This is a genomic window from Streptomyces sp. enrichment culture (genome assembly GCF_964272855.1).
Lineage (GTDB): Bacteria > Actinomycetota > Actinomycetes > Streptomycetales > Streptomycetaceae > Streptomyces.
Genome location: NZ_OZ186847.1, coordinates 5390993 through 5504370, shown reverse-complemented (window position 1 = coordinate 5504370; position 113378 = coordinate 5390993). Strand labels below are relative to the sequence as shown.

Sequence of the window (113378 nt, the reverse complement as noted above, 5' to 3'; positions counted from 1 at the left end):
CACCACCGCCAGCCTCGGCACGGAGACCTTCAAGGCCCCCGGGGGCGGCTACAAGTTCAGCTACTTCTCCGAGTCCGCCACCACCGGCGGCGACATGGCCGGAGACCTGAACCGGGACGGCGACAAGACGGACGTCTGGGGCGTGCTGTACGACGCCGCCGCCGGGACCGTCCGCGTCGACCTGAACGACAACCTCGACTTCACCGACGACGAGGCGATGAAGCCGTACAAGGACGGCTTCCAGGTCGGCTACTTCGGCACCGACGACCCGGCCACCGAGATCGCCGAGCGCATCCCGTTCGTCGTCGAGGTCCGCAAGGACGTCGTCTACAACGCCTCCGGCGCCAAGGCCGACTACGTCAGCATCGGCGTCATCGAGGGCTCGCACGGCACCCACGTGGCCGGCATCACCGCCGCCAACGGCCTGTTCGGCGGCGAGATGAACGGCGCGGCGCCCGGCGCCAAGCTGGTCTCCTCGCGGGCCTGCACCTGGTCCGGCGGCTGCACCAACGTCGCGCTCACCGAGGGCATGATCGACCTCGTCGTCAACCGCGGCGTCGACATCGTCAACATGTCGATCGGCGGCCTGCCCGCGCTGAACGACGGCAACAACGCGCGCTCGGAGCTGTACACCCGGCTCATCGACACCTACGGCGTCCAGCTGGTGATCTCCGCGGGCAACTCCGGCCCCGGCGCCAACACCATCGGCGACCCCGCCCTCTCCGACAAGGTGATCTCGGTCGGCGCGACCATCTCCAAGGAGACCTGGGCCGCCAACTACGGCTCCAAGGTGGAGAAGCGGTACGCCATGATGCCGTTCTCCTCGCGCGGTCCGCGTGAGGACGGCGGCTTCACGCCGACGCTGTCCGCGCCCGGCGCCGCCATCAACACCACCCAGACCTGGTCGCCCGGCGGCCCGGTCGCCGAGGCCGGCTACAGCCTGCCGCCCGGCTACTCCATGCTCCAGGGCACCTCGATGGCCTCCCCGCAGGCGACCGGCGCGTCCGCGCTGCTGCTGTCCGCGGCCAAGCAGAAGGGCATCGAGCTGAAGCCGGCGACGCTGCGCACGGCTCTCACCTCGACCGCCGACCACATCGCGGGCGTGCAGGCCTACGAGGAGGGCGCGGGCCTGATCAACATCGAGGACGCCTGGGACTCGATCCGCGACGGTGCCGCCGCCCACGACTACACCGTCAAGGCGCCGGTCGACACCGCGATCGACCAGTTCCTGAAGACGCCGGGCTTCGGCACCGGCCTCTACGACCGTGAGGGCGGCCTGAAGGCGGGTCAGAAGAAGACGTACGAGATCACGCTCACCCGTACGTCCGGCGCCGACCGCGCGATCCGGCACGAGCTGCACCTGGAGAACAACGCGGGCGGCACCTTCCGCATCGTCGGCTCCGACGAGGTGCGTCTGCCGCTGAACCAGCCGGTCACCGTCAAGGTGCAGGCCGCGCCGAAGTCCGCCGGGCTGAAGAGCGCGATCCTCGAGGTCGACGATCCGCGCACCGAGGGCATCGACAAGCAGGTCCTGAACACGGTCGTGGTCTCCGCGCCGCTGGAGTACACCTACTCGGCGTCCGGTTCCGTGCAGCGCAACAGCCACAAGTCGTACTTCGTGACCGTGCCCGAGGGCGCCAAGTCGCTGGAGGTGGCGATCGGCGGCCTGCAGGGCAAGAGCCAGACCCGGTTCATCGCGATCCACCCGTACGGTGTCCCGGCCGACCCGACGTCGACGATCAACTGCTACCCGAACTACGCCAACCCGGCCAACACCTGCCGTCCGGACGTGCGTTCCTACGCCGACCCGCAGCCGGGTGTCTGGGAGATCGAGGTCGAGTCGCGCCGTACGTCGCCGCTGCTGGACAACCCGTACAAGCTGGACGTCACGGTCCTCGGCGCCGGCTTCGACCCGGAGACGGTGACCGTGCCCGAGGCCAAGGTCGGCACCCCGGCCGTCGCCTCCTGGAAGGTGACCAACAACTACGCCGCGCTCGACGGCAAGCTGGTCGGCGGCCCGCTGGGCTCCTCCAAGACGGCCCGCCCGACCATCGAGGAGGGCGTCACCCAGACCACCACGGTCCAGGTGCCCGCGGGCGCGAAGTCGCTGGACGTCACCATCGGCAACGTCTCCGACGCGGCCGCGGACCTCGACCTGGTCGTGAAGAACGCGGCCGGCGACGAGGTCGGCAGCTCCGCCGACGGTGACTCCGAGGAGTCGGTGTCCGTGCCCGCGCCGGCCGCCGGCACCTACACCATCGAGGTCGTCGGCTACGCGGTGCCCGCCGGTTCCACCGCGTACGACTACCTGGACGTGTTCTTCTCCGAGGCGCTCGGCTCCGTCACGGTCGACGGGTCCGCTCCGGTGAAGCTCGGCACGGGTGCCTCGGCGACGGTCACCGGCAGCGTCACCGCCGCCGCTGCCGCGCCCGAGGGACGCGAGTTCTTCGGCCAGGTGCAGCTGGTCAACGCGCGCGGCACGGTCGCGGGCGTGGGCAGCGTGAGGATCGACAAGGTCACGCCGTAACGCGGATCGTGACTCGAGGGCGGGCGTCCGTTGCGGGCGCCCGCCCTTTCCCGTCTCCGGATCCTCACTCGCAGGACATGCTCCGCGCCTCCGGCAGCGCGTCGACGATCACCGTCCGCTGCGGGGCGATGTCGTCCTCGCCGACGAACCAGAAGTCGGCGGCGGTGCCGTGGCGCGGGACGGCGACCAGAACCTCGTCGCCCACGCGCAGATGACGGGGCGCGCCGAAGACGGCGTCGTCGCCCTTGACGAACGTGGTCTCGTCCCCGCCGTCCTTCCCCGCCGGGATGTAGGAGCGGGTGACGTCGAGGGTGACGCGTTCCCGGTCCGTTCCGGGGACCGGGACGACGTCCGTCACCTCCCCCTCGACGAGCAGCCGGGTGCAGGCAAGATAGCCGGGCGAGCCGAGCGGGCCCACCGACTTGGCGCTGTCGGCGGCGCTCTCGGCGTTCGCCCCGCCCGCCGAGTCGTCGGCGCCCGCCCCGGCCTGGACGACCAGCCAGCCCATGCCGGCGAAGACGGTCGCGGCAGCGGCGGCGGCGAGGCCGGTCAGGGCCAGGCGCAGCGGGCGGCGGCGCGCCGGCCGCCGCAGCGGCACGGGCTCCGGTGCCGGACGGGCGGCTGGCTCGCTGCCCAGCGCGTGCCCGATGATCCCCAGCTGTTCGCGCAGCAGGGCCACATCGGCCTCGGCGGACCGGTACTCGGCCAGCAGGGCGGCGTCGGCGCGGGCCTCCTCGGACAGCGGCTCCCCGGTGACGACGGCCATCAACGGGTCGTCACGGCCGGCCCGGCCGGAGCCGTCATGCCCGTCGTGTTCGACGGTCACGTCACACCACCTCGTCCTCGTGCAGCCGGGCGCGCAGGGCCCGTACCGCCGTGTGCAGCCTGCTCTTGACCGTGCCCTCCGGGATGCCCAGCTCCTCGGCTATGGAGCGCACCGGCAGGTCGGCGTAGAAGCGCAGCACGACGACCTGCCGCTGGGCGTCGGGCAGTTCGTCCAGCCCCTGGGCTACGGCGACGGAGAGCACGCTGGTGTCCTCACCGGAGGGGTGCTCCAGCTGCCGCAGCGAGGCGAGCCGTTCCCCGATCCGCTCCTGCCGGCGTTTGGCGCGGTGCCAGTCCACGGCGAGGTTGGAGGCGACGACCGCCGCCCACGCGGAGACGTCCCGCGGCGCCTCGCGTCCGCTCGCGGCGCGTTCCAGCAACCGCAGGCGGACCTGCTGTACCCCGTCCAGCAGGTCCGCCTGCGGCACCCCGCCGAGAGCGAGCACCGCCCGCACCCGTCGTTCCTGGGCCGCGTCCAGGGGATCGTCGGAACCGTGGTCCGCCCGGTCCGCCCCCTGAACGCGGCGGGCCATTCTGCGCAGCACAGCCACCCCTCTCCTCGCCGCGTTTCCCCTATGACGCCGGCGGGGGCGGAAACGTTCGGCCCGACTTCCGGAATGTTTTCTTCACATGATCGGCGCTGTCAGCATGTGCCTCATGACGCACATCGCCAAAGGTGCCAACACCCCTGTCCCGGCCGGTCTGCTGCGGGTCGCCGTCTGCCGCCACAAGGTGGCGGGCACGCCCGCCGTGGACGTCTCGGCACTGCTGCTGGACGCGGCGGGCAAGGTGCGCGGCGACGCAGACCTCGTCTTCCGCGGCCGGCCCGCGCACCCCTCGGGGGCGGTACGGCACGTGGGCACCGGTGACAGCGAGAAGCAGCTCGCCGAGTGGCTGGAGCTGGACCTGCCCCGGGTGGAGCCCGCGGTCCAGCGCGTGCTGATCGCCGCGTCGTGCGCCGGCGGCGCCTTCGGGGCGGTGCCCGGACTGGCGGCGCAGACCGTCGCGCCGGACGGCACGATCCTCGTGCACTACGAGGTGACGGACGCCTCCACCGAGACGGCCTTCGTGCTCGGCGAGTTCTACCGGCGGGACGGGCAATGGAAGTTCCGCGCGGTCGGGCAGGGCTACGACTCGGGGCTCGCGGGGCTGGCGACGGACTTCGGGATCGCGGCGGAGCGGCCGGCCGCGCCCAGGGGGCCGGTGCCGAACACCGGGGTGTCGAAGGTGGCGGGTCCGCCGCCCGGGGCGACGCCGGAGCCCGGGGCGGCGCCGGAGCCCGGGGCGGCGCCGGAGCCCGCCGGGGCGGCGCCGGAGCCCGCCGGGGCGGCGCCGGAGCCCGCCAGGGCGGCGGTGGAACCCGCCAGGGCGGCGGTGGAGCCCGCCAGGGCGGCGGTGGAGCCCGCCGGTCAGGCGCCAGCGGCGAAGGCCGCCACCGCCTCGTCCGCCTCCACCGTAGCCTCAACCGCCTCGACCGCGTCGCCTGCGCGGAAGTCCTCCCCCACCCGCCTCGGCGAGGATTTCCGCCCCTGGACCCGCAGCGGGCGCGGCGAGCGCGTGGTGTCCGTGAAGCTGCCCGCGGGACCGGTGATCGTGGAAGGGCGCCACGACGGCGAGGGCCTGTTCTGCGTCGACACCCTCGACGACGACAAGAAGCCCGACCGCCTCGTCCTCAACAGCGCTCTGCCCCGCTTCCGGGGCCGCGGTCTGGCCACGGTGCCGGCCGACCGCCGGCTGCGGCTGCGGGTGCAGTTCCACGGCGACTGGGAGATCGCCGTACGGCCCCTGTCGGCGGCGCGCACCCTCGGGACCGGCGAGGAGGCGACGGGCTCCGGCCCCGACGTACTTCGGTACGACGGTCCCGCGGCCGATCTCCGGGCGCGGTTCGACGGCGGGCGGAACTCCGAGCTGTTCTGTGTGCACAGCCACGAGCCGGACCGGCTGAACGACCTCTACGACTACAAGCTCCTCGTCAACGAGATCGGCCGGGTCGACAAGACCGCACCGCTCCCCCGCGGTCCGCTGCTCGTCACCGTGGCCAACGGCGAGGGCGACTGGCGGCTCCAGGCGACCCCGATCCCGGTCCGCGACGGCTCGGCCGCCCCCGCCGACGGTGTCTACGAGGGGCGCGGGGACACGACCGTAACCCTGGTCAACCCCCGGCCCGGCCATCCGGCCCTGCTGGAGTACAAGATCGGCAACGCCGACGACCGGGGCCACGAGGTGATCCTGCTCGACGAGTACGGTGACTCGGACGGCGAGTGGATGAACGGCAGCCGGCACGGCGAGCGCGGCAGTCACGTGCTGTTCACCGCGGGCCAGTCGCAGCGCACCCTCCAGATCCGCCGGGTGGGCAAGTGGCGCCTGCGGGTGCTGCCCATCGAGGAGGCGCCCCTGCTGAAGGGCCCGGTGGAGGGCACCGGCAGCACGCTGCTGCGCTATCAGGGCCCGCCCACGCTGCTCAGGCTGTGCCGGACGTCCAGGAAGGCCGGGTATCTGGCGGCTCGCGCGCTGAACCATCCGCGCGGTCAGCACACGCTCATAGCGGACACCGACACCCGCCGCCGCCCCGTCGTCGGCCCCGTGTGGGTCGCCCCGGAGGGCTCCTGCTTCGTGCGCGTCCAGGCGGGCGACGGGGTCGGCTGGCGCGTCGAGCCGGTGCCCCTCGACGAGGCCCCCGTGATCGGCGGAGGGACCGAACGGGTCACGGGACGCGGATTCGGAGTCGTACGTCACACCGGACCGGAAACCGAGATGTTGCTCACGCACGACTACGACATGCTGTCCGACCTGATCCACCTCTTCGAACTGGACGAAAACCTGTTCCCTGTGCGTCATATCGGAAGATCCCGCGGTCGGCACCGGCTCCCGAACGGATTCCTCCAGATCAGGGGCTTCGGCGAGTGGGGGCTGGAGCAGCGGCGCTGACCAGGCCTGATCGTCCATCCCTCGGGCAAAAGATTGGACACACCCGCCGGGGTCCCCCGCATGATGGAAGGGACCCGTCCACAGGTCGGGTGTACGCACGCCACGCAAAGGAGTCGCCGTGAGGGTCGGAATCGTCGGAGCCACCGGACAGGTCGGCACGGTCATGCGCAGGATCCTGGCCGAGCGGGACTTCCCGGTCGACGAGCTGCGCCTGTTCGCCTCGGCCCGCTCCGCGGGGACGGTCCTCGACGGCGTGACGGTGGAGGACGCGTCCACGGCCGACTACACCGGCCTGGACATCGTGCTGTTCTCGGCGGGCGGCGCCACCTCCAAGGCGCTGGCCGAGAAGGTCGCCTCCCAGGGCGCCGTGGTGATCGACAACTCGTCCGCGTGGCGTCGTGACCCCGAGGTGCCGCTGGTGGTGTCCGAGGTGAACCCGCACGCGGTCGCCAACCGCCCCAAGGGCATCATCGCCAACCCGAACTGCACGACCATGGCCGCCATGCCGGTCCTGAAGCCGCTGCACGAGGAGGCGGGCCTGGAAGCCCTGGTCGTCGCCACCTACCAGGCCGTGTCCGGCTCCGGCCTCGCCGGTGTCGACGAGCTGTTCGAGCAGGTCAAGAAGGTCGGCGAGGACGCGCCGAAGCTGGCCCACGACGGTTCGGCGGCCGAGTACCCGGCGCCGAACAAGTACGTCGCCCCGATCGCGTACAACGTGCTGCCGCTGGCCGGCTCCATCGTCGACGACGGCCTGCACGAGACCGACGAGGAGCAGAAGCTCCGCAACGAGTCCCGCAAGATCCTGGAGATCCCGGAGCTGAAGGTCTCCGGCACCTGCGTCCGGGTCCCGGTCTTCACCGGTCACTCCCTCCAGGTCAACGCCCGCTTCGCCCGCCCGATCAGCGTCGAGCGCGCCAAGGAGCTGCTGGCCGGCGCCCCCGGCGTCGCCCTCACCGAGGTGCCGACCCCGCTGGAGGCGGCCGGTCAGGACCCGTCGTACGTCGGCCGCATCCGCGGTGACGAGACGGTCGACAACGGCCTCGCCTTCTTCGTCTCCAACGACAACCTCCGCAAGGGCGCGGCCCTGAACGCGGTGCAGATCGCGGAGCTGGTGGCGGCCGAGCTGACCACCAAGAAGCAGCAGTAACGCCATGTGAAGGGGCGGTCACCGGGAGCGGGTCGCGGTGACCGCCCCTTTCGCGCGCCCGACGGCGGGCACCGCGAGCAGCGCCACTCCCGCCCCCAGCAGCAGTACGGCGGTCGGCCCGGGCCCGTCCGCCACCCGGCCGCCGAGGAACGCGCCGAGCCCGATCGCCGCGTTGAACACCCCGGCGAACAGCGCGGAGGCCGCCTCACGGGAGCGCGGCGCGGCGGCCGACAGCCAGGTCTGGGCCGACACCGAGACACCGCCGTAGACCAGTCCCCAGAGCAGCAGCAGCGCGGCCGTGGCGGGCAGGGAGCCGCCCGCGAGGGCCAGCAGCGCGACGACCGTGCCGAGCCCGACGGCGATCGCCGTCAGTGCCCGGCGCGGGTGGCGGGCCGCGAGCGTGCCGCCCGCGAAGGTGCCGGCGACACCGGCGAGGCCGTAGCCGAGCAGGAGGGCGCTGACCAGGGCCGGGCCGGTGTCCGGGACGCGCTCCAGCACCGGGCGGACATAGGTGTAGGCGGCGAAGTGCCCGGTGACCAGCAGCGCGACCGCGATCAGCCCGCGCGCCACCGGCGAGGTGCGCAGCAGCGCCGGGAAGGTGCCCAGCCGCACCGGCCGCTCGGCGGGCAGCGGGGGCAGCGCCAGCGCGAGCACCCCGGCGACGGCCAGGGCGAGCCCGGTCAGCGCGGCGAACGCCCAGCGCCAGCCCGCCAGCGCGCCGAGGAACGTGCCGGCAGGGACGCCGAGCACCGAGGCGACCGCGATGCCGCTGAACACCAGCGAGGTGGCCCGCGCGGCCGCCCCGGGCACCAGCCGGGGGCCCAGCCCGGCGGCCACCGCCCACACCCCGCCGATGCACACCCCGACCAGGGCGCGGGCGAGCAGCAGCACCGCGAAGTGCGGGGCGAGCGCGGAGAGCAGGTCGGCCGCCGCGAGCAGGAGCAGCAGCCCGCACAGCACGGTACGGCGGTCGGCGCGGGCCAGGGCGACCGGCAGCAGCGGCGCGGCGACCGCGGCGACGAGTCCGGGCAGGGTGAGGGCGAGGCCCGCGACGCCGGCCGAGACGTCCAGTTCGGCCCCGAGGGGCGGGAGCAGGCCGACCGGCAGCATCTCGGTGGTGACGACGGAGAAGGTGGCGGCGGCGAGCGCGAGGACGGCGGCCCAGGGGTGCCGGGGACCGGACGTAGCAGCGGGCGGACCGCCCACGGCGGTGGGGGGAAGGGAAGTGGAGGAGGACATGTCTCCACCCTTTTGCCGGGCCGCCCGGGGAACAACGGCGAAGTTCTCAGCCTTCCATGAGCGGGACTCATGGATCGAGGTGGGGAGGCCCGAGTGCCGTCGTCCGGGTGGGAGCTGCGCGAGCTGGAGTGCTTCCTCGTCCTCGCCGAGGAACTGCACTTCGGGCGGACCGGGGAGCGGCTGTACGTCTCGCAGAGCCGGGTCAGCCAGTTGCTGCGCTCCCTGGAGCAGCGGATCGGCGCCCGCCTGGTGCACCGCACCAGCCGCCGGGTGTCCCTGACCCCGCTCGGTGAACGCCTCCTGGCGGACCTCCGGCCGGCCTACGACGCCCTGAGCGCGGCCGTGGACCACGCCCGCTCGGCTGCCCGGGGCGTCACCGGCACGCTGCGCCTGGGCTTCCAGGGCACGGCGAACGCGCGGCTGGTCGAGGCGGTCGGCGCGTTCGAGGCGGCCCACCCGGGCTGTGCGACGGAGCTCGTGGAGATCCCGTTCGCCGATCCGTTCGGCGCGGTGCGGGACGGCTCGGTGGACGCGGCGGTCGTCCTGCTGCCGATGGAGGAACCGGACCTGGTCGAAGGGCCGGTGTTCTCCCGGCAGCGGCAGACGGTCGCCGTCTCCGTCCGGCATCCCTTCGCCGGCCGCTCCTCGGTGACCGCCGCCGACCTGGCGTCGGTCCCGCTGGTCACGGCCGCGCCCCCGGCGCCCGCCTACTGGCGTGCCGCCCAGGCGCCCGGCCCGACCGCGGGCCCGGCGGTGACGACCCTTCAGGAGGGCCTGACGCACGCCGCCACCGGCCGCGCCGCCCTGCTGCTGTGCCGGCCCACCGCGGCCCACCACCACCGTGAGGACGTCACCTACGTGCCCGTCGCCGGTCTGCCCGACTCGGCGCTGACCCTGACATGGCACCGGGAGCGGGAGACGGAGACGGTACGGGCGTTCGCGCGGGCGGTGGCGGGCCTGTGACGGTTACGCGGTGCGGCGCGGCACCTCGTACAGGAAGCAGCCGTACTCCACCGCCCGCACATGCACCAGCGCGACCTCCGGGTCCGCGAAGGCCTCCGTGAAGGCATCCTCGAAGGACTCCTCGGGCGTCACGCGCCGGCCGCCGAGGATGCGGCCGTCGGCCGAGTAGCGGCGCACCACGCGGTGGGAGTCGGTGAAGGGCAGCTCGTCGCCCTCGGGGCCGGGGCATTCGTCCGCGTGGATGAACACGGGACCCTGTTCGTCGTAGGCCCCCGGGTCGGTGCCCGTGCGTGCCGCGCGGCGGCGCAGCGGGGCATAGGAGACCAGGGCGATCGACTCGCCGGGCACGCTGCGGCGCAGACAGCAGCGCAGCGGCGCGCCGCCCTCCTCGTCGGTCACGGGAACCATCGGGCGTCCCGCGTCGTCAGCAGTGCGCAGCTCCTTCAGGGCCTCGGGCGGGACGGCATGTGCGGTGTACGTCGTCATGCGCCCAGCGTGGCGCGCGTACGCCCCGCTCACCGGCGGGACACGGACATCGCGTTTCGTGCAGGTCCCGTGGAAGGATGGCGCAACCCACACATAACGAGGAGATGACCGCGTGCCTGGCACAAACCTGACTCGCGAAGAGGCGCAGCAGCGGGCGAAGCTGCTCACCGTTGACTCGTACGAGATCGATCTCGACCTCTCCGGCGCGCAGGAGGGCGGTACCTACCGGTCCGCGACCACGGTGCGCTTCGACGTCGCGGAGAGCGGGGCGGAGTCGTTCATCGACCTGGTGGCTCCGACCGTCCACGAGGTGACCCTCAACGGCGACTCCCTCGATCCGGCCGACGTCTTCCAGGGCTCCCGGATCGCCCTGCCCGGCCTGCTGGAGGGCCGCAACATCCTCCGCGTCGTCGCCGACTGCGCGTACACCAACACGGGTGAGGGCCTGCACCGGTTCGTCGACCCGGTCGACGACCAGGCGTACCTGTACACCCAGTTCGAGGTGCCGGACGCCCGCCGCGTCTTCGCCTCGTTCGAGCAGCCGGACCTGAAGGCGACGTTCCAGTTCACCGTGCGCGCGCCGGAGGGCTGGACGGTGATCTCCAACTCGCCGACGCCGGAGCCGAAGGACAACGTCTGGGAGTTCGCGCCGACGCCGCGCATCTCGACGTACATCACCGCGCTCATCGTCGGCCCGTACCACAGCGTCCACAGCGTGTACGAGAAGGACGGCCAGTCCGTCCCGCTCGGCATCTACTGCCGTCCCTCGCTCGCCGAGTTCCTGGACTCGGACGCCATCTTCGAGGTCACCCGGCAGGGCTTCGACTGGTTCCAGGAGAAGTTCGACTACGCGTACCCGTTCGAGAAGTACGACCAGCTGTTCGTGCCGGAGTTCAACGCGGGCGCGATGGAGAACGCGGGCGCGGTGACCATCCGCGACCAGTACGTCTTCCGGTCGAAGGTGACCGACGCGGCGTACGAGCTGCGCGCCGAGACCATCCTGCACGAGCTGGCCCACATGTGGTTCGGCGACCTGGTCACCATGGAGTGGTGGAACGACCTGTGGCTGAACGAGTCGTTCGCCACGTACACGTCGATCGCCTGCCAGGCCTACGCGCCCGACAGCCGCTGGCCGCACGCGTGGACCACCTTCGCCAACTCCATGAAGACGTGGGCGTACCGCCAGGACCAGCTGCCGTCCACGCACCCGATCATGGCGGAGATCCGCGACCTGGACGACGTGCTCGTCAACTTCGACGGCATCACGTACGCCAAGGGCGCCTCCGTCCTCAAGCAGCTCGTCGCGTACGTCGGCATGGACGAGTTCTTCCGCGGCGTGCAGGCGTACTTCAAGCGCCACGCCTACGGCAACACCCGCCTCAGCGACCTGCTGTCCGCCCTGGAGGAGACCTCCGGCCGCGACCTGAAGACCTGGTCGAAGGCGTGGCTGGAGACGGCCGGCATCAACATCCTGCGCCCGGAGATCGAGACAGACGACAAGGACGGGGTCGGTGTCATCACCTCGTTCGGCATCCGCCAGGAGGCCCCGGCGCTCCCGGCGGGCGCCAAGGGCGAGCCGACCCTGCGCCCGCACCGCATCGCGGTCGGCCTGTACGACCTCGACGAGGCGTCCGGCAAGCTGGTGCGCGTCGAGCGGATCGAGCTGGACGTCGACGGCGAGCTGACCGCCGTGCCACAGCTGACCGGCAAGCGCCGTCCGGCCGTGGTGCTGCTCAACGACGACGACCTGTCGTACGCCAAGGTCCGCCTGGACGAGCGGTCGCTGGCCTTCGTCACCGAGCACCTCGGCGACTTCGAGGCCTCCCTGCCGCGGGCCCTGTGCTGGGCGTCGGCGTGGGACATGACCCGGGACGCCGAACTCGCCGCCCGCGACTACCTGTCGCTGGTCCTGTCGGGCATCGGCAAGGAGTCCGACATCGGCGTGGTGCAGTCGCTGCACCGCCAGGTGAAGCTCGCCGTGGACCTGTACGCCGACCCGGCCGCCCGCGAGGCCCTGCTCACCCGCTGGACCGACGCCACGCTGGCGCACCTGCGGGCCGCCGAGGCGGGCGGCGACCACCAGCTGGCGTGGGCGCGCGCGTTCGCCGCGACCGCCCGCACGCCGGAGCAGCTGGACCTGCTGGAGGCGCTGCTCGACGGCTCGCAGACGATCGAGGGCCTGGTCGTGGACACCGAGCTGCGCTGGGCGTTCGTCGAGCGGCTGGCCGCGGTGGGCCGCTTCGACGAGGCGGAGATCGCCGCCGAGTACGAGCGGGACAAGACGGCCGCGGGCGAGCGCCACGCGGCGACCGCCCGCGCGGCCCGGCCGACGCCCGAGGCGAAGGCGGAGGCGTGGGCGTCGGTCGTCGAGTCCGACAAGCTGCCGAACGCCGTCCAGGAGGCGGTCATCGCCGGCTTCGTCCAGACCGACCAGCGTGAGCTGCTGGCTCCGTACACCGACCGGTTCTTCGAGGCGGTCAAGGGCGTCTGGGAGTCCCGCTCCCACGAGATGGCCCAGCAGATCGCCGTCGGCCTGTACCCGTCGGTCCAGGTCTCCCAGGACACCCTGGACAAGACGGACGCCTGGCTCGCCGCCGCCGAGCCGAACGCGGCCCTGCGCCGCCTGGTCTCGGAGTCCCGCGCGGGCGTGGAGCGCGCCCTGCGGGCCCAGACGGCGGACGCGGCGGCAGCCGAGTAGGCGCCCGCGGGTCCTGTTGCGCCGATGGGGGCGCCCGGTGCAGCACCGGGCGCCCCTTCCGCTACTCACCTGTCCGAACAAACACCCGCCACGTCAGCCGAGGGCGGGGTAGTCGGTGTAGCCGCGGTGGTCACCGCCGAAGGACGTGGCGCGGTCGGGCGTGTTGAAGGGGCCGCCGACGGCGAGCCGGGCCCGCGGCGCCTGGCACCGCTCCCTGATCCGGCCTGATCGACGAGACACCCCCTAGGGCGTGTCCGCAAAGTAGCGCCGTCTGCCCGGAGGGCAGGGCTCGCGGCGTCTGGTGCGTGCGATCGCAAGGCGGAGGGCCGCCCGCGTACTGGGCGTACGCGGGCGGCCCGGCAACGCGGCTGGGGTCCCCCCTGCTCGAAGAGCTTGGGGGAGTGCGTGCCAGACGCCGCGAGCCAGGCGGGACTTTGCGGACACGACCTAGGACTCACGGGGTACGGCGAACCCCTCCATGGAGGGACGCGGGCCTACAGCCCGCCGCCGTACCGTCGGGGCATGAAGATCGCCATTCTCGGAACGGGCGTCGTGGGCCGTGCACTTGCCCAGGGCTGGCTGCGGGCCGGTCATGAAGTCGTCATCGGTTCTCGGCAGCCGGAGAAGGCCCGGCTGCGGGCCGAGCTGAAGGGATTACCGGTTGCCGGCCTCGCCTCGGCCGTCACGGACGCGCCGGTCGTGGTCAACGCGACGCCGGGCACGGCGTCCGTGGAGCTGCTGACCTCCGTGGGCGCGGACGCGCTGGCCGGGAAGGTGCTGCTGGACGTGGCCGTCGGCTTCACCGAGGACGGCTCGCTGTCCCACCTCGGGGAGAGCCTGGGCGAGGAGATCCAGCGGACTTTCCCGCGGACCCGGGTCGTCAAGACGCTCTGCACGATCGACCGGAAGCTGATGATCGCGCCCGACTCGGTCCAGGGCCCCTCCACGCTGTTCCTGTCCGGCGAGGACGCGGAGGCCAAGAGGACGGTCGCCGGACTGCTGGGCGACCTGGGCTGGTCCGAGGACTCGCTGCTCGACCTCGGCGGCATCGCCACGGCCCGCGGCCAGGAGCACTACAGCCTGCTGTTCATCGGGATCGCGGAGGCGCTGGGGTCGTACGGGTTCGGGATACGGGTGGTGGAAGAGGCCGCCTGACCGGGCGCGTCACGACCGACGTCCGCCATCGCTAGCCAGGACACTTCTCCCCGTTGGGGACGGCCTCGAACAGCACGCTGTCCTCGATGGTCTCCCCGGCGGCGGGGGTCGTGGCGCACACCCGCCAGTCGTTCTCGTTGTCCGTGCCGCGGCCCTTGCCGGTGGCGTCGACCGCGGTGACGTCGCCGGTGAGGGCCGCCATCTGGTTGATCGCGTCCATGAGGTTGCGGCCGGCGTATGCGGGCATCTCGTCGCCCGGCATGGCCAGATAGCCCTCGGTGGAGGCGGGACAGGACTCGCCCTCCTTGACCACCAGGAAGACGACGAGGGTGTCGGGTTCCGCCTCGCCGGGCTCCGGATCCTGCGAGCAGACGCGCCAGTTGCGGTCCCAGACCTGGGCGCGGCCCTGACCGGTGGCGTCCTCGGAGGTGAGGTTGGTGAACCCGGCGCTCTGCGCCCGGTCCTGCGCCCTCTGGAGCTGCGAGCCGGTCATGTCGGGCAGCTCCTCCTTCGAGGAACATCCGGCGACCGCCGCCGTGAGCAGCAGCGCACTCATGACACCGGCAGTTCTGCGCACAATCCGACGCGGCATCGCGGCCCCCGTGATCTTCGTCCCGTCCCCTGAGGGAAGTGATCCTAACTCCAGGTTCGAACAGGTGACCGCGGCGAAGTGTGCGCCACCTCCCGCAGCACCTCCAGCACCCTCCCCACCGCCGGTGCCTCCTCCGCGCCCTTGCGTACGGCCGCCACCACATGCCGGTGCGGGCGGTCCTCGGCGAGTTCGCGCATCACCACCCCGGCGCGCCGCGCCCCCACCATCCGCGGCACCAGGGCGACACCCATCCCCGCCTCCACCATCGCCAGGATCGCCGTCCAGCCGGCCGCGGAGTGCCCCTGGACGGGGCTGAACCCGGCCGCCTCGCAGGCGCCGCGGGTGATGTCCGACCAGGGGCCGCTGCCGCCGAAGATCCACGGTTCGGCGGCGAGGTCGGCGAGGCGCAGGCGCGGTGCGGCGGCCAGCGGGTGGCCGTCCGGCAGGGCGAGGTCCAGGGGGTCGGCGAGCAAGGGCAGCACGGTGAAGCGGGGGTCCGCCGCCGTGGGGGCCTGGGCGGCGAGGGAGAGGGCGAGGTCGACGTCTCCGGCGGCGAGGAGGTCGTACGCCTCCCCCGCCTCGGCCTCCCGGACGCGTACGGTCACGCCCGGGTGCGTCCCCCGCAGGGCCCGTACGGCCGGTACGACCAGTGCGGGCACCGCCGTGGAGAAGGCGCCGACGCGGACCTCGCCGACCTCACCCTGCGCGTAGGCGGCCAACTCGGCGTCCGCGCGCTCCAGTTGTTCGAAGACCGCTTCCGCGTGCCGGAGCACGAGCCGGGCGGCGTCGGTGAGCCGTACCCGCCGCCCCTGTGCCTGGAGCAGGGGTACGCCGAGCTGGCGGGAGAGGTTCGTCAGCTGCTGGGAGACGGCTGACGGGGTCATCCGCAACGCCTCGGCCGTCGCGGTGACGGTCTCGCGTTCGCGCAGGGTGCGCAGGATCCGGAGCTTGCGGATGTCCCACTCGGCGGCCATGGCGGCCAACCTACGTGAGCGGCCCCGCCTCAGCGGCGCGCGCCCAGGACGACCCCGCCGAGGATCAGGCCCATGCACAGGAACTGCGGCCAGCCGGTCGCCTCCCCCAGCAGCGCCCAGGACAGGAGGGCCACGCAGACCGGCTGGAGGTAGTAGACGACCCCGGCGCGGCTCGGGCCGACGAGGGCGATCGCCCGGTTCCAGGCGAAGAACGCGACCGCCGAGGAGGCGATCCCGACGTACAGCAGCGGCAGGACCGTACCGGCGGTCGGCGTGAAGCCGCCCTGCACGGCGAGGCTGACGCCCTGGGCGGGCAGCAGCAGGGCGGCGCCGATGAGGAAGGTGGTGAACAGGAAGGCCGCACCGCCCAGTTCGGCGGGCTTGCTGCGGAGCAGGGCGCTGTACGAGCCGAAGCAGCAGGCGGCGGCGATCATCCACAGGTCGCCGGCGGCGAAGTGGGCGCCGCCCCGGCCGATCAGCAGCAGGACGCCGGCGCAGGCGATGAGCAGCCCGGCGACCCGGCGGCCGCCGAGCCGGACGCCGCCCACCCGCTCGAACACCGCCATCAGCACCGGCGACGCGGCCATGATCATGCCCATGTTGGCGGCGGACGTGGTCAGTGCGGCCTGGTTGACGAGCGTGTTGTAGACGGTGACGCCGAGCAGGGACGCGAGGACGACGAACCCGAGGTGCCGCCTGATGACCGCGCGCTGCCGCCAGGCCTGCCGGGCTCCGAACGGGGCGACCGCGGCGAGGGCCACGAGCCAGCGCCAGAACGCCTGCTGCACGGGCGGGACGCTGTCGTGCAGGGCACGTGAGGTGACGAAGGAGCCGGACCAGACGACCGTGGCGAGGGCGGCGAGGGCGATCCCGAGAACGGGGGCGGCCGTTCCCGGGGTGGTGGTGGAGCGGGTGGTCCTGTGCAGGACGGCGGCCACGGAGGTCCTTTCGCCGGCTGTTCGGTGAGATCGCGGTGGATCTACCGTCGCAGCGCGGGACCTGTCACGTCCATCGAAACTTCCCGATGGTTCTTTTCAGCGGAACTGAACGATGACGCGACGACAGGGGCGGGCTTCGCCGGCGTGCGCGGCGAGAGCTGCCCGGCCACCGTCGCCCCGAACGCCAGCGCCATGCCCGCCAGCTGCACCGGCGTCAGCGCCTGCCCGAGAGCGGCCCAGCCGACGACGGCCGCGGTGAGCGGGGAGAGCGGACCGAGGAAGGTGACCTGGGTGGCGCTGAGCCGTCCGATGCCACGGAACCAGAGCCAGTAGGAGACGGCGGTGTTGGCGAGCGCGAGGTAGAGGTAGCCGCCGGCGGCCGGGCCGTCCAGGGCGGGCGGCGCGCCTTCGACGAGGAAGGCGACGGGGGCGATGATCAGCCCGCCGGCGGTGAGCTGCCAGCCGGTGAGGGCGAGCGGACCGACTCCGTCCGGCCGGCCCCAGCGCTTGGTCAGGACGGTCCCGGCGGACATGGAGGCGGTGGAGCCGAGGGCGGCGAGGACACCGAGCGTGTCCAGGGCGCCGGCCGCCTTCAGCACGACGAGACTGACACCGAACGCCGCCGCGACCCCGGCGAGCACGGACCGCGCGGTGGGCCGCTGCCCCAGCAGCAGAGCGGACAGCCCGACGACGAACAGCGGCCCGACCGAGCCGACGACCGCGGCCATGCCGCCCGGCAGCCGGTACGCCGAGAGGAACAGCAGCGGGAAGAAGGCGCCGATGTTCAGCGCGCCGAGCACCGCCGCCTTCAGCCACCAGATGCCGCGCGGCAGCACCCGGGCGAGGGCGAGCAGCAGCAGACCTGCGGGCAGGGCCCGCATCAGACCGGTGAAGAGGGGGCGGTCCGGCGGCAGGAACTCGGTGGTGACGGCGTAGGTGGTGCCCCAGGAGACGGGGGCGAGGGCGGTGAGCAGAACGGTCGCGGACCGCTTCATGACCGGGTCCCTTCAGCGGAGGGGGGGCTGCGCGGGAGATCAACTCGACGTCAGCTTGATGGCAAGTAGCTTACCGCTAAGCTAGTTTCCGTCAAGCTACTTTCTTGCGACCGAGTGTCCGAGAGCGGATACTCCTCCCATGACGCAGAGCCCCCGGAGCAAGCCGAGCGAGCCCGCCCCCGACGCGGTGGACGCGATCATCGAGCAGTGGGCCGCCGTACGCCCCGACCTCGACACCCGCGCGATGGAGGTCTTCGGCCGCGTCTACCGGCTCTCCCGCGCGATGGCCGACCGCACGGAGAAGGCGTACGCGCGCTTCGGCATCTCCCGGGGCGAGTTCGACGTCCTGGCGACGCTGCGCCGCTCCGGCGAGCCGTACACCCTCTCCCCGCGCGAGCTCTCCGCCACCCTCATGCTCACCACCGGCGGCATGACCGGCCGCCTCGACAAACTCGAACGCGCGGGCCTGCTCCGCCGCTCCCCCGACCCCCACGACCGCCGCGGCCTCCAGGTCACCCTCACCGACGAGGGCCTGTCCGTCATCGAACAGGCGGTCGGCGCGGGCGTCGAAACCCAGACGGAGGCCTTGTCCTCCCTCACCGACGAACAGGCCGACCACCTCGCGGACCTGCTGCGCCGGCTGCTGGCGACGACCGCGTAGCCGCCCGCACCCGCGTAGAGTCGGCTGGTCGGCACCGGGGGGGGATTGATGGCGGCACCAGGCGCGGTACCAGTACCGATCGCCTTCGTCCACGGGACGCGTTTCAGCGCGGGGCAGTGGAGCACGCAGCTCGCCGCGCTCCGGGACGAGTTCCCGGTCGTCGCCGTCGACCTGCCCGGGCACGGGAAGCGCTCGGCCCAGCCCTGGAGCCTGGACAGCGCGACCGAGGTCATCGCGTCCGCGGTGGACTCGCTCGGCCACCGGCCGGCACTGGTCGTCGGGCACTCGCTCGGCGGATACGCCTCGCTGGAGTTCGCGCGGCGGCGTCCGGAGCTCGTGCGCGGGCTGGTCCTCGCGGGAGCCAGCGCCTCCACCCGCGGTCCGTGGGCCGTGCCGTACCGGTGGGCCGCCGGGCTGGTGCCCCGCATACCGGAGCATCGACTGGCCCGGTGGAACGACCGGTTGCTGCGGCGGCTCTACCCGCCGGAGGTGGTCGAGGCGACCATCCGTGCCGGTTACGCCTTCCACACCCTGCCCGCCGCCTGGGGCGAGGTACTGGGACGCTTCGACGCCGACGCGATGCGCTGCCTGAAGGCTCCGGTACTGATCCTGAACGGCGAGAAGGACACCGTCTTCCGAACCGGCGAGGCGGACTTCGCCCGCGCGCATCCCGACGCTCGCGTCGAGCTGATCCCCCGAGCGGGACATCTCTCGAACTTCGACGATCCGGACGCCTTCACCGACGCCGTCCGCCGCTTCGCCCGGCAGCTCGGCTAGGCCCTGCCGCCCACATGTGTGGCCAGGGCGTCCTCCACGTCCACCGGAGTGGCCGACTCCGACACCCAGGCCGCATAGCCGTCGGGGCGGACGAGGAGGGTCGTACGGCGGTCGGTCGCCCAGCGGGCGGTCGTGAGGCGGTCCTCGCGGCCGTCGCCCGCCTCGTGCCCGTCCGGCGCGATCAGGACGAACCGGCCGCCGCGCAGGGCCTCGTAGAGGCGGCCGCCACCGGCGAGGGCGACGTCCGGGACGCGGGTGCCCGTCAGCGGGTGCGTGCCGCGGGGTGCCGGGTAGCGGTAGCCGATGCCGGTGATCTGGCCGACGGCCCTGCGGCGGGCCGGGGCCGCGTGGTCGAGGAAGCTCGTCAGGGCCGCGCGGAGGGCGAGGGTCCAGGGGCGCTTGGCCATGGCGAGGCGGACGATGCCGCCGCTGCTGCGCAGGACCGCCTTGCCGACGGGGTGGCGTTCGGACTGGTAGGTGTCGAGGAGTTCCGGGCCCGCGTGGCCGTGCAGCACCTGGGCCAGCTTCCAGCCGAGGTTGGCCGCGTCCTGCATGCCGGTGTTCATGCCCTGGCCGCCGGCGGGGCTGTGGACGTGCGCGGCGTCCCCGGCGAGGAAGACGCGGCCCATGCGATAGGTGGGCGCCTGGCGTTCGTCGCTGTGGAAGCGGGACATCCAGCGGGCGTCGTGCATGCCGTAGTCGCGGCCCAGCGCGAGGCGGGTGATCTCCTTGATCTCCGCCAGGTCGAGGGGCGTGTCGTCGGGGACGTTCCGGCCGCGGTGCCAGCCGATGACGCGGTGGTAGCCGTCCCCGAAGGGCGCGATGAAGGCGAAGGCGTCACCGACGGCGTTGACGGTGAGCAGGCCTTCCGGCTGCTCGGCGAGCAGGACGTCCGCGAGGACGACCGAGCGGATCACCGAGTGGCCCGGGAAGGGGATCCCGACGGCGGTGCGTACGGCGCTGCGCATGCCGTCGGCGCCGACGGCGTACGCGGCGCGCAGTGACGCGGGCGTGCCGTCCGCCTCGACGACCTCGACCGTGACGCCGTCCGCGTCCTGGCTCAGGCCGGTCACCTCCGTCTCGTACCGGAAGTCCACGCCCGCTTCCACCGCCCGCCGCTTAAGGATCTTCTCCACCTCGTACTGCGGGGTGATGAGGACGTGCCGGAAGCGGGAGGGCAGGGTGCCCAGGTCGATGGTGAGGCTGCCGAAGAGGCCGAGGCGGTCGAGGGGGCGGCCGACGGCCTCCAGTTCGTCGGCGAGGCCGCGGGCGTCGAGCTGTTCGAGGGTGCGGGCGTGCACGGCGAACGCGCGGGAGAGGTTGCTGATCTTCTGGGGGCGCTTTTCGAGGAGGGTGACGGGGACGCCGGCGGTGGCGAGGTCACCGGCGAGGAGCATGCCGGTGGGGCCGGCGCCGACGACGATCACTGTGTCGGGGGTGGTGCCGTCGGTGCCAGTGGTGCCGTTCATGGTGGCCTCCTGGATGTCAACGCCTGTTTGCCAACAGTCGTTGGTCAACACCTGTTGGCAACAACGTAGAGCGGCCCGGCCGTCAAGTCAACACTTGTTGGCCAACACTCGTTGACTTACCCTCGTCCGCATGAGCGACACCGACCCCGACACCCGCAGAGCCCGCCGCTCCGACGCCACCCGCGTCGCCATCCTCGACGCGGCCCGCGAACGCTTCGCCGCCGACGGATACGACCGCGCCACCATCCGGGCCATCGCCAGGGACGCGGGCATCGACCCGTCGATGGTCATGCGCTACTACGGCAACAAGGAGGGACTGTTCGCGGCGGCCGTCGCCGTCGACCTGCAACTGCCCGACCTCTCCGCCCTGCCGCGTCCCACCGTGGGCCGGGCCCTGGTGACGCACTTCCTCGGCGTGTGGGAGGAGAACGAGGTGATGACCGCCCTGCTGCGGGTCGGTGTCACCGGCCAGGCCGGGGCCGAGCGGATGCAGGGCATCCTGCGTGACCAGGTGCTGCCGGTCACCCGCCAGGTCTGCCCGGACCCCGAGCAGGTGCCCGCGCGGGCCGTGCTCGTCGCGTCGCAGCTGCTCGGGCTCGCGCTCACCCGGTACGTGCTGCGCGTCCCGCCGGCCGTGGCGCTGCCCCGCGAGGAGATCGTGGCCTGGCTGGCGCCGACGCTCCAGCGCTACCTCACCGCGCCGAGCCCCTGACACCGGCTAGGACGGGCTTCGGCACCGGAAAAGAACACGCCGAGGGCGCCGGCCTCACCGTCGTACGGCTGACGCGCGTACGTGCGGCGAGGCCGGCGCCCTCGGCGGAACGTGTGGGTGTCGGTCAGGCCTCGGAGGCCGTGGCCTTCGTCTTGATGTTCCTGGTGGTCACCCGGTGCTTCTCCTGGGACTTGTCCAGGACCATCACCAGACCCGCGATGACCGCGAACAGCACGATCGGGGCGATGACGTACAGACCCAGCGTCTCGATGACGCTGAGGCCCGAGCCGGGGTCGTCGCCGTCGTCGCGCTTCAGCGCGCTCGCGGGAGACGACATGAGCAGCATCATCAGCGTCGTACCGGCGGCCAGGGCGCCGGCGCGCAGGGCGTTCTTCTTGTCCACGGTCCCAAAAGTAGCGAACGCCGGTCGGGGCCGCGCGCCCGGGGTGCCGTACGAGGCGCGGCCCCGGTGCGTCATCGCCCCGCCTCGGCCCGCAGCACCTCGACCAGGGCCCGCAGCCGGGCCGAGCCCGTCAGCTCCTCCAGCGGCATCGGCCGGCCCCGCGCGTCCGCGACGGGCAGCCGCCAGTTCGGGTACTGGTCCCAGGTGCCGGGCAGGTTCTGCGGGCGGCGGTCGCCGACGCCGTCGGGAAGCCAGACGCCGACCATGCGGGCCGGGGTGCGCAGCAGGAAACGGTGGACGGCCTGCACCTCGGCCTCCTCCGACGCCCCGTCCGAACCGCCGCCGGTGCCGGGCAGCAGGCCGAGCCGGGACAGGAACGCCAGCCACTCCGCGGTGTCCGCCGCCGCCTCCGCGCGCTCGTCGGCGAGCGGGCGGGCGAGCAGGCCGAGCCGGTCGCGCAGGTCGACGTGTTCGCCGGTGAGCCGGGCCGCGGTGGGCGGCAGGTCGTGAGTGGTGGCGGTGGCGAGGCAGTCGGCGCGCCAGGCCTCGGGGGGCAGGGGGCTGCCGTCGCCGTCCCAGTCACGTTCGAACCAGAGGACGGACGTGCCGAGCACACCGCGCTCGCGCAGCCGTTCGCGGACGCCGGGCTCCACGGTGCCCAGGTCCTCGCCGATCACCACGGCGCCCGCCCGCGAGGCCTCCAGCACCAGGACGGCGAGCATGGCCTCGGCGTCGTAGCGGACGTAGGTGCCCTCGGTGGGCGGCTGCCCCTGGGGCACCCACCACAGGCGGAACAGGCCCATGACGTGGTCGATGCGCAGCGCGCCCGCGTAGCGGAACAGGGCGCGCAGCAGGGAGCGGTAGGGGGCGTAGCCGGTCGCGGCGAGGCGGTCGGGGCGCCAGGGCGGCAGACCCCAGTCCTGGCCGCGGGCGTTGAACGCGTCGGGTGGGGCGCCGACGGACATGCCGGCGGCGAAGTACTCCTGCTGGGCCCAGGCGTCGGCGCCGCCGGGGTGCACACCGACCGCCAGGTCGTGGACGACGCCGACGGGCATGCCCGCCTCGCGCGCGGTGCGCTGGGCGGCGCGCAGCTGGCTGTCGGTGAGCCAGGCGAGGCGGCAGTGAAGGTCCACGCGGTCCATGAGGCCGGCGCGGGCCCGGGCGGTCTCCGGGGAGCGGGGGTCGCGCAGCCCGGCGGGCCACCGGTGCCAGTCGGAGCCGTGGACCTCGGCGAGGGCGTTCCAGGTGGCGTGGTCCTCCAGGGCCTGGCCCTGGGCGGCGAGGAAGTCGTTGTAGGCGGCCTGCCGTCCGGGGCCGAGCGGGACCCGGCACAGCAGTTCCAGCGCCTCCCGCTTGAGCTCCCAGACGGCGTCCCGGTCGATCAGCGCGCCCTTGTCCAGCACCGCGTCCCGCAGCTTGCCGGCCCGCTCCAGCAGCGCCCTCAGCCGCTCGCCGTCCGGGCCGCCGACGGCGTACGCGTACTCGGGGACGTCCTCGATCCGCAGGTGCGCTGGGTCGGGGAAGCGCCGGGAGGAGGGGCGGTACGGGGAGGGGTCGGTGGGGGCGCCGGGCACGGCCGCGTGCAGCGGGTTGACCTGGACGAACCCGGCGCCGAGGGTGCGGCCCGCCCAGCCGGCCAGCTCACCCAGGTCGCCGAGGTCGCCCATGCCCCAGGAGCGCCGGGAGAGCAGCGAGTACAGCTGGACGAGCAGGCCGTAGGCGCGGCCGGGCGGGCTGGGCAGCCGGGCCGGGGCGACCACCAGGTGGGCGTCGGCGGTGCGGCCGTCGGGCGCGGTGGCGGTGAGACGGTGGACGCCGGGCGGCAGCTGGTCGGTGGTGGTGTGGGTCTCGCCCTGCTCGGTCTCGATCCGCAGCCGGGTGCCGGCGGGCAGTGCGGCGACGGCCTCCGGCGGCGCGCCGCCGGCCCAGCGGACCAGTGTGGGCGGCAGCAGCCGCTCGTCCCGTTCCCGCAGGCACGCGGTGAGCGCGGCGCGTACGGCCTCGGGGGTGCCGGCGTCGACGTCGAGCGCGCGCAGGGCGCGGACGACGGCGGCGGCCGAGGCGGTGACCGTGCGGTCGGGGGACGGCCGGTAGGAGGTGGCCACGCCGTGCAGCCCGGCGAGCCGGGTCAGCTCCTCGCCGGGAAGCTCGTCCTCGAGAGGGGGTGCCGGGCGGGGCGCGGTCATCTACGGCCTCATGGAGTCGGCGTCCGGAGTGGCGAGCGGCGGCTCGCTGGTGAGGGGTTCGGCGTCGGGGAGCGGGGGTTCGCTGGTGAGGGGGGCCTGGGCGCAGGCGCCCTCGGCGCTGAAGGAGCACAGGTGGGGCTCGGGGCCCGGTTGTTCCGGCAGGTGGGCGGAGATTTCCGCCGTGGGTTTGGACAGGGCGGTGATGAGAAGGTGTGCCGGTGCGGCCACGGTGGCCTCCTTGTCGGTCGCGGTCCCGCCGCCGAGTACGGCGCCGGGAAGGTCGGGCCCTGCCGGATCACGACGGGGCCTACCGCAGCCCTACCCAGTGAACGCGTCGGCAGACGCCCGAATGACGAACAACGCACTTCTCGCCACATTCCACGCCCACCCGCCCTCTCCAGATTCCGGCAATCCGCGCATTACGGCCACCCCCGTTGACACCCTCACCCCCGGATGGTGGGCTCGGTCACCCGTGACGGAGCCGTGCGAGAACGAGGAGGGGCCCGTGCAGCTGCGGCGTGGAAAGGGCGCGGCCGCGCTCGCGTTCGCCGTCGTCGCCGGAGCCCTGGGCGGCGCCCCGGCCGCCGTGGCGGCCCCGCCCGCGCCCGGCACGGCCGCGCAGACGCCGGAGTCGGCGTCCCCCGAGCTCTCCGTCTGGCCCCGCCCCCAGTCGCTGCGCGCCACCGGCACGCCCGCCACCGTCACCGACGAGGTCGCGCTGGTCACCGACGGCACAGCCGGCCCGTCCGACCTGGAGGAGCTGCGCGCGGTGCTGCGGGCGGCGGGGGCGCGCCGGATCGCGGCGCTCTCGGCGGGCGACCCGCTGCCCCCGGGCGTTTTGGTGGTGCGGGTGGGCACGGAGCGGGCGCGCGCCGGTGACCGGCAGGCGCTGCCCTCCGGCGGCTACCGCCTCTCCGCCGGCCCCTCGGGCGTCACCCTCTCCGGCGCGGGCGAGGACGGCCTGTTCCACGCGGTGCAGACGCTGCGTCAGCTGGTGCGCCCCGACGGCACGATCGCGGGCGCCGACGTCCGCGACTGGCCCGGCACCGCCGTGCGCGGCATCACGGAGGGCTTCTACGGCACCCCGTGGACGCATCAGGAGCGGCTCGCCCAGCTGGACTTCATGGGCCGCACCAAGCAGAACCGTTACCTGTACGCCCCCGGCGACGACCTGTACCGGCAGGCCCGCTGGCAGGAGCCCTACCCGGCCGGGCAGCGCGCCGAGTTCCGGGAGCTGGCGGAGCGGGCGCGCCGCAACCATGTGACGCTCGGCTGGGCGGTGGCGCCGGGCCAGGCGATGTGCTTCGCGTCGGACGCGGACGTGCGGGCGCTGAACCGGAAGCTGGACGCGATGTGGGCGCTGGGGTTCCGGGCGTTCCAGCTCCAGTTCCAGGACGTCAGCTACAGCGAGTGGCACTGCGAGGCGGACGAGGAGCGGTTCGGGTCGGGCCCGGAGGCGGCGGCGCGGGCCCAGGCGCGCGTGACGAACGCCGTGGCCCGGCACCTGGCGGAACGTCACCCCGGCGCGGCCGCACTGACGTTGATGCCGACCGAGTACTACCAGGACGGCACGACCGACTACCGGAAGGCGCTGGCGGGCGCGCTGGACGCGGACGTGACGGTGGCGTGGACCGGCGTCGGGGTGGTGCCCCGGACCATCACCGGGCGGGAACTGGCCACCGCGCGGGAGGTGTTCCGGCATCCGCTGGCCACCATGGACAACTACCCGGTCAACGACTACGCGCCCGGCCGGGTCTTCCTCGGCCCGTACACGGGCCGGGAACCGGCCGTCGCGACCGGCTCGGCGGCGCTGCTCGCCAACGCGATGGAACAGGCCACGGCCTCCCGCATCCCGCTGTTCACGGCCGCCGACTACGCCTGGAACCCGCGCGCCTACCGGCCCCAGGAGTCCTGGCGGGCCGCGATCGACGACCTGGCGGGCGGCGACGACGGCCGGGAGGCGGCGCTGGCGGCGCTCGCCGGGAACGACGCGTCGTCGGTGCTGGGCGGGACGGAGTCGGCGTATCTGCGGCCGCTGATGGCGGAGTTCTGGCGCACGCGCGCGGGCGGCGACGAGGGCGCCGAGCGCCGGCTGCGCGACGCGTTCACGGTGATGCGCGAGACCCCGGACCGGCTCGCGCCGACCGCGCTGGCCGACGAGGTGGCGCCCTGGTCCGAGCAGTTGTCCCGGTACGGCGACGGGGGCGTGCTGGCGCTCGACATGCTGCGCGCCCAGCGCGCGGGCGACCCGGCGGCGGCCTGGACGGCGTACCGCGCCCTCGGCGAGCTGCGGAAGCGGCTCGCGGAGTCCCGGGTGACGGTCGGCGAGGGGGTGCTGGACCCGTTCCTGGCGCGGGCGCAGCGGTCGTACGAGACGTGGGCGGGTCTGGACGGCGAGCCCGACGCGCGGCCCGGCGAGCCCGCCGACGGCCGCACGGTGCGCTTCGCGCGCGCCCGCACGCTGAGCGCGGTGACGGTACTGACCGAGCCGGGGACCGGCGGGACCGTGGAGGCCCGCGTGCCGGGCGAGGGCTGGCGCCCGCTCGGCGGCCTGGACGCGTCCGGCGCGACGGAGCTCCAGGCCCGGCTGCGCGCCGACGCCCTGCGCGTCACCGGCCCCGCGCCGTCGCGCGTACGGCATCTGGTGCCCTGGTACGCCGACTCGCCCGCCGCGTCCCTGGGCGTGGCGCGCGACGAGGTGGACGCGGACATCGGCGGGACACGGCGGATCGAGGTGCGGTTGGCGTCCCTGCGGCCGCAGGAGGTGCGCGGGCGGCTCACCGCCGAGGCGCCGAAGGGCGTCGACGTGCGGGTGCCGGAGGGCGTGCTGGCCCTGCCGCGCGGGACGGCGGTCGAGGTGCCGGTCGAGGTGCGCGTGCCGCGCGGGACGCCCGCCCGGTCGTACGACGTCAGGCTGGCGTTCGGCGGGGTGAGCCGTACGGTCACCGTCCGCGCGGTGCCGCCCACCGGCGGCCCGGATCTGGCGCGTGCCGGCACCGCGCGGTCCTCGGGTGACGAGACGCCCGACTTCCCGGCGGCCGCGGCGAACGACGGCGACCCGGAGACCCGCTGGTCGTCGCCGGTGGCGGACGGCGCCTGGTGGCAGGTGGAGCTGGCCGCCCCGGTCCGGCTGGGCCGGGTGGTGCTGCACTGGCAGGACGCGTATCCGTCGGCGTACCGGATCCAGGTCTCCGCGGACGGCCGCCGCTGGCGCACGGCGGCGACCGTGCGGGACGGCCGCGGGGGCCGCGAGGAGCTGCGCATGGACGAGCGGGACGTGCGGTACGTGCGGGTGCAGGGCGACAAGCGGGCCACGCAGTACGGCTATTCGCTGTGGTCGGTGGAGGCGTACGCGGTCCGGGACTGACCCCCGGGGGCGGCGGCTCGTCGCAAGTCTCTCGTCCGAGGTCCCTCGCCCGAAGTCTGTCGTCCGGAAGTTTTTTCGCGGGCCGCTATTCACTCAGTACATATACTGAGTACATAATGATCGGCATGAGCACCCGCCACATCCTGCTCGGGCTGCTCGCCGCCGGTCCCAGCCATGGCTACGACCTCAAGCGACGGCACGACGAACGCTTCCCGCAGGCCCGTCCGCTGGCCTACGGGCAGGTGTACACGACCCTGCAACGACTGGTCCGCGACGGACTGGCCGAAGTCGACGGCACCGACGCCGACGGCGGCCCCGAGCGCACCCTGTACCGCTCCACCGAGGAGGGCACCGGCGAACTCGCCCGCTGGGCGGGGGAAGTCACCCCGCCCGCGCCGTTCGTCGCCAACGAGATCTTCGCCAAGGTCGTCGTCGCGATCCTCGCCGACGGCGACCCCGAGCGGTATCTGCGCGACCAGCGCGCCGCGCACATGGCGCGGATGCGCGAGCTCACGGCGGTGAAGACCGCCCCGGGCGCCGATCTGTCGACGGTCCTGTCCGCCGACTACGCCCTCACCCACCTCGACGCCGACCTGCGCTGGATGACCACCACCGCGGCCCGGCTGACGACCCTGACCGCGGAGGTAGACCCCACATGACGGCCGACCACAGCACCGCACCGCTGCTCGCGGCCCGCGGCCTGGTCAAGGCGCACGGCAGGACGGAGGCCCTGCGCGGCGCCTCCGTCGAACTGGCGGCCGGCGAGATCCTCGCCGTGACCGGCCCCAGCGGCAGCGGCAAGTCCACCCTGCTGCACTGCATGGCCGGCATCGTCCGGCCCGACGGGGGCGCGGTCGCCTACGGCGGCGAACGCGTCGACCGGCTGCCGGAGGCCCGGCTGAGCGAGCTGCGGCGCACCGAGTTCGGCGTGGTGTTCCAGTTCGGGCAGCTGATACCGGAACTGACCGCGCTGGACAACGTGGCGCTGCCGCTGCTGCTGGCCGGGCAGGGCCGCGGGCAGGCGCACACGGCGGCCGGGGAGTGGCTGGAGCGGTTCGGGGTGCGCGGGCAGGGCGAGCTGCGGCCCGGCGAGCTGAGCGGCGGCCAGGCGCAGCGGGTCGCGCTGGCGCGGGCCCTGGTCACCGGCCCGAAGGTGGTCTTCGCCGACGAGCCGACCGGGGCGCTGGACTCGCTCGCCGGGGAGCAGGTGATGACCGCGCTGGTGCACGCCGCCCGTGAGGCCGGCACCTCCGTCCTGGTGATCACGCACGACGCGCGGGTCGCGGCGTACGCCGACCGCGAGGTGTCCCTGCGCGACGGCACGGTGGTCGCCGAGGGCGCGGACGTGCGGGAGGTGGCCTGGTGAGGACGGATCTGCGACTGGCCCGGCTGCTGGTATCCGGCTCGGACCGGCGCGAGTGGTGGCGGATCACGCTGACCGCGTTCGGCGCGCTGCTCGCGACCGGGATCGCGCTGGTGGCGGTGGTCCTGGGCGCGCTGCGCGGCCACCACCCGATCGGCTTCGCCGGCGGCCTGCCGGCCAACCCCGGGGAGCGCCGGGGCATCGTGATCGCCCTGCTGCTCCTGCTGGTGCCGGTGTTCGGGTTCCTCGGGCAGTGCGCCCGGATCGGCGCGGTGCACCGGGACCGGCGGCTGGCCAATCTGCGGCTCGCGGGCGCCACGCCGCGGCAGGTGCGGCGGATCGCGGCCGCCGAGGCGGGCCTGACGTGCCTGGCGGGCTCGCTGCTCGCCACCGTGTTCTCGGTGCTGGTCCTGCTGACGAACTGGCAGGTGCCGTCCGGCTACGCCTGGGCGGGCATCGCGGCCGTGGCGGCCGGTGTCCCGGTGGTGGGCGCCGCGGTGAGCGTGCTGGCGCTGCGCCGCGTGGTGGCGTCGCCGCTGGGCTGGGTGCGCCGGGTGCGGCCGCAGACCCGGCCGGGGCTGATGTTCCTGGCGGCGGTGGTGCTGTTCACCGGTGCCGCCTGCCTGGCGTACGTCTCGATGTCGGACCACCGCAGCCGCGGTGCCGTCCTGTCCGGGCCGCTGCTGGTGTTCACCCTGCTGCTGGTGACGGGGACGGCGGCGCTGTGGCTGGTCGGCGCGACGGCCCGGCTGACCGGGCGGCTGCTCGCGGCCCGCACCGAGCGTCCGGCGGTGCTGATCGCGGCCGAGCGGCTGCGCGACGACCCGTGGGCGGCGGCCCGTACCCATGCGGCCGTGCTGCTGGTGACCGTCGTGGCCACCGCGTTCGTCGGCATCCGGCGGACCCTGCTGGAGGTCCTGAACTCACAGAAGCACCTCGCTGAGTCGCGGGACTTCTACACCAGCGGCATCGACCTGACCGCCGCCGCCATCGGCGTCGCCCTGCTGATCGTCCTCTCCGGGCTGGCCGTCGGCACCGCCGAGTCGCTCGCCACGCGCCGCCGCGGACTGGCCGCGCAGGCCGCCGCCGGGGTGCCGCGGGCGGTGCTCGGCCGGGCGCTGCTGCTGGAGACCGCGCTGCCGCTGGCGCCCGCGGTGCTGCTCGCCGGCCTCGGCGGGATGGCGATCGGCACCGGGTACGCCGCGCTCACCGACGACGGCGGCAGCCGGTCGGTGCCGTGGGCGGCCCTGCTGGTCCCGGTCGCCGTCTACGCCACCTGCCTGCTGGCCGCGGCGACCTCGCTGCCGCTGCTGCGCCGGTCGGTGCACCCCGGCGAGCTGCGGTACGCGTAACGGTCCTGCCGGGGACCGGGGTGGACGGGGGTCTCCCCGGTCCCCCGCTCAGGACCGCCGCCATGCGAAAGCCCGGGTCGTCAGGCTGAGATGCCGTCGATCCGGGCCAAGGCGTCGTCCGCGCCGTACGGCTGCAGGTACGGCAGCCAGCGCGGGTCCCGGTGGCCGGTCCCGATGATGCGCCAGGCCAGGCCGGTGGGCGGAGCGGGTTTGTGACGCAGCCGCCAGCCGATCTCGCCGAGGTGGCGGTCGGCCTTCACGTGGTTGCAGCGGCGGCAGGACGCCACCACGTTGTCCCAGACGTGTTTGCCCCCGCGGCTGCGCGGGATGACGTGGTCGACGCTGGTTGCGACGCCACCGCAGTACATGCACCGGCCCCCGTCGCGGGCGAACAGCGCCCGGCGGGTCAGAGGAACGGGCCCCCGGTAGGGAACCCGCACGAAACGCTTGAGCCGGACCACGCTGGGTGCGGGGACTGTGACGGTCGCGCTGTGCAGATAGGCGCCGGACTCCTCGAGACATACGGCCTTGTTCTCGAGGACGAGGACGAGCGCGCGGCGGAGCGGTACGACGCCGAGGGGCTCGTACGACGCGTTGAGGACCAGGACATGCGGCACGGATGCCTCCTTGTACGCCGGCGGCGCGTGGCTCGCGCCGGGACGATCTGCAGTCAGTCTCCCCTCATGCCTGGTGAACGCGCCACCATGTCCCGGTAACGGGCTGGGAGTGTTTTCGACCACATCTGATTCATCCCCCAGGTGGGGACCGGTTCAAGCCCTGGTGAGTCCCGTCTCTCCTTCACGAACCGGGCGGGTGCACTCACAATGCCCCGTTAGTGTGGTGGTTCTGCCTGTCCGGTGACCTTTCCGTGACCTGAGCCACCCCGCCCGACGGCAGACCGCTGCACCTGGAGGTTCCCGCCGTGTCCTTGTCCGCCGTCCTACTGGCCGCCGGCTCGTCGCCGTCACCCTCCCCCTCGGAGACGGCCCCGTCGGTGCCGACGCTCCAGGACGCCCAGCAGAGCGCGAGCAACGCCGCCGGCTGGGTCGAGGAGAACTGGTCCACGTGGCTGGCGATCGGCCTGCGCGTGCTGCTGATCGTGGTGATCGCGGCGGTGCTGAGAGTGGCGGTGCGGCGGGCGATCACCAAGCTGATAGACCGGATGAACCGCACCGCGCAGGCGGTGGACGGCACGGCGATCGGCGGCCTGCTGGTGAACGTGGAGCGCCGCAGGCAGCGCTCACAGGCGATCGGCTCGGTGCTGCGCTCGGTGGCGAGCTTCCTGATCCTCGGCACCGGCGCGCTGATGATCCTGGCCATCTTCGAGATCAACCTCGCCCCGCTGCTGGCGTCGGCGGGTGTCGCGGGTGTGGCGATCGGTTTCGGCGCCCGCAACCTGGTCACGGACTTCCTGTCCGGCGTGTTCATGATCCTGGAGGACCAGTACGGCGTCGGCGACCAGATCGACGCGGGCGTCGCGTCCGGCGAGGTCATCGAGGTCGGCCTGCGGGTCACCAAGCTGCGCGGCGACAACGGCGAGATCTGGTACGTCCGCAACGGCGAGGTCAAGCGGGTCGGCAACCTCTCCCAGGGCTGGGCCACCGCCGGGGTGGACGTCACCGTCCGCCCGTCGGAGGACCTGGACCATGTCAAGGCGGTCCTCACCCAGGTCGGCGACACCATGAGCAAGGAAGAGCCCTGGAACGAGATGCTGTGGGGCCCGGTCGAGCTCCTGGGCCTGGACAGCCTCCTGCTGGACTCGATGGTCGTACGCCTCACGGCGAAGACCATGCCGGGCAAGGCCCTCACCATCGAGCGGGAGCTGCGCTGGCGGATCAAGCGCGCCTTCGACGCCGAGGGCATCCGGATCGTCGGCGGCCTGCCGGCCCAGGCGGACGGTGACGCCGACGCGGATCCGACGGCGGGCATGGCGGCGCCGTCGGTGTTCGCCAACTCCACCTCCCCGCAGTCGGCGGCGGCCTCCCCGATCTCTCCGCCGCTGTCGAAGTAGGCCGTTCCGGGGACCTGCCCGAACCCTTTTCCCAGTGCTTGGCGCCCCTGTCGGCGGCGAAGTCGCCGCCACAGGGGCGTCGTCGTGTCTTGACGGCTCGTTCGCGGCGCCACTAACTTCCTCGCACCGACGTACCGACAGGAAACCTTCCTAACAGTTACTGGCAGGTGGCGACTCGGATGGCAGGAACCTCGGACACCCCGGGCACCCCCCGCGTGCTGCGCGCCATGAACGACCGGGCCGCCCTCGACCTCCTCCTGGAGCACGGCACCCTCTCGCGCACCCGGATCGGCAAGCTCACCGGCCTGTCCAAGCCCACCGCCTCCCAGCTCCTCGCCCGCCTGGAAGCCGCCGGACTCGTCCGGGCCACCGGCACCAGCGAGGGCCGCCCCGGTCCCAACGCCCAGCTGTACGCCCTCGACCCGGCCGCCGCCCACGCCGCCGGCCTCGACGTCACCCCCGAGTACGTCCGGGCCGCCGTCGCCGACATCACCGGCCGCACCGTCGGCGTCCACGAGGTGGCCACCCCCGGCCGGCGCCCGGACCGGCCCGTCGTCCAGCAGGTCACCGAGGCCCTGGACGGTGCCGTGAAGGCGGCCGGGCTCACCCGGGACGCCCTCCACCGGCTGGTCGTCGGCACCCCCGGCGCCTTCGACCCCAACACCGGCCGGCTGCGCTACGCCTCGCACCTGCCGGGCTGGCACTCCCCCACCCTGCTCGACGAACTCGCCGCCGCCCTGCCGATGCCGGTCGAGTACGAGAACGACGTCAACCTCGTCGCGGTCGCCGAGCAGCGCCTGGGCGCCGCCCGCGGGCACGACGACTTCGTGCTGCTGTGGAACGAGGGCGGTCTCGGCGCCGCCCTGGTCCTCGGCGGCCGGCTGCACCGCGGCTGGACCGGCGGCGCCGGCGAGGTCGGCTTCCTGCCGGTGCCGGGCACCCCGCTGGTGCGCCAGGTCACCAGGGCGGGCAGCGGCGGCTACCAGGAACTGGCCGGCTCCCAGGCGATCCCGGGCCTGGCCCGCGAGGCCGGTCTCACGGACATCCCGACGGGCCCACACGCCGAGGTCGCCGCCGCCCTGCTGGCCCGCGCCGCGCGGCAGCCGGACGACGAGCGCCACCAGCGGTTCCTGCGCGCGTACGCGACCCGCCTCGCCACCGGTCTCGCCTCCCTCGTCTCCGTCCTGGACCCGGAACTGGTCGTCCTCAGCGGCGCCTCCCTCACCTCCGGCGGGGAGCCGCTGCGCGCCCTGGTCCAGGCCGAGCTGGCGGAGCTGGCCGCGTCCCGGCCCCGGCTGGTCGTCGGCGGCGTCACCGGACACCCCGTACTGCGCGGCGCGCTGGAGAGCGCGCTCGCGAGCACCCGCGACGAGGTCTTCGACACCTCGCGCTGACCCCTCAGTGAAGGGTTGACGACGTATGAAACTCACCGTGGTGGGCGGCGGTTCCACCTACACCCCCGAACTCGTCGACGGCTTCGCCCGGCTCAGGGACACCCTCCCGGTCGACGAACTCTTCCTGGTCGACCCGGCGGCGGACCGGCTGGAGCCGGTGGGCGGTCTGGCCCGCCGGATGTTCGCCCGACTGGGCCACGACGGCCGGATCGTCACCACCGCGGACCTCGACGCGGCGGTCGACGGCGCCGACGCCGTGCTGCTGCAACTGCGCGTCGGCGGCCAGGCGGCCCGCGAGCAGGACGAGACCTGGCCGCTGGAGTGCGGCTGCGTCGGCCAGGAGACGACCGGCGCGGGTGGCCTCGCCAAGGCGCTGCGCACGGTGCCGGTGGTCCTGGACATCGCCGAGCGGGTCCGCCGGACCAACCCCGGCGCGTGGATCATCGACTTCACCAACCCCGTCGGCATCGTCACCCGCGCCCTGCTCCGGGCCGGGCACAAGGCGGTCGGGCTGTGCAACGTGGCGATCGGCCTGCAGCGGAAGTTCGCCGCGCTGCTCGGTGTGGAACCCGCCGCCGTGCACCTCGGGCACGTGGGCCTCAACCACCTCACCTGGGAGACCTCGGTGCGCCTGGGCGGCCCGGACGGCGAGGAGGTGCTGCCGAAGCTGCTCGCGGAGCACGGCGACGCCGTCGCCGCCGACCTGCGGCTGCCCCGCGCCCTCCTGGACCGCCTCGGCGTGGTCCCCTCGTACTACCTGCGCTACTACTACGCCCACGACGAGGTGGTCCGCGAGCTGCGCGCGGGGCCGTCACGGGCGGCGGAAGTCGCCGAGATGGAACGCGAGTTGCTGCGGATGTACGCGGACCCGGCGCTGGACTCCAAGCCGGAGCTGCTCGCCAGGCGGGGCGGTGCCTACTACTCGGAGGCGGCGGTGGACCTGGCGGCGGCCCTGCTCGGCGGCACCGGCAGCGCGTACCAGGTGGTGAACACCTACAACCGGGGCACCCTGCCCTTCCTGCCGGACGACGCGGTGATCGAGGTGCCGGCGGCGGTGAGCCCCGCGGCCGGCCCGGTGCCGCTTCCCGTGCCCGAGGTGCACCCGCTGTACGCGGGTCTGATGGCGAACGTGACGGCGTACGAGGACCTGGCGCTGGAGGCCGCCCTCCACGGGGGCCGCAACCGGGTCTTCCAGGCGCTCCTCGCGCATCCCCTCGTCGGCCAGTACGACCACGCCGACGCCCTCACCGACCGGCTGATCGCACACAACCGGGAGCACCTGGCGTGGGCCTGACCGCGGAAGTCCTCGCCGTCGACGCGGGCAACAGCAAGACCGACGTCGCGGTCGTCGCCGCCGACGGCACCGTCCTGGCCACCGCCCGCGGCGAGGGCTTCCGCCCGCCGGCCGTGGGCGTGGACGCGGCGCTGACCACCCTCGCGCGCACCGTGGCCCGCGCCTTCGACGCGGCGGGCGTCGGCTCCGTCTCCCATGTCTCGGCCTGCCTCGCCAACGCCGACCTGCCCGTCGAGGAGGAGGCCCTGACGGCCGCCCTGGACGCGCGCGGCTGGGGCGCGAGCGTCGAGGTCCGCAACGACACCTTCGCCATCCTGCGGGCCGGGGTCACCGAACCGCGCGGCGTCGCCGTCGTCTGCGGCGCCGGCATCAACTGCGTCGGCATGCGCCCCGACGGCCGCACCGCCCGCTTCCCCGCCCTCGGCAGGATCTCCGGGGACTGGGGCGGCGGCTGGGGCCTGGCCGAGGAGGCACTGTTCCACGCGGCCCGCGCTGAGGACGGCCGGGGCCCGGCGACCCGGCTGGCCACCACCCTGCCCGCGCACTTCGGCCTGACCTCCATGTACGCCCTGATCGAGGCCCTGCACCTGGGCCGCGTCCCCGGGGCCCGGCGGCACGAACTCGCGCCCGTCCTGTTCGGCACCGCCGCGTCCGGCGACCCCGTCGCGCGGTCCCTCGTCGACCGGCTCGCCGACGAGATCGTCACCATGGCCGTGGTCGCCCTCGGCCGGCTCGGCCTGCTGACCGAGGAGACCCCCGTCGTCCTCGGCGGCAGCGTCCTGGCCGCCCGGCACCCGCAACTGGAGGAGGGCGTACGGGAACTGCTGTCCGCCCGCGCCCCGAAGGCGGTCCCGCACGTCGTCACGGCCCGGCCGGTGCTCGGAGCGGCGCTGCTGGGGCTGGACCGGGTGGGGGCGGGCGCGGACGTACGGGCGCGGCTGCGGGGCCACTTCAGCGCCTGACGCTCACCTGACCGTCGAACAGGGAGCCGTGACCGTCGCACAGGGAACCGAATCGTCACAAGCGGCGTATACAGAGCAGGGGAAGAGCCAGGGGAGAGCCAGGGGAGCGTGGGGGAAGAGCAGGGGGCGAGTGGGGGCATCGCCGGGGGCGAGGCTGGGGAAGGACGGGGAGACGGGGAAGGGCGCGGCGCGCACTGCGATCCGATCAAGATCGAGTGAAGGCCGGTGCGGATGTCGTCGCGGGCAGCGATACTTGCGGCGACAGATGGCCATGGGGGAGGTCAAGCGTGACACAGACGCCGAAAAGCACCGCGGCACCGCCGCCGCCCGTCCCGGTGTCGGCACCGGCATCGGCTCCGGCGCCCGCACCGGTGCCCGCGCCGGACGTGGCCGCCCGCCGCACCGCGTTCGCGGAAGGCGTGGACCGGCTGCGCGCCGCCGCCACCACGGAACCCGGCCGGCTGCGCGTCATCGGCGCCGTCCTCGCTTTCCTCGTCGTCGCCTTCGGCGCCGTCACCGCCTGGCAGACCACGGACCGCGCGGCCGCCGCCGACGACGTCCTGACCAACAGCCAGCCCCTGACCTCCGCCGCCGCCGACATCTACCGCTCCCTCGCGGACGCCGACACCGCCGCCTCCAGCGGCTTCCTCGCCGGCGGCCAGGAGACCAAGGCCGGCAGAGACCGCTACGAGAAGGACATCCGCACCGCCGCCACCAAGCTGGTCACCGCGGCGAACAGCTCCGACCCCGGCTCCCCGTCCGCGCGGACCATCGCCGAACTCAACCGGCTGCTCCCGGAGTACAAGGGCCTGATCGAACGCGCCCGCGCCAACAACCGCCAGGGCTACCCCCTCGGCGGCGCCTACCTGCGGTACGCGAACAACAAGATGCAGACGGAGATGCTCCCTGCCGCCGAGGAGCTGTACACCTCCGAGAACCGCCGCCTGCGCGGCGACTACGACGACGCCACCCCCTACCCGTGGGCGGCGATCGCGCTCGGCGTCATCGCGCTCGCCGCACTCGCCTGGGCCCAGCGCCGCAACTACCACCGTACGAACCGGGTGCTGAACCACGGCCTGGTCGCCGCCACGGCGGCCACCACCGCCGTGCTGCTCTGGCTGGTCGTCGGCCACAGCGTCGCCCGCGCCGGACTGAACGACTCCTACGACCACGGCGTGCGCTCCCTCAACGTCCTACACGACGCTCGCATCGCCTCCCTCAAGGCCCGCGGCAACGAGAACCTGACCCTGGTCAACCGGGGCGCGGAGACGGTCGAGGTGGAGCCCGGGAAGTTCGAGGACAAGTTCGACGTGGCGTACGAGGCGTCGATGAAGGACCTCGCCGAGGGGCTGGCCCGGGCCGCCGACCTCGCCGACGACACGGCGGGCGAGCAGCCCGTCGAGGCCGCCACCGGCAACATGGACGTCTGGCAGGACCGCCACCGGCAGGCCCGCGACGCCGACGACGCGGGCGACTACCAGGCGGCCCTCGACAAGGTCATCGGCACCGAGAGCGACGAGCCGACCGGCGAGTGCTTCGACAACGTCGACAGCAACCTCCAGACCGCGATCGCACACGAGGAACGGGAGTTCGAGCAGGCGGCCGGTGACGGCCGGGACGCGATGACCGGCCTGGCCGCCGGCGCCGCCGTCTTCGCCGTGCTGGGCGCGGCCGGCGCGGTGCTCGGCATCGGCCGCAGGCTGTCGGAGTACCGGTGAGAGGGGGCGTGACGATGTACGCACGACGTGTGCGGGCCGGGCTGAGGGGCTGGGGCGGCGTCGGCGTGATGGCGCTCGTCTGCGCTCTCGCCGTGGCGTTCGCCCTGCTGCTGCCGCACACCCAGTCGCACCGTGACGGCGGCACCGGCCAGGGCGGCCAGGGCGTGGCCGAGGGCACGCCCGCGAAGGCCGACGCGTGCGAGGACCCCCAGGACCGGAGCCTGCCCCCGTCGAACGCGGAGGGCTCGGCGATCGCCGCCATCAAGCGGCGCGGCTACGTCTCGGTCGGCGTCGACCAGAACAGCTACCGCTGGGGCTACCGGGACCCCAACAGCTCGGCGAAGACGGTCGAGCTGGAGGGCTTCGACATCGACCTCGCCCGCCGGATCGCCGAGGAACTGCTCGGCTCCCCCGACAAGATCCGCTTCAAGGCCATCCCCACCAACCAGCGCGTCCCGGCGATCCAGAGCGGCCAGGTCGACATGGTGGTCCGCACGATGACCATCACCTGTCAGCGCCTGAAGGACGTCGCGTTCTCCGCGCCGTACTTCCTCACCGGCCAGCAGGTCCTCGCGCCCGACTCCTCGGCCGTCAAGGGCTACGACGACACCCTCGCCGGCAAGCGCGTCTGCTCCGCCGAGGGTTCGACGGCGTACGAGAAGCTCGCCGCGGACCGCGAGTCGGGGAACCTGCCCGCCTCCACCGACATCTCCACCACTGTCCCCAACCAGCTCGACTGCCTGGTCCGGCTCCAACTCGGCCAGGTGGACGCGGTGGTGACGGACAGCGCGCTCGCCGCCAGCCAGGCCGCGCAGGACCCGACGGTGGAGCTGAAGGGCGACCGCTTCACCACCGAGTACTACGGCGTGGCGATGAAGAAGGGCGCGGACGATCTGGTACGCCGGGTCAACCGGATACTCGAGGACTACCGCGAGGACGGCGGTTGGAAGGAGTCGTACGACGACTGGCTGTCGGCGACGCTGGGCGAGGACTCCGAGTCGGCGACTCCGCCGACGCCGCGTTACAAGTAACCGCAACCACCACACGAGAGGTGATCGATGGGCGTCACGGGAACCTCCGGTCCGGTCATGGACAGGGACGAGGTGGACCGTGCGCTGGCGCGGCTCGGTGCGGAGCACGAGGCGATAGAGACCTCCCTGCTCGCCCTCCAGGACCACGCGGGCCGCCGGCTCCTGGAAGGCGCCGAACTCACCGGCGTCACCCGGGAACGCTGGGCCGCCACCGAGGCGGCGATCACCCTGCTGTGGACGTACTTCGACGCCTACACGGCCGCCCTGCGCAGCGCCCGGGAGATCCGCTCCCGCCGTCGCTGGTCCAGCCGCGACGACCTGGTGGAGCTGACCGAGCTGCTGCGCGGCGAGTCGGTCACCGTCGCCGGCGGCACGGGCCGGCTCAGCGACCACTTCTCGCTGGCCACGCTCGTCGACCGGATGAACGAGCTGTACGCGACCTCGCTGGACATGGTGGTCGCCGCCGACGCGGTGTGGTCCGCGCTGCCCGCACGGATCGATTTACTCGCCGCCGAACTCCAGCGCACCCGCACGCTCGCCCACTCGGTCGGCGTCCGCCCCGGCGAACACCCCTCCGGCGACGACCTGGAACGCATCACGCGCACGCTGAGGAAGCTGCGCGAGCAGGTGGTGTCCGACCCGCTGGCCTACTGGAAGCCCGCCGAGGGCAGCTCCGCGCCGGGCGGCGGCAAGCCCGACACGACGGTGTACGACCGGGAGGCGCGCGCCCTGGAGGAGGTGCGCCGGGAGATCGACGCGGTGCTCACGGTCCGCCAGGACGCCGAGCAGCGCCTGATCAGGCTGCGGGACCTGCTGTCCCGCGCGGACCGCACCCTCGCCGAGGCGCGCACCGCGCGCGGCGAGGTCCTCGCGAAGATCGCGGCGACGGAGGTGCCCGTGGTCAGCGGCCCGCCGACCGTGCTGCAGGAGCAGCTGGCGACCGCCGCCGAGTACCGCAGACAGGCGCAGTGGCACCGCCTCTCCCCGCTCCTGGAGTCCCTGGAGCAGAAGGCGGAGGACGAACTGCTGCGCGCCCGCGAGTCGTTGACCGCGGTCACCGCGCCGCTGGCGGTCCGCGCCGAACTGCGCGGCCGGCTCGACGCGTACAAGGCGAAGGTGGCCCGGCACGGCCTGGCGGAGGACCCGCTGCTGGTGGAGCGGTACGACGCCGCGCGCCGCATGCTGTGGAGCGCGCCCTGCGACCTGCGCGTCGCCGAACAGGCGGTGCTGCGCTACCAGCAGGCGGCGGCCGAACTGCTCGGCGCCCCGCGCGTACCGGGGCAGGGCGGGCCCGTGGACCAGAGGGGGGATGCGTCATGACCGAGGCGTCGCACGCCTGCCAGCGCCCCGACTGCTCGGGGACGTACGAGGACGTCGGCGGCGGCGAACTGTACTGCGACACCTGCGGCCTGGCGCCGGTCGTGTCGGCGACCGGCATGGTCGGCTCGCCGCCGACGGGCGTGACGGGCGGCGGCGGCCGGGGCTCCGCGGGCAGCGGCAGCTCCCGCTCCGGCAGCCGGGGCAGCTCGCGTACGTCGTCGCAGTCGTCGAAGTCCCGGCGCTCGGTGTCGGGGCGGCTCTCACGCTCCGTGTCGGGCCGGTCCACCAGCCGCTCGGTGTCGGTGCGCAGCTCCGGCTCCGCCTCCGCGTCCAGCGGGCGCGGGCGGCTCGGCGCGGGCCTGGTCCAGGTGCCGGACGTGCCGCGCCCCGACCCGCGGGCGATGGTCCTGGAGAACCCGGAGGTGCCGGAGCGCAAGCGGTTCTGCTCCCGCTCGGACTGCGGGGCGCCGGTGGGCCGCTCGCGGGGCGACCGGCCCGGCCGTACGGAGGGCTTCTGCACCAAGTGCGGACACCCGTACTCCTTCGTCCCGAAGCTGCGGTCCGGCGACATCGTGCACGGCCAGTACGAGGTGGCGGGCTGTCTGGCGCACGGCGGACTCGGCTGGATCTACCTGGCCGTGGACCGCGCGGTCTCCGACCGCTGGGTGGTCCTCAAGGGCCTGCTGGACACCGGCGACCAGGACGCGATGGCGGCGGCGATCTCCGAGCGGCGGTTCCTCGCGGAGATCGAGCACGCGAACATCGTGCGGATCTACAACTTCGTCGAGCACCTGGACCAGCGCACCGGCTCGCTCGACGGGTACATCGTCATGGAGTACGTCGGCGGCAAGTCCCTGAAGGAGATAGCCAACGCCCGCCGCACCCCGGAGGGGCACCGCGACCCGCTGCCGGTGGAGCAGGCCTGCGCGTACGGCATCGAGGCGCTGGAGGCCCTCGGCCATCTGCACAGCCGCAACCTGCTGTACTGCGACTTCAAGGTCGACAACGCCATCCAGACCGAGGACCAGCTCAAGCTGATCGACATGGGCGCGGTGCGCCGCATGGACGACGACGAGTCCGCGATCTACGGCACGGTCGGCTACCAGGCGCCGGAGGTCGCGGAGGTCGGCCCGTCGGTCGCCAGCGACCTGTACACGGTCGGCCGCACCCTCGCCGTGCTGACCTTCGACTTCCAGGGCTACACCAACGTCTACGTCGATTCCCTGCCCGACCCCGACACCATCGACGTCTTCCGGCAGTACGAGTCCTTCTACCGCCTCCTGGTCCGCGCCACCGACCCCGACCCGGCCCGCAGGTTCGCCTCCGCGCAGGAGATGGCGGAGCAGCTGACCGGCGTGCTGCGCGAGGTCGTGTCCCTCCAGACGGGACGCGCGCGGCCCGCGCTGTCGACGCTTTTCGGCCCGGAACTGCGGGTGACCGACAGCGAGTTGTTCCCCGCGCTGGACGGGGAGGTGTCGCGGCTCGGGGCACGGGCTGTGCGGTCGGGGCGGTCGCGGCGCGGGGCGCCCGCGGCGGCGGGCGTGGTGGCGGCTGCGCCCGTGGGGGCGGCGGTGCCCGTGGGGGCGGCGGCGACAAGCCTCGCGCCGGCGTTGGTCAAGCCCGTACAGACCCCCACCTCCGCACTCGCCCTGCCCGTCCCGCACGTCGACCCGGGCGACCCCAACGCCGGTTTCCTGGCCGGGCTGCTGACGTCCGCGACGGCCGAGCTGATCGCCGCCCTCACCGCCGTACCGGCGCAGTCGGCCGAGACCCGGCTCCGGCAGGTCCGCGCGCTTCTGGAGAACGGCGACACGGCGGCCGCGCTGAACGTCCTGGCCGCGCTGGAGGCGGAACGCCCCGACGACTGGCGGGTCGTCTGGTACCGGGGTGTCGCCGCGCTGGTGACCGGCGACCACGAGGGCGCCGCGCTCGCCTTCGACGCGATCTACGACGCGTTCCCCGGCGAGACCGCACCCAAGCTCGCCCTCGGCCTGTGCGCGGAGGTGCTGGGCCAGTTGGACAACGCGGCCGAGTACTACCGGCTTGTGTGGTCGACCGACCCGAGCTGTGTGAGCGCCGCGTTCGGACTGGCCCGCGTGCAGCTCGCCTCCGGTGACCGGCGGGGCGCCGTACGGACGTTGGAGTCGGTGCCGGAGTCGTCCATCCACTACACGGCCGCCCGCGTCGCCGCCGTCCGCGCCCGGCTGCGGCAGCGCACCGCGACCGCCTCCGACGTACCCTTCCTGGACGATCTGACCGCGGCCGCCGGTCAGGTCGAGGCGCTCGACGCGTACGGTCTGGACCCGACGCGGCGCGAGCAGTTGGCCACGGAAGTGCTCGGCTGTGCCCTGGACTGGATACTCTCCGGTGGCCAGGGTTCCGTCCTCCCCGCCGCCGGGGGACGGACACTGCTCGGCAGCGAACTGGACGAACGAGGCCTGCGTTTCGGCCTGGAGCGTTCGTACCGCACGCTGGCCCGGCTGGCGCGAGGCGGCGAGGAGAGGATCGACCTGGTGGAACGTGCCAATCGTTACCGCCCCCGGACGTGGGTGTAGTTGATGTCCCAGATGCCGCCCCGGCAGGCCGCCCTGACGCAGTGCCCGAGCTGCGCCGAACCGCTGGTACCGGGTGACCGTTACTGCGAGGTGTGCGGGTACGACCTGTCGGCCGTACCGCCCCTGCCGCAGCAGAGCCCGCCCGCCGCGACGGCCGTCCCCCGCACGGGCGACGGTTCCGCCCCGGCGTACGGCCCACCGCCCGTCGGGGAGGGCTCGGCATCCGGGTACGGCCCGGCGAACGCCGGGGAGGGCTCGGCACCGGGTTACGGCGTGCCGCAGGCCGGGAACGGCTCGGCACCGGGTTACGGCACGCCACAGACCGGGAACGGCTCGGCACCGGGTTACGGCGTGCCGCAGCCCGGCGGCGGCTCGACGCCCGAGTACGGCGGCCCGGCCTCCGCCGGCTACGGAACACCGCCCGCGCCGGACGGCTCGACGCCCCGGTACGGCACGGTGGCCGCCGGAAGCAGCCCGGCGCCTGCCGGGTACGGCCCACCGCCCCCCGCCGGCGCCCCCACCCCGCCCCCGGTCGGGTCCGCCGACCGGCCCGGTGCCGCGGGTGACGTGCCGAACCCCGGCTCCGGCGAGCCGACCCTGCCCCCGGCCACCCCGCCGACGGCGCCGGCCGACCCGCACAGCACTGCCCCCGCCTCCGGTGTCCGCTTCGACCGGCGTGCCACCGAGCCCGACGAGTACCCGCTCCAGGCCCCGGACCCGCGGGTCTCCGAGGCGGCGCCCGCGCACCCCGTGCCGCCCGCCGAGCCCGCCAAGGTGTGCGTCGCCTGCCGGGCCGGACGCGTCGACGACGACGGCTACTGCGAGAACTGCGGCCACGCCCAGCCCCGCGAACGCGACCACATGGAGCAGGAGTCCGGCCCGGTCGCCGCCGTCAGCGACCGCGGCCTGCGCCACCACCGCAACGAGGACGCGTTCTCCATCGGCACCACCGCGCTCCCGGACGGCTCCCCCGCCACCGTGGCGATCGTCTGCGACGGCGTCTCCTCGGCGACCCGCCCGGACGACGCCTCCCTCGCCGCGTCCCGGGCGGCCGGCGCCGCGCTGCTCGCCGCGCTGCCGCAGGGCACCCACCCGCAGCAGGCCATGCACGAGGCGATCGTCGCCGCCTCCCAGGCGGTCAACTCGCTGGCGGAGGAGCCCGCCACGGCCCGCGAGCACGCCCCGCACCAGAACGCCCCGGCCTGCACGTTCGTCGGCGCGGTCGTCACCGCCGGTCTGCTGGTGGTCGGCTGGGTCGGCGACAGCCGCGCCTACTGGGTGCCGCTGGACCGCGGCGCCCCGGCGGCCCGGCTCACCGAGGACGACTCCTGGGCGGCGCAGATGGTCGCCGCGGGCCTGATGAACGAGGCGGAGGCGTACGCCGACGAGCGCGCCCACGCGATCACCGGCTGGCTCGGCGCGGACGCCTACGAACTGGAGCCGCACACCGCTTCGTTCAAGCCGGACCGGCCCGGCGTGGTCGTGGTGTGCACCGACGGCCTGTGGAACTACGCGGAGGCGGCCGAGGAGATGGCCGACGTCCTCCCCCTCGACGCCGCCGCCCGGCCGCTGCACAGCGCCCGGGTCCTGGTCGGCCACGCCCTGGACGGCGGCGGCCACGACAACGTAACAGTGGCCGTCCTGCCGTTCCCGGCCCCGCCGCAGGGGGCAGGATCCGCCTGAGGCCTTGAGTGAGACGGGGAAGCCTCGACGGACCGGAGGGGACCGGTCCGGCCTTAGTCGTCACCCCGCTCCGGCGGGGTCGCAAGGGGGATTCGAGTACGCATGGCCAATTTGTCGAAGTCGAACGTGCCACAGTTCTCGGTCGACGTGTACCAGAACGAGTACCTCCCGGAGGGCGGCCGGGAGGTCAACGCGATCGTGACGGTGACCGCGACCGGCGGCGGCACCATCGGCAGCGCCGTCACGGCACCGCACCTCTACCCGCCCGGCCACGGCCCGTCCGCGGCCGTGGCGATCATGGTCGACTGCTCGGGCTCGATGGACTATCCGCCGACGAAGATGCGCAACGCGCGGGACGCGACGGCCGCCGCCATCGACACTCTGCGCGACGGAGTGCACTTCGCGGTGATCGGCGGCACCCACGTGGCCAAGGAGGTCTATCCGGGCGGCGGCCGCCTCGCCGTCGCCGATCCCACCACCCGCGAACAGGCCAAGCAGGCCCTGCGCAAACTGAGCGCGGGCGGCGGTACGGCCATCGGCACCTGGCTGCGGCTCGCCGACCGCCTGCTGTCCGCGGCGGACGTGGCCATCCGGCACGGCATCCTGCTCACCGACGGCCGCAATGAACACGAGTCACCTGAGGACCTGAAGGCCGCCCTGGAGTCCTGCGCCGGGCGTTTCACCTGTGACGCCCGCGGTGTGGGCACCGACTGGGAAGTGAAAGAAGTCACAGGCATCGCCTCCGCCCTCCTCGGCAGCGCCGACATCGTCGCCGATCCGGCCGGCCTCGCCGCCGACTTCACCCGGATGATGGAAACCGCGATGGGCAAGGAGGTCGCGGACGTCGCGCTGCGGCTGTGGACGCCGGTCGGCACGACCATCAAGTTCGTCAAGCAAGTCGCGCCGACGGTGGAGGACTTGACCGGCCGGCGCACCGAGGCGGGCCCGCGCGCCGGGGACTACCCCACCGGTTCCTGGGGGGACGAGTCCCGCGACTACCACGTATGCGTCGAGGTCCCGGCCGCGAACATCGGCCAGGAGATGCTGGCGGCGCGGGTCTCGCTGGTGATCCCGCAGTCCTCCGACGGGACGGCGCAGAACCTGGGCGCGCAGGGTCTCGTCCGGGCCGTGTGGACCGACGACATGGCCGCGTCCACGTCGATCAACCCCCAGGTAGCCCACTACACCGGGCAGGCGGAACTCGCCCAGGTCATCCAACAAGGGCTCGATCTGCGCAAATCGGGAGACATCGATGGAGCAACGGCCAAACTGGGCCGCGCGGTTCAGCTCGCCGGCGCCTCCGGAAACGCGGACACTGCGAAACTCCTTGCGAAGGTGGTGGACGTGGTCGACGCCGCGACAGGTACTGTGCGACTGAAGGCGAAGGTCGCGGAGGCCGACGAGATGACTCTCGAAACTCGGTCGACAAAGACTGTTCGTGTAAAGAAGTGACGTAAAGAGCCACGAGCCTGACCCCCTTGGGGTTGGAGAAATCCGGTCGGAACGGCCGGAAAAGGAGAGGGGGAAGCGCCGACATGCCGACCTGCCCGAACGGACACCAGTCGGGTTCCGACGACTGGTGCGAGGTCTGCGGTCACCGCATGGCCGGTGCCGTGCCCCCGCCTCCGCCGCCTCCCGGCGGTGGCGGCTACGGCTTCCCGCCGCCCGCGGGCGGCGGCCCGGCCCCCGCGCCGAACGCGCAGCCGGAGCTGTGCCCGCAGTGCCGTACGCCCCGCGAGGGCGGTGCGCCGTTCTGCGAGGAGTGCCGGTGGAACTTCCTCACCAACACCGCGACCTCGTACACCCCGGCCGCCCCGCGCCCGCCGGGGCCCGGCTCCGGGCCCGGCCCCGACCCGCGCTTCCAGCGGCCGCCCGGCCCGCCGTCGTACGGCGGCACCGACCAGTACGAGTACCAGGGCTCCCGGCCGTCCCAGGTGAACCGGCCCGCCGAGCCGATCCCTCCGGGCCCGCACTTCGCGGGTGAGCCGGGCGGACCGGGCGCGGGTCCGGGGCGTCCGGGTGCTCCCGGTGCTCCGGGTATGCCGCCTGGTGCCGGGGGTCCCAGTGGGCCTGGTGGTCCTGGTGGACCTGGTGGGTTCCCCGGTCCGGCTGGGCCTGGTGGTCCTGCTGGTCCTGGCGGGGCCGGTGGTTTCGGTGCTCCCGGCGGTCCCGGTGGGCCGGGTGGGCCAGGTGTGCCTTCCGGTCCCGGTGGCCCCGGCAACTTCGGCGGTCCGGGCGGCCCCGGCGGCCCTGGTCCCGGCGCTCCTAGCGGCCCCGGCGGCCCTGGTCCCGGCGCTCCTGGCGGCCCCGGCGCCCCCTTCGGTGAGCGTCCCGGCGGTCCCTCCATCCCCGGCCAGGCCGGCCCGCCGCCCGGCTTCGGCGCGGACCCGTCCCGCCCCGTCCCGCCGCCGCCCGGCCCCCCGGGTGGTCCTGGCGGTCCGGGCGGCCCTGGCGTTCCCGGTGGCCCGAGTGCAACGGGCGGCGCCCCGCAGGCGTTCCATCAGCCCGGTCCCGGCGGCCCCGGTGGCCCCTCCGGACCGCCCGCCCCGCCCGCCTTCCCGCAGGAGCCGGGCCGTCCGCAGCCCGGTGGGCCGTCCTTCGGCGGCGGTGGCGACGACTGGGTGATCTCCCCGCCGTCCGGCACCGGTGCGCCGAGCGGCCCCGGCGGTCCGGGTGCTCCCGGTCAGCCCGGCGGCTACGGCTACCCGCACCCCGGTGCGACCCAGGCACCGCCGCCCGGCCCGGCCGCTCCGCAGGGCCCGGTGACCTGGACGGCGACGATCGGCCCGGACCGCGAGTACTTCATGGCGATGATGCAGCGCTCCGGCCCCGAGGCCGCGGGCCTGAACCTGCCCGCGTACTCGCCGGAGCAGCAGCGCACCCTCACCGGCAACCAGGTCACCATCGGCCGCCGCCGCCACTCCACCGGCGACACCCCCGACATCGACCTGTCGGTCCCGCCGGAGGACCCGGGTGTCTCGCACCAGCACGCGGTGCTGGTGCAGCAGCCGGACGGCAGCTGGGCGGTCGTCGACCAGAACTCGACGAACGGCACCACGGTCAACGGCTCCGAGGAGCCGATCCAGCCGTTCGTACCGGTGCCGCTCCAGGACGGTGACCGGGTGCACGTGGGCGCCTGGACGACGATCACCGTCCGGCGCGGCTGACAAGAGCCGAAACGGCGGTTCATACCTGGAGGGGCCAGGCGTACGGCCCCTCCGGGTCGTCCAGCCAGGCCCACTCCCCGGCGCCGGTGACGGTGACGCCGTAGCGCTCACGGCCCGGCCGCCCCTCGCGCTCCCACAGCGCGTACGCCTCCTGCGGATCGAGGCTGCCGCGCGTGAGGGCGTACAGGAACCGGAACAGGTCGTCGTCGCGGCCCCGGCGCGGCACCGCGCCCAGCCCCGCCGGCTCGGCCCCGCCACGGCCGCCGCGCAGCGGCACGAAGAAGGCGGGCGTCTGCAGGAAGGGGCCCTCGGCCTGCCCGGCGTCCCGGACCGTCAGCAGGACCAGCCCGGTGGCGAGCGGGGTCAGGATCAGGCCGCCGGGGCGGCACTGGGCGAGCCAGGTGCGCGGGATCGACGGCAGCGCGCAGGTGGCGATGATCCTGTCGAAGGGCGCCCGCTCCGGCACCCCGCGGGCCCCGTCACCGGTGACGACCACCGGGTGGTGCCCGGCGGCGTCCAGATGCCGTCGGGCGGACTCGCTGATCTCCGGGTCCAGGTCGACGGTGGTGACGAGGTCGTCGTCGCCGAGCCGGTGCGCGAGCAGCGCCGCGTTGTAGCCGCTGCCGGCGCCGATCTCCAGGACCCGGTCGCCGTCCTCGACCCGCAGCGCGGCCAGCATCAGTGCCATGAGGGAGGGCTGGCTGCTGGAGGACAGCAGCTCCCCGTCGCGCAGCCGGATCGCCAGCGGGGTGTCGACGTACGCGCCGCGCAGCCACTGCTCACGCGCCTCCGGATCCGGATGCTCACCCCAGCGCCGCTCGAAGCCGCGCTCGCCGGCGACGTAGTAGTACGGCACGAACAGATGCCGTGGCACCTGAGCGAACGCCTCCCGCCACACCGGGTCCTCGGCCCAGGCACCGCTCGCCTCGATCTCCCGCACCAGCGCGGCCCGCGCGGAGGCGGCGAGTTCGTCCCAGTCCGTGTCCCGAGTGTGCGCACCCATGGGTCCACTGTGCTGCGGATCACAGCGCGAGGCGAGCATCGCAGGTCCGCGAGGCGAGGGGGGTCCTAAGCCTCGAGTCCTCGGTCGTGCGGTCTGAGACCATGGGGGACGTGAATGAGATTCGGCGTGGCACGCTTCAGGAGCAGACCTTCTACGAGCAGGTCGGCGGGGAGGAGACCTTCCGCCGGCTGGTCCACCGTTTCTACGAGGGAGTGGCCGAGGACCCGATCCTGCGGCCGATGTACCCCGAGGAGGACCTGGGCCCCGCGGAGGAGCGTCTGGCGCTCTTCCTGATCCAGTACTGGGGCGGTCCCACGACGTACAGCGAGAACCGCGGCCACCCCCGGCTGCGGATGCGGCACGCCCCCTTCACCGTGGACCGCGCGGCGCACGACGCCTGGCTGAAGCACATGCGGGTCGCCGTGGACGAGCTGGGCCTGTCCGAGGAGCACGAGCACACGCTGTGGAACTACCTGACGTACGCGGCGGCGTCGATGGTGAACACGGCCGGCTGAGCCGATGGGGCGGTGGCCGGGGCGTCCCGGGGCCGCCGCCCTCAGCGCACGCTGACGCCGAGCGTCCCGAGCCCCGCGCGCCGCACGGCGATCGACCCGTACGGCGTCCGCAGCCGCAGCCACGCCCCGGACGAGAGCAGCGCCGGCTCCTCGGCGCCGGGAACCGGCCGCAGGAAGCCCAGCGACTGGGCCGCGTGCACGGCCCGCACCGGCAGCCGGGTCGCGCCGACGGTCCGGGACCAGATCTCCCGGCCGATCCGGTCCAGCTCGGCCCGGGTACGCGCCTCGGGCGCCAGTTCTCCCGTGCGGGACCGGAACTCGCCGACCCCGGCGGCGACCATCGCGCGCAGCGCGTCCGTCGCCGGCAGTCCGGGCTCCGCCTGCCAGCCGCCGCGCGGCGGCAGCACGCCCGCCCACGGCGGCCCGGTCACCGCGCCGGGCACGGCGGCCGTGGCCGCCTTCTCGTCCACGGCCTCCAGGAGCTCACCGGCGGACACGGTGACGTCCAGCGTCACGTCGAGCCCGTTCTCGTACGGCTTGGCGAGCCGCACCGCGCGGATCGCGAGGACCTCGAAGGACGGTGGCCGTCCGAAGACGGCGAGCGCGGTGCCCGCCGCCTGGAGGCGCACCGCGGCTCCACGGTCGTAGTGGAGCAGCCTGGAGAGGAAGGCGGCGAGATCCGCCGCCTCCCCCTCGTCGGCGAGATGGAGCACCGTCATGCGGCGACGGCCTCCTCCTCGTCCTCCAGGTACTCCTCGAGGAACTCCCGCTCCTCCGCGGTGATCCGGCGCGGCCGCTGATGTTCGAAGTCGAACGGCACGATCACCGTCGACGCGCGGACGTAGATCTGGTCGCCGTCCTTCACCTCGTAGGTGAGGGTGAAGGACGCCGCCCTGATCTCGGTGACCCACAGCTCGATGTCCACCGGCTCGTGCCGGTGGACGAGCTGCCGCTTGTAGTCGATCTCATGGCGTGCCACCACGGACCCCTGCTTGAAATCCTTGTCCGGGCGGAACAGGAAGTCGATACGTGCTTCTTCCAGGTAGCGGAGGAACACCACGTTGTTGACGTGGCCGTACGCGTCCATGTCCGCCCAGCGCAGTGGGCAGCGGTAGATGTGCCGCAAGATCAGCCCCGGGTCAGCTTCTTGTAGGTGGCGCGGTGCGGACGCGCGGCGTCCGGACCCAGCCGCTCGATCTTGTTCTTCTCGTAGGACTCGAAGTTGCCCTCGAACCAGAACCACTTGGAGTCACCCTCGTAGGCGAGGATGTGCGTGGCGACGCGGTCGAGGAACCAGCGGTCGTGGGAGACGACGACGGCGCAGCCCGGGAACTCCAGCAGCGCGTTCTCCAGGCTGGACAGCGTCTCGACGTCGAGGTCGTTGGTCGGCTCGTCGAGGAGCAGCAGGTTGCCGCCCTGCTTCAGGGTCAGCGCCAGGTTCAGCCGGTTGCGCTCACCGCCGGAGAGCACACCGGCCGGCTTCTGCTGGTCCGGGCCCTTGAAGCCGAACGCCGAGACGTACGCCCGCGACGGCATCTCGACCTGGCCGACGTTGATGTAGTCCAGCTCGTCGGAGACGACGGCCCACAGCGTCTTCTTCGGGTCGATGTTCTCGCGGCTCTGGTCGACGTACGAGATCTTCACGGTCTCGCCGACCTTGATCGAACCGGAGTCCGGCTCCTCCAGGCCCTGGATCATCTTGAACAGCGTGGTCTTGCCGGCGCCGTTCGGGCCGATGACGCCGACGATGCCGTTGCGCGGCAGCGTGAAGCTGAGGTCGTCGACGAGGACCTTGTCACCGAAGGCCTTGCTGAGGTTGTTGACCTCGACGACCACGTTGCCCAGACGCGGGCCCGGCGGGATCTGGATCTCCTCGAAGTCCAGCTTCCGCATCTTGTCGGCCTCGGCGGCCATCTCCTCGTAGCGGGCCAGACGCGCCTTGGACTTGGCCTGGCGGCCCTTGGCGTTGGAGCGCACCCACTCCAGCTCTTCCTTGAGCCGCTTCTGCCGCTTGGCGTCCTTCTGGCCCTCGACCTTCAGACGGGAAGCCTTGGTCTCCAGGTACTTGGAGTAGTTGCCCTCGTAGCCGTGGAGGCGGCCGCGGTCGATCTCGCAGATCCAACCGGCGACGTTGTCGAGGAAGTACCGGTCGTGGGTGATGGCGACGACGGTGCCGGGGTACTGGGCGAGGTGCTGCTCCAGCCAGTTCACCGACTCGGCGTCGAGGTGGTTGGTGGGCTCGTCGAGCAGCAGCAGGTCGGGCTGCTCCAGGAGCAGCTTGCACAGCGCGACACGGCGGCGCTCACCACCGGAGAGGTTGGTGACGGGCCAGTCGCCGGGCGGGCAGCCCAGGGCGTCCATGGCCTGCTCGAGCTGGGCGTCCAGGTCCCAGGCGTTGGCGTGGTCAAGCTCCTCCTGGAGCTTGCCCATCTCCTCGAGCAGGGCGTCGGAGTAGTCCGTCGCCATCTGCTCGGCGATCTCGTTGAACCGGTCGAGCTTGCCCTTGATCTCGCCGACACCCTCCTGGACGTTCTCCAGGACCGTCTTCTCCTCGTTCAGCGGCGGCTCCTGGAGCAGGATGCCGACGCTGTAACCGGGGGCGAGGAAGGCGTCACCGTTGGAGGGCTGCTCCAGGCCGGCCATGATCTTCAGCACGGTCGACTTACCGGCACCGTTCGGCCCGACGACACCGATCTTCGCTCCCGGAAGGAAGTTCAGGGAGACGTCGTCGAGGATCACCTTGTCGCCGTGCGCCTTACGCGCCTTGCGCATGGTGTAAATGAACTCAGCCAAGAGAAACCGTCCGGCAGCTTGAAGGCAGGGGGGCAGATACACCCCATCTTGCCGCACCGCCACCCCCGGGCGGAAACCCGTCCGAGCGCGGCGTACACCTCATGGCGGCGGGTGAGCGGGGCGTCACTCAGTGTCGAGGAATCCGACGTCCGGGAATCCGGCGCCGACGGAGCCGACGCCGGGGAATCCACTGTCGGATGTCAAGGAGCGAGGCGCGGGACCCCTGATCAGTCCTTGGCCTTCTTCTTGCGCACCAGCAGCAGGGCCGCACCGCCGATCACCACGAGACCGATGGCCACGCCGCCGATCAGGGGGGTGGCACCGGAGCTGCCGGTGGCGGCGAGGTTCACGTCCTCGGTGGGGGCGGGGACCGTGGCGGGGCTCGGCTCGCCGAGGGTCTGCGTGGTGGTGCCGGCCTCGTCGGCCTCACCGGCCTGGGTGCGGCAGTCGAGGACTCCGGTGAAGCGCTCCTGCTGACCGCCGGGCCCGGTGATCGTGAAGTCGTACGCCTGGTCCTCCTGGAGCGGGACCGTCACCGTCCGGGTCTCTCCGGCCGCGATGGTGTGCTCGACGCCCATCAGCTCGAAGGTGAAGGGCGCGTCGCCCGCGTTGGCGGCGGTGATGTCGACGCCGCCCTCGGCGCAGTTCTCCGCCGCGGACAGGGCCGGTATGGCGCCCGTCTCCGCCCAGGTCGCGCTCGCCGTCGCCGAGACGGTGGACTCGCTGGAGCCCGCCAGGATCTGGGTCTGGCTGCGGCTGTCGGAGGCGAAGGCCCGCCCGACCGGCACGGTGGTGGAGGCCTGCACGACCAGCTCGGCCGTACCGTCCGCCGCGTCGTCGGGCACCGCGAAGAACAGCCGGCTGCCGTCCTTCGCGGTGGTGACGTCCTCGCCGTCCGCGCCGACGATCCGCACGCCGGTGGTGGTGGCGTCGGCCGGCGGGGTCACGGTGACGCTGTCCGCGGTGGTGCGCACCGTGACCGGGCCGAGCAGCCCGCCGGGCAGCCCGGAGAGCGCGGGCGGGTCCAGGGTCAGGGACGCCTCGGGCTCGGCGACGTCGCGGGCGTTGTCCTCCAGGTAGTCCGCCAGCTTCTCGGCCTGCGGGTCGACGGCTTCGACGTCCACGCCGTCCGAGTAGCGCCAGATCGCCACCTGGGTGCCGGCCGCCGCGTCCTGTTCCGTGAGGCCGCCCTGGACGCCCGCCTTCCGCGCGAGCGCCGCGAGGTCGTTGACCTGGGGGTAGGAGTTCTGCAGGATCCAGCGGACGCGGCCGGCGTCCTCGTTGGCTCCCAGCGAGGTGCCGCTCCAGGGGGTCTCGTGGTACTTGGCGTCCCGCTGCGTGGGGTTGTGGATGTCGACGCAGTAGGTCTGAAGGGTGCCGCCGCCGTCGACGGACATCTCGAACAGGCCCGCCGACAACTCCTGGTCCCCGGCGTCGGTGTGCACCACGGCGGCGCCGTATGTCTTCAGGCCGCCGATGGTGGCGGTCGCCCCGCCCTGGGCCTGCCCCGCCCCGCCGTCGGCCGCGGCGGCTCCGGCGCCGGCCGTCACGGCGGCCAGGGCGAGCCCGGACACCAGGGTCACGGCGGCGATCCCGGCCGCGCCTCGCCCGCACGCGGACCGTGCGGAGAACGAAGAAAACACAGAATTCCCCTTCGAGCAGGACCCGTTGACGTGGGGGGAGGTCCCGCCAGCAGAGTCGTCAAACCCCTAGAACCATGTCCGGCATCCTAGGGACGCGGGCGCACCGCCTTTCCCGGTGATGCCTTCCGAGGCATGATCCGACTCGGAATCGTTATCGCCGAGGCGGGCTTGAGCAGGGCTTACCGACAAATCCACCGGGTCGTTCGGCACGTATTCCCCGATAAGCCGCACTTCGGTCAGTCAGCCCGGCACACGACCTGACGTCACGTCACAGCCGCTGCCCCCGCGAGTGGTTGCTCGTCCACAGACTCAGTCGGCGTCGAATCGGCTGGGACGGTCTCCCAGTTGGGTTCGGGACGCGGCGCCGGCAGCGGCGTGGCGCCCTCGGCCCGGCCCGACCGCCGGAAGGCCGCGGTGCCCCGCGACAGGTCATGCCCGATCGCCATCGCGTCGATGTCCGCCGAGGTCCGGCTCTGCCCCTCGCGCACATCCGTGCGCACCTTCAGCCGGCCCTGGACGACGACGGGGTCACCGAGGTTCAGCGACGCGCCCGCGTTGACGGCGAGCTGGCGGTTGGCCCACACCGTGAAGAAGTTGGTGTGCCCGTCGGTCCAGGTGTTCTTCTCCCGGTCCAGGTAGCGCGCGGTCACCGCCAGCCGGAACCGCACGGACGGCCCCGTGGGCAGCTCCCGGTAGGCCGGCGGCGTCGCCACGTTGCCGACCGCGCAGATGATCGTCTCGTTCATCGTCAGCCCCTCCCTCGTACGGGCCCTCCCGTACGGCAGCGTCTGGTCCGGCGACCGCGTCCGTCGCGATCGCCGCACCGCCAGACTGCCTCGCTCCCGCGAAGCCCGCCGGGCCCTGTGGACCGCCCCCGACCTGTGGAAAACCCCGCCACCCGAACGGGTGACGGGGTCGTCCCGCCCGCGGCACCGACGGGTGTCGCCGGAAGCGTCATCTCCCCCCGGCGCCCACCCCGACGACCCGCCCGTACTGCTCGCGCACCTCCCGGTACCGCAGCAATTCCGCGGCCACCGGATCCAGTACCCGCGCCCGCCCGCACCCGGCGGCCGCCTCGCGGAGTCTTCGTTCGGCCTCCATGCCGTACCTCCGGGCCGGTCCGCGAGCCGCCATCCGGCAGCTCCACTCCACCACCGGGCCTCCGGCGATCCCGGTCAGCATCAGCAGCACCGGCACCCCCAGATTCGGTGACATGACCCCGATGATCTGCCCCAGCAGCCACAGTCCGCCGAGGACCTGGAGGATCGTCATGGACGCCTGCGCCAGCACGGCCACCGGCCACCAGCCGGGCCGAGGCGGTCGCCCGGGTGGCAGCCCGGCCCGAGCCGCCAGCTGGTCGAGCGCCTCGGGCAGCCCCTGCGCCCCCCGGACCGCCGCCTCCCGCACCGCCTGCGCCCAGGGCGCGGGCAACCCGGCCGCCGCGCGTTCGGCCACCGTGCGCACCGCCTGCTCGACCCGCTGGCGGGCCGTGGCCTCCTCGTCCGCCTGGGCGCGGAGCAGCACCGACCCCGTGTTCGGTTCACCCCGGCCCTGGTACCACCGCCACAGCCGCAGCCAGGGCGTCCCGCACGCCCGGTTGGCGTTGCGCAGCCACGCCCGCTCGGCCGCCTCCCCGGCCGCGGTGGCGCCCACCGCGTCGGCGAGCCGCGCGGAGAACTCGTCCCGCGCCTGCTCGCTGAGCCCACAGCGCTGGCCGTTGGCGTACAAGGGCCGCAGCCGCCCCGCGGCGGCGTCCAGGTCGGCCGAGATCCGGCGGGCCGGCGCACCCCGCTCGGCGACGAACTGGCCGAGCGCCTCGCGCAGTTCCCCGACGCCGTCCCCGGTCAGCGCGGACAGCGCGAGCACGGTCGCGCCGGGCTCCTCGTACTCGCCGAGGGCGACCCCGTCCTCGTCCAGCAGCCGCCGCAGGTCGTCGAGGACCTGCTCGGTCCCCTCGCCGGGCAGCCGGTCGATCTGGTTCAGGACGACGAACATGACCTCGGCGTGCCCGGCCATGGAGCGCAGATAGCGCTCGTGCAGGACGGCGTCGGCGTACTTCTCCGGGTCGACGACCCAGATCACCGCGTCGACCAGCGCCAGTACCCGGTCCGCCTGCTCGCGGTGCTGTACGACCGCCGAGTCCAGGTCCGGCAGGTCCACCAGGACAAGGCCGCGCAGCTGCCCCTCGGCGTCCGCGTGCTGCGCGGGACGCCGCCGCAGCCGGGGCGGGATGCCGAGCCGGTCGATGAGGGTCGCCGCGCCGTCGCTCCAGCTGCACGCGATGGGCGCGGACGTGGTGGGACGGCGTACGCCGGTCTCCGAGATGGTCACTCCGGCGAGCGCGTTGAACAGCTGCGACTTGCCGCTGCCGGTGGCCCCGGCGATGGCGACGACCGTGTGCTGCCCGGAGAGGCGGCGCCGCGCGGCGGCCTCGTCGAGCACCCGGCCCGCCTCGGCGAGCGTCCGGCTGTCCAGCCGGGTCCGCGACAGCCCCACCAGCTCACGCAGCGCGTCCAGCCGCGACCGCAGCGGCCCGTCGTACGCCAGCGGCGTCACACCCTGCGACTTGCCGCTCCGCGTCTCCACGGCGACGGCCTGCTCGACCGGGGCGGCCCCTTCGGTGACCCGCCGCGCGATCAGCCCGTCGTCCCAGGCGGGCTCGGCGTCGGTACGCCGCGCGGAGCCGTCGTCGGCTTGGACGCGCGGGTCGGTGTGACCTCGCGGATCGGCTTGCGCGCGTGGGTCGGTGTGACCTCGCGGATCGGCTTGCGCGCGTGGGTCGGTGTGACCTCGCGGATCGGCTTGCGCGCGTGGGTCGGTGTGACCGCGCGGGCTGGTCTGACGTCGTGGACCGGCTTGCCCGTGCGGGTCGGCCTTCATGGTGTCGGCGATCACGCCTGCGTCTGCCTTCGGGGCACTGGCCGTCGCGCCGGCGTCAGCCTTCGCGGTGTCGGACTTCACACCTGCGTCAGCGGTCGCTTTCGTCTCGCCGTTCACCCTTACATCGGCAATCACCTTGCCTTTCGTACTTGTGTCGGCCTTGGCACGCGCCCTGGCACGCCCCCGTTTCTCACCCCGCACGCGCGCGTGGTCACCGTCTCCCGCCATCGCACGCCGCGCTTCCTCGCCGGTGCCGGTCTCCGAGGCCGGGCCGGGGGCAGCGAAGGCAGCCTCGGAAGGCGCGGAAGACGCGGAAGACTCGGGTTCCTCGGCGGCACCGGCCCCCTCCAAGCTCTCGGCGCTCCCTGCGCTCTCCACGCTCTCCGAGCTCTTCTCCCTCTCCCCCTCCTCACTGCTCTCGCAGTCCGCGGCCTCCCCCCGCTCCCCGGCGGCACCGGATTCCGTCTCCCCAGACGGCTTGTCCGTGCCCTCGGAACCATCCTCGTCACGCAAGTCGTTCTCCACCTGGGGTGTCCCGTCATCCGCCCGCTCGGCGTGATCCGTCTGACGCTCGGAGGCGCCGATACCGATGCGGGCACCGGCAAGAGCCGAGTGACTTACGTGCTCGGCACTGTGAGCACGATCGGCGTGATCCGTGTGGTCCTGGTCAGTGACGGCGGCCACCGGTCACCTCTCCTTCTGCAATACGGACAGCGCGGCGATGAGTGCGGCCTGAGGTTCGGGATGGACGTCTAGGGCGTCGAGCGGGGCGAGGCGGCGCTCGCGTTCGGTTTGGATCACGCGATCCAGGTGCTCGGCGAGGAGCCGGCCGCCCCGGTCACGCAGCCGCAGCGCCCCGTGTGCGCCGATCCGCTCGGCGAGCCCCTCCCCCGCCGACCTGGCGCGCCGCCCGCCGAGCAGCACGGTGGCGACGAGTGCGGCGATCATCTCGGGGTCGGGCGCGACGCTCCGCTCCAGGTGGCGCACCTCCTCCTCGGCGTACTCCTCCAGCTCCCGCCGCCACCGCCGTACGGCCAGCCCGATCCGGTGCCCCGCGTGGTGCGGTTCGGCGTCGTCCGCCAGTTCGGGGGCGCCGGCCGCGGGCTCGAGCCGCCAGGCGTCGTCGACGCGCTCGTCGGCCGCGGTGACGGCGCACAGCAGGAGGTCGCCGAGGCTCTCCACGAGCGCGTCCAGCAGCTCTTTGGGGGTGCAGTCCAGCGGGAAGGCCCGCCAGCGCTTGAGGGCGTCCCCGGCGAGAACGGCCCCCGCCTGGAGCCGTCCGCGCACGCGCGCGTACTCGCTGTCGTAGGCGGAGTCGACGGCGGCGGTGAGGCGGAGGGCGGCGGCGTACTGGGCGGCGGCGGCGCTGGCCAGTTCGGGCATCCGGGACTTGAGGGAGTTCAGGACGCCGTGCGCGGTGCGGGCCAGGGTGTGCTGCCGGGCGGCGGGGTCCTGGGCCTGGTGGATGAGCCAGGTGCGCAGCGGTGCGACGGCGGTGACCGGCAGGAGTCCGCCGCCCCCGGCCGACTCGGGCAGCTCGGGCACCGTGAACCGGGGCACGTGGCCGAGGCCGGCCTTGGTGAGCAGGGCGCCGTACTGCCGGGAGACCTCGGAGACGACCTGGTGCGGTACGCGGTCGAGGACGGTCACCAGCGTGACGTCGTACTCCTTGGCGGTGCGCAGCAGATGCCAGGGGACGGCGTCGGCGTACCGGGCCGCCGTGGTGACCATGATCCAGATGTCGGCGGCGCAGATCAGCTCGGCGGCGAGGACACGGTTGTCGGCGAGCAGCGAGTCGATGTCGGGGGCGTCGAGGAGGGCGAGGCCCGGCGGCAGGGTCTCGGTGGTCTCGATGCGCAGTACGCGCGTGGGGTTCTCGCCGGGGAGCAGCAGCTCGTCACCGGACTCCTGTTGGGGCACCCAGACGCGCGTGAGGTCGGGCAGCACGCGCATCCCGCTGAACCAGTGGTGGTCCTCCGGGTTGCAGACCAGCACCGGTGTCCGCGTCGTCGGCCGCAGTACGCCCGCCTCGCTGACCCGACGTCCGACCAGCGAGTTGACGAGTGTCGACTTCCCGGCGCCGGTGGAGCCGCCCACTACGGCCAGTACCGGCGCTTCGGGTTGTCTCAACCGGGGCACCAAGTAGTCGTCGAGCTGGGCGAGCAGTTCGTCGCGGTTGGCACGCGCGCGTGGAGCCCCCGACAGGGGCAGCGGGAAGCGTGCGGCGGCGACGCGGTCGCGCAGCGTGGAGAGTGCGTCGAGCAGCTGAGGCCGTACGTCCAAGGTCACCACATGCGAAGAATGCCCAATTTTATGGGATTTCTGAAGCATATGAGCATGTCTGCGCGCCGACAGGACACAAGGGACGGAAGGGACGACTGGGACACGGGGGTGGCTGAGGCATAACGAGTGCACAACACCCGGTGCGCGATGCGTCAAAAGCGATGCACGATTCGTACCTGCCTGCGATTATCAGGACCGCTTCACCGAACCTCCACATTGAGCCACGGAGGCGAAGCAACAGGGTCAAGGATCCGGGAGCCCTATCCTTGTCCCCGGCAACGTCACGGATCAGCCCGCACCCGGGCACCACGACAGAGGCCACCACACCGGCCCCCGTAGCTCAGTGGATAGAGCAGGCGCCTTCTAAGCGCTTGGCCGCAGGTTCGAGTCCTGCCGGGGGCGCCCAGTCTCCGCCCTCCTTCGGGAGGGCGTTTTTGCTGCTCAGGGCGGGTGATACTCGACACACATCAGCACCGGAAGCCCTGGCGATGATCAAGAGCGGGCCCCGGGGCTGTCCGGCTGTCGCCGGGTTCTCGAGGGTGGACGGTGTCGAATACGCGTCGAAGCTTCTCGGCGGAAGATCGGCGGAAGATCAGCCAACGCCAGGATCACGCCGTGCGCCCCGTACGCGCTCCCCGCGTGCGCACCGCTGTATGTGGCCTTCTGAGAAGATGGGTGATCTGTGGTGGATCGCCGTGACCCGTCACGATTCGTCGCGTTGAACGGGGAGTGCGGCGGCGCCGACTGTCGTCGCGATCACCGAGTTTCAGGGAGAACGTGATGTCGCGCATCACGAAGGCAGCCGGAGTCGCCCTCGGTACGGGCGCCGTGGTCCTTGGCGGGGCCGGTCTCGCCGTGGCGGACGCGGGGGCCCAGGGCGCGGCCGTCCTCTCGCCCGGCGTGGTGTCAGGCAACGTCGCCCAGGTGCCGCTGAACATCCCGGTCAACCTGTGCGGGAACACCGTCGACGTGATCGGTCTGCTGAACCCGGCCTTCGGCAACACCTGCCTCAACCACAGCGACAACACGGGCGGGGGCGACGACGGCTAGGGCCAGGAGAGCGGTTGCGGCTACGGCCACTGACGCCCCACCCGAGAGGAGCCCCGGCACCCCGAGCGCCGGGGCTCTCCCATGTCCGCCACGGGCCGCCACACGTCCCCACGCACACGGTTACGCGTACCGGTGGACGCCCCTGGGATCGTCCAGTTCGTCCGGCGTCACGTCCCACGGCGGCAGCTTCTCGTGCCGTGCGACGACGCGTCCCCGCTGGAGGTCGCCCGGGCCCGGCTGTTTCACCGGGCGGTACCGGTTGTCCCGGTGCCGTTGCTGCCGGCGTGACCACACCAGGTCGACGAAGGCGTGGTGCAGCCAGAACACCGGGTCGTTGACGGACGCGCCGCTGACCATCGCGCCGCCGACCCACCGGTGCACCAGGTTGTGGTTGCGCCAGGAGGCGCTGCCGCGTCCGGTGCCCCAGCCTCCGGTTTGTTACGGAAGCCCTGGGTGACCGTCGAGTCCCAGGGAGCGACGTCGTAGACGGGATCCTTCAGCGCCCACTGCAGCTCGCTCGCGGTGGGCAGTTGGAGGGGGTCCCGGGCCCGGCCGAGGTCCCGGGTCAGGAACTTGCCGTTGGTGACACCGACCTTGAGCGTCCAGTTGCCCTCCGCGTAGGCGAACGGGCCGGTCGTCACCTGCCGGCCGGAGGGGCGTCCGTTGCCGCCAAGCAGGCCCTTGGTCCACGGCACGGAGGTCGTGGTGCGGTCGCGGGTCCAGTCCCAGTACGGCACGGACACCGACGAGTCGACCGGCGCAGCGCCTTCTCCAGCTCCAGCAGGAACTGGCGGTGCCAGGGCAGGAAGGAGGGCGCCATGTGCGCCGTCCGCAGTCCGTTCTCGCCGTCGGCGACGTAGTACTCGAGGTGCGTGCGCACGAACTCGTCGTACTCGCCACGGCGTTTGAGCTCCTGCAGCGCCTTGATGAAACGCCTGCGCTCGGTGGCGGTGAGGGTGCTGACGTCCTTACGGGTGTACACCACGGTGGCCCCCTGTCCCCGCTCATGGGTTCCCTCGTGGGTTCCCTGGGTTCCCTCGTGGGTTCCCTCCCCGGTCGCCGTGTCCGCGTCCGGCGTTCCCAGGCTCTGTCCCGGGCCCAGCTCGGCGCCGGGCACGCACCGGTGTGACCACGCCCGCCTGCGGCAGCTTCAGGCCGGGCAGCTCGGCGCCGATCTCGGGCAGCTCCATGCCGAGGGACTTCTCGGCCCCGTTCAGCGGCACGGGCACGGGGACCGTGTCGCCGCGACCGCGGGGGAGGCGGCGGCTCCGACGGCGGCCGCGACGCCGGTGACGACGGCTGCAAGGGTGCCTCGGGTGGTCGGCTTCATCTCAGGAACGGTCCCTTTCAGGAGTCGGGGGCTGGACGTCCGTACCTCCAACGAGCCCGGGAAGCGTCCCGAGTCCGGCACTCGCGCGGATTTCCCCCGAGTGCCGCAGCAGTACGACGTCCGCACAGTCAGCTCGTCCAGAAGTCCCACCAGCGGGTGAGGATCAGCATCCCGACCACGCCGAGGTGTGCGAGGGGCAGCACCCAGGTGAAGTCGGCGAGGAACGAACGCAGCCCGTCGGGCGCGGGCAGGAAGCCGTGGAGTACGGCGAAGGAGGTGACGTACCAGAACAGGACCACGGTCGCGATCCACGCGAGGGCGCACCACAGGCACAGCGCGTTGATCCGGTACAGCGACTCGAACTGGAGCCAGGACACGAAGCCGACGCCGAACAGGCAGCCGGCGTCGAAGGCCAGCCAGTACCAGCGGGGGAAGGCCGCGCCCGCCAGCAGGCTCATGCCGACGCAGACGACGACGGCGTAGGCGGCCAGGCCCAGCATCGGGTTGGGGAACCCGAAGGCGGAGGCCTGGTCGCTCTCCATGACGCTGCCGCAGGACACCACCGGGTTCAGGCTGCACGCGGGGGTGAAGTCCGGGTCCTCCAGCAGCTTGAACTTGTCGAGGGTGATGACCCAGGAGGCCAGCAGCCCTGCCGCCCCGGTGAGCACCAGCAGCAGCGCGAATCCGCGGCCCCCGCCCACGGCCGGCACCGCCGGGTGGGCGTGCCGTCCGGCGGCGGCCGCCATCAGGAGCGCAGGCTGCGGACCGGGAGGACCACGTGCGCGGCGGCGTCCAGGGTCTCGTCGGCGCCCGCGAACGCGGCCAGGGCCTCGGGGTCGACCGGCTTTCCGGGCTGGGCCTCCGGCCAGGGGCGGGTGGTGAACACGAAGTAGGCGAAGCCGCGTTCGCCGACCGCCGCGAGCCACTCCGGGGGCGGGGTGCACTGCGCGTTGAGGTGCGGCATGTTGACGACGGCCTGGCCGGCCTCGACGAGCAGGCCGACCGGCAGACCGGGCTTCGAGGCGCCGTCGACGAGGTCGCCGCCGACGGGGAGGCCGTTGTCGTTCAGCATGCGCGCGACGGCGGCGGACGAGGCCTCGGGGCCGTCGGGGCCGTCCCCGAGGGTGTAGGCGAGGAGGTACGGCATGTCGCCGCCGGGGGCCTCGCCGCTCCAGGCCATGACGACGAGGGTGCCCATGTCCATGGCGCGGAAGGGGCGGGTTTCGTTGGGGGTTGAGGTCACCGCGCGACCTTATCGGCGTACCCGAACCGGCCCGGACGCCTTCTCACCCGAGCGGGCGACGGCCGCTGTGCTCTCCACACGAACGAGGGACGGTCCCGGATTCCGCTCGAACAGACGGAAGCGGGCCGATTCCCGGTGGGGCGGAATCGGCCCGTCCCGGTGACGCCGGCCCGCGGGCCGCGCCGGGGTGTCCGTCAGCCCCGCAGCGGCAGCCCGCCGAGCAGGCCGCCCTTGGCGTTGAGGGTCTTGGTGGCGCCGTTCACCGTGCTGAGCACCGAGTCCTTGTTCTCGGTGTCGAGGGCGTTCGACTGGTGCTTCAGCGGCATGACGTCCGTCGGTTCGATGGGGCCCTTGGTGAGCGTGTTGACGGCGCCGTTGAGGCTGGTGGGCGTGAGGTCGGCGGTGTCGTGGGCGAACGCGGGCGCGGCGGCAGCCGCGATGACCATGGACCCGGCGACGACAGCGGCGGCCTTCAGGGACTTCATCGTGTTCCTTTCTTCGGCGACTCGTGCCGCCGCGGGGAATTCGGACGCCGTGCCCAACGAGCCCCAAGAGGCTCGGAAACCCTGTGAGCAGAAGACATATGAACGGTTGTCGTGCCGGACTGCGTGGCCGGCACGACGCCCCAGTCCCTGGATCAGGGGAGCAGGGGGTCAGGAAACAGCCCGGCCGTCGGCACGGTCTACGGCGCCGCCGGAACCGCGGCCGGTGTCTCCGGAAGGGCAGGCGTCACTTGCGGTTGCGCGGGCGTCGCCGCCGGCACCGCTGGCGGCTCCTCCGGCAGCGCGGGCGTCTCGGGCACCGCGGCCGGCGACTGCGGCACGGAGGCCGGCAGGGCCGGCAGCGGGGGCAGTCCGGCAACGGTCGGCGCGGGCAGGCCGCTGCCGAGCAGCGTGGTGGTCAGTACGTTGACGAGCCCGGTCACCACGGCCGTTGCGGACGGGACCACCTGGTCGACCAGACCGGACGTGATGGCCTCGATCAGCGCGTCGATCGCCTTTTGCAGTTCGTCGAGCGCGTCGGCCTTGACCTCGGCGGCGGACGCCTTGTTGTCGTTCTTGATGGGCGACGCGGTCGCGGGGAGGGTGACGATCGGCGAGGTGGACGTGGAGGGGGCCGTCGGGGCCTCGGGGGCTGCCGGAGCGGAGGGGGCCGCCATGGCGAGCTTGGCGATCGCCGCCTTCGCGGCGTCGCCGAGCTTGGTGGCCTCCTCTGCGGAGATCTGGCCCTCGCCGGCCTTGAGTACGGTGTCGAGCATCTTGGTGACCGGGTCGAGCACGACGCCGAGGTCGCTCAGCGCCTTGCTCTGGGCGAGCAGTGCCTCCGCGTCGGCCACGGGGGCCTGGGAGGTGGAGGCGGTGCGCTCGCGGGAGGGGTCGTGGTCGGCCGCCATGGCGGCCGGTCCGGCAATTCCGAGAACGAGGGTGGCGCACAGGGCGGTGGAGGCGATACGCCGAACGGGCAGACCACGCATGTGTGTTGTTCCTTTCGGTTGCGTCCGGGCCTTTTATCCACCGTGCGAGCGACGATTGCGCTCCGCAACCGACCGGCACTCTCCGCAATCACCCATGCCGCGCGCCGCGCGGCATCACCACTGGTGAGGGACTATGTGAAGCGTCGCACTCCGCGTCGACGCCGCAGCCGTCCAATCGGGTCAGCACGTGCGAAACCGGCCACCCTCCCCATGGAGAGTGGCCGGTGATCGAGGGCGACGCGACGTCAGTCGTTGACGCAGGTGTTGCCGAACGCCGGGTTCAGCAGACCGATCACGTCAGCGGTGTTGCCGCAGACGTTGACCGGGACGTGGATCGGAACCTGAACGACGTTGCCGGACAGCACGCCCGGCGATTCGGCGGCCGCGCCCTGGGCGCCGGAATCGGCGGCGGCGACTCCAGCGGTGCCGGCCACCGCGGCGACGGCGGCGGAGGTCAGGACCAGGCCCTTCGCGATACGCGACATGGAGAGGTGCTCCTTGGGGGTTGAAACAAAACATCCGGGCGGGACGCCCGACGCTGTGTCAACGCGCGGGACTCACCGGGGTTCTGCCTCCGAAGGAGTGATGTCCTGGGCGCGCCGGAATCACGATTAACGCACTCTTGAATTATTGGCCCGTATTGATACGGACAGCGCCAGGGACGCTCCCGGCCACAATGGCACCGGGGCGCCCCGGGTGACGGTGAACCGTCGTCACCCGGGGCGCCCTGAGACGCCGCGCGTTGAGTTACCGCCGGGACGCGGCTCGGCCCCGCCAGTACAACAGGGCTCCGCCCGCGATCAGTGCTGTGCTGACCGCCGAGGCGGCGAGCATGGTCTCGCCGCTGCTGCCGGTCTCGGCCATGGTGGGCGGCTGCTCCTGGTGCCCGCCTTCCGAAGGGGTCCTCACCTCGCTGGGCGACGGCGGCGTCTGCTCATCAACCGGCGAGGGTGCGGGGGTGGGCGGGGACTCGACCGTCGGCGGCTCAAGGGGTGTGTCGCCGGGCGGCGTCACCACGTTGCCGGGCGGCGTCACCACGTTGCCGGGCGGCGTCACCACGTTGCCGGGCGGCGTCACCACGTTGCCGGGCGGCGTCACCACGTTGCCGGGCGGCGTCTCCACGTTGCCGGGCGGCGTCACCACGTTGCCAGGCGGCGTCACCACGTTGCCAGGCGGCGTCACCACGTTGCCAGGCGAGTTTTCGCAGTTGTTGCCGAACGCCGGATTCAGTACCCCGACCACGTCGACCGAGTTACCGCAGACGTTCACTGGCACGTCGACCGGGACCTGCACGTTGTTGCCGGAGCCGACGCCGGGAGAACCCGCGGTCGCGCCCTCGGCCGAGGAGCCGCTGCCGGACTCGCCGGTGTCGGCGGAGTCGGTGTCCGAACCGTTGGCACAGTCGTTGCCGAACGCCGGATTCAGTACCCCGACCACGTCGACCGAGTTACCGCAGACGTTCACTGGCACGTCGACCGGGACCTGCACGTTGTTGCCGGAGCCGACGCCGGGAGAACCCGCGGTCGCGCCCTCGGCCGAGGAGCCGCTGCCGGACTCGCCGGTGTCGGCGGAGTCGGTGTCCGAACCGTTGGCACAGTCGTTGCCGAACGCCGGATTCAGTACCCCGACCACGTCGACCGAGTTACCGCAGACGTTCACCGGCACGCTCACCGGGACCTGGACCAGGTTCCCCGAGACCGCGCCGGGTGAGCCCGCGGCGCTCCCGTCCGCCGTCGTGTCGGCGAGGGCGGAGCTTCCGCACAAGGACAGGATGCCTGTGGCGGCGGCTGCCGCGACCACTCCCTTGCTGAGGGTCTGTCGCACTCTCGTTGTCTTCCTGCTTGGTGAAATGGGAAAGGCCGGCCCCGGTTCGAGACATGCGCGCCCGGAGCCGACCGTCACCCAGCCGAATGGCTGGTGTTACGACGTCAGTCCTCGCTGGCACACCCGTTGCCGAGCGTGGGGTTCAGCAGAGCGATCACGTCGACGGTGTTTCCGCACACGTCGACCGGCACGTGTACGGGAATCTGGATCACGTTGCCGGAGAGCACACCGGGCGAGTTGGACGTGGTGCCCACGGCCTCGGAGTCGGCGAACGCCGGAGCGGCCCCGCCCAGACACACAATCGCGCCCGCGACGACAGCAGCGGCCTTCTTCATGAACTTTCCCTTCTTTGCGGTCATGCCCCAATGACGGCCGAAACCGAGCGAGCGCGATTGGGCGGCTCGCACCATGACCGACAGGCTGTAGAACGAGGGATATACAGCCGGAGAAACTACGGAACGCGCGCCGTGCGGAAATTCACTCGAACGCCCTCGAAGAATTGCGTACAGGTAGTCGGAATGATTACGGGTGGCGAAGGCTCAGCCGTTGCCGGAGAGAGCCGAGATGTCTTCCAGGATGTGCGACAGCGGCTCGTCGCCCTTGGCCTGGGTCGAGTTCTCGGCGCACTGCTGGTTCTGCGGGGGCGACAGGACCGGGATGTCCTGGACCGCGACCGGGACCGCGCCGACGACCGAACCCGCGTTGACCTTGGCGGGCAGGCCGACACACGGCTCGTTCAGCGAGCTCTGGAGCAGCGTCGCCTGCGGGCTCATGTCACCAGCGGTCACCTGGTTGCCGAACTCCGAGTGCGCGTGGTTTCCGCTGCCGGACGTGGTCCCGCGGTCGTCACCGATGGCAAGCGCCTGGGGGGCTGCCGCCGCCGAGGCGCCGACGACGGACACGACGACCGCCGACATGGCCATTGCCTTCTTCAGCATTTCGCTTCCCTTTCCGACCGAAGGCACAAGTTCCTGCCCGGGTATCAACCGGAACTTCATGGAATGGTTGCGGTCTCGCCCACCGAATTCACCCGGACGGACCGTTCGGACCGGAAATTCCGCGGGAAGCACCCACTCCGTACGCCGCGCGGCTCGCAGACGGTGAGCCATCCGGGTGAATGGGGGCAACCATGCGCGTCACGGGCAGTTGATCAGGTGGCTCCGGTGGACGGGGTTTCTCCTGAAGGGACTAGCAAGTGATCAAGAAGGTTCTGGCTACCGCCGCGGTCGCCGCCTCCGTCGTGGGCGCCTCCGCCGCCGCCGCTCCGCAGGCGCTGGCCATCGGCAACGACGACGGCACCACGTCGTTCAGCGGCAACGGTGCCAGCCAGTCGTTCGGCAACTCGGCCACGTACGGCAACATGAGCCCGCAGATGGCGCTCATCCAGGGCTCCTTCAACAAGCCCTGCATCGGCCTGCCCGCGAAGGCGAACGTCGGCTCGCTCGTCGGACTGGTTCCGGTCACGGTCCAGGACATCCCGATCCTCTCGTCCCCGCAGAACCAGCAGTGCGTCGAGAACTCGACCCAGGCCAAGGGCGACGAGCCGCTGTCGCACATCCTGGACGACATCTCGGTGCTCGCGGGCAACGGCGAGGGCAACGGCTGAGCCGTTCACCCACGCAGGCCGGTGGACCGTCGAGCACTCGGCGGCCCGCCGGCCTCTTCGCGCGCCCGGAGACGACCGTCCGAACAGAGGCGTTCGTCCCATCATCCGAATGCGCTGCGCCGATCGGGGCACCCTCCGCAACCCGGAACGGGGCGGAGCCGTTGTCGATCATGCAACTCCCCACCGGAGTCCGCTTTTCGAAGGGAACGAACATGAAGAAGCTGTGGGCAACCGCGGCTGTCGCCGCCTCGGTCGCCGGTCTCTCGGCCACGGCCGCCCCCCAGGCGCTGGCCATCGGTGACGACAACGGCACCACGTCCGCCAGTGGCAATTTCGCCTCTCAGGAATTCGGCAACTCGGGCACGTTCGGCGACCAGAGCCCGCAGCTCTCGCTGGTCCAGGGCTCGCTGAACAAGCCGTGTGTCGGTCTGCCCGCCAAGGCCGACGCGGGCTCGCTCGTCGGCCTGATCCCGATCACGGTCCAGGACATCCCGGTCCTGTCCTCGCCGCAGAACCAGCAGTGCGTCGAGAACTCGACCCAGGCCAAGGGCGACGAGCCGCTGTCGCACATCCTGGACGACATCTCGGCCCTCTCCGGCAACGGCGAGGGCAACGGCTGAGCCTTCCGCTCCGCCGACGGCGGGTCACCGGTGTTCAGCGCCGGTGGCCCGCCGTTCCGTATGCCCGGGCGTTCCGGGTGCTCGGGCGTTCCAGTTGCTCATGTACCAGGTGCTCGTGGGTCCCGGATGCTCGTGGGTTCCGGATGCCCCGACCCCCGATCCCTGCGTACGCCCATGGCGGCTCCCGGTGCCGGCGTGGTGCCCGTCGTCGTTGACGCCAGGTCACCTACTCGGCCGTGAGGGAAGGTCGATGGGCCGCGCGCAGGTCGCTCGCCTGTTCCACGGCGTCGGCCAGCCGCCGTACCGCCGTGTCCCCGGTGTCGTGCGCCAGTTCCGAGGTGCGGTCGGCCAGCCGGGACAGGGAGCGCGGGGCGCCCGGCAGATGGCTCACGCCCTCGTTGCGCAGGGCGTCGGCGAAGTGGGCGGCGGTCGCGGTGACCTGGAAGCGGAGCGAGGCGGCGTCGACCGAGTCGGCGAGGGCGCCGGTCTCCAGCCGGCCGGTCTCCTCGTGCGGGTCGCGGGTCTCCGGGTCGAGCCAGCGGACGGTGGCGGTGGCGAGGTGGCCTTCGGCGCCGGGCTCGGTGCGCACGGCGTACAGGGCGGTGACCGTGTGGCCGGGGCCGACCTCGCCGCCGTCGACGCGGTCGTCGCGGAAGTCGTCGTCGGCGACCTCGCGGTTCTCGTAGCCGACGAGCCGGAAGTCGGTGACCGTCTCCGGGTCGAAGGCGATCTGCGCCTTGGCGTCGCGGGCGGTCAGGTCGACATGGCGCGGGAGCTGCTCGCAGAAGACCTCGCGGGCCTCCTCGGGAGTGGAGACGTAGGTGGTGTGGCCGTCGCCGCGGTCGGCGAGGCGTTCCATGAGTTCGTCGCCGTAGTCGCTGCCGACGCCCACGCCGAAGAGGGTGATGCCGTGCTCGCGGCGTTCGCCGGAGATCTTCTCCAGGATGGTGTCGGCGTCGGTGTCCCCGGTGTTGGCGAGGGCGTCGGAGATCAGCACGACCCGGTTGGTGGCGCCCTCGCGCAGGCCCTCGACGGCGGTGGCGTAGCCGGTCTCGACGCCCGCGCCGAGGTTGGTCGAGTAGGCGCTCGTGACGCTGTCGATGGCGTCGTGCACCTTGCCCCGGTGGCCGCCGAGCCGGGTCATCGGCAGGACGGTCTCGGCGTCGTCGCTGAAGGTGACGAGGGCGACGGAGTCGTCGTCGCGCAGCCGGTCGGTCATCACGCCGAGGGATTCCTTGGCGAGGTCGAGGCGGCCCGGCTCGTCCATGGAGCCGGAGATGTCCAGCACGAAGGTGAGGGCGGCGGGCGGGCGTTCGCGGTCGTCGTCGGCGGTGCGGGTGGCGAGGCCGACGCGGACCAGGGACCAGTTGCCGTCACCGGTGCGGGCGCCGTCGACGGTCACCGTGAAGCCGTTGCCGTCGGGGCGGTCATAGTCCTGCCGGAAGCTGTTGACGAACTCCTCCGGACGGACCGTCGACGGGTCGGGCATACGGCCGTCGGCGAGGGAGCGGCGGGCGTAGTCGTAGGAGGCGGTGTCGACGTCGAGGGCGAAGGTGGAGAGGTGGTCCGGTGCGGGGGCCACCTCGCGGGAGTCCCCCGAGGACTCCTCGCCGCTCTCGAAGCCGGGCAGCGGGGCCCGGTCGCCGCCCTTGTCGTAGGCGCCCTCCGCCTTGCTTCCCTCGTCGGCTCCCGTGCCGCTGCAGCCGGTCAGCAGCAGGCCCGTGCCCGCCGTGAGCGCGAGCACCGCGCGTCGTATCCGGTACCGCTCCATCGTCCGTGCCCCCTTCGCGTCCGTCGCATCTGTGACTGTGACGCCTCGGGGGGCCGGAACGTGCGTGACGGAGCGTTGCGGAAACGTCTCGAAGGGGCCACGGAGAGGGCCCTCCGAGACCGGTGGGTGATCCTCCGTTGACCTAGGAGACGACGTCCTTGCGGGCGAAACCCCTGAAGGCCAGCGCGAACAGCACCAGGGCGTACGTTACGGAGACCGCGGTGCCCTGGATCATGCCGGACCACTCCGGGCGGGGCTGGACGGCGTCCGCCCAGGCGAACTGCCAGTGCGCGGGCAGGAAGTGCCGCCAGTCGCCGAGGGCGGTCACCGCGTCGAGGACGTTGCCGACGATGGTCAGTCCGACCGCGCCGCCGACCGCGCCGAGCGGCGCGTCCGTGCGGGTCGACAGCCAGAACGCGAGGCCGGCGGTGACCAGTTGGGAGACGAAGACGTACGCCACGACCACCACCAGCCGCTGCGCGGCCGTGCCCGCGTCGAGGGAGCCGCCGGTGGGGATGGCCAGCGGCCCCCAGCCGTAGGCGGCGGTGCCGACGGCCAGCGCGACCACCGGCAGCAGCACCATCGCGGCGAGGCTCATCCCGAGGCCCACGGCGAGCTTGGACCACAGCAGCCGGGCGCGCGGCACCGGCGCGGCGAGCAGATAGCGCAGGGAGGACCAGTTGGCCTCCGAGGCGACCGTGTCGCCGCAGAACAGCGCCACGGGTATGACGAGCAGGAAGCCGGCGGAGACGAACAGGTTCACGGCGGCGAAGTTGGCGCCGGACGCCGTCGCCGTGTCCATCAGGGTGATGCGGTCGCCGCGCCCGTCCGGCTCGCCGCCGATGGCGAAGGCGACGGCCAGCACGAACGGCAGGGCGGCGAGGATGCCGCCCATGACCAGCGTGCGGCGGCGTTTGAGCTGGCGGACCAGTTCGACGCGGAGCGGCAGGGTGCGGGCCGCCCGGTAGCCGGAGGCCACGTCGGTGAGAGCGGGGGTGCTCATGCGGAACCTCCGATCAGGGTGAGAAAGGCGTCCTCCAGGCGGCGGTGCGGGCCGACGGACTGGACGGGCACCTCCAGGCGGACGAGTTCGGCGACGAGGCGGGACGCGCTGCCGTCGGCGTCGAGCCGGACCAGCAGCCCGTCGTCGGTGCGGACGGCGGAGGCGACGCCCTCCAGCGCGGCGACCTTCTCGACGACCGGGTCCTCCAGGGGCGCGGGGGTGCCGACGAGCAGGGTGTCGCCGGAGCCGACGATCTCCCCGACCGGGCCCGCCTGCACCAGTCGGCCGCGGTCCATGACGACCAGGTGGGTGCAGGACTGTTCGACCTCGGCAAGCAGATGGCTGGAGACGATCACCGTGCGGCCGCCGGCCGCGTACCGGATCATCACCTCGCGCATCTCGCGGATCTGGGGCGGGTCGAGGCCGTTGGTCGGCTCGTCGAGGATGAGCAGGTCGGGCAGGCCGAGCATGGCCTGGGCGATGGCGAGGCGCTGGCGCATGCCCTGGGAGTAGGTGCGCACCGCGCGGGCGAGGGCCTCGCCGAGTCCGGCGATCCGCAGCGCCTCGTCGAAGTGGGCGTCCTCGGCGGGGCGGCCGGTCGCCTTCCAGTACAGCTCCAGGTTCTCCCGGCCGGACAGGTGCGGCAGGAAGCCCGCGCCCTCCACGAAGGCGCCGACCCGGGACAGGACCGGGGCGCCGGGGCGGATGGCGTGCCCGAAGACGCGGATCTCGCCGCCGTCGGGGGTGATCAGGCCCATCAGCATGCGCAGGGTGGTCGTCTTGCCCGCGCCGTTCGGCCCGAGCAGGCCGAGGACCTGGCCCTGCTCCACGCGGAAGGACAGATCCCGCACCGCGTACCGGTCCGCCGACTTCGCGTACCGCTTGCTCAGGCCGGTGATCTCCAGCGGTACGTCCGCCAGTTCCGGGTCGGGGGCGGGGCTCGCGGTGCGGCGGCGGGCGGTGAGCAGCAGGGCGAGGGCGGTCAGCGCGCCGGTGAGCGGCAGCCACCACACCCAGGAGGGCAGCGGGGCGGCGGCCGTGGTGACGCCGGGGGCGGTCGGCACGCTGAGGTCGCTCTTCAGGGAGACGGTGTAGGTCGCCGGGGCGGCCGGGGAGGCGTAGCCGAGGTCGGTGGCGGACAGCACCAGGCTCAGCCGGTGGCCCTTCCCCACCTCGTGGTCGATCGCCGGGAGGGTGAGGGTGACGTCCTTGCCGGACTCGGCGTCCTCGACGCGCACCGGGGCCACCAGCTGTGACGGCAGCACCTGCTGCCGGCCGTCCGGGCCGACGTCGTACACCTTGGCGAAGAGCACGGCGTCCTCGCTGGTGGACTCGACGTGGACGGTGACCTGCGGTGAGCCGGTGATCCGCAGGTCGTCGGCGAGCGGCGCCGACGGGAAGCGGGCGTACTGGCCGGGGAAGTCCAGGGATACGCCGACGCCCAGGGAGGAGAGCTGGGCGAGGCCGCCGCTGCCGCCGAGGCCGGGCAGGGCGGAGACGGCGGGCGGGTTCGCGCCGGGCGGGTTGTCGAACGTCTGCTCGCGGCCGGTGAGGGCGATGGTCGTGCCGCCGCTCGACAGGCCGGGGTAGGTGTCGGCGCTCGCGCCGCGCAGCTGGGCCTCGCCGTCCGTGGAGTCGACGCCTCCGGTGCGGGTGACGCGGAAGGCGGGGCCGGTGTCGGCGTCCTTGTCGCCCTTCAGGTACCGGTCGAACCAGGCGGTGACGCGGGTCTGGACGCGGTCGGTCTCCGGGTCGCCGCCGTCGTGGCCGCCCGCGATCCAGTCGACGTCGACGGGGGCGCCGTTGGCGCGGATGGCCTTCGCGGCCGCGTCGGCCTGGTCGAGCGGGAAGAGGGAGTCGGACTGGCCCTGGGTCAGGAGGGTGGGGACCTTGATGCGGTCGCCGACAGCGGACGGCGAGCGCTCCTCCAGCAGTTCGCGCGCCTCGGCGTCCGGCGTGCCGGACTCGGCGACCCGTTCGTACATCCGGCAGATCCGCGCCTCGAACTCCGCGCAGCCGCCGCCGGTGTTGACGAAGATGCCCGCCCACAGCTTCTTGAAGACGCCGTTCGGGAACAGCGCGTCGGCCAGGTTCCAGTACGTGATCGCGGGGGCGATGGCGTCCACGCGCGGGTCGTGTCCGGCGGCCAGCAGGGAGATCGCGCCGCCGTAGGAGCCGCCCGCCATGCCGACGCGCGGGTCGCCGTCCTCGTCGAGCCGGACCTGGGGCTGCTCCGCCAGCCAGTCGAGCAGCCTGGAGACGTCGGCGACCTCGCCGTCCGGGTCGTTCAGCCCGATCTTCCCGGTGGACTTCCCGAAGCCGCGCGCCGACCAGGTGAGCACCGCGTAGCCGTCGCGGGCCAGTTCCTCCGCCTGCTGCCGCAGGTCGTCCTTGCTGCCGCCGAACCCGTGCGCCAGCAGGACGGCGGGGCGGCGGCCGTCGCCGCCGGAGGTGAAGTACGACGTGTCCAGCCGCACCCCGTCACCGACGGCCAGGACCCGGTCGGCGCGATGCACCGCGGGCGGGTCGTCGGAGGCGACGGCCGTCCACGTACCGGCGCCGGCGAGGACGGCGACGGCGGCACCGGCGGCGAGCAGCCGCCTGGGCCCGCGCGACCACGCCCCGCGCAGTCCGGGCAGTCGAAGATCCATGCGTCAACGGTACGGGGCCGACCTGTCGGCGGTAGACAGCTTGTGGACGGAGCCCGGAGCCATCCCCGGGGTGTACGGACGGCCCCCCGCGTACCGCACTCGTCGTACGAACTGTTGTCCGAAGTCAGGTATGAACGTCATACGGGTGTCAGTGGTGCCCGCTAGAGTCGCCCTTCACAACCGACACACAGCTTTGGGGTGGGGACACATGAGGATGCGGCACACCGTCGCCTGGGTCGGGGTCACCGCGGCGGCGCTGCTGGCGACCGTCGGATGCGGCGCCGAGACGACGAAGAAGGCGGCCGAGGCGGTCGACGGCGCCGACCAGATCATGGCGGCGCTCACGCGTGCCACGGACCGGACCGCGGAGCTCGGCTCGGCGCAGATCGAGACCACGACCACGCTGGAGGCGGCCGGCGGCCAGCCGGTCTCCATGGACGGCACCTACTCGTGGGGCGACGGCGCCGCGATGGACGTCGAGATGGACACCGCCGCGGCGCAGATGACCGCGCTCCAGGACGCCCCGACGACCCGGATGATCATGGTGGACGGCGCCTACTACTACGACATCGACCCCCAGCCGAGCGGTCCGCTCGCGGGCAAGGAGTGGATGCGCATCGACGTCTCCGCCGTGGCCGGCGAGGCGGGCGCGGACAACATGGCGGCCAACGCCGACCCGACGGCGGCCCTGCGCTACATGACCTCGTCCACGAAGGTGAAGGACCTCGGCGAGGAGACCGTTCTCGGCAAGAAGACCACGCACTACCGGGGCAGCGTCGGCGCGGAGCACATCAACAAGTCGAAGCTGACGGAGGCGGAGAAGAAGGCCGCCCTGGCAGCCCTGGAGGCGGGCGGCGGGAAGATCACCTGCGACATCTGGCTCGACGGCAAGGACCTGCCCGTGCGCATGGAGCAGACCGGTGCCGGCATGACCGTGACGATGGACTTCCTGAAGTTCGGGGCCACCGAGGAGATCACGGCGCCGCCCGCCGCCGAGACCGGTGACCTCAGCAAGGAGGTCAGGGAACAGCGGGACGCCTCGATCGGCCAGTGACACGCCGGTGCCCCCGGTCCGCCGTGTCGCTCGGCGTACCGGGGGCACCGGGGGCCGCTCAGTGGTTGCGCGGGAAGCCCAGGTCGACGCCCGCCGGGGCGTCCGCCGGGTCCGGCCAGCGGGTGGTGACGACCTTGCCGCGGGTGTAGAAGTGCGTGCCGTCGTTGCCGTAGATGTGGTGGTCGCCGAAGAGTGAGTCCTTCCAGCCGCCGAAGGAGTGGTAGCCGACGGGGACCGGGATCGGGACGTTCACGCCGACCATGCCGGCCTCGATCTCCAGCTGGAAGCGGCGGGCCGCGCCCCCGTCCCGGGTGAAGATCGCGGTGCCGTTGCCGAACGGGGAGGCGTTGATGAGGGCGACGCCCTCCTCGTAGGTGTCGACGCGCAGCACGCACAGCACCGGGCCGAAGATCTCGTCCTGGTAGGCCTTGGCGCTGGTCGGCACCTTGTCGAGCAGCGAGATGCCGATCCAGTGACCGTCCTCGAAGCCCTCGACGGTGTGGCCGGTGCCGTCGAGGACCACCTCGGCGCCCTCCGCGGCGGCACCGGAGACGTACGAGGCCACCTTGTCGCGGTGGACCTTGGTGATCAGCGGGCCCATCTCGGACGTCGGGTCGTTGCCGGGGCCGATCTTGATCTTCTCGGCGCGCTCGCGGATCTTCTCGACCAGCTCGTCGCCGATGGCACCGACCGCGACCACGGCCGAGATCGCCATGCAGCGCTCGCCCGCCGAGCCGTACGCCGCCGAGACCGCCGCGTCGGCCGCCGCGTCCAGGTCGGCGTCCGGCAGCACCAGCATGTGGTTCTTGGCACCGCCCAGGGCCTGCACGCGCTTGCCGTTGGCGGAGGCGGTGGTGTGGATGTACCGGGCGATCGGGGTCGAGCCGACGAAGGACACCGCCTTGACGTCCGGGTGCTCCAGGAGGCGGTCCACCGCCACCTTGTCGCCGTGCACCACGTTGAAGACGCCGTCCGGGAGACCGGCCTCGGAGAGCAGCTCGGCGATCCTGACCGACGCCGACGGGTCCTTCTCGCTCGGCTTCAGCACGAACGTGTTGCCGCACGCGATGGCGAGCGGGAACATCCACATCGGCACCATCGCCGGGAAGTTGAACGGCGTGATGCCGGCGACCACACCCAGCGGCTGGCGGATCGCGGCCACGTCGACGCGGCTGGCGACCTGCGTGGACAGCTCACCCTTCAGCTGCACGTTGATCCCGCAGGCCAGGTCGACGATCTCCAGGCCGCGCGCCACCTCGCCGAGGGCGTCGGAGTGCACCTTGCCGTGCTCGGCGGTGATCAGCTCGGCGATCTCGTCGCGGTGGGCGTCCAGCAGCGCCCGGAACCGGAACAGGATGGTCGTGCGCTGGGCCAGCGAGGACTGGCCCCAGGTCGCGAACGCCTCCTTCGCGGCCGCGACCGCCGCGTCCACCTCGTCCACCGACGCGAACGCGACCTTCGTGGTGACCGCGCCGGTCGCCGGGTCCGTGACCGGCCCGAACGTGCCCGACGCGCCTTCGACGGTCTTGCCGCCGATCCAGTGGTTGACGATCTTCGTCATGCCCAGTTACTCCTTCACAGATGGCGGCGTCGGGTCGAGACGTGCCGTTCGTACAGCTCACGTGCCTTGACCGCCGACGGTCGGGTCGCGGTCTCGGCCACGGGTACATCCCACCAGGCCTGCGCCTCGGGTGCGCCCGACACTGTGTCTGCCGTTTCGGTCTCCACGTAGACACATGTGGGTGTGTCGGCGGCCCGCGCCTCGGCGAGCGCGGCGCGCAGGTCGCGGACGGTGCGGGCGCGCAGCACCCGCATGCCGAGGCTCTCCGCGTTGGCGGCCAGGTCGACCGGCAGCGGCGCCCCCGTGTAGGTGCCGTCGTCGGCCGGGAAGCGGTAGGCGGTGCCGAACCGCTCGCCGCCGACCGACTCGGAGAGGCCGCCGATCGAGGCGTACCCGTGGTTCTGCACGAGCAGCACCTTGATCGCGACGCCCTCCTGGACCGCCGTGACGATCTCCGTCGGCATCATCAGGTACGTGCCGTCGCCGACCAGCGCCCACACCGGCCGGTCGGGGGCGGCCAGCCGCACGCCGATCGCGGCCGGGATCTCGTAGCCCATGCAGGAGTAGCCGTACTCCAGGTGGTACTGGTCGTACGACCGTGCCCGCCAGAGTTTGTGCAGGTCGCCCGGCATGGAGCCGGCCGCGTTGATGATCACGTCCGTCTCGTCGACGACGGCGTCCAGCGCGCCCAGCACCTGCGGCTGGGTCGGCCGGGCGTCCGGATCGGCGGCCGCGTAGGCGCCGTCGACGCGCCGCTCCCAGGCCTCCTTGGCCGCCCCGTAGGCGGCGCGGTACGCGTCGGCGACCCGGTGGCCGTGCAGCCGCAGTCCGTCCGTCAGCTCGGTCAGGCCGCTGCGGGCGTCGGCGACCAGCGGGAGGCCGGCCAGCTTGTGGCCGTCGTAGGGGGCGATGTTCAGGTTGAGGAAGCGGACGTCCGCCGCCGCGAAGAGGGTGTTGGACGCGGTGGTGAAGTCGGTCCAGCGGGTGCCGACGCCGATCACCAGGTCGGCGGTGCGGGCCAGCTCGTCGGCGGTGGCGGTGCCGGTGTGGCCGATACCGCCGACGTCCTGGGGGTGGTCGTACGGCAGGGAGCCCTTGCCGGCCTGGGTGGCGGCGACGGGGATGCCGGTGGTCTCGGCGAGCTCGGCGAGGGCGGCCTCGGCGCGGCTGTGGTGGACGCCGCCGCCGGCGACGATCAGCGGCCGTTCGGCGGCCCGGATCGTCTGTACCGCCTCGGCCAGCTCGGTCGGGTCGGCGCCCGGCCTGCGCACCACCCAGGTGCGCTCGGCGAAGAACTCCTCCGGCCAGTCGTACGCCTCGGCCTGCACGTCCTGCGGCAGGGCGAGGGTGACGGCGCCGGTCTCGACGGGGTCGGTCAGCACCCGCATGGCCTGGAGCGCGGCCGGGATCAGGGCTTCCGGCCGGGTGACGCGGTCGAAGTACCTCGACACCGGGCGCAGGCTGTCGTTGACCGACACATCTCCCGCGTACGGCACCTCCAGCTGCTGGAGGACCGGGTCGGCGGGGCGGGTGGCGAAGACGTCGCCGGGGAGGAGCAGTACCGGGAGGTGGTTGACGGTGGCCAGGGCGGCGCCGGTGACCAGGTTGGTCGCGCCGGGCCCGATCGAGGTGGTCACGGCGTGCGTGGACAGCCGGTTCGACTGGCGGGCGTAGCCGACGGCCGCGTGCACCATGGCCTGTTCGTTGCGGCCCTGGTGGTAGGGCATGACGTCGGCGTACTCGACGAGCGCCTGCCCGATCCCGGCGACGTTGCCGTGGCCGAAGATGCCCCAGGTGGCGCCGATCAGCCGCTGCCGGGTGCCGTCGCGTTCGGTGTGCTGGGCGGCGAGGAAGCGGACGAGGGCCTGTGCGACGGTGAGCCGGATGGTCATCGGTACCCCTCCGTGTGGTCAGGGTGGAAGCGGATCCGCCACTCCCGGGTCTCGCCCGGGCCCGCCATGACGTTCAGGTAGTACATGTCGTGGCCGGGCTGGGCGACGGACGGGCCGTGCCAGCCGTCCGGCACGAGGACGGCGTCGCCCGTGCGGACCTCGGCGAGCACGTCCGCGCCGCCCGCGCGGGAGGGGGACACCCGCTGGTAGCCGAAGCCGCCGGGCCCGTCGATCTCGAAGTAGTAGATCTCCTCCAGCTCGGCCTCCTCACCGGGCCGGTGCTCGTCGTGCTTGTGCGGCGGGTACGACGACCAGTTGCCGCCGGGGGTGATCACCTCCACGGCGATGAGCCGGTCGCAGTCGAAGGCGTCGGCGGAGGCGAAGTTGCGCACGGTGCGGGCGCAGGTGCCGCTGCCGCGCTGTTCGACGGGTACCTCCGGCGCGGGGCCGTAGCGGGCGGGGAGTCGTCGCTCGCACTTCGCTCCTGCCAGGGCGAAGCGGCCTCCCGCGCCGGAGGCGATCTGTGCCCGGGTCTCCCGGGGGACGTACGCGAAGTCGGTGACGGAGGCGAAGACGCTGCCGCGGCCCAGGAGTTGGAACACCCGGTCCTCCACGTGCACCGTACAACCGCCGCTGAGGGGCAGCACGATCCACTCGCTGTCCCCGGCCAGGAGAGTGTGCTCGCCTCCGGGCGGCAGTTCGACGATCCGCAGGCCGCTGTGGGCCCAGCCGGCCCGCTTGGGGTCGATGTACAGCGTGTGATCGGCGTCGGCGGTGGTGCCGACGGGGACGTACAGCTCGTTGCGTGTCATGCGGCCCTCACAGCAGTCCTACGGCGGTGTCCACGGCGGCGGCCACGTCACCGTCCGCCGGGTACAGCAGCGACCGGCCCACCACCAGGCCCCGCACGGTGGGCAGGTGCAGGGCGCCGCGCCACTTCTCGTACGTCCCGTCCTGATCGTCCCCGACCTCGCCGCCGAGCAGCACCGCCGGCAGGGTCGACGTCTCCATGACCTCGGCCATGTCGGCGGGGTCGTCGGTGACCGGGACCTTCAGCCAGGTGTACGCCGAACTGCCGCCCAGGCCGGAGGCGATGGCGATCGACCTCGTCACCGCGTCGGCCGAGAGATCGTTGCGCAGCCGTCCGTCCGGGTCCCGACGGCTGATGAACGGCTCGACGAACACCGGGAGCCGGAGGGCGGCCATCTCGTCGATGACGCGGGCGGTGGCCTCCAGGGTGTTGAGGGAGCCCGGGTCGTCGTAGTCGATGCGCAGGAGCAGTTTCCCGGCGTCGAAGCCGAGGCGCCGGATGTCCTCGGGGCGGTGGCCGGTGAAGCGGTCGTCGAGTTCGAAGCGGGCGCCCTGGAGGCCGCCGCGGTTCATCGACCCCATGACGACCTTGCCGTCCAGCGCGCCGAGCAGCAGCAGGTCGTCGAGGATGTCGGCGGTGGCGAGGACGCCGTCCACACCGGGGCGGGAGAGCGCGAGGCAGAGGCGTCCCAGCAGGTCGGCGCGGTTGGCCATGGCGAGTCTGCGGTCGCCGACGCCGAGCGCGCCGCGCGCCGGGTGGTCGGCGGCGACGATCATCAGCCGGCCGTCGTCCTCGATCAGGGGCCGGCGGGCGCGGCGGGCGGCGGCCTCGGCGACGGCCTCCGGGTGGTGGGTGCGCAGGCGGACCAGCTCGGGGACGTCGACGCCGGGGACGTCCGCCACGGCTGCCGCGGGTGTGCCGCCGCCGGCCGTGCCGCCGGTCTCGTGGTGCGCACTCGTCACGCGGCCCGCCCTCACAGCACGGCTCCCGCGCTCAGCGCGGCCTCGATCTCGTCCGGCGTGGGCATCGCGGAGGAGCACTCCAGGCGGGAGGCGACGATGGCGCCGGCGGCGTTGGCGTACCGCATGATCCGCTCCAGGTCCCAGCCGTGCAGCAGCCCGTGGCAGAGGGCGCCGCCGAAGGCGTCACCGGCGCCGAGCCCGTTGAGGACGTTCACGGGGAGCGGGGGGACCTCGGCGGACTCGCCGTTCTCGCCGACCGCGAGGACGCCCTTGGGTCCCTGCTTGACGACGGCCAGCGCCACCCCGGCGTCCAGGAGGGCCCGGGCGGCGGCGTGCGGTTCGCGGACGCCGGTGGCGATCTCCACCTCGTCGAGGTTGCCGACGGCGACGGTGGTGTGTTTCAGCGCCTCGGCGTAGAAGGGGCGGGCGGTGTCCGGGTCCTGCCAGAACATGGGGCGCCAGTCCAGGTCGAAGACGGTGGTGGCGGCCTTGGCGCGGTGGGCGAGGGCCGCCAGGGTGGCCGTACGGCTGGGTTCCTCGCTCAGGCCGGTGCCGGTCACCCAGAAGATCCGGGCCTCGCGCAGGGCGTCGAGGTCGAGTTCGTGGGCGTCGATCTCCAGGTCCGGCGCCTTGGGCCGCCGGTAGAAGTAGAGCGGGAAGTCGTCCGGCGGGAACACCTCGCAGAAGGTGACCGGGGTGGGCAGTCCGGGCACGGCGGTGACCCAGCGGTCGTCCACGCCGAAGTCGCGCAGCGCCTGGTGGAGGTAGCTGCCGAAGGGATCGTCGCCGGTGCGGGTGACGACCGCCGTGCGGCGGCCGAGGCGGGCGCCGGCGACCGCGACGTTGGCGGCGGATCCGCCGAGGAACTTGCCGAAGGACGACACCTGCGCGAGCGGGACGCCGGTCTGCAGCGGATAGAGGTCCACGCCGATGCGCCCCATGGTGATCAGGTCGTACGCCATCGAGATCCCTTCGCGTCGCGTCTTCGCGGCTCTGTGAGGGTTTCTAGTCGCGGGCGGACAGCCCTGTCAATAGTTTGTCCAGACATACGGACCAGATACAGCCGGTCGGGGCACGCGGGGAACGCCCGCGTGCCGCGCCTCTGTCACAAACGCCACACGGGTGTCACAGATGTCGCATGTACGCACGTTCCGTGTCACGCGTCCCCGACAGCCCCTTCCTGTCGATCACCGAGCGTCGTTGACCGGGCACAGGCTTGGTGATCACCAGCGGATGCGCCCGGCTCCCCCGACGGCTCCCCCGCCGCCGCCGTGGCGCACGCGGGGAGGTGCAACTCATGAGCGACCGAAGGCTCTGGTCGTACAAGGACATCGCGGCGCACATCCGCGTCCAGCCCGACACCGTGCGCTCCTACCGCAAGCACGGTCTGCTGCCCCCACCCGACCGCGTGGAGGGCGGCAAGCCCTACTGGTACGCCGACACGGTCCGCGCCTGGGTGGCGTCGAGGCCCGGCAACCGCGGCCGGCAACGGGACTGACCCCCGCCCCCGAAAATCACTCCGTGCCCCACCTCGCCGTGGGGCACAGTGCTGCGATGGACTTCTCCGAGAAACCCGTGCTCACCGGCGAGCGGGCCATGCTGCGGCCGTTCACCGAGGACGACGCGCCCGTGATGGCGCGGATCCTGGCCGACCCCGAGGTGATACGCATGACCGGCAGCCCGCAGGAGGCGTTCGGCCTCGACCGGTTGCGCGCCTGGTACGGCAGCCGCAACGAACAGACCGACCGGCTCGACCTCGGCATCGTCGACCGGGCGAGCGGCGGACTCGTCGGCGAGGCCGTGCTGAACGACTGGGACGAGCCCAACCGCAACTGCAACTTCCGCATCCTCATCGGCCCCGGCGGACGGGACCGGGGCCTCGGCTCCGAGGTCGTGCGTCTGATGCTGGGCCACGCCTTCGAGCAGCTCGGGCTGCACCGCGTGTCGCTGTACGTCCTCACCCACAACCCGCGCGCCCGGCACGTCTACGAGAAGGCCGGTTTCGTCGCCGAGGGGACCGACCGGCAGACGGTGTGGCAGTCCGGGACCTGGGTCGACGCCGTACGGATGGCGGTCCTCGCCCCCGAGTGGGCCGCCCACCGGGGGCGTCCGGAGACGGCCGGTCTCAGCTCCACGGCTCGATGACCGTCACCCCCGCGCCGGGCGCCGTACCCATCGCGGCGAGCGCGTCCGGCGCGGCGGACAGCGGGATCGCCGAGGTCACCAGAAGGTCCGGGCGCAGGACGCCGGCGCGGACCAGCTCCAGCATCGGCGGGTAGGTGTGCGCGGCCATGCCGTGACTGCCGAGGAGTTCCAGCTCCAGGGCGGTCGCGCGAGCCAACGGGACCGGGGTGGTGCCGGTCGGCGAGGGCAGCAGGCCGACCTGGACATGGCGGCCGCGGCGGCGCAGGCCGTCGATCGAGGCGGCGCAGGTGGCGGGGGCGCCGAGGGCGTCCAGGGAGAGATGGGCGCCGCCACCGGTGAGGTCGCGGACCGCCGCGGCCGTGTCCTCGGTCCGGCCGCCGTCCACGCACTCCGCCGCGCCGAACCGCCGCGCGAGCTCCAGCGCCCCCGGCAACACGTCGACGGCGACCACGCGAGCCCCGGCCGCCGCCGCGATCATCACCGCGGACAGCCCCACACCGCCGCAGCCGTGCACCGCGACCCACTCCCCCGCCGCTACCCGCCCGCGCTGCACCACGGCCCGGAACGCGGTGGCGAACCGGCAGCCGAGGGAGGCGGCGGTGGCGAACGACATCTCCTCGGGCACGGCGACCAGGTTGACGTCGGCATGGTCGAGCGCCACATACTGGGCGAACGAACCCCAGTGGGTGAAACCGGGCTGCGTCTGCCGCTCGCAGACCTGCTGATCGCCCGCCGCGCAGGCGGGGCAGCCGCCGCAGGCACAGACGAACGGCACGGTGACCCGGTCGCCGGGCCGCCATCCGGTCACCCGGGCGCCGACCGCCTCGACGACTCCGGCGAGTTCATGGCCCGGGACGTGCGGCAGGGTGATGCCCGGGTCGTGCCCCTGCCAGCCGTGCCAGTCGCTGCGGCACAGCCCGGTGGCCTCCACCCGCACCACGACCCCGTGCTCGGCGGGCCGCGGGTCCGCCACCTCCCGCACCTCGGCCGGCTCCCCGAACCGCTCGAACACCACCGCTCGCATACGCCCCTCGCTTCCGTCCGCCTGGACGCGGAACGGTAACGCCCCCCCACCGGGACGACGCGCCGGGACCCCTCTTGGATTAATACCCCCTAGGGGTATAGTGTGAATGGTGTGAGCCCCTCCTCGGGGGTCACCACAACCCCATACGCCTCGACGAGGAGTAACGACATGACCGCCCAGACCGACACCCAGGGATCCGTCACCGCCGTCTACAAGGTGAGCGGGATGAGCTGCGGACACTGCGAGGGCTCCGTCTCCGCGGAGCTGACCCAGCTCCCGGGCGTGACCTCCGTGCAGGCTGTGGCCGCCACCGGCGAGGTCACCGTCGTCTCCGAGGCCCCGCTGGACGAGGAAGCCGTGCGCGCCGCCGTCGACGAGGCCGGGTACGAGCTGGTCGGCCGCGCCTGAGCGGCAGTCCGCCACACCTTCCGACACCGGGCCGTACCGAGCGCCGACCCGCTCGCCGTACGGTCCGGTCCGTCGTCCGGAGCCCCGAGATGACCACCACAGACACCCCAGTGGACGCCCCGCCGGCGTCCGAGGTCGAGCTGCTGATCGGCGGCATGACCTGCGCCGCCTGCGCCGCCCGCGTCGAGAAGAAGCTGAACCGCATGGCCGGGGTCACCGCCACGGTGAACTTCGCGACGGAGAAGGCCAAGGTCACCTACCCCGCCGGGGTCGAGGTCGCCGACCTGATCGCCACCGTCGTGAAGACCGGCTACACCGCGGAGGAACCGCCACCGCCCCGGCCCGCCCCCGGAGCCGTACGGCCGGACGGGCCGGAGCAGGACCCGAAGCTCGCGGCGCTGCGGCAGCGACTCGTCGTCTCCGCCGCCCTCGCCGTGCCCGTCGTGCTGCTCGCGATGGTCCCCGCCCTCCAGTTCGACAACTGGCAGTGGCTCTCCCTGACCCTCGCCGCACCCGTGGTCGTCTGGGGCGGCCTGCCCTTCCACAAGGCCGCCTGGACCAACGCCCGGCACGCGGCGTCCACCATGGACACGCTGGTGTCGGTCGGCACCCTCGCCGCGTTCGGCTGGTCCCTGTGGGCCCTGTTCCTCGGCGACGCGGGCATGCCCGGCATGCGGCACGGCTTCGACCTGACCGTCTCCCGCACCGACGGCGCCGCCACCATCTACCTGGAGGTCGCCGCCGGCGTCACCGCGTTCCTGCTCCTCGGCCGCTACCTGGAGGACCGCGCCAAACGCCGCGCGGGCGCCGCACTGCGGGCGCTGATGGAGCTGGGCGCGAAGGACGTGGCCGTGCTGCGGGACGGACGCGAGGTGCGGATACCCGTCGACCGGCTGGCGGTCGGCGACCGGTTCGTCGTACGGCCCGGCGAGAAGATCGCCACCGACGGCACCGTCGTCGAGGGCGCGTCCGCCGTGGACGCCTCCATGCTGACCGGCGAGTCCGTGCCGGTGGACGTGACCGCCGGCGACACCGTCACCGGCGCCACCGTCAACGCCGGGGGCCGGCTCGTCGTCGAGGCCACCCGGATCGGCGCCGACACCCGGCTCGCCTGGATGGCCCGGCTGGTCGAGGACGCGCAGAACGGCAAGGCCGAGGTGCAGCGGCTCGCCGACCGGGTCGCCGCGGTCTTCGTGCCCGTCGTACTGCTGATCGCCGTCGCCACCTTCGGCGGCTGGCTCGGCGCCACCGGCGACACCGTCGCCGCGTTCAGCGCCGCCGTCGCCGTCCTGATCATCGCCTGCCCGTGCGCGCTGGGCCTCGCCACGCCGACCGCGCTGCTGGTCGGCACGGGCCGCGGGGCGCAGCTCGGCATCCTCATCAAGGGCCCCGAGGTCCTGGAGTCGACCCGCCGCGTCGACACCGTCGTCCTCGACAAGACCGGCACCGTGACGACCGGCCGGATGACCCTCCAGGACGTCCACGCCGCCGACGGCACCGACGAGAAGCAGCTGCTGCGCCTCGCGGGCGCCGTCGAGCACGCCTCCGAACACCCCGTCGCCCGCGCGGTGGCAGCGGGTGCCGAGGAGCGGGCCGGGGCGCTGCCCGGGGTCGAGCGGTTCGAGAACCTGCCGGGGCAGGGCGTACGCGGGCATGTGGAAGGTCACGAGGTGACCGTGGGCCGGCTCTTCGACGGGCGGCTGCCCGAGGAGCTGGCGTCGGCGAAGGAGCGGGCCGAGCGCGGCGGTCGTACGGCCGTCGTGGTCGGCTGGGACGGGGCGGCGCGCGGCGTGCTCGCCGTCGCGGACGCGGTGAAGGAGACCAGCGCGGAAGCGGTGCGCGAGCTGCGCGCGCTGGGGCTCACGCCGGTGCTGCTGACCGGCGACAGCCAGGCGGTCGCCGAGGCCGTGGCCGCGGAGGTCGGCGTCGACGAGGTGATCGCCGAGGTGCTGCCCGAGGACAAGGTGGCCGTCGTCCGGCGGCTCCAGGCGGAGGGCCGTGCGGTCGCGATGGTCGGTGACGGCGTCAACGACGCGGCCGCGCTCGCCACCGCCGATCTCGGGCTCGCGATGGGCACGGGCACCGACGCGGCGATCGAGGCCGGCGATCTGACCCTGGTCCGCGGTGATCTGCGGGCCGCCGCGGACGCGATCCGGCTCGCCCGCCGGACCCTGGGCACCATCAAGGGCAATCTCGTGTGGGCGTTCGGCTACAACGTCGCCGCGTTGCCGCTGGCCGCAGCGGGTCTGCTGAACCCGATGATCGCGGGGGCGGCGATGGCCTTCTCATCGGTGTTCGTGGTCACGAACAGCCTGCGACTGCGCACGTTCCGCGAGACCCCTCTTCATTCCGACGCAAGCCTCACATAAGCTCTTCACAAGGCTCGCGCATCATCCTTACGCTTGAGCCCCGTTCGTCGTATCGGGCCTCTTACGTATCTATTGGGACATATGCAAGAGACGCAGATCACAGTGATGTGAACGTAACCATCGAAGGGGTTCGAAGGTCTAAGTTGGCGATGTCAGAAGGCGTCTTGGGGGGCGTCGGCTGGCATCTGGGGATGTCTTGGGGGACCTCTCCAGAGATGCGTTGCCGGGGCACGTACACCGGGAAGCTTTGAGCGGCCCTCCCAGCGTGCGTTGTCCCGGCAGACCGCAGTCACGAACGACGGACGAACGCCGGACGAACGACAACCGAACAGGCAAGACCCGAGCGCGACGAGTTCTGCTCATTGTGCTCAGACAGCGATTCAGGCGCTGGTCTCACAGACGCCCGGCCGGATCCCGTGGGGGGAATCCGCACCGGGACACGGGAAGGCGCCCTGGTCGTCGGCCCGTGGGGGGACCGGCGCACCGGGGCGCCTTTCACTTGCTCTCTCCTCGGGGTACGCGAAGGCCCCGCACCGGCGGCGAACCGGATACGGGGCCCGAGGCGTCAGCGCGCTACGGCTCAGCGCCCCTCGACGGGCACGAAGTCACGCTCGACCACGCCGGTGTAGATCTGGCGCGGGCGGCCGATGCGGGAGCCCGGCTCCTTGATCATCTCGTGCCACTGGGCGATCCAGCCCGGCAGCCGGCCGAGGGCGAACAGGACCGTGAACATCTCGGTCGGGAAGCCCATGGCCCGGTAGATCAGGCCGGTGTAGAAGTCGACGTTCGGGTAGAGGTTGCGCGAGACGAAGTAGTCGTCGGCGAGCGCGTGCTCCTCCAGCTTGAGCGCGATGTCCAGCAGCTCGTCGGACTTGCCGAGGGCGGACAGCACGTCGTGCGCGGCGGCCTTGATGATCTTGGCGCGCGGGTCGAAGTTCTTGTAGACCCGGTGGCCGAAGCCCATCAGGCGGACGCCGTCCTCCTTGTTCTTCACCTTGCGGATGAAGGAGTCGACGTCGCCTCCGGCGTCGCGGATGCCCTCCAGCATCTCCAGCACCGACTGGTTGGCGCCGCCGTGCAGCGGGCCCCACAGCGCGTTGATGCCGGCGGAGATCGAGGCGAACATGTTCGCCTGCGAGGAACCGACCAGGCGGACCGTCGACGTCGAACAGTTCTGCTCGTGGTCGGCGTGCAGGATCAGCAGCTTGTCGAGCGCCGAGACCACGATCGGGTCCAGCTCGTACTCCTGCGCGGGCACCGAGAAGGTCATGCGCAGGAAGTTCTCGACGTAGCCGAGGTCGTTGCGCGGGTAGACGAACGGGTGGCCGACCGACTTCTTGTAAGCGTAGGCCGCGATCGTCGGGAGCTTGGCGAGCAGGCGGATCGTGGACAGGTTGCGCTGCTGCTCGTCGAACGGGTTGTGGCTGTCCTGGTAGAAGGTGGACAGCGCGGAGACCACCGATGACAGCATCGCCATCGGGTGCGCGTCCCGCGGGAAGCCCCGGTAGAAGTTCTTGACGTCCTCGTGCAGCAGGGTGTGACGGGTGATCTCGTCCTTGAACGAGGACAGCTCGTCGACGGTCGGCAGCTCGCCGTTGATCAGCAGGTAGGCGACCTCCAGGAAGGTGGAGCGCTCGGCCAGCTGCTCGATCGGGTAGCCGCGGTACCGGAGGATGCCCTGCTCGCCGTCGAGGTACGTGATGGCGGATTTATAGGCGGCCGTGTTGCCGTAGCCGCTGTCCAGGGTCACGAGACCGGTCTGGGCGCGGAGCTTGCCGATGTCGAAGCCCTTGTCGCCGACGGTGCTGTCGATCACCGGGTAGGTGTACTCGCTGCCGTCGTACCGCAGTACTACAGAGTTGTCGCTCACGTCATCCCTCACCGACGTTGTGCCTCTTCTTCGAGGTGCCCTGACTGTCTCTACCATCCCCCATTTGGCGCAGGAGAGTGCACTCGGGGTCGACCATTGGGCTTATCGGCGGCACTCAGTGCCGCCAACTTGCACATCCTGCCCCCTTGATTCGCCATCCGGAAGTCCTCTGTGACGTTTGCGACTCGTTTGATCGATCATTTTTCTGTCCCGCTCACGAACACGCCCCGGGATGCCCGATCTCACGCCGCCGGCGACCCGCCCGAGAGCCGGAAGTCGAGCGCCGTGCACCGCCGTCCGGCGGACACCGTCCGCACCGCCTGGCCGATCGCCTTGCGCGAACCGACGAGGACGACCAGCCGCTTGGCCCGGGTCACCGCCGTGTAGAGCAGATTGCGCTGGAGCATCATCCACGCGCCCGTGGTGACCGGGATCACCACGGCCGGGTACTCACTGCCCTGCGAGCGGTGGATGGTCACCGCATAGGCGTGGGCCAGTTCGTCCAGTTCGTCGAACTCGTACGGCACCTCCTCGTCCTCGTCCGTCAGCACCGTCAGGCGCTGGTCGACCGGGTCGAGGGAGGTGACGACACCGACGGTGCCGTTGAAGACACCGTTCTTCCCTTTTTCGTAATTGTTACGGATCTGGGTGACCTTGTCCCCGACACGGAAAACGCGCCCGCCGAACCGCTTCTCCGGCAGATCCGGCCGCCCCGGGGTGATGGCCTGCTGAAGCAGCCCGTTGAGCGTGCCCGCGCCCGCCGGCCCCCGGTGCATCGGTGCCAGCACCTGCACGTCCCGGCGCGGATCGAGCCCGAACTTGGCCGGAATCCGGCGGGCCGCGACGTCGACGGTGAGCCGTCCGGCCTCCTCCGTGTCGTCCTCGACGAAGAGGAAGAAGTCCTTGAGGCCGTCGGTGAGCGGGTGCTGACCGGCGTTGATCCGGTGCGCGTTGGTGACGACGCCCGACTGCTGGGCCTGCCGGAAGACCCGGGTGAGACGAACGGCGGGAACGGGGCTGCCGTCGGCGAGCAGGTCTCGCAGCACCTCCCCCGCACCGACGCTGGGCAGCTGGTCCACGTCCCCGACGAAGAGCAGATGGGCGCCCGGCGGCACGGCCTTCACGAGCTTGTTGGCGAGCAGCAGATCCAGCATCGACGCCTCGTCGACGACGACCAGATCGGCGTCCAGCGGCCGGTCCCGGTCGTACGCCGCGTCGCCGCCCGGCTTCAGCTCCAGCAGCCGGTGCACGGTGGAGGCCTCGGCGCCGGTCAGCTCGGCGAGCCGCTTGGCGGCCCGGCCGGTCGGCGCGGCCAGCAGCACCTTGGCCCGCTTGGCACGGGCCAGCTCCACGATCGACCGCACGGTGAACGACTTGCCGCAGCCGGGCCCACCGGTGAGCACGGCCACCTTCTTCGTCAGCGCCAGCTTGACGGCGGCCTCCTGCTCGGGCGCGAGATCGGCGCCGGTACGCCCCTTCAGCCAGCCCAGCGCCTTGCCCCAGTCGACGTCCCGGAAGCCCGGCATCCGGTCCTCCTCGGTGCGGAGCAGACGCAGGAGCTGGGCGGAGAGGGAGAGTTCGGCGCGGTGGAAGGGGACCAGGTAGACGGCGGTCACGGGATCCGGGGAGCCGTCCGGCCCCGGCACCCGCTCCCGTACGACCCCGGGATCGCCGCCGTCCTCGCCCGGCTCGGCCAGTTCAGCGAGGCATTCGATGACGAGCCCGGTGTCGACCTGGAGCAGCTTCACGGCATCGGCGATCAGCCGCTCCTCCGGGAGATAGCAGTTGCCCTGGTCGGCGGACTGGGACAGCGCGTACTGAAGCCCGGCCTTCACGCGCTCCGGGCTGTCGTGCGGGATGCCGACCGACTGGGCGATCTTGTCGGCGGTGAGGAACCCGATGCCCCAGACGTCGGCGGCGAGCCGGTAGGGCTGGTTCTTCACCACGCCGATGGAGGCGTCGCCGTACTTCTTGTAGATCCGCACGGCGATGGAGGTGGACACCTCCACCGTCTGCAGGAACAGCATGACCTCCTTGATCGCCTTCTGCTCCTCCCACGCGTCGGCGATCTTCTTGGTCCGCTTCGGCCCGAGCCCCGGCACCTCGATGAGCCGCTTGGGCTCCTCCTCGATGATCTTCAGGGTGTCCATGCCGAAGTGCTGCGTGATCCGGTCGGCGAAGACCGGCCCGATGCCCTTCACCAGCCCGGACCCCAGATACCGGCGGATACCCTGCACGGTCGCCGGCAGCACGGTGGTGTAGTTCTCCACATGGAACTGCTTGCCGTACTGGGGATGCGACCCCCAGCGGCCCTCCATGCGCAAGGACTCCCCGACCTGCGCACCGAGCAGCGCACCGACGACCGTGAGGAGGTCACCACCACCGCGGCCGGTGTCCACACGGGCGACCGTGTAGCCGTTCTCCTCATTGGCGTACGTGATCCGTTCGAGCACACCTTCAAGGACGGCGAGTCGTCGCTCGCCGGGGGCGGCTGCCGTCTGGTTGGGCATGATCCGACGGTACCGGTGGGGTGTGACAGGGGGTACTTGTCAGGGGCGCGGGGGGTTCTTGAGAGTTTCGAGGAAGGCGGCGAAGGCGTCGGCCGGGAAGGTGAGGATCGCTCTGGCCGGGGTCTTGGAGTCGCGGATGGCTATGCGGGGGTGACGGTGGTCGACCTCCACGCAGGCGTCGCCTTCGCCGCCGCCGGAGTAGGACGACTTCCGCCAGGTGGCCGGGATGGTCATGGCCGTGCCTGCGTTGGCTTCTTCAGGGCTTCGAGGAAGGCGGTGAAGGCGTCGGCCGGGAACGTGAGGTGAGCTCTGGCCGGGGCCTTGGAGTCGCGGATGGCTATGCGGGGGTGACGGTGGGCGACCTCGACGCAGGCGTCGCCCTGGCCGCCACCAGAGAAGGACGACTTCTTCCAGATGTGCGGAGTGGGCATGCTCTTCACAGCTCCTTTGCCAGCCCGTGGATGAACTCACGCGAGCGCTCAGGTTCGAGTGATACGGCCTCTACCCTACGGAAGAGCGTTCGATATCGATCGAGTTGAGCTGCGGCGTCGATGAAGTAAGGCCCGTTGGGGCCATCGCGCACGACTGTGTCCAGGTTGGGGATCGAAGCGCCGGCGTACACCATGACGCTCCCGGCCCCGGCAAAGCCGTCCAGGTCGAAGGGGATCACGCGCACGGTGACATGGGCGGCTTCGGAGAGTTCGAGCACCCGCATGAGCTGGGCGCGTGCTGCGGCGCGGTCACCGACCCGGATGCGCAGCGCCGCCTCGTGGATCACCGCTTCGTACGGGATCGGGTCGGGTCGCTCGATGATGACGCGACGCCTCATTCGGTGCTCCACCCAGCGCTCAACCTCGCTCTGCGGAAACTCCGGGTTCACATAGGAGAAGAGTGCTCGAGCGTAGGCCTCCGTCTGTAGGAGGCCCGGGACGTGCAGGAAGTCCACGTCCCAGCGGAAAGTCGCGTAGTGCTCCAGTTCGGCCAGATCCAGGAAAGGCGTGGGCAGACGGCCTCGTTCCTTCTCCCACCAGCCACCGGAGCGGTTGGTCGCCATAGCCACGAGGGCATCGACCAACGCCCCGTCCGAGCAGCCGTAGTTGGCTGCAAGATGACGCAGGCGCTTCTCGCTCACCCCGCTGAGGCCGGACTCGATCTGGTTGATCTGGGCGGAGCTCACCCCGAGTGCTGCCGCAGCCTCGCGGCCCGTAAGGCCAGCCGCGTTACGGAGCTTGCGCAGCTCGGCTCCCAGGCGAACCTGGCGTGCCGTTGGTTCGCGCCTCAAACCCGCCATTCACTGCTCCTCGACTCAACGCGCCTGCGAGGGCGACTCGTTCGAGCGTCAGGTTACGCGACCGGCTTGCTCGACCTGTAAATCTAGGTCTACCGTCGGTGACGCAACGCACACCGTGCGAAACCGGGGCACCGGAAGCGCACCGCTCCCTCCTGCCATGACGGCGCGGCAAGACACCGCTCGCCCCCCATGACTCCCAACCGACCTGACGGAGTTGACGCATGCCCGATAACGAACCGTGGGTGTACTCCCTCTCCATCCCGAACGACCTCCGCGCCGTCACCATCAGCCGCCGCACCCTCCGCCTGATCCTGACCATGCACGGACTGAGCAACCTCACCGAAACCGCCGAGCTGCTGGCGACGGAGCTGGTCTCCAACGCCGTACGGCACACCAAGGGGCCGGCCGCGCTGCGAGTGCGCTGGACACCGCCGGGGACGCTCCGCATCGGCGCGTGGGACACGGATCCGGAACCACCGGAACCACCGGTGACCTGCGAGCAGGCGGCGGAGTTGGAGGAAGGGCGGGGGCTCGCACTGGTACGGGCCTGCGCCGCTCTGTGGGGGTGGCACCCGCTGGCAAGTCACGGCAACCGGGGGAAGTACGTGTGGTGCGAGTTGGAGGCAGCGTGATGGTCGGTTCGTCGCATGAGGCGTTGCACCGGATCTTCCAGAAGGACCCGGCGTTGTTGACCCGGGCGTTACAGCGGGTACTGCACGTGCCGTTCCCCGAGCCACGGGAGATCGCCGCGCTGAAGTCGACCTGACGGAGATCGAACCGGTCGAGCACCGAGTGGACACGCTGCTGCGAGCGGAGACGGACGAGGGCACGTACCTCCTCGTCGTCGAATCGCAGGGGGAGGTGGACCCCCGCAAGCGGGGCAGCCGGCCCTACTACCTGTCCTACCTGTACGAGAAGTACCGGTGCGAGCCGGTGCTCATCGTCATCACCCAGAGCCGCGCCACAGCGAAGTGGGCTTCGCAGCCGATCCGATTCGGCTTCCCGGGCTGGGACTCCCTGACGGTACGACCGCTTGTGCTGGGCCCGGACAACGTGCCGGTGATCGCGGACGAACGGCAAGCCGAGAGGGACGTACCCCTCGCGGTGCTCTCGGCCATGACACACGGGCGTGGCAAGCAGGCCCCGGCCATACTGGAAGCCCTGGCATCCGCCCTGCGGACCATCGACTCCGACAGTGCCGCGGTCTTCGTGCAGTTCGTCGACTCATGCCTGGCAGATGACCAGGCGAAGCAGATGTGGAGGGACCTCATGACGGCGATCCAGTACTTCTGGCGACACCCGCTGGCCGAGCAGGTACGAGAGGAAGGCCGGGAGGAAGGCCGGGAAGAGGGGCGGGAGGAAGGCCGTATCGAGGACCGCCGTCAGATGGTGCTCCGCATCCTGGAATGGCGCGGCATCCCGGTGTCCGACGACGCCCGGCAGCGCGTGGACGCCTGCACGGACCTCGACCAGCTGGAGGTCTGGGCGCAGCGAGCCGTACATGCTGCGGACGCGGCGGGGTTGTTCGCCACGGAGTGAGCCGGTGCCGGGCTCGGTCACCCGTTGGAGGAGCCCGGCGCGACAGGCGTCGAGATGCGTGGACATGCTGGGCGTGTCACCCCGGGCGGGGCCGACGCTCAGCTGGTTCCGGATCTGCGAGGGAGCTCTGCACTCGACCATGTGGAGGACACCTTTCGCGGGGGCACTGCTCATCGCCGGCCTCACAGTCGTCTCCTGCGCCGCCGGCAGCGACAAGGCCGACGACGCGAACGGCGAGGTCACGGTCGTCTACGAGGACGACACGATCAAGCCGAAGGACCAGCAGGCCGTGACCGTCATCCGGAAGTCCCGCGTGCTGGAGCAGGTCGCCGACTGGGTGAACGACTCGGTCGCCCTCCCGCACGACTTGGTCGTGAAGGTCACCGACAAGGTCCCGCCGGGGGTCACCGACGCGGTCACCCAGCCCGACGGCAGGACGGTCTTCGTGCCCCCGCCGTTCCTGACCCAGATCCAAGAAGTCCTCGGCAAGGTGGTCAAAACGGTCGAGCGTCCCGCCCCGTTCCCCCCGGCCAGCTACAACACCGACGACCTGACCGCACTGTCGACCCAGTTCGTCTTCGGCCACGAGATGGGCCACGCCCTCCAGCGTCAGCTCCTGCTCGCCAACCTCGGCCTCGAAGAGGACGCCGCCGACGGATTCGCCTCGTTCTACACCGTCAACGAGGTCGGACCGGGCCCATCGCTGGCAGCCGCACTCCTCTTCGACGAGATCGCCCGCGAGGAGGGCAAGCTGACTTTGGAAGGGCTCTCGAGCGATCACCCCGTCACCCAGCAACGCGTCTTCAACTTCCTCTGCTACCTGGAGGGAAGCGACCCGGAGAAGTTCTACGCGCCCCTGGTCGACGCGGGCTACCTCCCGAAAACCCGCGCCCCGTTGTGTCCGCAGGCATGGGCGATGCTGGACTTCGGCTGGTGGACCCGACTCCAGCCACATTTCAGCGACGCGTTCAAGGACCAGGGCGACAAGACGCAGGCGACCGCACGCGACCATTTGATCGCGGAGATGAAGGCCTTCGCGAAGGAGCTCGACAAGCTCCGCCAGGAGCAATGAGCACCCAGAGCCACCGGCCACCTCAGGCCAACCCGGACGATCGGTAACTTTGGGCCAGCCCCTCACGGCCACCCCCGCCCCCGATTCCCCCGCCCTCTCCCACCCGGCGTCCCAAACCTTCCAAACCACCCCCCGCCCATCACCGCAGCCGCCCACCCACCCCCTCCTCCCGCACCCCCCACCGGCCGAAAGCCGCCAAGCCCACCCGGCGTGCCCCCACCCCGCCGACGCGCCCCCTCCCTGCTCATCTGAGCACCCCACATCACGATCTGGTTGCGACAACGCTCCCCAGGCTTGATTAACCCCCGTGTAATCGATTCCAATCACTCCCAACACCGATGTAATCGATTCCACAAGGAGGTGGAACCGGCGATGGCGAGCATCAAGGACGTCGCTGCCGAGGCCGGCGTCTCCGTGGCCACGGTCTCGCGGGTACTGAACGATCATCCGTCGGTCAGTGCCGACGCGCGGGCCCGTGTGCTGGCCGCCGTCGAGGCGCTGGGGTATCGGCCGAACGCCGTCGCCCGGTCGCTGCGTACCGATCAGACCCGAACGCTCGGCCTGGTCATCAGCGACGTCCTCAACCCGTACTTCACCGAGCTGGCCCGTTCCGTCGAGGAGGAGGCCCGCGCGCTCGGCTACAGCGTCATCATCGGCAACGCCGACGAGCGGCCCGAGCTCCAGGATCATCACGTCCGTACGCTGCTCGACCGGCGGATCGACGGGCTGCTCGTCTCCCCCACGGACGGCGGCTCCCCGCTGATGCTGGACGCCGCCCGCGCCGGGACGCCGATGGTGTTCGTGGACCGGTGGATCCCCGGGGTCGACGTACCCGTGGTCCGCGCGGACGGGCGGGACGCCGTACGGGACCTCGTCGCGCACCTGCACGGGCTCGGGCACCGGCGGCTCGCCATCATCGCGGGCCCCGCCGCGACCACCACCGGCAGCGAGCGCGTGGCCGCGTTCCGGGAGGCCATGGCCGAATACGGGCTGCCGCTCCCCGACGCCTACATCGGTCAGGGCGACTTCCAGGCCGAGAGCGGACGCCGGGTCACCGAGGGATTCCTGGACCTGCCCGAGCCGCCCGAGGTCGTCTTCGCCGCCGACAACCTGATGGCGCTCGGCGCGCTGGACGCCGTACGCGCGCGTGGGCTGCGCGTACCGGACGACATCGCGCTCGCCGCGTTCGACGACATCCGCTGGTTCGTGCACACCGATCCGCCGATCACGGCGATCGCCCAGCCGACGGGCGAGCTGGGCCGGGCCGCCGTACGGGCCCTGGTGGACCGCATCGAGGGGCGGACCCCGCGGTCCGTGACCCTGCACGCCCGACTCGTCGTACGCCGCTCCTGCGGTGAAACCCCCTCCCCCGTACGAAGGAGTACGCCGTGAGCGCCCCCGACGAGTTGCTGGGTATCGAAGGCATCCGCAAGACCTTCCCCGGCGTGGTCGCCCTCGACGGTGTCGACTTCGATCTGCGCCGCGGTGAGGTGCATGTGCTGCTCGGCGAGAACGGCGCCGGCAAGAGCACGCTCATCAAGATGCTGTCCGGCGCCTACCGTCCCGACGCCGGGCGGATCGTGGTCGGGGGTGAGGAGACGCGGATCGGCGGGGCGCAGGACGCCGAGCGGCTCGGGATCGCGACCATCTACCAGGAGTTCAATCTCGTCCCCGACCTCACCGTCGCCGAGAACATCTTCCTGGGCCGGCCGCCGCGTCGTCTCGGGATGATCGACCGGAAGCGGATGGAGGCCGAGGCCGCCGTGCTGCTGGAGCGCGTCGGGGTCGACGTGTCGCCACGCGCGCGTGTCCGGGATCTGGGTATCGCGCGGCTCCAGATGGTCGAGATCGCCAAGGCGCTCAGTCTCGACGCGCGTGTGCTGATCATGGACGAGCCGACCGCCGTACTGACCACCGAAGAGGTGGAGAAGCTGTTCGCGATCGTGCGTGCCCTGCGCGAGGACGGCGTCGGGATCGTGTTCATCACGCATCACCTGGAGGAGATCGCCGCCCTCGGGGACCGGGTGACCGTCATCCGGGACGGGCGCAGTGTCGGGCAGGTGCCCGCCTCCACCCCCGAGGACGAGCTCGTGCGGCTCATGGTCGGGCGGTCGATCGAGCAGCAGTATCCGCGTGAGCGCGCCGACACCGGCCCCGCGCTGCTCTCCGTGGAGGGGCTCACCCGGGACGGTGTCTTCCACGACGTCAGCTTCGAGGTGCGGGCCGGTGAGGTCGTCGGTGTCGCGGGGCTCGTCGGCGCCGGGCGGACGGAGGTCGTGCGGGCGGTGTTCGGGGCCGATCCGTACGACGAGGGTGCCGTGAAGGTCGCGGGCAGTCGCCTGCGCGGGCACGACGTCAACGCGGCGATGGCCGCCGGGATCGGGCTCGTCCCCGAGGACCGCAAGGGGCAGGGGCTGGTGCTGGACGCCTCGGTCGAGGAGAACCTGGGGCTGGTGACCTTGCGCAAGGCCACCCGCGCGGGGCTCGTCGACCTCAAGGGGCAGCGCGAGGCCGCCGCGCGGATCGCCGGGCAGCTCGGCGTGCGGATGGCGGGCCTCGGGCAGCATGTGCGCACCCTGTCCGGCGGCAACCAGCAGAAGGTCGTCATCGGCAAGTGGCTGCTCGCCGACACCAAGGTGCTGATCCTCGACGAGCCGACGCGCGGTATCGACGTCGGCGCGAAGGTCGAGATCTACCAGCTGATCAACGAGCTGACGGCCGCGGGCGCCGCCGTGCTGATGATCTCCAGCGATCTGCCGGAGGTCCTCGGCATGAGCGACCGGGTCCTGGTCATGGCGCAGGGCCGGATCGCCGGGGAACTCGCCGCCGGGCAGGCCACCCAGGACGCCGTCATGGCGCTCGCCGTCAGCGCCCCCGCCGCCCCCACCCCTTCCACTGAAACGGAGGCCTCCCGTGGCCACTGACACGCTCCACAGCAAGGCGGGCGCGGGTGGCGCCTCCGCCTCGGGCGGCCTGCGCCGCCTGCTGCTCGACAACGGCGCGCTCACCGCGCTGATCGTCCTCGTCGTCGCGCTGTCGGCGCTGTCCGGGGACTTCCTGACGACGGACAACCTGCTGAACATCGGCGTCCAGGCGGCCGTCACCGCGATCCTCGCCTTCGGCGTCACCTTCGTCATCGTCTCGGCGGGCATCGACCTGTCGGTCGGCTCGGTGGCGGCGCTGTCCGCGACCGTTCTGGCGTGGAGCGCGACCAGCGAGGGCGTGCCGGTCGCGCTGGCGGTGCTCCTCGCCGTCGCCACCGGCATCGCCTGCGGCCTGGTCAACGGCTTCCTGATCTCGTACGGCAAACTCCCGCCGTTCATCGCCACGCTGGCGATGCTGTCGGTGGCCCGCGGTCTGTCCCTGGTGATCTCGCAGGGCTCCCCGATCGCGTTCCCGGAGTCGGTGTCGCATCTCGGTGACACGCTGGGCGGCTGGCTGCCCGTGCCGGTGCTGGTGATGGTGGTCATGGGGCTGCTCACGGCGTTCGTGCTGGGCCGGACGTACATCGGCCGCTCGATGTACGCGATCGGCGGCAACGAGGAGGCGGCCCGTCTGTCCGGGCTGCGGGTGGAGAAGCAGAAGCTCGCCATCTACGCGCTGTCCGGCCTGTTCGCCGCCGCGGCGGGCATCGTGCTCGCGTCCCGGCTGTCCTCGGCGCAGCCGCAGGCCGCGCAGGGCTACGAGCTGGACGCGATCGCGGCGGTCGTCATCGGCGGCGCCTCGCTGGCCGGCGGCACCGGCAAGGCGTCGGGGACGCTGATCGGCGCGCTGATCCTGGCGGTGCTGCGCAACGGCCTGAACCTGCTGTCGGTGTCGGCGTTCTGGCAGCAGGTCGTCATCGGTGTGGTGATCGCGCTGGCGGTGCTGCTGGACACGGTGCGGCGCAAGGCCGGGGCGGCGACCCCGGTGGCCGGCGGCGGGGGTGACAAGGGCAGGCAGGCGTTGACGTACGTGCTCGCGGCGGTGGTCGCGGCGGCGGTCGTCGGTGCGACCTCGCTGCTGCACAACGGGTCCTCGGCGGCGAAGAACGAGAAGGTCGGTCTGTCGCTGTCGACGCTGAACAACCCGTTCTTCGTGCAGATCCGAGCCGGTGCCGAGGAGGAGGCGGAGAAGCTGGGCGTGGACCTGACCGTGACGGACGCGCAGAACGACGCCTCGCAGCAGGCCAACCAGCTGCAGAACTTCACCAGCGAGGGCGTCGGCTCGATCATCGTGAACCCGGTGGACTCCGACGCGGCGGGCCCCTCGGTGCGCGCGGCGAACAAGGCGGACATCCCCGTCGTGGGCGTCGACCGGGGCGTCAACAGGGCGGACACGGCGGCGCTGGTCGCCTCCGACAACGTCGAGGGCGGCAGGCTCGGAGCCCGCGCGCTCGCCGAGAAGCTGGGCGGCAAGGGGAAGATCGTCATCCTGCAGGGCCAGGCGGGCACGTCCGCCAGCCGTGAGCGCGGGGCGGGCTTCGCCGCCGGGCTGAAGGAGTTCCCGGGCATCGAGGTGGTCGCCAAGCAGCCGGCCGACTTCGACCGCACCAAGGGCCTGGACGTGATGACGAACCTGCTTCAGGCCCACCCGGACGTCGACGGCGTCTTCGCCGAGAACGACGAGATGGCGCTCGGCGCGATCAAGGCGCTGGGTTCCAAGGCCGGCAGGTCCGTGCAAGTCGTCGGCTTCGACGGCACGCCTGACGGGCTGAAGGCGGTGGAGTCGGGCACGCTGTTCGCCTCCGTCGCGCAGCAGCCGAAGGAGCTGGGCCGGATCGCGGTGCGCAACGCACTGCGGGCCGCCGACGGCGAGAAGACCGCGGAGATGGTGAAGGTGCCGGTGAAGGTGGTCACCGAGGAGAACGTGGCCGGCTTCGGCGGCTGACACACGGGGAGTCAACTGATGTACGACTACGACCTCCTGGTCGTGGGGTCGGCCAACGCCGACCTGGTGATCGGTGTCGAGCGGCGGCCCGGCCCCGGCGAGACGGTGCTCGGCTCCGACCTGGCCGTGCACCCCGGCGGCAAGGGCGGCAACCAGGCGGTCGCCGCCGCCCGGCTCGGTGCCCGTACGGCGCTGCTGGCCCGGGTCGGCGACGACGCGTACGGCCGGCTGCTGCTGGACTCGCAGCGGGCGGCCGGCGTGGACACGGTGGGCGTGCTGGTGGGCGGGGCGCCGACCGGCGTCGCGCTGATCACCGTCGACCCGTCCGGCGACAACAGCATCGTGGTGTCACCCGGCGCGAACGGGAGGCTGACGCCGGGCGACATCCGCGCGGCGGGCAGCCTCTTCCACGCCTCCCGGGTGGTCTCGACGCAACTGGAGGTCCCGCTGGAGACGGTTCGGGAGGTCGTACGGAGCCTGTCCCCGGGCAGCCGCTTCGTGCTGAACCCGTCTCCGCCCCGCCCGCTGCCCGCCGAGGTGCTGGCCGCCTGCGACCCGCTGATCGTCAACGAGCACGAGGCGAAAGTGCTGCTCGGCGAGTCCTGCGCCGGTGACGAGCCGGAGGGCTGGGCGCGGCTGCTGCTCGCCGAGGGCCCGCGTTCGGTGGTGGTGACGCTGGGCGCGGCGGGCGCGCTGGTGGCGTCGTCGGAGGGTGTGGCGCGGGTGCCGTCCGTGAAGGTGGACGCCGTGGACACGACGGGCGCGGGTGACGCGTTCACGGCGGCGCTGGCGTGGCGGCTGGGTGCCGGGGAACCGCTCGCGCGGGCGGCGGCGTACGCGGCGCGGGTCGGTGCGGCGGCCGTCACGCGGGCGGGCGCACAGGAGTCGTACCCGACGGCGGCGGAGGTGGCGGCGCTGTGAAGAAGGCCGGGATCCTGAACCGCCATCTCGCCGGGGCGCTGGCCGAACTCGGCCATGGGCACGGGGTGCTGGTCTGTGACGCCGGCCTGCCGATACCGGACGGCCCGCGCGTGGTCGACCTGGCCTTCCGGGCCGGGGTGCCGTCGTTCGCGGAGGTGCTGGAGGGCCTGCTGGAGGAGCTGGTCGTCGAGGGCGCCACGGCGGCGACGGAGGTACGGGAGGTGAACCCGGCGGCGGCGGAGCTGCTGGAGAAACACTTCCCGGAGCTGACCCTGGTCCAGCACGCCCGCCTGAAGGAACTTTCGGCGGGCGCGCGGCTGGTCGTGCGCACGGGTGAGGTACGGCCGTACGCGAACGTGCTGCTGCGTTGCGGGGTGTTCTTCTGAGCGGGGTGTTCTTCCGAGCGCTCGCCGATGCTTCGATCTCTGCGGATGCTTCGAGGGGCCCGGTCGTCGACCGGGCCCCTCGGCTCACCCCCTCTGTCAGAACCCCCGCGATCCCCCCGGATCCCCCTCCAGAAGTCCTGATGCCTAGTACGACCGGCGTGGTGGGGAGATGGTTGCACGGCGTTTCCAAGATTTTTCCGACCGCGCGGTTCTCACGCCCGTACGGCGTCCCCCTCGGCGATCCTCCCCACCCGCACCACCTCCGCGTACACCCCGGCGATGGGCTCCGGCTCCCGGCCCGGCTGGGCGGGCATGCTGTTGGTTCGGCGGACGACGCGCAGTGCCTCGGGGTCGCGGGGCAGGTTCCCGTGGACCATGGTCGGGATGGCGCAGCGGGGTGCTCCGGCGACCACGCGCAGCACGGCCTCGTCGCCGACGCGCAGCTCGCGGCCGATCCAGTCGTTCTCGACGAAGCCGTCGCCGCCGGTGTCCACCAGCAGGTTGGGCCGGTACCGCTCGGGCTCGGCGAGACCGCGCGGGTTCTCGGCGGCCAGGCGCTTCAGGGTGGCCGTGCTGATCAGGTGCACCGGCGCGCCCTCGAAGAGGGAGGCGGGTACGGGTGCGGGGGCGAGGGTGACGGGCCTGCCGACGCAGGCCGAGAGCGCGGTGTCGGCGTCGGTGTCCGTGCTGTGCACGGTGGTGCCGTCCGGGAGCCGGACGCCCACGCCCTGTTCGTCCATGGCCGCGGCGCACCGCAGCACCGTCTGGTACAGCCGGGGCTGGACCGCGGTGACGGACCGTCCGCTGTCCGGGTCGAGCAACGCAAGCCGCCGATCTCCCGCCATGCCGTGGGCGGTGAGATCGGCGGCGCGGAGGCGTTGACCGAGCATGGCCTTGACGGGGTAGCGCCAGAGTGCGGTGACCGTGCCCAGCTGTGTGTACATGCCTCCGAGCATCACACGGAGGACTTCACTCCATCACGTGTTCGAGGAAATCGCTTGCTCGGTCACATCACGTGTTCGACGAAACGCGCGGCGGTCTCCGCCAGCACCTCCCGCCCGTCCCGTGCCCACAGCTCGTCGTTGAACAGTTCCACCTCGATGGCGCCGGTGTAGCCGGCGGCCTCGACGTAGGACTTCCATTCGCGCATGTCGATCGCGCCGTCGCCGATCTGGCCGCGGCCGTTGAGGACGCCCTCGGGGAGGGGGGTGGTCCAGTCGGCGAGCTGGAAGGTGTGGATGCGGCCGGACGCGCCCGCGCGGGCGATCTGTTCCGGGGCCCGGTCGTCCCACCAGATGTGGTACGTGTCGACGGTGACGCCGACCTGGTGGGCGGGGAAGCGTTCCGCGAGGTCGAGGGCCTGGGTGAGGGTCGACACCACGCAGCGGTCGGAGGCGTACATCGGGTGCAGGGGCTCGATGGCGAGCCGTACGCCGTGCTGCTCCGCGTACGGGCCGAGTTCCGCCAGCGCGTCGGCGATGCGTTCCCGCGCGCCGTGCAGGTCCTTGGAGCCGGCGGGCAGGCCGCCGGAGACCAGGACCAGGGTGTCGGTGCCGAGTGCCGCCGCCTCGTCGACCGCCCGGCGGTTGTCGGCGAGGGCCGCCGAGCGCGCCTCCGGGTCGATCGCCGTGATGAAGCCGCCCCGGCACAGGGTCGTCACCGTCAGGCCCGCGTCGCGGACCAGCTTGGCGGTGGCCTCGACGCCGTACGACTGGACCGGCTCGCGCCACAGGCCCACGTTGCGGACGCCCAGGTCGGCGCAGGCCGACGTCAGTTCGGGCATCGACAGCTGCTTCACCGTCATCTGGTTGATCGAGAAGCGTTCCGACGACGCGCTCACCGGGTCACTCCGTACATCGCCAGCAGGGTCTTCATGCGCTCCTCCGCCAGCTTGGGGTCGGGGAACAGGCCGAGGCCGTCGGCGAGTTCGTAGGCGCGGGCGAAGTGCGGGAGGGAGCGGGCCGACTGCAGGCCGCCGACCATGGTGAAGTGGGACTGGTGGCCGGCCAGCCACGCCAGGAAGACCACGCCCGTCTTGTAGAAGCGGGTGGGCGCCTGGAAGAGGTGGCGGGACAGCTCCACGGTCGGGTCGAGCAGGGCGCGGAACCCCGGCACGTCTCCCGTGTCGAGGACCCGGACCGCCTCGGCGGCCAGCGGGCCGAGCGGGTCGAAGATGCCGAGCAGGGCGTGGCTGAAGCCCTGGTCGTCGCCCGCGATCAGCTCGGGGTAGTTGAAGTCGTCGCCGGTGTAGCAGCGGACGCCGCGCGGCAGCCTCCGGCGCAGGTCGATCTCGCGCTGGGCGTCCAGCAGGGAGACCTTGATGCCGTCGACCTTGTCCGGGTGTTCGGCGATGACCTCCAGGAAGGTGTCGGTCGCCGCGTCCAGGTCGGAGGAGCCCCAGTAGCCCTCCAGCGCCGGGTCGAACATGGGGCCGAGCCAGTGCAGGATCACCGGTTCGGTGGCCTGGCGGAGGAGGTGGCCGTAGACCTCCAGGTAGTCCTCGGGGCTCTGCGCGGCGGCGGCCAGCGCGCGGGACGCCATCAGGATCGCCTGGGCGCCGGCCTCCTCTACGACGGCGAGCTGCTCCTCGTAGGCCGCGCGGACCTCCGCGGGGGTGCCGGAGGCGAGCTGGTCGGTGCCGACGCCGCAGGCGATCAGGCCGCCGACCGACTTGGCCTCGGCGGCGGACCGGCGGATCAGCTCGGCCGCGCCCGCCCAGTCGAGGCCCATGCCGCGCTGGGCGGTGTCCATGGCCTCGGCGACGCCGAGTCCGTGCGACCACAGGTGGCGGCGGAACGCGAGGGTGGCGTCCCAGTCGACGGCGGCCGGGGAGTCGGGGGTGATGTCGGCGTAGGGGTCGGCGACGACGTGCGCCGCGGAGAAGACCTTACGGGAGGTGAAGGCGGCGCCGGGGGTGACGGCGAGGGGTTCGGTGCGCGGTTCGTACGCCCGCAGCCCGCCCTTGGAGTCGGGGAGCTGGATGGTCACAGCGAGATCTCCGGTACGTCGAGACGGCGGCCCTCGGCCGAGGACCGCAGGCCCAGCTCGGCGAGCTGGACGCCGCGGGCGCCGGCGAGCAGGTCCCAGTGGTAGGGGGCGTCAGCGTGGACGTGCTTCAGGAACAGCTCCCACTGGGCCTTGAAGCCGTTGTCGAACTCCTGGTTGTCGGGGACTTCCTGCCACTGGTCGCGGAAGACCTCGGTGGCGGGGATGTCCGGGTTCCAGACCGGCTTCGGGGTGGCGCTGCGGTGCTGGACGCGGCAGTTGCGCAGGCCGGCGACGGCGGAGCCCTCGGTGCCGTCGACCTGGAACTCGACCAGTTCGTCGCGGTTGACGCGGACCGCCCAGGAGGAGTTGATCTGGGCGATGGCGCCGCCGTCGAGTTCGAAGATGCCGTACGCCGCGTCGTCCGCCGTCGCGTCGTAGGGCTTGTCGTTCTCGTCCCAGCGCTGCGGGATGTGGGTGGCGGTGAGGGCCTGGACGGAGCGCACCCGGCCGAACAGCTCGTGGAGCACATACTCCCAGTGCGGGAACATGTCGACGACGATGCCGCCGCCGTCCTCGGCGCGGTAGTTCCAGGAGGGGCGCTGGGCGGTCTGCCAGTCGCCCTCGAAGACCCAGTAGCCGAACTCGCCGCGGACGGACAGGATGCGGCCGAAGAAGCCGCCGTCGATGAGGCGCTTCAGCTTCAGCAGGCCCGGCAGGAAGAGCTTGTCCTGGACGACGCCGTGCTTGATGCCGGCGGCGTGGGCGAGGCGGGCCAGTTCCAGGGCGCCGTCGAGGCCGGTAGCGGTGGGCTTCTCGGTGTAGATGTGCTTGCCGGCGGCGATGGCCTTCCTGATCGCCTCCTCGCGGGCCGAGGTGACCTGGGCGTCGAAGTAGATGTCGACGGCCGGGTCGGCGAGGACCGCTTCCAGGTCGGTGGAGACGTGCTCCAGGCCGTGCTTCTCGGCGAGCGCCTTGAGCGCGTGCTCGCGGCGGCCGACCAGGACCGGCTCCGGCCACAGCACGGTGCCGTCGCCGAGGTCGAGGCCGCCCTGCTCGCGGATGGCGAGGATGGAGCGGACGAGGTGCTGGCGGTAGCCCATGCGCCCGGTCACACCGTTCATGGCGATACGCACCGTCTTGCGTGTCACGTCGGTCCCTTCGTAGGCGTCGTACGCGGGGTGTGCGCGCCGCGTACGCCCCCTGGCACTGACTGGTGAGCGGTACAGCAAGCGCTTTCTATGTAATGAGAAGCTAGCCTCTCGGCAGGGGTCCGGACAAGCCCACTGCACACTCGACTTGTTCGAGGGGGCGAACAAGCGGGGCCGTCGGGCTTATGGTCTGCACGGAACCGTGAGCGGCCACGGAACCGTGAGCGGGGAAGAGGCCGTGTACGACGTCGTGACGGGGAGACGACCTCCCCCGCGACGCCTGCTACGCCGACGACGTACGACGAGGTACGACAGATGCGCGAGATGCGCGAGACGCGCGACCGGAGGACGACGAGATGACGGTGACCCTGGCGGACGTGGCGGCCCGCGCCCAGGTCTCGCCCGCGACGGTGTCGCGCGTGCTGAACGGGAACTATCCCGTGGCCGCCTCGACCCGGGAGCGGGTCCTGAAGGCGGTCGACGAACTGGACTACGTCCTCAACGGCCCCGCGAGCGCGCTCGCCGCCGCGACGTCGGACCTCGTCGGCATCCTCGTCAACGACATCGCCGACCCGTTCTTCGGGATCATGGCCGGCGCCATCCAGTCCGAGATCGGCGGGCCCGGCGGGCGCGCGGGCGGCGAACGGCTCGCCGTCGTCTGCAACACCGGTGGCTCACCGGAGCGCGAACTGACCTACCTGACGCTGCTGCAACGCCAGCGCGCGGCGGCCGTGGTGCTGACCGGCGGGGCCGTCGAGAACGCGCCGCACGCGGCGGCCGTCGCGGCGAAGCTGCGGAAGCTGACCGAGGCCGGGACCCGGGTGGTGCTGTGCGGGCGCCCGCCCGCGCCCGACACCGGTGCCGTCGCCCTGACCTTCGACAACCGCGGCGGCGGCAAGGAACTGACGGAACACCTGCTCGGCCTCGGCCACCGGCGGCTCGGCTACATCGCCGGCCCCGAGGAGCGCACCACCACCCGGCACCGTCTGGAGGGCCACCGCGCCGCGCTCGCCGCCGCGGGCATCGAGGAGGACCCCCGCTGGACGGTCCACGGCCGCTACGACCGCCGCTCCGGCTACGAGGCCACGCTCGAACTCCTGCGCCGCGACCCGACGATCACCGCGGTGGTCGCCGCGAACGACTCCGTCGCCCTCGGCGCCTGCGCCGCCCTGCGCGAGTCCGGGCTGCGCATCCCGGAGGACGTCTCCGTCGCCGGCTTCGACGACCTGCCCTTCAGCATCGACGCGGTGCCCTCCCTCACGACGGTACGACTGCCCCTGGCCGAGGCGGGAGCCCGCGCCGGCCGCATCGCGATGACCCGCGAGGAACCGCCGCCCGGCGGAATCGCGACCGTGCGGGGGGAGTTGATGGTGCGGGGATCCTCGGGAGTGCCGCGGGGCTGAGGGGGCGGGCGCCTGCGGTTGGAGCGTGCGGGGCCTTCAGGGTTGCCGCCGGACCCAGGGGGCCTGCGCGCCGTCACGGGCGCCGGGGCGGCTCCCGGTGCTCGGCGTCGGCGGTGGTGAGCAGGTCTCGCAGTTCCGCCAGGCGGTGGAGGTCGTCCCGTAGGGATGCCCGGTCTTCGTCGGTGAGTCGGATAGTGGCGGCCGTCGCGAGGGTGGACGCGGCGGTGGTGTCGTCGCCGAGGCGGGCGGCGAGGTCCGCGCGGAGGACGAGGAGGCGCAGCAGCTGTACCGGGGTGGGGCGCTCGTCCGGGAGGTTCAGTGCGCGGTCGAGGACCGCGACCGCGGCGCGGGGGTCGTCCCTGGAGTCCGCGAAGAGGGCGGCGTGGTGCAGGGCCTTGGCGAAGGTCTCCTCGGGGGCCGGGCGGTGGTGGTGGTGCTCGCTGATCTCCTGGCCGACGCGGAGGCAGTTGCCGCCCGGGTCCGTCAGGAGGAACTGGCGCATGCCGTGCGAGGTGTCCTTCAGCGGGCCGAGGCGCGGTAGGCCGCGGACCGGGACCTTTCCGTACGCCGCCTTGAGGCCGGCCCGGAAGGAGTCGTACAGCGCGTCGATCTCGTCGGTGCGGATGTAGCAGGTGCTGTGGGACTGCGCGGGGTCGTAGCGCTTCATGCTGAAGAAGTGCAGCCGGACGCCGCCGCGGGCGACGGCCGCGTACGGGTTCGGGCTCCGCTGCCGGAAGGTCACCTCGAATCCGAGGGCCGTGTAGAAGTCGAGGACGGGCTGGAGTGTCCGGCAGGGCAGGATCGGGATCGTCGTCTCGGCCATGCCGGCAGTCTAGTCAAGTTTGACTAGGTGCATATCGCGTTTCGCCTATGCGGACGAGGGGCAGAGTTGACCGGTCTCAGGATTTCTTCCTCTCGGGCGATTACTTTCGGCCCCGTCGGCCGTCTTACCTCCGACAGCACATCAGCCATCCCGGGAGACACCACCATGCGCATCGTCATCAGTGAGTTCATCAGCCTCGACGGCGTCGTCCAGGCCCCCGGCGGTCCGCAGGAGGACACCGACGGCGGCTTCGCGCACGGCGGCTGGACGCACCCGTACTTCGACCCGGAGGTCGTCGGCGGCGCCTTCGACGGGGCGCTCGCGGACGCCGAGGCGCTGCTCTTCGGGCGGCGGACCTGGGCGACGATGGCGTCGGCGTGGCCGGAGCGGGCGGGGGACCCGTTCGCCGACCGGATGAACTCCATCCGCAAGTACGTCGTCTCCGACACCCTCAGCGACTCCGACCTGACCTGGGACAACTCCGTCCGCATCCCCGGCTCCGAGGCGGTCGCCGAGCTGCGCAAGCTGCGGGAGGGCGACGGCGGCCGGCTGCTGGTGATGGGCAGCCCGACCCTCGCGCGCACACTGATCGCCGAGGGGCTCGCCGACGAGCTGCGGCTGATCGTGATGCCCGTGGTGCTCGGCGGCGGCAAGTCGATCTTCCCGGCCGAGGGCGGCAAGTTCCCGTTCGAGCTGGTCTCCACGACGAAGTCCGACACCGGCACGCTGGTGAATGTCTATCGGCGCGCCGCGGCGGAGTGATCGGCGGGCCGCCGGCCGTGGACGGGGAGCGGCCCCGGGTCTACGCTCGACACCGACGGAACCTCTGACTGAGTCAAAGACTCACCGAGTCGCCATCGGGGCCGACCATGACCGTCCAGGACATCCGCTCCTTCAACCGCTTCTACACGAACGTGATCGGCGCGCTGGACTACGGCCGCCACCTGTACGCCCCGTACACCCTCACCGAGTCCCGCGTGCTGTACGAGCTGGCGCACTCCCCCCGCACCGACGTCGCCGACCTGCGCACCCAGCTGCAACTGGACGCGGGGTACCTGACCCGCATCCTCAACAAGTTCGAGCAGGACGGGCTGGTGGAGCGCGGCCCGTCGGAGCGGGATCCGCGGCGGCGGCGGATCCGGCTGACCGCGCGGGGGCGGGAGATAGCCGATCTGCTGGACGAGCGGGCCCGGCAGGCGGTCGGCGAGCTGCTGATCAGGGTCGCGCCGGAGGACCGGCCGCGGCTGGCGGAGGCGCTGCGGACGGTCCGCGCGCTGCTGTCCGGGGAGCGGTCCGCGCCCCGGCCGGAGGACGTCGTGCTGCGCGCACCCGCGCCCGGCGACCTCGGCTGGATCGTGCAGCGAAACGCCGCGCTGTACGCCGCCGAGTACGGCTGGAACACCGACTACGAGGGGCTGGTGGCGAGGATCGTCGCCGACTTCGCCGAGGACCACGATCCACATCTGGAGCGGGTGTGGATCGCGGAGCTGGACGGGGCGCCGGTGGGGGCCGTGATGTGCGTACGGGACGAGGCGACCGGTGCCGGCACCGCCCGGCTGCGCCTGCTGCTCGTCGAACCGGAGGCGCGCGGCCTCGGCATCGGCGACCGGCTGGTCACGGCGGTCGTCGAGTTCGCGCGCGGCGTCGGGTACCGGGAGCTGGTGCTGTGGACGAACGACGTCCTGACGGCGGCCCGGCGGATCTACCTGCGGCACGGTTTCACGCTGGTCTCCGAGAAGCCGCACCGCTCCTTCGGCGCGGATCTCGTCGGGCAGGACTGGCGGCTGGATCTGCGCGCGGCAGCGGAGTGACGCGGCGGAGGGGCGAGTAGGGTCGCTGAGTATGAAACTGGCGTTCTCCACTCTCGGCGTCCCCGGTCTCCCCCTCCCCGACGTACTGCGCCTCGCGACCGCGCACGGCTATCACGGGGTCGAGTTGCGCGCGCACCGCGAGGAACCGGTGCACCCCGGCATCGGACCGGGCGAACGCGCCGAGGTCGCCGCCGAGTTCAAGGCGTCCGGCGTCCGGCTGCTCGGCCTCGCCGGGTACGCGCGCGTGGCGGCGCCGGGTGACGACGAGCCGGTGCTGGCGGAGATCCGCGGGCTGCTGGACCTGGCCCGCGATCTGGGCGCCCCGTACGTCCGGGTGTTCCCCGGCGCGGACCTGCTGGGCCAGCCGCCGCAGGAGGCCGACGCGACGGCCGCCCGCCGCCTGGGTGTCGCCGCCGAGTGGGCCGCCGACTCGGGCGTGCGGATCCTGCTGGAGACCCACGACTCGCACCGCACCGGCGCCGACGCGATCCGCATCCTCGGACCGGTCGGGCACCGGCACGTGGGCGCCCTGTGGGATGTGATGCACACCTGGCTGGGCGGCGAGCAGCCCTCGGAGACGTACGCGGCGCTCGCCCCGCACCTCGGCTATGTCCAGGTGAAGGACATCGCCTCCGCCGACGACACGACCCCGCTCCCGCTCGGCGCGGGCGTGCTGCCGCTCGCCGAGTGCGTGGAGGTGCTGTCGCGGCACGGCTGGGACGGCTGGCTGTGCTGGGAGTACGAGAAGCGCTGGTACGAGGCCGCGGCCCCGCTGCCCGAGCTGCTGGACGGGGGCCGTGACCATCTGGACCGGCTGCTCCACGACTCGGCGTGACCGGCTCGGCGTAACCGTCGCCCGGCGCGCCGGCGTGACCCGCGCGGTCAGCCGATGCCGACGGCCGCGCGCAGCCTCGCGAACTCCTCGTGGAAGCCGGGGAAGGTCTTGCGCACGCACCCCGGGTCGTCGAAGGAGATGCCCGGGGCGCGCAGGCCGGCCACCGCGAAGGACATGACGATGCGGTGGTCGCCGTAGGACTTGACGTCCACGTCGTGCGCGGGTGCCGCCGGGTGGATCTCGATCCAGTCGGGGCCCGTCTCGACGGGCACGCCGAGCCGCCGCAGGTTCTCCGCGCAGGCCTCCAGGCGGTCGCACTCCTTGACGCGGGTGTTGGCGACGTCCTCGATGCGCACCGGCCCGGAGGCGTACGGGGCGATCGCCGCGAGGGTCGGCATGGTGTCGGAGATGTCCCGCATGTTGACGGTGAGGCCGCGCAGTTCGCCGGTGCCGCGCACGGTCGTCCGGTCGGCGCCGACGTCCACGTGCGCGCCCATGCGGCGCAGCACGTCCACGAAGGCCAGGTCGCCCTGGAGCGCGCCCTCGCCGAGTCCGGGGACGGTGACCTCGGTGCCGGTGAGCGCGGCGGTGGCGAAGAAGTAGCTGGCGGTGGAGGCGTCCGGTTCGATCGCGTAGGTGGTGGCGCGGTAGCCGCCTGGCGGGACGACGAAGGTGTCCCCCTCCCGCCGTACCTCCACGCCGAAGGCGCGCATCATCGCGATCGTGATCTCGACGTACGGCACCGAGACCAGGTCGGTGACGGTGACGCGGAGGCCCTTGCGGGTGAGCGGGCCCAGCAGGAGCAGCGCGGTCAGGTACTGCGAGGACAGTCCCGCGTCCAGGGTGACCTCGCCGCCTTCCACTCCGGCCGCCTCGACGGTCAGCGGATGGTGGCCCTCCTGCTCCTCGTGCCGCAGCTTCACGCCCAGGTCGCGCAGGGCCCGGGTGAGCGGCAGCAGGGGGCGGCGGCGCATCTGCGGGGAGGCGTCGAAGCGGTAGGTGCCGTGGCCGGCGGCGGCGAGGGCGGGCAGGAAGCGGGCCGTGGTCGCGCCGTCCCGGCAGTAGACGTCGGCCTCCGGCTTCGCGGGGCCCTCGGGGCGGCCGTCGACCTGCCAGGTGTCCGGGGTGCGGCCGACCCGGTAGCCGAGCCGTGCCAGGCCCTCGGCGAAGCCCTCGGTGTCGTCGGACCGCAGCGGCCGTACCAGGGTGGTGACGCCGTCGGCCGCCGCCGCGAGGAAGAGGGCACGGGCGGTGATGGACTTGGAACCGGGGATGTCGACTACGGGCATGCCCTCATGATCTGCCGACGGCCCCCTCGCGCGCCGGAACGTCCACGGGATGGACCGGCGGCGCAGCCGTCCCGTGGGGCACACCGGTACCGATTTCGCCCGGAGCGGGACGGGCCGGGAACCCGCCCCGAGCCGGCCGCGTCCAACCGCCGGACTGCCGGAGAGTCACCGTGGTGCGGTGTCGGCCTCGCTGCTGGCTGCGAACGCTGACCACCCTCTCCGCCGTACCGCGGCCGGCAGCATGCCGCCATCGGCGCGCCCCCCTCCAATGCGCCGATGGCGGCCCCCTCGCTGGGTACTGTGCGTTCCCTTGACTGGCAGAAACTTCCCGGATATTGGTGACCCCTCGGAAGTTTCCTTCAGCGGACCTCCTCCGGAAGGAGCGCACGTGCACGACACCAGCACAGGAAACACCGCGAAACCCTCCAGACGCACGGTCCTCGCCGCCGGCGCCGGCGTCACCGCGGCCCTCACGGTCGCAAGCCCCGCCCACGCGGTCGGCGACCGCAAGCTGCGCCGCCTGATCTCCCGGATGACACTCGAGGAGAAGGTCGGCCAGCTCTTCGTCTCCCGGGCCTACGGCCACTCCGCCACCGCCCCCGACCAGGCCGACATCGACGCCAACCTCAGGGAGTTCGGCGTCCGCACCGCCGCCGAACTGGTCGCCAGATACCGGCTGGGCGGCGTCATCTACTTCGCCTGGGCGCACAACACCCGCAACCCGCGCCAGATCGCCGACCTCTCCAACGGCCTCCAGCGCGCCTCGCTGGCCCTGCCGCACCGCCTGCCCCTGCTGATCTCCACCGACCAGGAGCACGGCATCGTCGCCCGCATCGGCAAGCCCGCCACGCTCTTCCCGGGCGCCATGGCCATCGGCGCCGGCGGCTCCCGCACCGACGCCCGCGCCCTCGGCCGGATCGCGGGCAAGGAACTGCGCGCGATGGGCGTCCGGCAGGACTACTCCCCCGTCGCCGACGTGAACGTCAACCCCGCCAACCCCGTCATCGGCGTGCGCTCCTTCGGCGCCGACCCGCGCGCGGTGGCGAGGCTGGTCGCGGCGGAGGTCGCCGGCTACCAGCGGTCGGGGGTCGCGGCGACCGCCAAGCACTTCCCCGGGCACGGCGACACCGAGACCGACAGCCACTACGGCTTCCCGGTCATCAAGCACACCCGCGAGCAGTGGGAGACGCTGGACGCGCCGCCGTTCCGCGCCGCGATCGAGGCGGGCATCGACTCGATCATGACCGCGCACATCCTGGTCCCGGCCCTCGACGACTCCGGCGACCCGGCCACCCTCTCCCGTCCCGTCCTCACCGGCATCCTGCGCGAACAGCTCGGCTACGACGGGGTCGTCGTGACCGACTCTCTCGACATGGCGGGCGTACGGCAGAAGTACGGCGACGAACGGGTGCCGGTGCTGGCGCTGAAGGCGGGCGTGGACCAGCTGCTGAACGCGCCCAAGCTGGACCTGGCGTGGAACGCGGTGCTGAAGGCCGTTCAGGACGGGGAACTGACGGAGGAACGCCTGGAGGAATCGATCCTGCGGGTGCTCCGCCTGAAGGCCAGGCTGGGGCTCCTGGACGATCCGTGGACCGACACGGACCGCGTCGACCGCGCCGTGGGGACGCCCGTCCATCTCGCGGCGGCCGACCGGATCGCCGAGCACACCACCACCCTGCTGGCGAACGAGGACGCACTGCTGCCGCTGTCCCCGGCGGGGACCCCGCGCCTGCTGGTCGTCGGCGCCGACCCGGCCTCCCCGTCCGGCACCACCGGCCCCCCGACCGGCGTCCTCGCTGCGGCCCTGACGGAACTGGGCTTCACCGCGACCGCGCTGTCCACCGGCACCGCCCCGTCAGCCGCGGTCGTCGAGCGGGCCGTCGCGGCGGCCGGGGACGCCGACGCGGTGGTGGTGGCGACGTACAACGTCACGGCTGCCGGCGCGCAGAAGACCTTGGTCGAAAGGCTGCTGGCGACGGGTCGGCCGGTGGTGGCGGTGGCGATCCGCAACCCGTACGACATCGCCCATCTGCCGGGCGTACGGGCGTACCTGGCGACCTACTCCTGGACGGACGTCGAGGTGCGCGCCGCCGCCCGGACGATCGCCGGGACGGTGACACCACGGGGGAAGCTGCCGGTGCCGGTGCAGCGGGCCGACGATCCGACGCGGGTGCTGTACCCCCTCGGGCACGGCCTGACGTACTAGCCCTACGTCACACACCCGGCGCACCACCCCCAAGTGACGCAAAGCACCCGGCGAGTCTGGCGTGTGCCCGCCGCGGCGGGTCACGCTGGGCGGGGGTGGGGGGAATGGGCATGGGTGGGAGACGTGTCGTGCGGGGTTCCGCACTGGGGCTGCTCGTGACCCTGCTGGCGGCCTGTCAGGGCCCGTCGGGCGGGGAGGGCGAGGGCGGCGGTGGCGTCCCGCCGCCCAGCGCGACCGTACCGGCGGCCGAGGCGCGGCCGTCGGGCCACGGGGCGGAGTTCCTCGGCGTCGACGAGTGCAGTTCGTTCGGGACGGCCGACTTTGCCGAGGTGTCCTGCGGCAGCGAGCGGGCGGCGGCACGGGTCGTCGCCCGGCACGACGGCAGGGCGGACACCGGGCCGCTGTGCCCCGCGACCACCGACTTCGTGCTGCACATCAGCGAACAGCGCCCGTCCTCCGACGAGGACGGCGACGGCGCGATCCCGCGCGGTTACGCCTGTATGCGCTCCCTCCAGCCCCCGCACCCCGGCGACCCGGGCGGCGGGGGCGGCCCGCGCACCATCGTCGGCGACTGCGTCTACGGCTCCGGCGACGGCGAGGTCCGCGAGACCCGCTGCGACGGCGAGGGCGAACGCCCGCCCGAGTACCGGGTGTCGGAGGCGGTCCCCAGACGCACCGACTGCCCCACGCCCACCGCCCTCTACGTCCAGCTGGGCGGCGAGAACCCGGTGGGCTGCGCCCGCCCCCTGTAGCCACCGGGGGCGGGCGCGGCGGAAAGGGTCACGGACGCAGCGTGCGCTCCACGCCCCGCTTGTCCAGCTTCGCGTCGAACTTCGCCAGCGGCTGCGCCGCGGACGGGTCCGCCTGGACCGTGGCGGAGGCCACGCCCGCCCACTCCAGGATCTTGGCCGTGGCGAGGGCCTTCTCGTCGTCCACCAGGCCCGCCACACGCGCGCCGTGGTTGGCGCCCGGGGCCGTGAAGACATACGAGTCGCGTGCGCCCTTGCCGAGGCGGAACGGTTCCGCGCCCCACGGGTCGTTCTCGCCGTAGACGTAGAGCATCCGGGTGGCGTTGTGGCGGACCCAGGTGTCCACGTCCCGCATCGCGCCCGGCTGGAACGTCATCTCGATGTCCCGGGGGACGTAGTGGCGCGGCGGCAGGTAGCCGTAGCGGATGTACTTCTTCTCGATGTGCGGGAACCGGATGGTGGGCGCGCCGAGCTGGGTGCCCGCCTGGTAGTAGTACGGCGTGTACGGCTCCAGGCCCTGGTCGGTGTAGAAGGAGAAGCCGGCGATGGTGTCGATGGAGGTCCAGATCTCGTCGTCGGTCGCGTTCTTCGCGTCGGCCGGGATCGTGTCGCAGTCCGAGAGCAGGCTGTACTGCCAGAAGCCCCAGACGTAGTCGAGGACGGTCGCCTCGTACGCCTTGTCGAGGCTGCCGACGGTGTCGAAGGTGTAGCCGTTCTCGGCGGCGTACGCCGCGTACCGTTCCTCCATGGCCTCCCGGCGCACGAGTGCCTCGCGCTGGACGCCGTTCAGGCGGTCGCGGCACTCCTTGGTGCCGACGGTGGCGAAGAACTCGTCGTACGCCGAGTCCTCCTTGTTCACGA

General features: G+C 72.5%; 97 protein-coding genes, 1 tRNA gene and 3 pseudogenes (2 of these 101 running past the window's edge). 48 read left to right on the top strand and 53 right to left on the bottom strand.

Annotated elements, in window-relative coordinates; genetic code table 11:
• Positions 1–2527: the 3' portion of a S8 family serine peptidase gene (locus tag ACSU6L_RS24245; RefSeq protein ID WP_437059996.1), read on the top strand. 779 nt of this gene lie to the left of the window's left edge; 2527 of the gene's 3306 nt are visible here — the last part of the coding sequence; the start codon falls outside the window, past its left edge; the stop codon is at positions 2525–2527.
• Between the two features lie 64 nt (positions 2528–2591).
• On the opposite strand, the gene ACSU6L_RS24240 is transcribed toward ACSU6L_RS24245, so the two are convergent.
• Both ACSU6L_RS24240 and ACSU6L_RS24235 read right to left on the bottom strand, forming a co-directional pair.
• Positions 2592–3353 carry a hypothetical protein gene (locus ACSU6L_RS24240; protein ID WP_437059994.1) on the bottom strand — a complete coding sequence of 254 codons (762 nt, stop codon included), beginning with the start codon at positions 3351–3353 and terminating at the stop codon, positions 2592–2594.
• A gap of 1 nt (position 3354) precedes the next feature.
• On the bottom strand, positions 3355–3903 hold the full coding sequence (locus ACSU6L_RS24235) for an RNA polymerase sigma factor (protein ID WP_198948396.1): 549 nt from the start codon (positions 3901–3903) through the stop codon (positions 3355–3357).
• A 106-nt stretch (positions 3904–4009) separates the two neighbouring features.
• On the opposite strand from ACSU6L_RS24235, the gene ACSU6L_RS24230 reads away from it, so the two are divergent.
• Both ACSU6L_RS24230 and ACSU6L_RS24225 read left to right on the top strand, forming a co-directional pair.
• Positions 4010–6280, top strand: a complete 2271-nt coding sequence (locus ACSU6L_RS24230; RefSeq protein ID WP_437059992.1) for a TerD family protein — start codon at positions 4010–4012, stop codon at positions 6278–6280.
• A 118-nt stretch (positions 6281–6398) separates the two neighbouring features.
• Positions 6399–7427, top strand: coding sequence for an aspartate-semialdehyde dehydrogenase (locus ACSU6L_RS24225; protein ID WP_437059990.1), 1029 nt, complete (start codon positions 6399–6401; stop codon positions 7425–7427).
• A gap of 18 nt (positions 7428–7445) precedes the next feature.
• Here ACSU6L_RS24225 and ACSU6L_RS24220 read toward each other — a convergent pair whose 3' ends face one another.
• Entirely contained in the window at positions 7446–8666 is a 1221-nt protein-coding gene (locus ACSU6L_RS24220; protein ID WP_437059988.1) for an MFS transporter, read from the bottom strand.
• A 69-nt stretch (positions 8667–8735) separates the two neighbouring features.
• Between ACSU6L_RS24220 and ACSU6L_RS24215 the strand changes: the two genes are divergently transcribed.
• Positions 8736–9629, top strand: a complete 894-nt coding sequence (locus ACSU6L_RS24215) for a LysR family transcriptional regulator (protein ID WP_437059986.1) — start codon at positions 8736–8738, stop codon at positions 9627–9629.
• Positions 9630–9632: 3 nt separating this feature from the next.
• Here the strand turns inward: ACSU6L_RS24215 and ACSU6L_RS24210 are convergent, their stop codons facing one another.
• On the bottom strand, positions 9633–10115 hold the full coding sequence (locus ACSU6L_RS24210) for a DUF1203 domain-containing protein (RefSeq protein ID WP_437059984.1): 483 nt from the start codon (positions 10113–10115) through the stop codon (positions 9633–9635).
• Between the two features lie 112 nt (positions 10116–10227).
• Here ACSU6L_RS24210 and pepN point away from each other — a divergent pair, with 112 nt between their 5' ends.
• On the top strand, positions 10228–12813 hold the full coding sequence (gene pepN / locus ACSU6L_RS24205) for an aminopeptidase N (protein ID WP_437059982.1): 2586 nt from the start codon (positions 10228–10230) through the stop codon (positions 12811–12813).
• A gap of 93 nt (positions 12814–12906) precedes the next feature.
• Here pepN and ACSU6L_RS24200 read toward each other — a convergent pair whose 3' ends face one another.
• Positions 12907–13053 (bottom strand): hypothetical protein, encoded by a 147-nt coding sequence (locus ACSU6L_RS24200; protein ID WP_437065246.1) that lies wholly within the window; start codon positions 13051–13053, stop codon positions 12907–12909.
• Between the two features lie 282 nt (positions 13054–13335).
• On the opposite strand from ACSU6L_RS24200, the gene ACSU6L_RS24195 reads away from it, so the two are divergent.
• Positions 13336–13968: an NADPH-dependent F420 reductase gene (locus tag ACSU6L_RS24195; protein ID WP_437059980.1), complete on the top strand. Its 633-nt coding sequence runs from the start codon at positions 13336–13338 to the stop codon at positions 13966–13968.
• Between the two features lie 31 nt (positions 13969–13999).
• Here ACSU6L_RS24195 and ACSU6L_RS24190 read toward each other — a convergent pair whose 3' ends face one another.
• The 4 genes from ACSU6L_RS24190 to ACSU6L_RS24175 form a co-directional block, all read right to left on the bottom strand.
• On the bottom strand, positions 14000–14524 hold the full coding sequence (locus ACSU6L_RS24190; RefSeq protein WP_437059978.1) for a PASTA domain-containing protein: 525 nt from the start codon (positions 14522–14524) through the stop codon (positions 14000–14002).
• 80 nt (positions 14525–14604) lie between these two features.
• Positions 14605–15534, bottom strand: coding sequence for a LysR family transcriptional regulator (locus ACSU6L_RS24185; RefSeq protein WP_437059976.1), 930 nt, complete (start codon positions 15532–15534; stop codon positions 14605–14607).
• 29 nt (positions 15535–15563) lie between these two features.
• Entirely contained in the window at positions 15564–16472 is a 909-nt protein-coding gene (locus tag ACSU6L_RS24180) for a DMT family transporter (protein WP_437059974.1), read from the bottom strand.
• Positions 16473–16513: 41 nt separating this feature from the next.
• Complete coding sequence (locus tag ACSU6L_RS24175; protein ID WP_437059972.1) at positions 16514–17467, bottom strand: EamA family transporter; 954 nt, start codon at positions 17465–17467, stop codon at positions 16514–16516.
• 139 nt (positions 17468–17606) lie between these two features.
• Between ACSU6L_RS24175 and ACSU6L_RS24170 the strand changes: the two genes are divergently transcribed.
• Both ACSU6L_RS24170 and ACSU6L_RS24165 read left to right on the top strand, forming a co-directional pair.
• Positions 17607–18128, top strand: coding sequence for a MarR family winged helix-turn-helix transcriptional regulator (locus ACSU6L_RS24170; protein WP_437059970.1), 522 nt, complete (start codon positions 17607–17609; stop codon positions 18126–18128).
• Positions 18129–18176: 48 nt separating this feature from the next.
• The gene (locus ACSU6L_RS24165; protein ID WP_437059968.1) at positions 18177–18905 is read left to right on the top strand and encodes an alpha/beta fold hydrolase; all 729 of its coding nucleotides are present in this window, start codon (positions 18177–18179) and stop codon (positions 18903–18905) included.
• Here ACSU6L_RS24165 and ACSU6L_RS24160 read toward each other — a convergent pair.
• Positions 18902–20374 carry an FAD-dependent monooxygenase gene (locus ACSU6L_RS24160; RefSeq protein WP_437059966.1) on the bottom strand — a complete coding sequence of 491 codons (1473 nt, stop codon included), beginning with the start codon at positions 20372–20374 and terminating at the stop codon, positions 18902–18904. The genes ACSU6L_RS24165 and ACSU6L_RS24160 overlap by 4 nt on opposite strands.
• A gap of 130 nt (positions 20375–20504) precedes the next feature.
• On the opposite strand from ACSU6L_RS24160, the gene ACSU6L_RS24155 reads away from it, so the two are divergent.
• A complete protein-coding gene (locus tag ACSU6L_RS24155) occupies positions 20505–21086 on the top strand; it encodes a TetR family transcriptional regulator (protein WP_437059964.1) in 582 nt (193 codons plus the stop codon).
• Between the two features lie 124 nt (positions 21087–21210).
• Here ACSU6L_RS24155 and ACSU6L_RS24150 read toward each other — a convergent pair whose 3' ends face one another.
• The 3 genes from ACSU6L_RS24150 to ACSU6L_RS24140 form a co-directional block, all read right to left on the bottom strand.
• The gene (locus ACSU6L_RS24150) at positions 21211–21489 is read right to left on the bottom strand and encodes a hypothetical protein (protein WP_437059962.1); all 279 of its coding nucleotides are present in this window, start codon (positions 21487–21489) and stop codon (positions 21211–21213) included.
• Positions 21490–21560: 71 nt separating this feature from the next.
• Positions 21561–23675: a 4-alpha-glucanotransferase gene (gene malQ / locus ACSU6L_RS24145; protein WP_437059960.1), complete on the bottom strand. Its 2115-nt coding sequence runs from the start codon at positions 23673–23675 to the stop codon at positions 21561–21563.
• Positions 23676–23903, bottom strand: a complete 228-nt coding sequence (locus ACSU6L_RS24140) for a hypothetical protein (RefSeq protein ID WP_437059958.1) — start codon at positions 23901–23903, stop codon at positions 23676–23678.
• A 277-nt stretch (positions 23904–24180) separates the two neighbouring features.
• On the opposite strand from ACSU6L_RS24140, the gene ACSU6L_RS24135 reads away from it, so the two are divergent.
• The 4 genes from ACSU6L_RS24135 to ACSU6L_RS24120 all read left to right on the top strand — a co-directional run bounded on the left by ACSU6L_RS24135 (position 24181) and on the right by ACSU6L_RS24120 (position 29757).
• Positions 24181–27042 carry a beta-N-acetylglucosaminidase domain-containing protein gene (locus tag ACSU6L_RS24135; RefSeq protein WP_437059956.1) on the top strand — a complete coding sequence of 954 codons (2862 nt, stop codon included), beginning with the start codon at positions 24181–24183 and terminating at the stop codon, positions 27040–27042.
• A gap of 125 nt (positions 27043–27167) precedes the next feature.
• Positions 27168–27701 (top strand): PadR family transcriptional regulator, encoded by a 534-nt coding sequence (locus ACSU6L_RS24130; protein ID WP_365517287.1) that lies wholly within the window; start codon positions 27168–27170, stop codon positions 27699–27701.
• The gene (locus ACSU6L_RS24125; RefSeq protein WP_437059953.1) at positions 27698–28408 is read left to right on the top strand and encodes an ABC transporter ATP-binding protein; all 711 of its coding nucleotides are present in this window, start codon (positions 27698–27700) and stop codon (positions 28406–28408) included. The genes ACSU6L_RS24130 and ACSU6L_RS24125 overlap by 4 nt, the downstream gene beginning before the upstream one ends.
• Positions 28405–29757 carry an FtsX-like permease family protein gene (locus ACSU6L_RS24120; protein ID WP_437059951.1) on the top strand — a complete coding sequence of 451 codons (1353 nt, stop codon included), beginning with the start codon at positions 28405–28407 and terminating at the stop codon, positions 29755–29757. The genes ACSU6L_RS24125 and ACSU6L_RS24120 overlap by 4 nt, the downstream gene beginning before the upstream one ends.
• Before the next feature lie 80 nt (positions 29758–29837).
• Here the strand turns inward: ACSU6L_RS24120 and ACSU6L_RS24115 are convergent, their stop codons facing one another.
• Complete coding sequence (locus ACSU6L_RS24115; protein WP_053763139.1) at positions 29838–30374, bottom strand: HNH endonuclease; 537 nt, start codon at positions 30372–30374, stop codon at positions 29838–29840.
• Positions 30375–30679: 305 nt separating this feature from the next.
• Between ACSU6L_RS24115 and ACSU6L_RS24110 the strand changes: the two genes are divergently transcribed.
• From ACSU6L_RS24110 to ACSU6L_RS24060, 11 genes are all read left to right on the top strand, one after another.
• Entirely contained in the window at positions 30680–31768 is a 1089-nt protein-coding gene (locus ACSU6L_RS24110; RefSeq protein ID WP_437059948.1) for a mechanosensitive ion channel family protein, read from the top strand.
• Between the two features lie 179 nt (positions 31769–31947).
• Positions 31948–33162 carry an ROK family transcriptional regulator gene (locus ACSU6L_RS24105; RefSeq protein WP_437059946.1) on the top strand — a complete coding sequence of 405 codons (1215 nt, stop codon included), beginning with the start codon at positions 31948–31950 and terminating at the stop codon, positions 33160–33162.
• 25 nt (positions 33163–33187) lie between these two features.
• Positions 33188–34456, top strand: coding sequence for a 6-phospho-beta-glucosidase (locus ACSU6L_RS24100; RefSeq protein ID WP_437059944.1), 1269 nt, complete (start codon positions 33188–33190; stop codon positions 34454–34456).
• Positions 34447–35418, top strand: a complete 972-nt coding sequence (locus ACSU6L_RS24095) for an N-acetylglucosamine kinase (RefSeq protein WP_437059942.1) — start codon at positions 34447–34449, stop codon at positions 35416–35418. The genes ACSU6L_RS24100 and ACSU6L_RS24095 overlap by 10 nt, the downstream gene beginning before the upstream one ends.
• A 287-nt stretch (positions 35419–35705) precedes the next feature.
• Positions 35706–37136: a hypothetical protein gene (locus ACSU6L_RS24090; RefSeq protein ID WP_437059940.1), complete on the top strand. Its 1431-nt coding sequence runs from the start codon at positions 35706–35708 to the stop codon at positions 37134–37136.
• Positions 37137–37150: 14 nt separating this feature from the next.
• Positions 37151–38167, top strand: coding sequence for a glutamate ABC transporter substrate-binding protein (locus ACSU6L_RS24085; protein WP_437059938.1), 1017 nt, complete (start codon positions 37151–37153; stop codon positions 38165–38167).
• A gap of 27 nt (positions 38168–38194) precedes the next feature.
• Positions 38195–39487 (top strand): hypothetical protein, encoded by a 1293-nt coding sequence (locus ACSU6L_RS24080; protein ID WP_437059937.1) that lies wholly within the window; start codon positions 38195–38197, stop codon positions 39485–39487.
• Positions 39484–42042 carry a tetratricopeptide repeat protein gene (locus tag ACSU6L_RS24075; RefSeq protein WP_437059935.1) on the top strand — a complete coding sequence of 853 codons (2559 nt, stop codon included), beginning with the start codon at positions 39484–39486 and terminating at the stop codon, positions 42040–42042. The genes ACSU6L_RS24080 and ACSU6L_RS24075 overlap by 4 nt, the downstream gene beginning before the upstream one ends.
• Positions 42043–42045: 3 nt before the next feature.
• A complete protein-coding gene (locus tag ACSU6L_RS24070) occupies positions 42046–43725 on the top strand; it encodes a protein phosphatase 2C domain-containing protein (RefSeq protein ID WP_437059933.1) in 1680 nt (559 codons plus the stop codon).
• Positions 43726–43827: 102 nt separating this feature from the next.
• Complete coding sequence (locus ACSU6L_RS24065; RefSeq protein ID WP_437059931.1) at positions 43828–45177, top strand: vWA domain-containing protein; 1350 nt, start codon at positions 43828–43830, stop codon at positions 45175–45177.
• A gap of 83 nt (positions 45178–45260) precedes the next feature.
• Positions 45261–46892: an FHA domain-containing protein gene (locus tag ACSU6L_RS24060; RefSeq protein WP_437059929.1), complete on the top strand. Its 1632-nt coding sequence runs from the start codon at positions 45261–45263 to the stop codon at positions 46890–46892.
• A gap of 19 nt (positions 46893–46911) precedes the next feature.
• Here ACSU6L_RS24060 and ACSU6L_RS24055 read toward each other — a convergent pair whose 3' ends face one another.
• A complete protein-coding gene (locus ACSU6L_RS24055) occupies positions 46912–47895 on the bottom strand; it encodes a methyltransferase domain-containing protein (RefSeq protein WP_437059927.1) in 984 nt (327 codons plus the stop codon).
• Between the two features lie 101 nt (positions 47896–47996).
• On the opposite strand from ACSU6L_RS24055, the gene ACSU6L_RS24050 reads away from it, so the two are divergent.
• Positions 47997–48410 carry a globin gene (locus ACSU6L_RS24050; RefSeq protein ID WP_073938447.1) on the top strand — a complete coding sequence of 138 codons (414 nt, stop codon included), beginning with the start codon at positions 47997–47999 and terminating at the stop codon, positions 48408–48410.
• Between the two features lie 41 nt (positions 48411–48451).
• On the opposite strand, the gene ACSU6L_RS24045 is transcribed toward ACSU6L_RS24050, so the two are convergent.
• The 7 genes from ACSU6L_RS24045 to ACSU6L_RS24015 form a co-directional block, all read right to left on the bottom strand.
• Positions 48452–49129 carry a hypothetical protein gene (locus ACSU6L_RS24045; RefSeq protein WP_437059925.1) on the bottom strand — a complete coding sequence of 226 codons (678 nt, stop codon included), beginning with the start codon at positions 49127–49129 and terminating at the stop codon, positions 48452–48454.
• The gene (locus ACSU6L_RS24040) at positions 49126–49536 is read right to left on the bottom strand and encodes an acyl-CoA thioesterase (protein ID WP_437059923.1); all 411 of its coding nucleotides are present in this window, start codon (positions 49534–49536) and stop codon (positions 49126–49128) included. Before ACSU6L_RS24040 ends, ACSU6L_RS24045 begins: the two co-directional genes overlap by 4 nt.
• A gap of 2 nt (positions 49537–49538) precedes the next feature.
• Entirely contained in the window at positions 49539–51203 is a 1665-nt protein-coding gene (gene ettA, locus ACSU6L_RS24035; RefSeq protein ID WP_073938444.1) for an energy-dependent translational throttle protein EttA, read from the bottom strand.
• Positions 51204–51430: 227 nt separating this feature from the next.
• Positions 51431–52846 carry a Cys-Gln thioester bond-forming surface protein gene (locus tag ACSU6L_RS24030; RefSeq protein ID WP_437059921.1) on the bottom strand — a complete coding sequence of 472 codons (1416 nt, stop codon included), beginning with the start codon at positions 52844–52846 and terminating at the stop codon, positions 51431–51433.
• 263 nt (positions 52847–53109) lie between these two features.
• Entirely contained in the window at positions 53110–53592 is a 483-nt protein-coding gene (locus tag ACSU6L_RS24025) for a single-stranded DNA-binding protein (protein WP_437059919.1), read from the bottom strand.
• A gap of 208 nt (positions 53593–53800) precedes the next feature.
• Complete coding sequence (locus tag ACSU6L_RS24020; RefSeq protein ID WP_437065028.1) at positions 53801–55726, bottom strand: GTPase; 1926 nt, start codon at positions 55724–55726, stop codon at positions 53801–53803.
• Positions 55727–56413: 687 nt separating this feature from the next.
• Positions 56414–58018, bottom strand: a complete 1605-nt coding sequence (locus ACSU6L_RS24015) for a dynamin family protein (RefSeq protein WP_437059917.1) — start codon at positions 58016–58018, stop codon at positions 56414–56416.
• A gap of 320 nt (positions 58019–58338) precedes the next feature.
• Here ACSU6L_RS24015 and ACSU6L_RS24010 point away from each other — a divergent pair.
• Positions 58339–58411 (top strand) — tRNA-Arg (locus ACSU6L_RS24010).
• Between the two features lie 378 nt (positions 58412–58789).
• Positions 58790–59059: a chaplin gene (locus ACSU6L_RS24005; RefSeq protein WP_437059915.1), complete on the top strand. Its 270-nt coding sequence runs from the start codon at positions 58790–58792 to the stop codon at positions 59057–59059.
• 120 nt (positions 59060–59179) lie between these two features.
• On the opposite strand, the pseudogene ACSU6L_RS24000 reads toward ACSU6L_RS24005, so the two are convergent.
• The 10 genes and pseudogenes from ACSU6L_RS24000 to ACSU6L_RS23955 form a co-directional block, all read right to left on the bottom strand.
• Positions 59180–60044: pseudogene (locus ACSU6L_RS24000) on the bottom strand (tyrosinase family protein).
• Positions 60045–60192: 148 nt separating this feature from the next.
• Positions 60193–60389 (bottom strand): annotated as a pseudogene (locus ACSU6L_RS23995) (hypothetical protein); the annotation flags it as partial.
• A 128-nt stretch (positions 60390–60517) separates the two neighbouring features.
• A complete protein-coding gene (locus tag ACSU6L_RS23990; protein WP_437059913.1) occupies positions 60518–61135 on the bottom strand; it encodes a vitamin K epoxide reductase family protein in 618 nt (205 codons plus the stop codon).
• Entirely contained in the window at positions 61135–61632 is a 498-nt protein-coding gene (locus ACSU6L_RS23985; RefSeq protein WP_437059911.1) for a DUF5949 family protein, read from the bottom strand. Before ACSU6L_RS23985 ends, ACSU6L_RS23990 begins: the two co-directional genes overlap by 1 nt.
• 194 nt (positions 61633–61826) lie before the next feature.
• On the bottom strand, positions 61827–62117 hold the full coding sequence (locus ACSU6L_RS23980; protein WP_437059909.1) for a hypothetical protein: 291 nt from the start codon (positions 62115–62117) through the stop codon (positions 61827–61829).
• A 197-nt stretch (positions 62118–62314) separates the two neighbouring features.
• The gene (locus tag ACSU6L_RS23975) at positions 62315–63106 is read right to left on the bottom strand and encodes a hypothetical protein (protein WP_437059907.1); all 792 of its coding nucleotides are present in this window, start codon (positions 63104–63106) and stop codon (positions 62315–62317) included.
• A gap of 245 nt (positions 63107–63351) precedes the next feature.
• Positions 63352–63591: a chaplin ChpG gene (gene chpG, locus ACSU6L_RS23970; protein WP_437059905.1), complete on the bottom strand. Its 240-nt coding sequence runs from the start codon at positions 63589–63591 to the stop codon at positions 63352–63354.
• A gap of 262 nt (positions 63592–63853) precedes the next feature.
• Positions 63854–64906 (bottom strand): chaplin family protein, encoded by a 1053-nt coding sequence (locus ACSU6L_RS23965; protein WP_437065027.1) that lies wholly within the window; start codon positions 64904–64906, stop codon positions 63854–63856.
• Positions 64907–65034: 128 nt separating this feature from the next.
• Positions 65035–65289: a chaplin gene (locus ACSU6L_RS23960; RefSeq protein ID WP_437065025.1), complete on the bottom strand. Its 255-nt coding sequence runs from the start codon at positions 65287–65289 to the stop codon at positions 65035–65037.
• 180 nt (positions 65290–65469) lie between these two features.
• Entirely contained in the window at positions 65470–65868 is a 399-nt protein-coding gene (locus tag ACSU6L_RS23955) for a rodlin (protein ID WP_437059903.1), read from the bottom strand.
• 257 nt (positions 65869–66125) lie between these two features.
• On the opposite strand from ACSU6L_RS23955, the gene ACSU6L_RS23950 reads away from it, so the two are divergent.
• A complete protein-coding gene (locus ACSU6L_RS23950) occupies positions 66126–66536 on the top strand; it encodes a rodlin (RefSeq protein WP_437059901.1) in 411 nt (136 codons plus the stop codon).
• Positions 66537–66748: 212 nt separating this feature from the next.
• The gene (locus tag ACSU6L_RS23945) at positions 66749–67156 is read left to right on the top strand and encodes a rodlin (protein WP_437059899.1); all 408 of its coding nucleotides are present in this window, start codon (positions 66749–66751) and stop codon (positions 67154–67156) included.
• Positions 67157–67382: 226 nt separating this feature from the next.
• Here ACSU6L_RS23945 and ACSU6L_RS23940 read toward each other — a convergent pair whose 3' ends face one another.
• From ACSU6L_RS23940 to ACSU6L_RS23930, 3 genes are all read right to left on the bottom strand, one after another.
• Positions 67383–68927 (bottom strand): YfbK domain-containing protein, encoded by a 1545-nt coding sequence (locus ACSU6L_RS23940; RefSeq protein ID WP_437059897.1) that lies wholly within the window; start codon positions 68925–68927, stop codon positions 67383–67385.
• A 142-nt stretch (positions 68928–69069) separates the two neighbouring features.
• Complete coding sequence (locus ACSU6L_RS23935) at positions 69070–69930, bottom strand: ABC transporter permease (protein WP_437059895.1); 861 nt, start codon at positions 69928–69930, stop codon at positions 69070–69072.
• A complete protein-coding gene (locus ACSU6L_RS23930; RefSeq protein ID WP_437059893.1) occupies positions 69927–72581 on the bottom strand; it encodes a CocE/NonD family hydrolase in 2655 nt (884 codons plus the stop codon). Before ACSU6L_RS23930 ends, ACSU6L_RS23935 begins: the two co-directional genes overlap by 4 nt.
• Positions 72582–72789: 208 nt before the next feature.
• Between ACSU6L_RS23930 and ACSU6L_RS23925 the strand changes: the two genes are divergently transcribed.
• Positions 72790–73635 carry a hypothetical protein gene (locus ACSU6L_RS23925; protein WP_437059891.1) on the top strand — a complete coding sequence of 282 codons (846 nt, stop codon included), beginning with the start codon at positions 72790–72792 and terminating at the stop codon, positions 73633–73635.
• A gap of 58 nt (positions 73636–73693) precedes the next feature.
• Here ACSU6L_RS23925 and mmsA read toward each other — a convergent pair whose 3' ends face one another.
• From mmsA to iolC, 5 genes are all read right to left on the bottom strand, one after another.
• Positions 73694–75196, bottom strand: a complete 1503-nt coding sequence (gene mmsA, locus ACSU6L_RS23920; RefSeq protein WP_437059889.1) for a CoA-acylating methylmalonate-semialdehyde dehydrogenase — start codon at positions 75194–75196, stop codon at positions 73694–73696.
• 14 nt (positions 75197–75210) lie between these two features.
• A complete protein-coding gene (iolD, locus tag ACSU6L_RS23915) occupies positions 75211–77088 on the bottom strand; it encodes a 3D-(3,5/4)-trihydroxycyclohexane-1,2-dione acylhydrolase (decyclizing) (protein ID WP_437059886.1) in 1878 nt (625 codons plus the stop codon).
• The gene (gene iolB, locus ACSU6L_RS23910) at positions 77085–77900 is read right to left on the bottom strand and encodes a 5-deoxy-glucuronate isomerase (protein WP_437059884.1); all 816 of its coding nucleotides are present in this window, start codon (positions 77898–77900) and stop codon (positions 77085–77087) included. The genes iolD and iolB overlap by 4 nt, the downstream gene beginning before the upstream one ends.
• A 7-nt stretch (positions 77901–77907) precedes the next feature.
• Entirely contained in the window at positions 77908–78801 is an 894-nt protein-coding gene (locus tag ACSU6L_RS23905) for a Cgl0159 family (beta/alpha)8-fold protein (protein ID WP_437065023.1), read from the bottom strand.
• A gap of 71 nt (positions 78802–78872) precedes the next feature.
• Positions 78873–79823, bottom strand: coding sequence for a 5-dehydro-2-deoxygluconokinase (gene iolC, locus ACSU6L_RS23900; protein WP_437059882.1), 951 nt, complete (start codon positions 79821–79823; stop codon positions 78873–78875).
• Between the two features lie 335 nt (positions 79824–80158).
• Between iolC and ACSU6L_RS23895 the strand changes: the two genes are divergently transcribed.
• Both ACSU6L_RS23895 and ACSU6L_RS23890 read left to right on the top strand, forming a co-directional pair.
• Positions 80159–80359 carry a helix-turn-helix transcriptional regulator gene (locus tag ACSU6L_RS23895; RefSeq protein ID WP_437059880.1) on the top strand — a complete coding sequence of 67 codons (201 nt, stop codon included), beginning with the start codon at positions 80159–80161 and terminating at the stop codon, positions 80357–80359.
• A gap of 56 nt (positions 80360–80415) precedes the next feature.
• Positions 80416–81006 carry a GNAT family N-acetyltransferase gene (locus tag ACSU6L_RS23890; RefSeq protein ID WP_437059878.1) on the top strand — a complete coding sequence of 197 codons (591 nt, stop codon included), beginning with the start codon at positions 80416–80418 and terminating at the stop codon, positions 81004–81006.
• Here the strand turns inward: ACSU6L_RS23890 and ACSU6L_RS23885 are convergent.
• Positions 80987–82030, bottom strand: coding sequence for a zinc-dependent alcohol dehydrogenase family protein (locus ACSU6L_RS23885; protein ID WP_437059876.1), 1044 nt, complete (start codon positions 82028–82030; stop codon positions 80987–80989). The two genes, ACSU6L_RS23890 and ACSU6L_RS23885, sit on opposite strands and share 20 nt — an antisense overlap.
• A 168-nt stretch (positions 82031–82198) precedes the next feature.
• On the opposite strand from ACSU6L_RS23885, the gene ACSU6L_RS23880 reads away from it, so the two are divergent.
• Complete coding sequence (locus ACSU6L_RS23880; RefSeq protein ID WP_365510626.1) at positions 82199–82438, top strand: heavy-metal-associated domain-containing protein; 240 nt, start codon at positions 82199–82201, stop codon at positions 82436–82438.
• Between the two features lie 89 nt (positions 82439–82527).
• Positions 82528–84807 (top strand): heavy metal translocating P-type ATPase, encoded by a 2280-nt coding sequence (locus ACSU6L_RS23875; protein ID WP_437059873.1) that lies wholly within the window; start codon positions 82528–82530, stop codon positions 84805–84807.
• Between the two features lie 580 nt (positions 84808–85387).
• Here ACSU6L_RS23875 and ACSU6L_RS23870 read toward each other — a convergent pair.
• The 5 genes from ACSU6L_RS23870 to ACSU6L_RS23850 all read right to left on the bottom strand — a co-directional run bounded on the left by ACSU6L_RS23870 (position 85388) and on the right by ACSU6L_RS23850 (position 90478).
• Positions 85388–86677, bottom strand: a complete 1290-nt coding sequence (locus ACSU6L_RS23870) for a citrate synthase (RefSeq protein WP_437059871.1) — start codon at positions 86675–86677, stop codon at positions 85388–85390.
• 242 nt (positions 86678–86919) lie between these two features.
• Positions 86920–89187, bottom strand: a complete 2268-nt coding sequence (recD2, locus tag ACSU6L_RS23865) for an SF1B family DNA helicase RecD2 (protein ID WP_437059869.1) — start codon at positions 89185–89187, stop codon at positions 86920–86922.
• 39 nt (positions 89188–89226) lie between these two features.
• On the bottom strand, positions 89227–89421 hold the full coding sequence (locus tag ACSU6L_RS23860; protein WP_437059867.1) for a DUF397 domain-containing protein: 195 nt from the start codon (positions 89419–89421) through the stop codon (positions 89227–89229).
• A complete protein-coding gene (locus ACSU6L_RS23855; protein ID WP_437059865.1) occupies positions 89418–89618 on the bottom strand; it encodes a DUF397 domain-containing protein in 201 nt (66 codons plus the stop codon). The genes ACSU6L_RS23860 and ACSU6L_RS23855 overlap by 4 nt, the downstream gene beginning before the upstream one ends.
• Before the next feature lie 5 nt (positions 89619–89623).
• A complete protein-coding gene (locus ACSU6L_RS23850) occupies positions 89624–90478 on the bottom strand; it encodes a helix-turn-helix domain-containing protein (protein WP_437059863.1) in 855 nt (284 codons plus the stop codon).
• A 221-nt stretch (positions 90479–90699) separates the two neighbouring features.
• Here ACSU6L_RS23850 and ACSU6L_RS23845 point away from each other — a divergent pair, with 221 nt between their 5' ends.
• The 8 genes and pseudogenes from ACSU6L_RS23845 to rbsD all read left to right on the top strand — a co-directional run bounded on the left by ACSU6L_RS23845 (position 90700) and on the right by rbsD (position 99265).
• The gene (locus ACSU6L_RS23845; RefSeq protein ID WP_437059861.1) at positions 90700–91110 is read left to right on the top strand and encodes an ATP-binding protein; all 411 of its coding nucleotides are present in this window, start codon (positions 90700–90702) and stop codon (positions 91108–91110) included.
• Positions 91110–92017, top strand: a pseudogene (locus tag ACSU6L_RS23840) (hypothetical protein). Before ACSU6L_RS23845 ends, ACSU6L_RS23840 begins: the two are co-directional and overlap by 1 nt.
• Positions 92018–92156: 139 nt before the next feature.
• Complete coding sequence (locus ACSU6L_RS23835) at positions 92157–93089, top strand: DUF4344 domain-containing metallopeptidase (RefSeq protein WP_437059859.1); 933 nt, start codon at positions 92157–92159, stop codon at positions 93087–93089.
• A 372-nt stretch (positions 93090–93461) separates the two neighbouring features.
• A complete protein-coding gene (locus ACSU6L_RS23830) occupies positions 93462–94481 on the top strand; it encodes a LacI family DNA-binding transcriptional regulator (protein ID WP_073938405.1) in 1020 nt (339 codons plus the stop codon).
• Positions 94478–96013, top strand: a complete 1536-nt coding sequence (locus tag ACSU6L_RS23825) for a sugar ABC transporter ATP-binding protein (protein ID WP_437059856.1) — start codon at positions 94478–94480, stop codon at positions 96011–96013. Before ACSU6L_RS23830 ends, ACSU6L_RS23825 begins: the two co-directional genes overlap by 4 nt.
• Positions 96003–97958: an ABC transporter permease/substrate-binding protein gene (locus tag ACSU6L_RS23820; protein ID WP_437059854.1), complete on the top strand. Its 1956-nt coding sequence runs from the start codon at positions 96003–96005 to the stop codon at positions 97956–97958. Before ACSU6L_RS23825 ends, ACSU6L_RS23820 begins: the two co-directional genes overlap by 11 nt.
• 18 nt (positions 97959–97976) lie before the next feature.
• Positions 97977–98879: a ribokinase gene (locus ACSU6L_RS23815; protein ID WP_437059852.1), complete on the top strand. Its 903-nt coding sequence runs from the start codon at positions 97977–97979 to the stop codon at positions 98877–98879.
• Complete coding sequence (gene rbsD, locus ACSU6L_RS23810) at positions 98876–99265, top strand: D-ribose pyranase (RefSeq protein WP_437059850.1); 390 nt, start codon at positions 98876–98878, stop codon at positions 99263–99265. The genes ACSU6L_RS23815 and rbsD overlap by 4 nt, the downstream gene beginning before the upstream one ends.
• 212 nt (positions 99266–99477) lie before the next feature.
• Here rbsD and ACSU6L_RS23805 read toward each other — a convergent pair whose 3' ends face one another.
• From ACSU6L_RS23805 to ACSU6L_RS23790, 4 genes are all read right to left on the bottom strand, one after another.
• On the bottom strand, positions 99478–100209 hold the full coding sequence (locus ACSU6L_RS23805) for an MOSC domain-containing protein (RefSeq protein WP_437059848.1): 732 nt from the start codon (positions 100207–100209) through the stop codon (positions 99478–99480).
• A 62-nt stretch (positions 100210–100271) separates the two neighbouring features.
• Complete coding sequence (locus tag ACSU6L_RS23800; RefSeq protein ID WP_437065021.1) at positions 100272–101069, bottom strand: sugar phosphate isomerase/epimerase family protein; 798 nt, start codon at positions 101067–101069, stop codon at positions 100272–100274.
• A gap of 32 nt (positions 101070–101101) precedes the next feature.
• Positions 101102–102253: a dihydrodipicolinate synthase family protein gene (locus tag ACSU6L_RS23795; protein WP_437059846.1), complete on the bottom strand. Its 1152-nt coding sequence runs from the start codon at positions 102251–102253 to the stop codon at positions 101102–101104.
• Complete coding sequence (locus ACSU6L_RS23790; protein ID WP_437059844.1) at positions 102250–103401, bottom strand: Gfo/Idh/MocA family protein; 1152 nt, start codon at positions 103399–103401, stop codon at positions 102250–102252. The genes ACSU6L_RS23795 and ACSU6L_RS23790 overlap by 4 nt, the downstream gene beginning before the upstream one ends.
• 356 nt (positions 103402–103757) lie before the next feature.
• On the opposite strand from ACSU6L_RS23790, the gene ACSU6L_RS23785 reads away from it, so the two are divergent.
• Positions 103758–104804, top strand: coding sequence for a LacI family DNA-binding transcriptional regulator (locus ACSU6L_RS23785; protein WP_437059842.1), 1047 nt, complete (start codon positions 103758–103760; stop codon positions 104802–104804).
• 73 nt (positions 104805–104877) lie between these two features.
• On the opposite strand, the gene ACSU6L_RS23780 is transcribed toward ACSU6L_RS23785, so the two are convergent.
• Positions 104878–105627 (bottom strand): bleomycin resistance protein, encoded by a 750-nt coding sequence (locus tag ACSU6L_RS23780; RefSeq protein WP_437059840.1) that lies wholly within the window; start codon positions 105625–105627, stop codon positions 104878–104880.
• A gap of 165 nt (positions 105628–105792) precedes the next feature.
• Here ACSU6L_RS23780 and ACSU6L_RS23775 point away from each other — a divergent pair, with 165 nt between their 5' ends.
• The 3 genes from ACSU6L_RS23775 to ACSU6L_RS23765 all read left to right on the top strand — a co-directional run bounded on the left by ACSU6L_RS23775 (position 105793) and on the right by ACSU6L_RS23765 (position 108273).
• Complete coding sequence (locus ACSU6L_RS23775) at positions 105793–106389, top strand: dihydrofolate reductase family protein (protein ID WP_437059838.1); 597 nt, start codon at positions 105793–105795, stop codon at positions 106387–106389.
• A 107-nt stretch (positions 106390–106496) separates the two neighbouring features.
• A complete protein-coding gene (locus ACSU6L_RS23770; protein ID WP_437059836.1) occupies positions 106497–107438 on the top strand; it encodes a bifunctional helix-turn-helix transcriptional regulator/GNAT family N-acetyltransferase in 942 nt (313 codons plus the stop codon).
• 31 nt (positions 107439–107469) lie between these two features.
• Positions 107470–108273, top strand: coding sequence for a sugar phosphate isomerase/epimerase family protein (locus ACSU6L_RS23765; RefSeq protein WP_437059834.1), 804 nt, complete (start codon positions 107470–107472; stop codon positions 108271–108273).
• 47 nt (positions 108274–108320) lie between these two features.
• Here the strand turns inward: ACSU6L_RS23765 and aroA are convergent, their stop codons facing one another.
• On the bottom strand, positions 108321–109562 hold the full coding sequence (aroA, locus tag ACSU6L_RS23760; RefSeq protein ID WP_437059832.1) for a 3-phosphoshikimate 1-carboxyvinyltransferase: 1242 nt from the start codon (positions 109560–109562) through the stop codon (positions 108321–108323).
• A gap of 388 nt (positions 109563–109950) precedes the next feature.
• Between aroA and ACSU6L_RS23755 the strand changes: the two genes are divergently transcribed.
• Together ACSU6L_RS23755 and ACSU6L_RS23750 are read left to right on the top strand one after the other, a co-directional pair.
• The gene (locus ACSU6L_RS23755; protein ID WP_437059830.1) at positions 109951–111768 is read left to right on the top strand and encodes a glycoside hydrolase family 3 protein; all 1818 of its coding nucleotides are present in this window, start codon (positions 109951–109953) and stop codon (positions 111766–111768) included.
• 110 nt (positions 111769–111878) lie between these two features.
• Complete coding sequence (locus ACSU6L_RS23750; RefSeq protein WP_437059828.1) at positions 111879–112520, top strand: hypothetical protein; 642 nt, start codon at positions 111879–111881, stop codon at positions 112518–112520.
• Between the two features lie 28 nt (positions 112521–112548).
• Here the strand turns inward: ACSU6L_RS23750 and ACSU6L_RS23745 are convergent, their stop codons facing one another.
• A protein-coding gene (locus ACSU6L_RS23745) for a S28 family serine protease (protein WP_437059826.1) crosses the window boundary here: on the bottom strand, positions 112549–113378 show its 3' portion. The gene runs 589 nt beyond the window's last position; only the last 830 of its 1419 coding nucleotides appear in the window; its start codon lies off the right edge, out of view; its stop codon occupies positions 112549–112551.

Bases quoted from the DNA above. Each gene is read 5' to 3' on its own strand.
- ACSU6L_RS24230 (WP_437059992.1), top strand. From the start codon at position 4,010: ATGACGCACATCGCCAAAGGTGCCAACACCCCTGTCCCGGCCGGTCTG.
- ACSU6L_RS24220 (WP_437059988.1), bottom strand. From the start codon at position 8,666: ATGTCCTCCTCCACTTCCCTTCCCCCCACCGCCGTGGGCGGTCCGCCC.
- ACSU6L_RS24215 (WP_437059986.1), top strand. From the start codon at position 8,736: ATGGATCGAGGTGGGGAGGCCCGAGTGCCGTCGTCCGGGTGGGAGCTG.
- ACSU6L_RS24210 (WP_437059984.1), bottom strand. From the start codon at position 10,115: ATGACGACGTACACCGCACATGCCGTCCCGCCCGAGGCCCTGAAGGAG.
- ACSU6L_RS24195 (WP_437059980.1), top strand. From the start codon at position 13,336: ATGAAGATCGCCATTCTCGGAACGGGCGTCGTGGGCCGTGCACTTGCC.
- ACSU6L_RS24190 (WP_437059978.1), bottom strand. From the start codon at position 14,524: ATGAGTGCGCTGCTGCTCACGGCGGCGGTCGCCGGATGTTCCTCGAAG.
- ACSU6L_RS24185 (WP_437059976.1), bottom strand. From the start codon at position 15,534: ATGGCCGCCGAGTGGGACATCCGCAAGCTCCGGATCCTGCGCACCCTG.
- ACSU6L_RS24175 (WP_437059972.1), bottom strand. From the start codon at position 17,467: ATGAAGCGGTCCGCGACCGTTCTGCTCACCGCCCTCGCCCCCGTCTCC.
- ACSU6L_RS24170 (WP_437059970.1), top strand. From the start codon at position 17,607: ATGACGCAGAGCCCCCGGAGCAAGCCGAGCGAGCCCGCCCCCGACGCG.
- ACSU6L_RS24165 (WP_437059968.1), top strand. From the start codon at position 18,177: ATGGCGGCACCAGGCGCGGTACCAGTACCGATCGCCTTCGTCCACGGG.
- ACSU6L_RS24160 (WP_437059966.1), bottom strand. From the start codon at position 20,374: ATGAACGGCACCACTGGCACCGACGGCACCACCCCCGACACAGTGATC.
- ACSU6L_RS24155 (WP_437059964.1), top strand. From the start codon at position 20,505: ATGAGCGACACCGACCCCGACACCCGCAGAGCCCGCCGCTCCGACGCC.
- malQ (WP_437059960.1), bottom strand. From the start codon at position 23,675: ATGACCGCGCCCCGCCCGGCACCCCCTCTCGAGGACGAGCTTCCCGGC.
- ACSU6L_RS24130 (WP_365517287.1), top strand. From the start codon at position 27,168: ATGAGCACCCGCCACATCCTGCTCGGGCTGCTCGCCGCCGGTCCCAGC.
- ACSU6L_RS24125 (WP_437059953.1), top strand. From the start codon at position 27,698: ATGACGGCCGACCACAGCACCGCACCGCTGCTCGCGGCCCGCGGCCTG.
- ACSU6L_RS24105 (WP_437059946.1), top strand. From the start codon at position 31,948: ATGGCAGGAACCTCGGACACCCCGGGCACCCCCCGCGTGCTGCGCGCC.
- ACSU6L_RS24100 (WP_437059944.1), top strand. From the start codon at position 33,188: ATGAAACTCACCGTGGTGGGCGGCGGTTCCACCTACACCCCCGAACTC.
- ACSU6L_RS24085 (WP_437059938.1), top strand. From the start codon at position 37,151: ATGTACGCACGACGTGTGCGGGCCGGGCTGAGGGGCTGGGGCGGCGTC.
- ACSU6L_RS24080 (WP_437059937.1), top strand. From the start codon at position 38,195: ATGGGCGTCACGGGAACCTCCGGTCCGGTCATGGACAGGGACGAGGTG.
- ACSU6L_RS24075 (WP_437059935.1), top strand. From the start codon at position 39,484: ATGACCGAGGCGTCGCACGCCTGCCAGCGCCCCGACTGCTCGGGGACG.
- ACSU6L_RS24070 (WP_437059933.1), top strand. From the start codon at position 42,046: ATGTCCCAGATGCCGCCCCGGCAGGCCGCCCTGACGCAGTGCCCGAGC.
- ACSU6L_RS24065 (WP_437059931.1), top strand. From the start codon at position 43,828: ATGGCCAATTTGTCGAAGTCGAACGTGCCACAGTTCTCGGTCGACGTG.
- ACSU6L_RS24060 (WP_437059929.1), top strand. From the start codon at position 45,261: ATGCCGACCTGCCCGAACGGACACCAGTCGGGTTCCGACGACTGGTGC.
- ACSU6L_RS24055 (WP_437059927.1), bottom strand. From the start codon at position 47,895: ATGGGTGCGCACACTCGGGACACGGACTGGGACGAACTCGCCGCCTCC.
- ACSU6L_RS24050 (WP_073938447.1), top strand. From the start codon at position 47,997: ATGGGGGACGTGAATGAGATTCGGCGTGGCACGCTTCAGGAGCAGACC.
- ACSU6L_RS24045 (WP_437059925.1), bottom strand. From the start codon at position 49,129: ATGACGGTGCTCCATCTCGCCGACGAGGGGGAGGCGGCGGATCTCGCC.
- ACSU6L_RS24025 (WP_437059919.1), bottom strand. From the start codon at position 53,592: ATGAACGAGACGATCATCTGCGCGGTCGGCAACGTGGCGACGCCGCCG.
- ACSU6L_RS24020 (WP_437065028.1), bottom strand. From the start codon at position 55,726: ATGAAGGCCGACCCGCACGGGCAAGCCGGTCCACGACGTCAGACCAGC.
- ACSU6L_RS24005 (WP_437059915.1), top strand. From the start codon at position 58,790: ATGTCGCGCATCACGAAGGCAGCCGGAGTCGCCCTCGGTACGGGCGCC.
- ACSU6L_RS23990 (WP_437059913.1), bottom strand. From the start codon at position 61,135: ATGGCGGCCGCCGCCGGACGGCACGCCCACCCGGCGGTGCCGGCCGTG.
- ACSU6L_RS23980 (WP_437059909.1), bottom strand. From the start codon at position 62,117: ATGAAGTCCCTGAAGGCCGCCGCTGTCGTCGCCGGGTCCATGGTCATC.
- ACSU6L_RS23975 (WP_437059907.1), bottom strand. From the start codon at position 63,106: ATGCGTGGTCTGCCCGTTCGGCGTATCGCCTCCACCGCCCTGTGCGCC.
- chpG (WP_437059905.1), bottom strand. From the start codon at position 63,591: ATGTCGCGTATCGCGAAGGGCCTGGTCCTGACCTCCGCCGCCGTCGCC.
- ACSU6L_RS23960 (WP_437065025.1), bottom strand. From the start codon at position 65,289: ATGACCGCAAAGAAGGGAAAGTTCATGAAGAAGGCCGCTGCTGTCGTC.
- ACSU6L_RS23955 (WP_437059903.1), bottom strand. From the start codon at position 65,868: ATGCTGAAGAAGGCAATGGCCATGTCGGCGGTCGTCGTGTCCGTCGTC.
- ACSU6L_RS23945 (WP_437059899.1), top strand. From the start codon at position 66,749: ATGAAGAAGCTGTGGGCAACCGCGGCTGTCGCCGCCTCGGTCGCCGGT.
- ACSU6L_RS23940 (WP_437059897.1), bottom strand. From the start codon at position 68,927: ATGGAGCGGTACCGGATACGACGCGCGGTGCTCGCGCTCACGGCGGGC.
- ACSU6L_RS23935 (WP_437059895.1), bottom strand. From the start codon at position 69,930: ATGAGCACCCCCGCTCTCACCGACGTGGCCTCCGGCTACCGGGCGGCC.
- ACSU6L_RS23930 (WP_437059893.1), bottom strand. From the start codon at position 72,581: ATGGATCTTCGACTGCCCGGACTGCGCGGGGCGTGGTCGCGCGGGCCC.
- ACSU6L_RS23925 (WP_437059891.1), top strand. From the start codon at position 72,790: ATGAGGATGCGGCACACCGTCGCCTGGGTCGGGGTCACCGCGGCGGCG.
- mmsA (WP_437059889.1), bottom strand. From the start codon at position 75,196: ATGACGAAGATCGTCAACCACTGGATCGGCGGCAAGACCGTCGAAGGC.
- iolD (WP_437059886.1), bottom strand. From the start codon at position 77,088: ATGACCATCCGGCTCACCGTCGCACAGGCCCTCGTCCGCTTCCTCGCC.
- iolB (WP_437059884.1), bottom strand. From the start codon at position 77,900: ATGACACGCAACGAGCTGTACGTCCCCGTCGGCACCACCGCCGACGCC.
- iolC (WP_437059882.1), bottom strand. From the start codon at position 79,823: ATGGCGTACGACCTGATCACCATGGGGCGCATCGGCGTGGACCTCTAT.
- ACSU6L_RS23895 (WP_437059880.1), top strand. From the start codon at position 80,159: ATGAGCGACCGAAGGCTCTGGTCGTACAAGGACATCGCGGCGCACATC.
- ACSU6L_RS23890 (WP_437059878.1), top strand. From the start codon at position 80,416: ATGGACTTCTCCGAGAAACCCGTGCTCACCGGCGAGCGGGCCATGCTG.
- ACSU6L_RS23885 (WP_437059876.1), bottom strand. From the start codon at position 82,030: ATGCGAGCGGTGGTGTTCGAGCGGTTCGGGGAGCCGGCCGAGGTGCGG.
- ACSU6L_RS23880 (WP_365510626.1), top strand. From the start codon at position 82,199: ATGACCGCCCAGACCGACACCCAGGGATCCGTCACCGCCGTCTACAAG.
- ACSU6L_RS23875 (WP_437059873.1), top strand. From the start codon at position 82,528: ATGACCACCACAGACACCCCAGTGGACGCCCCGCCGGCGTCCGAGGTC.
- recD2 (WP_437059869.1), bottom strand. From the start codon at position 89,187: ATGCCCAACCAGACGGCAGCCGCCCCCGGCGAGCGACGACTCGCCGTC.
- ACSU6L_RS23860 (WP_437059867.1), bottom strand. From the start codon at position 89,421: ATGACCATCCCGGCCACCTGGCGGAAGTCGTCCTACTCCGGCGGCGGC.
- ACSU6L_RS23855 (WP_437059865.1), bottom strand. From the start codon at position 89,618: ATGCCCACTCCGCACATCTGGAAGAAGTCGTCCTTCTCTGGTGGCGGC.
- ACSU6L_RS23850 (WP_437059863.1), bottom strand. From the start codon at position 90,478: ATGGCGGGTTTGAGGCGCGAACCAACGGCACGCCAGGTTCGCCTGGGA.
- ACSU6L_RS23845 (WP_437059861.1), top strand. From the start codon at position 90,700: ATGCCCGATAACGAACCGTGGGTGTACTCCCTCTCCATCCCGAACGAC.
- ACSU6L_RS23835 (WP_437059859.1), top strand. From the start codon at position 92,157: ATGTGGAGGACACCTTTCGCGGGGGCACTGCTCATCGCCGGCCTCACA.
- ACSU6L_RS23830 (WP_073938405.1), top strand. From the start codon at position 93,462: ATGGCGAGCATCAAGGACGTCGCTGCCGAGGCCGGCGTCTCCGTGGCC.
- ACSU6L_RS23815 (WP_437059852.1), top strand. From the start codon at position 97,977: ATGTACGACTACGACCTCCTGGTCGTGGGGTCGGCCAACGCCGACCTG.
- ACSU6L_RS23805 (WP_437059848.1), bottom strand. From the start codon at position 100,209: ATGTACACACAGCTGGGCACGGTCACCGCACTCTGGCGCTACCCCGTC.
- ACSU6L_RS23800 (WP_437065021.1), bottom strand. From the start codon at position 101,069: ATGACGGTGAAGCAGCTGTCGATGCCCGAACTGACGTCGGCCTGCGCC.
- ACSU6L_RS23785 (WP_437059842.1), top strand. From the start codon at position 103,758: ATGACGGTGACCCTGGCGGACGTGGCGGCCCGCGCCCAGGTCTCGCCC.
- ACSU6L_RS23780 (WP_437059840.1), bottom strand. From the start codon at position 105,627: ATGGCCGAGACGACGATCCCGATCCTGCCCTGCCGGACACTCCAGCCC.
- ACSU6L_RS23775 (WP_437059838.1), top strand. From the start codon at position 105,793: ATGCGCATCGTCATCAGTGAGTTCATCAGCCTCGACGGCGTCGTCCAG.
- ACSU6L_RS23770 (WP_437059836.1), top strand. From the start codon at position 106,497: ATGACCGTCCAGGACATCCGCTCCTTCAACCGCTTCTACACGAACGTG.
- ACSU6L_RS23765 (WP_437059834.1), top strand. From the start codon at position 107,470: ATGAAACTGGCGTTCTCCACTCTCGGCGTCCCCGGTCTCCCCCTCCCC.
- aroA (WP_437059832.1), bottom strand. From the start codon at position 109,562: ATGCCCGTAGTCGACATCCCCGGTTCCAAGTCCATCACCGCCCGTGCC.
- ACSU6L_RS23750 (WP_437059828.1), top strand. From the start codon at position 111,879: ATGGGTGGGAGACGTGTCGTGCGGGGTTCCGCACTGGGGCTGCTCGTG.